The organism is Coprococcus sp. HCN-4056 (assembly GCF_037892645.1).
Lineage (GTDB): Bacteria > Bacillota > Clostridia > Lachnospirales > Lachnospiraceae > Coprococcus > Coprococcus ammoniilyticus.
In genome coordinates, this window is the sequence record NZ_JBBKBL010000003.1 from 288,358 (window position 1) to 388,075 (window position 99,718).

Consider the following 99,718-nt stretch of genomic DNA (forward strand, 5'->3'; position numbering starts at 1 on the left):
CATTGTTCTGGAATCCAGCTTCTGCGTGATCAGTCTGGTTCTTCTGCCAAGCACTACCCATGCAAGCAGAGATCCAAGGATCGCATTTCCAATTCCGATCCATGTGGATGCAATTCCGTATTTCCATCCAAACTGTCCTGCATATCCAATAAAAATAACTGCCGAAAAATAGGACGTACCATATGCAAATGCTGTAAGCCATGGGCCTACGCTTCTTCCTCCCAGTACAAATCCGTTCACATCTGTGGCCTGTTTTCTTGCATAAAATCCTACACCGATCATTATGCCAAAGAATACAACAAGCATAATCACTTTAATAACCATGTCGACCTCCCGTCACTTCTCATTTTTGTATTCGCAGAATTTTACAGCCAACTTTCCACCAACAATAGCGCATCTTATAATTTCTGATTTTCGAATTCTGACATAATCCGGCTCATTTTGCTTTATTGCGTTGAAGTCAAGCAACTTTAAAGTTCTACGTTTTAAACCACAAAATAGATTATATTGGATACATCCATTTTCGTCAATATAAAAAACGACTTCCTTGCAGATATTTTTTCAGCTTTCGCCAAATATTCCATTCTGCTGTTCAGAAGTCGTTTTTCCAATCTGTTTTTAGCACTTCATAAACCCGCTGCATAGATCCAAATTCATATCATTACTTTGGATCTATGCTGTTTACGCTCGATCTTCACATTAATGTGTCTTCTCATATGCCAACACTTTTTCTGCAATCGTATCCATGAGTTCTTCTACGGAAAGTCCCTCGGCTTTTACCGTGATCTGTGCATATTTTTCATACAATAAGATTCTCTCGTTATAAAGATCCTTTAAAGTCTGACCATCCTTTAACACTACGCCACGCCGTTTTACATTTTCCAGTCTGGAAGCGATCACTCCATATGGAAGCTCGATATATACTACAATATCATTTTTTACATAATGCTGCATGGCTTCATCACAGTATACGACACTTCCTCCGGTTGCAATAACCGTATTCTTTAAGTCAATTTCTTTGTTTACATCATTTTCTATCTGAAGGAACCCATCATCTCCATATTCTGCGATCAGCTCACGAAGCAGCTTACCATGCTTCTTCTGGATCAACACATCTGCATCTACAAAATCAAATCCAAGAACCTTGGCAAGTACCACACCGATCGTACTCTTTCCACAACCAGGCATTCCGATCAAAACTATATTTTTCATCTTCTTTCTCCATTCTCTGTATTTTAATTTTCTATATTATCCTAATCTTTTCATTTGTTCTCTGTATTCATTACTTCTAATTTAATCCCATTTCTGTTTATTCAAGGATTTTTATTATTACTTGTGTCATATACATCCCATAACGCGAAGGACATATACCCATACCGTTATCGTGATCGATGAAAACAGGGTTGTCAGCACGATCGTATTTGATGACAGGACTTCATCATTATTCATATTCTTAGCCATGATATAACAGGTTACCGTGGACGGTGAGCCTGTCATGATCAGGATTGCTGCCAATTCACTCGGTGCAAACCCAAGCTTAACCGCAATCGGCATATAGATCAAAGGAAATACGACTAGCTTCATAAGAGCTGCTGTAACCGCAGGCTTCATTTTCTCCAGTGCTGCTTTTGTATTAAAACCTGCTCCTATGGCGATCAATGCGATCGGAGTCGCCGTCTGTGCGATATAATTGATCGTCTTCATCGGTATCGCAGGAATCGGAATATTCAATAATGAAAACGGAACTCCGAGCACGATGCCGATTATGATCGGATTCTTTAAAATATTAATGCATGCCGTTTTGATTCCGTCTGCACCATGGATATTATCTCTGCCCCCAAAGGTCAACATAATAACGGACAGGATATTGAACAATGGTACCGCCGCAACGATCATAAGCGGAGCCGTCCCTGAGCTTCCACAGATATTTTCTACAAAGGCAATTCCAAGCACCGCCGCGCTTCCTCTTGCCGATGCCTGCGCAAACGCTCCGACCATCGTCTTATCCCGGCAATATATCTTTGCAAAGCACCATGCACATGCAAACATAATAAAAGTTCCGAAGAAACAAAACGCCACAAATTTCATATTTACGTCTTTTAATACCGAGGTTGTTGCGATATCCCGAAACAAAAGCACCGGAAGGGATACCTTAAACACATATTTATTTGCTATATTTGCAAATTCATCATTGATCAGCCCAATCCGTTTCAGAAACCACCCCAACAGGATCACCAGAAAGATCGGCACTGTCGCATTTATACTAAATAAAAAATCACTCATTCCATTCTCTCTTTTCTTAATTAAACTGTCGCAGCCCTTACTATAGCACAGCTTGTTACCCGATTCAATTTTTATCCGATTTTTTTAAAAGATCTATATGCAACAGATACACACCTGCCAGACCTCGAAAACTTTAAATTAATGCTAAAATGTATGAGATTATCATCAGTCCATATATAATATTCAAAAAAATAAATACTGGAAAGTGGCTTAAAACCTAAGGAAATCCGCTCTGTCAAAAAAAATGCAAAAAAAAATAAAATTTATTGTTGACATCAAGGGGGTGTTTATGTATAATATGTCTTGCGTCAGAGATATGACGAACATAAAAAAACGACAAACACTTTGTTCCGGGGTGTGGCTCAGCTTGGCTAGAGCGCTTGATTTGGGATCAAGAGGTCGCAGGTTCGAATCCTGTCACCCCGACTTAGATAATCATAAATCTAAACACTGTTAAGCAATCATGCGGGTGTAGTTCAATGGTAGAACACTAGCCTTCCAAGCTAGATACGTGGGTTCGATTCCCATCACCCGCTCTTTATTTTCGCTAATATTTATAGCGGGAATTTAAAATGTGTCCGTAGCTCAGCTGGATAGAGCAACGGCCTTCTAAGCCGTGGGTCGGGGGTTCGAATCCCTTCGGGCACATTTATTTGTTTCATTCTGTGGCACTACTGCTGTTCCATATGGATGTTTCACTTATATGGTGGGTATGGCGCAGTTGGCTAGCGCGCCAGATTGTGGCTCTGGAGGCCGAGGGTTCGAGTCCCTCTATCCACCCTTTTCTTTATCGCATATTAAGCGATGCTTTTGGGTTATCGCCAAGCGGTAAGGCACAGGACTTTGACTCCTGCATTCGCTGGTTCGAATCCAGCTAGCCCAGTCAAAAACTTAATTTATATGGGCCATTAGCTCAGGCGGTAGAGCACTTGACTTTTAATCAAGTTGTCCGGGGTTCGAGTCCCCGATGGCTCATTAAAATTTCAGATATAATTTTATATCTGATTTTTTTATATCTACTCTTCTATTCTTTTATTCTATTATATATAGAAGAAACTCTGCGGATATGGCGGAATTGGCAGACGCGCTAGATTTAGGTTCTAGTGTCAACAGACGTGCAGGTTCAACTCCTGTTATCCGCATCAAAAAAGGCAATCATGATCGATTGCCTTTTTCTTTTATCTGATATCCTGTTACTAATTATTCAAAATTACACAGGACATCTCCAGATCATATTCTCTTGTATATCCATCATCATCATACAACTGATAACTACTTCCCGCATACCCTAGTAACTGCAGCTTCTTCGTATTAATATCCACAACACACTCGGCAAAGTCAGCAAGAGGAATGCATTTTCCTTTCCGAATAAATAAAATCACTTCATTCAACGGTACTTCTACAAAATGATGTCCTTTTTTCATCTCGGTCTGTTCAATATCACCCTCAGCCTTGAAACGGACAAGCATCATATCCTCCGGCAGATAAACATATCTTCCGATTGCATTCTGTGTATATACCGGTGCGATCATGATCTCATTACCAAGCATAAGCTGGTCTTCTACATTTACCGCCATACGATCTTCCGGATATTCAAATGCAAGCGGTTTGAACATCATTTCATCATTTAAAGCAGCCTTCATATATTCACTGTAAATATATGGAAGCAACCGATAACGAACACCTATGATATGTCTGAAATCTTCAATCTGCTCAAACTGATAGCACTCCTGCTCTCTTGTGCCAAGGCATGCATGATTACGCATCAGCGGTGTAAATACACCAAGTGCGAGCCATCTGAGCAAAAGATCTCTGGTCGTATTACAGCCAAATCCGCCCAGATCTGCTCCTGTATATAAGAAACCACACATATTTAATGATGGAAGCATTTTCAGATTCAATAGGATATGGGACCACCAGGATTTATTATCTCCGGTCCAGATACCGCCATAACGATGCATTCCGATATAAGATGATCTGGAAAACAACAGGCATCTTTTCTCCGGACAGATCTCTCGAAGTGCTTCACCTGCTGCCCGTGTCATATTATAACCGAAAAGGTTATGTACCTGATCATGACGCACCATCTTTCCGTTCATATTATGATACATCGAAGCATAGTCTTTGGCATTATTAGCCAGATCTGCTACCATATCCCGGATTCCCCAGACATCATCCACGGATTCTTCTTTATCAATAAATTCCCGCATTGCCTCTTTTACTTCACAAACGCCTTCCGGTGTATAAAAAATTGCTGGTTCGTTCATATCATTCCAGAAACCTTCAATTCCTGCATCTGTAAGAAGCTTATATTTCCCGCCAAACCATTTTCTCGCTTCCGGATTCAATACATCCGGAAAATGTGTGTATCCCGGCCATACAGCTGCAACAAAATCACTTCCGTCCTCTCTTTTACAGAAATAATTGTTTGCTACGCCTTCTTCATACACATCATATCCTTCTTCGATCTTCACTCCCGCATCAATAATCGGGATCAAGCGTATATTTTCTTTTTTCAACTCTTCTACATATTCAGAAAAATCACCAAATGCTTCATTTATCGTAAAGTCTTTATAATGATCCATATAATCGATATCCATGTATACCATGTCGATTGGAATATGATTCTCCCTGTATTTCTTCACAACATAAGCAAAATCTTCCGGTGTCTTATAACCCCAACGGCTCTGTCCAAAACCGAAAGCAAACTTTGGAGCAATATAACTTTTTCCTATCATTTGTCTGAATTGTTTTACAATATCATATATACTTTCGCCTGTGATCACATAAAGATCCAAATCTGCTTTATCGCAGAAAATATGAAGTTCATCCATCTTAGTATATCCGATATCAAATACCAGCGAAGACGGATAATCTATGTACAATCCAAATGTTCTCTCGCCGGATATAATAACAAAATTATGAGATGCATATAAAGAATAAACATCCTCATGATGATTCGGAATATCTGTATTATTGCTTATATATTTATATCCTCTTTTGTTGATTCCACGATTTGCTTCACCAAGTCCATATACTGCATCCTCTGCTTTCATATCATAAAGAAATGAAAAGCCATCATCCAGATTTACTGTTCCAACTTCAGGCATACCTTCCGATGCCTCAAATGACACAACAACTGATTCTGTAAAAAACGGATTACCATATGTGTATTTTTTTATCATTCTCATTTCCTCTTTTCCTTTTTATTTGGTATATAATTTATTATACCTGATAATGTTATTATATTATCTGTTCATCCGTTTTTCTTACATTATTTTTATAAATTTGTTGCACAATATTGACTTATTAATTTCTTCCCCTCGTCATCTTATAACATAGAATGGCAGGTAATCTGTTATAGACTACCTGCCATCCTATGTCATTCACTTTTTTCCCAAAAATCAACCGGTTCGAAATCCAGCAGTTTCGCAAGAAAACCACATTCCTCCAGATCCTTCTGAATATTATCCAGGATATCTTCTGAATCTGCCTGCACCGTGTGATAATGGTAATTGTCGGTTATCTTAAGAAGCGGCGATGATTTTCCACTGCTCAAGGTCTTTACATATTCATAAATATCTTTTCTGGTTTTTATGTTCATCGGAGCTTTTACAACTCCATAAATCTTATGATATACAAATACATCCAGAATCCTGCCGCCATTATCTACGATGATCTGCAATTCTTTCTCTATCTCTTCCGCAGTATGACGCACCTTGAATATTCGTTCACATTTTCCCGGCTTTAATAACACATATCCCCGGTTTGTTGAAACAATATTATTGTCAGCCGCACGAAGCAGGGCAATATCCTGTACGATCACCTGCCTACTCACACTGAGTTGCTTCGCCATCTCCGCCCCCGCAATCGGCTCTTTACTCTTCGCAAGCATCGACAACAGTTTTTCCCGTCTTTCAACTCCTGTCATGTTCTTCCTCCCAATCTTATCATCCATTAGCCCATTCTATTTCTCATATAAACCTTCCCTGCACCCAAAGGCACCAGAAATTTTGTTACAATATTCAGTTAGATTCTATGAAGATTTTTCAGAGAAATATCCATGATCGGAGCGGAATGTGTCAGGGCTCCACTTGATATATAATCAACACCAAGGTTCTTCAAGCGCTCGATATTTTCTGCTGTTACATTACCTGATACCTCGATCTCTGCCTTGCCATCAATGATGCCGATCGCTTCTTTTAACATTTCATCTGACATATTATCCAGCATGATAATATCCGCTCCGGCTTCAGCAGCCTCCTTTACCATATCCAGATTCTCAACCTCGACTTCGATCTTTCTGACAAACGGTGCATATTCCTTTGCCATACGGATTGCCTCTTTCACTCCGCCTGCTGCGCCTATATGGTTATCCTTCAGAAGGACTCCGTCCGAAAGATTATATCTGTGATTATGCCCACCGCCAACACGAACTGCATATTTTTCAAAAATACGATTATTCGGGGTTGTCTTTCTGGTATCAAGCAACTGGATCTTGCTTCCTGCAAGAAGTCCTGCAACCTTATATGTGTACGTAGCAATACCGCTCATCCTCTGCAGATAATTCAGTGCTGTCCGTTCTCCCGATAACAATACACGGATATCCCCGGTTACAACTCCCATCAACTGTCCTGCCTTTACCTCATCGCCGTCCTTGCAGTAGAGTTCTGTCACGGTTGTATCATCTAATAATTCAAATACTCTCTTAAACACCTGTAAACCACAGATGATTCCATCCTGCTTGCAGATTAACTCTACCTTTCCCATGCATGCCTCCGGCATAACGGAATTTGTTGATACATCCTCACTTGTAATATCTTCTTTTAATGCTCCAAGAATAAATGGATCTACATTTAATTTTAAAGTAATCTGATCGTACATAATATCCTCCTGAATGATTTTTCTATGCTTCCTGTCTGTGCAGGTCTTCTTCGTTTTCCCTTGCAATCTCAGCCTTAAGCAGTGCCTTATATTCTGTTGCCAGTTTCTTCTTATCTGTATAATCGTCTTCTCTGTAAGAGATTTCTTCTATCTTTGTCCGATCGAACTGCTCAGTCATTTCCTTTGCGGCCCGCTTGGCAAATACCAGGCTCTCAAGAAGCGAATTACTTGCCAGTCGATTCTTGCCATGAACTCCGTTACATGCAGTCTCTCCGATCGCATATAACTGATCCATCGATGTCTTACTGGACAAATCCACCTTGATACCGCCCATGAAATAATGCTGTGCCGGCACAACCGGTATGCATTCTGTATACACATCATATCCCATTTCTTTGCAATGCTCAACGATATTCGGGAAATGTTCTTCTAATTCTTTTCTATCAATCACAGTCATATCTTCCCAGACATAATCTGTCCCGTCCTTCTCCATTTGTTTGCGAATCTCGATTGTCAGCAGATCTCTCGGAAGAAGTTCATTTACAAACCGCTCATGATTCTTGTTATAGAGCAGCGCCCCCTCGCCACGAACCGATTCCGAGATCAGAAAACTCCTGTCCTCCGGCTCTTTGCTATATAAGGTTGTCGGATGAATCTGGACATAGTTCACATGCTCTGTCTCAATCCCATGCTTTAATGCGATCGCAACGGCATCTCCGGTCAGGTGTCTGAAATTAGTCGAATGTCTGTAAATACCACCAATTCCCCCACAAGCAAGCATGGTATAGTTTGCCATGATCGGGAAGATCTTATTCTCCGCATCCCTTGCCACCACACCGTAACAGCAATTATCCTTACACAGGATATCCACCATGGTTACATGTTCGTAGATCGTCACATTCGAAAGCTTCTCTACATTGCGGAGCAGGGTACTTGTGATCTCTTTTCCTGTTACATCCTCATGAAAAATGATACGGTGATGGCTATGTGCTCCTTCCTTTGTATAGCTGAAACTGCCATCCGGCTCCCGATGGAAATCCGCTCCATACTTTACGAGATCGTTTACAACATCGACCGATGAACGTATCATGACTTCTACACTCTTTGGATTATTCTCATAATGTCCCGCCTTCATGGTGTCTTCAAAATAACTGTCATAGTCATCTTCTGATTTCAGCATACACATGCCACCCTGTGCCAGGAAGGAATCACTGTGTTCTACGATATCCTTTGTTATGATCGTTATCTGTTTATCACTGGGGAGATTCAATGCAGCATATAAACCTGCGCATCCACTTCCAACAATTAAAATATCTGTCTTCATATTGTTTCTCCAACTGTATTTATTTGTTTTTTCTTCTTATTATAAAAAAGCGTTGCCTTAGTATACCACGTTCTGTTGTACATGACAATATAGTATTTTACACCACTTTACATGTGTCTTGTCAGCATATAAAATGAAAGACAGCATTACTTATTATTCCGTAAGACGTTCGCACTCTATTTTAACGCAACGGTGCTAAGCTCCTCGCCTATGGCGACTCACTAAGAACCGGCGTTAAAAAGGCTTACTTCATAATAATAATGCTGTCTTCCATTTTTATCCAAACACCAATATCCGGAAATGGCTTGCTTCATAAAGTACATATACTCCAATGCCAAATCTCACTTCTCATTTTTAATCTAAACATTGATATCTTGATCTATTATTTCTCCCTTTTCCACAAAATTTCCACTAACTATAAATGAATACTTTTCATATATCTTTTTAGATAAAAATAACCGAATTAGCTCTTTATAATTCAAAAAACTAATCCGGTTATTTTACTCACTTTGATTCAGCTCAAATTTTTGATTATTCAGCGTCTGCTACAGGCTCTGCTGCCGGTGCTTCTGCTGTCTCGGCAGGCTGCTCTGCCGGTGCTTCTTCCTCGTCATCATCGTCATCATCGAAGAAGTCGTCATCAAAATCATCATCAAAATCATCATCAAAATCATCAAGAAAATCAGGTGTCAGGTATGAATATACTGCATATGCAATACCTGCGATCGCTGCTACTGCACCGATAATCGCAAGGATCACAAATACAACACCTTTTGCCTTTTCTTCTGTTGGTTCGCTTTTTACTAAGATTACATCATTATTTTTCATTATAAACTACCACCCTTTCATTTAGTTTCTGTATGCCGTCATTATAGCATACTCTTTTTTCTATTTCTATATTATCTTGGAATTATTATAATTTCTTTATTCTTCCAGACGCTTTAATTTTGCAAAGGAAGCAAACATTTTTCTTGTACCGCCACGATCAAAATCTACCGTCACCTCATAATCTCTGCCGCCCTTTACAAGCTGCGTTACAGTTCCATTTCCAAATTTCATATGACGCACCCGATCACCTTCTCCATAGTCGAGAACCAGTTCCCGGTTCACGGTAAATTCTTTGCCAAATGATGGTTTGGTCGATGGTATTATACTGATCGGCTCTTTCTTTGCCTTACTGTAGCTGCTGTATGGATTCGATGAAGAATATCCGGAACCCGTTTGCGACGATCTTCCATGATATGAGCCTTTTCCATATCCTGACTGCCCGCTGCTACCATACCTATTTCCGGTATATCCGGTGTCTGCAAACTGCCGTTCTTCCATCCGTTTTACATGCCTTGTAATATCACCGGAATCCTGGAACAGCAGCGGCGGAATCTCTTTAATAAATCTGGAGATGTCATTGCAGTTTCTACTTCCATGCAGCATACGGTTTCTTGCACAGGACAGATATAGCTTCTTCATCGCTCTTGTAATTCCTACATAGCAAAGTCTGCGTTCTTCTTCCAGCGCATCTTCATCATCCGAATTGATCGCCATCGCACTTGGGAAGATTCGCTCTTCCATGCCACATAAGAATACATATGGGAACTCCAGTCCCTTTGAACCATGGATCGTCATTAATTTAACCATATTATCATCATCGGACATTTTATCGGTCTCCGAAACCAGCGCGATATCCTCCAGAAAATCTGCCAGTGTTGCTTCCTCATAATCGGTTTCAAACTGAACCACACGGTTTCTTAACTCATCGATATTCTCAAGTCTAGCCATCGATTCATCCGTGTGCTCCGCTATCAGTTCATCTTCATATCCGGTATCCTCCAGAATACGGTCAAATAATGTACTGAGTGGTTCCTGCTCCTCTATTATCCCCCGAAATCCATCGATCAATTCCACAAAGCCGGAAATTTTTGCAACCGAACGCTGTAATCCCGGAACTTGCTCTATGATCTGCATGGCTTCCATCAGTGTCATATCATTTGCAGCGGCAAATGCGGCCACCTTATCAACGGTAGCATCACCGATTCCACGCTTTGGTACATTGATGATTCGTCTGAGATAGGTATCGTCTGTAGAGTTATTTACAACCTTCAGATATGCCATTATATCTTTAATTTCTTTTCGTTCATAGAAATTCTGACCACCGTAGACCCGATGTGGTATTCCTCGCATAACCAGCTTCTCACCAAGGATACGAGACTGTGCATTCGTACGATATAGTAAAGCAATGTCTTTATACTGTGCACCATTTGCTGTCAGACGGATGATCTCATTTACAACACGATCCGCCTCCATGTATTCATCCTCACTCTGATTAAATACAAGCTTCTCGCCATCTCCCTGATCTGTCCAGAGGGCTTTATCCTTTCTTCCTTCGTTATGCTTGATCACCGCATTTGCAGCCGCCAGAATATTTCCACAGGAACGATAATTCTGTTCCAGCTTCACGACCTTCGCATCCGGATATTCCTTTTCAAAATTCAAAATATTCGTAATATTGGCACCACGGAATTTGTAGATTGACTGGTCATCATCACCAACGACACAAAGGTTTCTGTATTTGGAAGCAAGCTGCTTCACCATCAGAAACTGTATGTGGTTTGTATCCTGATACTCATCCACCATAATATAACGAAATCTGTCCTGATATAATTCCAGTACATCCGGATTATGTTCAAACAGCTCAACCACCTTGTAGATCAGATCATCAAAATCAAATGCATTGAATTTACGGAGTCGCTTCATATACTCGGAATATACGGTTGCCGTCTGTGTCTTCACAAAATCTGTCGCATTCATCTTCGCATACTGATCCGGTGAAATATACCGCTCCTTTGCATTTGATATCTCTGCCAGGAACATCTTCTCCGGATACTTCTTCGGATCGATCTTCAATTCCTTCAGAATATTCTTGACCGCAGATTTCTGGTCATCCGAATCATAGATATTAAAATTTGTTGCATAACCGAGCCTGTCTGAAAACCGTCGCAGAATCCGTACACATAACGAATGAAAGGTGCTGACCCATACTCGTTCAGCACCCTCTCCAACAATGTTATTTACTCTGTCTCTCATTTCGGCTGCGGCTTTATTTGTAAATGTTATCGCAAGAATATTATATGGATTCACTCCGATCTCATCCATCAGATACGCTACCCGGTGGGTGATTACTCTGGTCTTTCCTGATCCGGCACCTGCCAGTATCAGAAGCGGTCCATCGACATGTCTGCATGCCAAATCCTGCATGTCATTTAATCCAGCCATCGCTTTTGTACTCCTTTATATCAGCTTTGTTCCGCAGTTACCACAGAACTTTGCTCCATTTGTAGGGGTTCCGCAGTTCGGGCAGAACTTAGGAGCCGTACCATTTCCGGTTGGAGCTGCCTGCTGATTCATCTGTCCGTTCATGTTGTTCTGCAGATTACCGGTCATCTGATTTGCCATCATCATACCCATCTGCATTCCCATCATACCGCTGGCAACATCTGCCATATTGGTTCCACCTTTTCCGTTGGAATTTGCAAGTGCATCTACCATCTTCACCTGCTGGAACCGTCCCATGTCACCAAGCATCGTATACTCAGCAGCCTGATCTGCACGTTTTGATATATTCTCAGGATATGTAAATTCGCTGATTCTGAAATCTGTCATGGTCAGACCGATCTTGATCAGTTCCATATCCAGATCTTCTAAAATACCCTTCGCAATATCCGTTGCATTTGCCATCAGATTGAATACGTCACCGCCGACCTTTGTGATCCATTTGATCAACAGTCCATCTAAGATTCCCTTAATACGGTCTCTGACATCATCCACTGTAAAGATTGCCTTTACCCCGGCGATTCTCTCGATCAACACATTGTAATCATCGATCTTGAATGAAAACTTACCATTTGACCGTACCGGAAGTCCGCCCGGAAGTCCCGGAGCCTGTAAACGGATCGGTGAACTGGTTCCCCAGTTACAGGTAAACTCTTTCGTATTGATGAACAGAACCTCTGCACGAAGTCCTGAGTTGAAACCAAACTTAAATCCCTTTAATGTAGAAAGGAATGGAATGATATCCGAATCAATCGTATAACTTCCTGATTCTGTGAAGATACCTTCTACCGCACCGTTATACAGGAAGATTGCATCCTGTCCCGGTTTAATGATAAGTCTGGAATCTTTCTTTATCTCTCGATTTGTCCATTTCCAGAAGAGCAAGTCGTCTCTGTATTCTTCCCACTCAACTACATTGGCAAACTGATTTGAAAATAATCCCATCTGTTTCCTCCTATGAAAGTCCCATCTTTGCCTTTAATGCTGCAAGTTCGTCTGAAACTGCTGATGATGGTTCTGCATCGTATTTGCTCATCAGATCATCTGTCTCATCCTTACCGCTGGCATTTAATTCTGCCATAGCATTTGCCTTGTCAAGCATTGCATCAGCCTTTGCTTCCATTCTGTCAAATGCTGAGATCGTTCCGGCTGTATCCGTTACGCTTCCCATCATCTTATTCATCTTCTCCTGCGTCTTTGCAACCTGAACCTTAGCCTTGATCGCATCTTTTCTTGCGTTCAGATCCATGATATCCTTCGTCAGCTTATCATGCATCTCTTTCATCTTAGCCGCATTTCCTGCTGCCATATCATAAGACTGCTGTAACGAAGTTCTCTTGGTTGATAACTGATTCTTCTTCTCTAAGAACTTCATGGCATCTGCTTCGTTTCCTGCAAGGAGTGCCTTCTCTGCATAGTTCTGCATCTTGGCAATATCTGCATCGCAGTCATCCAATGCACGTTTGCATCTGGTCTCATCTGCCATAACGGTTGCTGTCTCTGATTTTACGTTTCTAAGATCTTCCTGTAAGTCTCTGAGATACTGGTCGATCATCTTCTCCGGATCCTCTGCCTTATCAAGCATAGCGTTGATGTTTGCTGACATAATGTCTTTAAATCTTTTTAAAATCCCCATAAATAATTACCTCCTGTATATATTTACACTTTATGGTTTCTTGTTTTTTCGTGCTCACAAACCCATGATATCATAACAGGCGTACGCTCCGCAACGCCTGAATCATGAATTAAATGTAAAGTATCACGCTTCTGTTCTTAGGTGGCTTTAAAGTTCATCGTCAAGGCTCTTATGGATGTTTCCACCAATCCGAAACTCCGGAATTTTCTTAGAAGGGCCTTCTGCTGCCTTTCCTGCAACCCCTGCATCCGTAATTGATTCCTCTAACGGCACAGGTGTCCGATCCTCAAATAATGACTTTTTCTTTTCTTCCTTTAATTCATCTGCAATCTCAAATGCTGAATCAACAACCTCATCATGCAAAATATCATCATGAAGCTTCACCGGCTGTCTGGATGGTTTTACCTTGATCGGATCTTCCTTCTTATCCTCAAAATCAAATTCCCACTGAACCATCTCATTTTCTTCTGCCTGCTTCTTCGTCTTCTGTTCTTCTTCCTCAAACCGGTTCTTCTCATAGTACAGTTCATTTGCAAGGAGCTGGCTGATCTCTAAGATATCGGCATACCGTTCCTGCTTTTTCATATCCAGAAGTCCATCCATCAGCTCTCGCTTATTCTGCTCAATGACATCGGATTTCTGTCTGAGGGAATCCAGCACACGGTCGGTTTCCTCGCTGATCATATTATATGTCTGACGTACCGATTCATTGATCTCCATAAGCATCTCATTCGTATAAATGATCGATGCCGCATAGATCTCATTTGCTGTCCGAAGTGCCATCTTATCTTTCTTGTTCAGATCCTTTACCTGCCTCTGGACATAGAGCGGATTCGGCTTGCTCATTCGGATCCGGCTTGCAGATTCTTCTGCCTCTACGATAATGTCCTCGGCTTCTTTATTCGCATCCTTTATGATCTTGCCACGCTTATCCGTGATCTCATGATACGCTTTTAATTCTATATCTATCGTCTTTTTCAGATCTTCTATCATTTCCAGCATTTCTTCTTTATTTACAAGAACCTTCCCTGCTGCAAATGGAACATTCTGTCCGTCCTCAATCAATACCTGCATCTTATCAAGCAGTTGTTTTGCTTTTCCTTTTTCCATGTCTATTGCTTCCTCCAACTATGGCTTTATAGGATTTTATTTATAGATCCGGTTTCTTATCATCTCTTGGAATACCTAAGAAATCCTGGATCAGATGTCTGCTGAAAAGCCTTCCTTCTTCACTTTCAAAATACCGCTCCGGATGCCACTGAAACGCAAGAATACTCATGGTTGGTGACACAAATGCCTCAACCGATCCATTTTCTTCATCTACAACCAACGGATAAAACATTGTTGAAAGGTTTTCCAGATATACACAATCACTGTGAAAATTATTTATCTTTATATATCGATCCGAATTACATATTTTTGCCATATGGTCAACACCTCGCGGTCTTGGTACCACAAACGGTGCAGAATATGAAATCTTTCCACCAAAAAGAGCATTCAGATGCTGCATACCTCTGCATACCCCGATGATCGGTATCTCATTCTCCACACAGTACATAATGAGCCGTTCCTCCATCACATCCCGATGCGGCTGCAGCTCTGCCTTATGCGGTTCTACATAATATTTCGGGTGAAGCGTACCGCCACCCGTTACGATCAGTACGTCAATCGGATCTTCAAATAAGGCTTCAAAATCTCTGGTGAAATTCGACACCGGATGAAGTCTTATTCCCATGCTTTCATAAAATTCCGTATAGGCAGCTTCCAGAACATCCGTGGATTTTCCATACATATTCTGACCTTCGCGTTGTGTTATCAGTGCGTGAAGCATACGCCTATTCCTCCTTCAGTATCTTTCCATTTTTACAATCAAGTGTCAGTTTGTCAAGTCCTGTTACATAATTATAAATAACGTCGCCACATCCAATAGCCGCCGGAATATTGAATTCCGCACATCGGATCGCCATATGGGATGCAACACCACCATACTTCGTAATAAAGCCCCGGATTCCTTTTGCAAAGATCCAGTCATAGCCGGGATCTGCTTTCGGGATCACTACGATCTTATCTGCAACATCAACCGCTCCGGCATCGTCACGCTTCGATTCCTCATCCTCCAATACGACAACTGCTCCGGTCACGATCTCCGAGGTGATAAAATTCGGTCTCGCCTCTACCATCTCGATATATTCCAACTGCTGCTTATTACAGATCACATCTGGCAGAATCATATCGGAAGCATCTGTATATGCCTTTCGGTTCTCTGCGATCACCTGTTCCCATATCCTTCGGATCTCCGTTTCTGGTTTATGATACACTGCAATTATATCATCTACTGTGAGATATGCCATATCTTCTTTTGAAAAATTCAACATTTCTCCAATATTGATCAGAATATCGATTGCCAGACTTAAGGATTTCGTAAATTCAAATTTAAAATATTCCCGTTCTTCCATGGAATCCTTTAAGAATTCCACAAATTTCTTTGCATCAACACCAAAGCCGATATCGGAAAGTGCCTGTTCTACCTTCTCCGGATCTAATGGCGTATGCTTTAACCGCTCAATTCTCTGTCTCTGCTTCTTTGCTGTCTCGCTTGCCTTGGAGCTGTCAAAATCCCGTTCCTCATATGTCTCACAGGTGATATCGTAAGTGCCGGAACGAAGATGCCCGTATTTCTCATCAAATGCAGCTCTGGTAATCCGTCCTTCTGCAAAATCCTGAAAATCCGAATCGTACTCCGATGCCACTGTGTAGATTGACATCATAAAGTCATCAATCTCACGGCTCGTAAAATATCCCTTTGCACTAAGTGACCTGCAAAGAGCCTTTGAGATAAATGCAAGTCTTGCCTGTCTTGCAAATTTCGGTGTTCCGTACTGTTTGATACTCTCGATCAATTCTATAAAATAACGGATGGAAGTATTCACATCCTTTGCTGCCATCAGCCAGTTATTCCTGATATTTTCCCGATGCACCTTCAGTCCGTTTAAGGAACGGATATCCTGCATCCGGTTCTGCCTGAAATTACAGATTGCTCGATCCGTCAGACGAAACAGGCTATTTGACAAATCCTGAATCTCGCCTTTCGTGAATTCATATTCTAATAATTCCTGCAACCGATCCTCCGTTGTAAAATCATAATTGGAAAATACGATTTCAAATTCTATTTTATCATGTGCCGTTATATCCGATAATATCTTCCGGTCATAAAATGCCAAAAGTTTTTTCACCATGTCCTCATCTAAATCCGCAGGCATCAGGCACAGAAATGACTTCCGCAATGATATATATGGTTTATTTCCGACCCTGTACATCAGATCTCCGTCCACCACACGATATCCGATCGTGGTAAGTCCCTGATTCCAGGCAGCCTTCGTTATGATCTCTCTGTAAAGGGAGAAATCAAGCGGATGCGGATTCACTCCTATGATCTCAGCAGGATTCCAGAATGCCATATCGGATAAGATTGCCTGTTTCTCATACAACAGATCACTGAGTTTTTGATACTGCTGTTTTATCTTGTTTATCAATTCTCCAAATATACGATCATTCTTTGCTCTGTCTTCTTTGTAGTCAGACGGCTTTTGCAGTTTCTTAATACAGGCCGCAAGCGGACGCACCTGAAAGATCGTAACTGTCAGATCTGCTCCAACTGCAAATTCCACATCGAGCGGATACTCCGGAAAGATGTCTTCTAATTCCCTCATGGCTGTGATCAGAACACCCCAGCGCTCCGGGAGAGATGAACTCTCTGCTGTCCTTGCAATATAGATCGTCTTTCCTCCGCTTCCACTGGTTACCGCATCGGTCGAATCTTCATCATATGAGATTGCATAATACAATCTTCCTGATTTGATCTCTCTGGAGAAGATAACTCCGCTGCTAATGATAGATTTCGTCTGTGTCTGGATCAACACCTGTTCATTCCTGATATCTGGCAGATCTTTTTTATAAGAATCAAATACTGTCTCAACCGCATGACATACAGCATCGCGATCATCAGCGTCGACATCCAATATACTGTCATAATGACCCGCATTTGATGTCTCGGAGGAATCTTCATTGGAACAGGAGCTTCGAACAACAATCGTCTGTCCTTTAAACTGTGATTGAATATCGGCAAGGATCTGTTTCCGGTTCTCACCATACATTTTCCCGGTTACGATCATAAGGTCTTCTATTCTCGATTTTGTTATTCTGTTTTTCAAATAATCTAATGTATCTGCTTTTGTCAAAACCATGAAAAAATCACCTTCTACAACAAAACTGCACCTTAGCAGACCATATCATCTATACTAAAGTGCAGTATATTTTTTCTCTTTCGAGACACTATTCGTTTTGTTGGCTATTCCGACAGACTTTTGTTTCTTCCAAATCTATCTTCTGTCAGTATTCATTATATAATGAATAAAATAGCTCTTACTGGATCGTTAATAGATCATCAACTGATTTTCTTGGTGGCATCTCCGGTGCAAATACCGGATATCCCATTGCAATAACGGTGGCAACTGTCTGACCTTCCGGCACACCTACGATCTCTCCAACCTTCTTATCATCAAATACTCCAAGGATAACCGTTCCGATTCCCTTCTCATGTGCTGCAAGACAGAATGTCTGGGCTGCGATACCGGCATCGAACATCTCCCATCCGGCACCTTTGCTTGTACTGAAGCTTCCATCTCTCTCATATCCACAAATACCGTTCTTCTGTGTCACAACCATCAACTGATGTGCTCTGGAAACTGTCTTCTCATTTAATGTGAATCCCATTACACCCTCTTCTGCGATCTTCTTGATCTTCTCCGGATCAGAAACACTGATGTAACGGATTGTCTGTGTATTCTTCCAGGATGGTGAATAGGATGCGAGTTCTACTAACTCACGGATCACTTCATCCGGAATGATATCCTCTTTGAATTTTCTTACCGATCTTCTTGTCTTAATACATTCTAATGCTTCCATGTTATGTCCTCCTGTTTTTTTATAAATATCTTTTGTATCTTCTTACATATATCGCAAGTATAACTCACTCAATGTCTTCGAAAAATCATCTCATTATCTGTTACAGATCACTCACCTGCAAAATATGCATCTATACCATCTGCAATTCCTTTTGCAAGCAGATTCTGATAATCTGATGTTACAAGCTTCTGGTCTTCTTCTGAATTTGTCATATAACCGATCTCAACGATCGTAACCGGAACCTTACACCAGTTAATTCCACTCATGGAATCTGTCTCCCAGACACCTTCGCTGTTTGCCCCTGTTGCTGCTGCCATTCCGCTTAATACATCGGCAGACAACCGTTTACAGGAATCATAGATATCTGCATTGTATGGATTATCCTTAGTCTGGCATACTGTCATAACACCGCTCGCATTTGTATCTGTAGAACCATTTGCATGGATTCTTATAAATGCATCTGCCTTATCACTGTTTGCAAGTTCTGCTCTTGCAGCGTTACTGATATCGACATCATTGGATGTACGGATCATCTTCACAGTATAGCCTCTTGCCTCTAATGCACTCTGAAGCTTTAACGCTACCTCAAGATTCAGTTCATATTCCTCTGTACCGGTTGTAACACCTGTATTACCGGCTGAGACTTTTGCTTTCTTATCTTCCGCACCGGGACCTACCGGCTCTGTATCCGTATTCGGCGTTGCCTGATGACCTGCATCAATACAGATCAGCTTGCCTTCGCCAACATTGCTTGTCTCCTGTGTTGATTCTTCTGTGCTGCTGTCATCACCACTGGATGCTGCTCCTTCTGCCTTTACAAATTTCGAATAAACATAATAGGTCTCACCCTTGATCGATACCTTGCTCCACTCATCGTTATAACCGATCCGGTCAAGCTCTACACCATCTGCAAGCTGCATCGCGGGATCTCCGTCTGTCGATGGTGCTGTTCTGACATTTACATAATCAGTCGTCGTCACCTTGTCATTTACGATCGTGAATCCTTCTTCATCCACCTGTGCTTCCGTCGTCGCTTCTGTTGTATCCTCTGTGGATGCTACATCTTCAGAAGCTTCTGTTGAACTCTCGGTAGTCGTCTTTTTTCCTGCATCCTTTTTCCCACAGGCTGCAAGTACAAATGCTGAAAGAATGATCATCATACATATAAGTATTGTTCTGTAAACCTTCTTCATAAGTAACCTCCGTCCATATTTCTATACACCTAATGTCTATTATCGCATAAATATGGCTCTATTTCAACCAAAAAGCGATAAGGAGCCGTTTCATCGACTCATAGTCTGACAAATGTGCCATTTCACATGCTGAATGCATAGCGAGTACCGGCATTCCCATATCGACTGCCTTTACCGGAAGATAGGATGAAACGATCGGACCCAGCGTGGTTCCACCCGGCATTCCTGTCTTATTGACCGTACGCTGAAACGGAATCCCTTCATCCTCACAGAGCACCTGAATCACTGCAGCAGCCTCGCTGTCTGTCACATATCGCTGAGACGCGCTGCTCTTTAAGACAACCCCATTTCCAAGCAGTACCCGGTTGACCGGATCGGATTTTTCCTGATAATTCGGATGTGTTCCATGTGCCACATCAAGAAAGATCAAAAATATCTCCGGAAGCAGCTCCTGTATAGTGCGGATTTCTCCGCTGTCTTTTAAGATACGTTCCGTTATCATCCGAAGCAGTCCGGAATCTGCTCCCTGTTTGGACAAACTCCCGATCTCCTCGTTATCGAAAAATACTCCGATGTCGAGATTCATATCAGATCCATCTGCTTCCGATATTTTTTCATCTGCCAATGCAGCTTCTGTTCCCTTACCCTTTTCTTCTTTCCACTTATTGCCAGTTCGCACCAAAGATTCCAGAATCGCACTAACGGAAGATACATTATCAATTCTCGGTGATGTAAATACACCACTGTCTCCGATCATTTGGCAGGAATCGCAATTATATAAATACAGATCATAGTCTAATATATCCGCCTTATCGATCTGAAGCATTTCTGCAACCTCATCTAAAAAGCTATGCGGCTCATCCTTCTTCCAAAGCCCAAATACCGGGATCAGTTCTTTCTGAGGATCTAATTTTGTCTCTGAATCTCCTCGTTTCAGATGCGGTGCAAGACTCGGTATGATCGCAACCGGCTTCTCCGAATCATATAATCGTACCTCTGGATGAAATGCATCACTGCCTTTTACCACTACCTTGCCGGCAAGTCCCAGTGGACGGTCAAACCATGTCTTCATTAACAGTCCGCCATAGGTCTCTATATTCAACATATGATATCCGCCCTTTTCCATATCGGCTGACGGCTTTAACTTCAGCATCGGAAAATCCGTATGACTGGTTGCTATCCGGATATGCTGCAGCTGCTTCGGCAGATGAAATGCGATCATAACAGAACTGTATGGTCTGACATAATAATCTGCTCCTGCCTGAAGCTGCCATTTGTCCTTTAACTTAAGCTCGGAAAATCTGTGTTCTTTCAGATATTCCTCTCCATGCTTTACAACATGGAATTGGGTAATTCCTTTTTCTAACATATATTTTAACAAGCCTGTCTGTTCCGGCTTTTCTGATATGAGATCAACTTCTGTTTTTCTTTCTTCCATATGCTCTGTTCTCCTGTCTTTTTACTTTGATTTCTATTGTACACCTTTTTAGTTTTTCTTGCTATTTTGATTTTATGTGTATATAATGTTGTTACACGCTTTAACGCGTTAAACCCCAAAAAGGAGAAACAGCTATGAATGCATTTAAAATTGGTTTTATCGGTCTTGGGCTGATCGGTGGATCGGTGGCAAAATCTATTCACCGTATTTTCCCAAACTATACAATCATCGGCTATGATGTCAACACTGTAACCTTAAAAGAAGCGCAGGCGGATGGCACCTTAGATCATTATACAACAAATATCAGCGACATCGCAGACTGTGATTATGTCTTTCTGTGTGCGCCGGTTCATTATAATATAGAATATCTGAAAACTTTAAAACCACTGATCTCTGATTCCTGTATCCTGTCTGATGTCGGCAGTGTCAAATCCGACATCTACGATGCTGTAAAGGAACTGGGACTTGGTTCTCATTTTATCGGCGGTCATCCAATGGTCGGATCCGAGCGCTCCGGCTACGATGCAGCAACCGACCGTCTGATCGAGAATGCTTATTATTTCATCACCCCATCTCCGGACGCTCCGGCAGACCGCGTGGAGGAATTTATGACATTTATCGGCGACCTGGGTGCTATCCCGATCCGGTATTCCCCGGATGAACACGATAAGATCACTTCCTATATCAGTCATGTACCGCATGTGATCGCCGCATCTCTGGTCAATCTGGTACGGCATGCCGATTCCCCGGACGGAATCTTTAAATCTCTGGCAGCCGGAGGTTTTAAAGATATCACACGAATCGCATCCTCAAACCCGGTAGTCTGGGAGCACATTCTACTCAGCAATCCGAAGAACATCGTGAATGGATTAAAGGAATATATTGAGCTTCTAAATAAAATGATTTATGATATTGAAAGAAATGACGCAAAAGACATCAATGCTTTCTTTGAGTCATCCAGAGAATATCGGGATTCAATCCCGAACAATACAAGCGGTGTTATCCGTATGCAGTATGAACTCTTTGTCGATATCCCGGATGAACCGGGTGCTCTGGCAAAGGTTACGGTACTGCTTGCTGATGCAGGCATCAATCTGAAGAACTTCGGTATCTCCCATAATCGTGAAGACGAGGAAGGCGTTCTACGTTTATCCTTCTACGATACGGATGCATGCCGGAAAGCATTTGACCTTCTTGCAGATGCCGGATACCGTTTATATAACAGATAAGACTACATAAAAAGGAAATGGACGATATCACGTCCAGACAGGTAACACATTATGATATTTTCCAGAAGAACAGGATTAAAGGGAACACTTACGATCCCCGGAGATAAATCCATCTCCCACCGTTCGATCATGCTTGGATCACTGGCAGATGGTATAACCGAAGTACATGGATTCTTAAACGGTGCAGACTGCATTTCTTCTATGAACTGCTTCCGCGAAATGGGTGTAACGATCGACCACAATGGGGATACCGTTATCATTCACGGTAAAGGACTTCATGGTTTGCAGGCTCCGAAAGAAACACTCGATGTCGGTAACAGCGGAACAACTACCAGACTGATGTCCGGAATTCTTGCCGCACAGAATTTCAAAAGCCGCGTGATCGGTGATGCATCGATCTGCCGCCGTCCGATGAAACGGATCATGACCCCGCTTTCTCTGATGGGTGCTGATATCGTGAGCGAAAACGGAAACGACTGTGCGCCGCTTCTGATCACTGGAAAGCCATTACACGGCATCCACTACGATTCACCGGTTGCTTCGGCACAAGTCAAATCTTGTATTCTTCTTGCCGGTCTGTATGCCGACGGCGAAACCAGTGTAACCGAACCATATGTATCCAGAAATCATACGGAGCTGATGTTTGATGCTTTCGGTATCGATATCAAGACCTCCGGCACAACCGCAATTGTAAAACCTGCGGATAAATTATACGGTCAGAAGATCATGATCCCGGGAGACATCTCCTCGGCGGCTTACTTTATCGCAGCCGGACTTATCACACCGGATTCCTGTATCACGATCAAGAATGTGGGTATCAACAATACCCGTGATGGAATATTAGAAGTTGTAAAAATGATGGGCGGTACGATCACCTACGACCGACTGGATCAGCCTGGTGAACCTTCTGCCGATATCACTGTACAAACATCAGATTTAAAAGGTTGTGTGATCCAAGGCTCTCTGATTCCGAAGTTGATCGACGAGATTCCGATCATTGCCATCATGGCATGCTTCGCAAAGGGACAAACCGTTATCAAAGATGCACAGGAACTGAAGGTGAAGGAATCAAACCGGATCGATGTTATGGTGAAGAACCTTTCCGCTATGGGCGCAGATATTAGCGCTACCGATGATGGCATGATCATCCATGGCGGCAAGCCGCTTCACGGCGCTGTCATCGACAGCCACCTCGACCACCGCATCGCCATGAGCTTTGCCATCGCCGGACTTAACGCCGACGGCGACACAGAGATTCTTGGCAGCGACTGCGTAAACATCTCCTACCCGACCTTCTATCAGGATCTCGCCGGGCTGAAGTAAACAGGAATAAGCGAATCATTATTAAGCAGGATATAGTTTTTATAAATAAAAAAGCCCTGGCACTGTTATTACACAAGACACTTCCGTTCTAGTCCTCGTGCAGTGGTACATAAGGCTGCACAATACGCAGCCTAAGTACCAGCCTCGGACAAGGCTTGTTTCATAACAGTGCCAGGGCTTTCTTATTTTCTTCTCTTTGTTCCAGCTTAATAATAATTCGCTCATTCAATTTGACTATCAGCATCTCTTAGCTTTGCAAGTTCAAACACGGGCTTGGTGCTGACAAATCAGCGTGCGAACCGAATAGAAAATATACTTGTCTTTGTATATAACAATCCAGGCAGTATTTATATGCAGCTCAGGTCATAACTAAATATCAACCAGATGAACGCAAGGTATTTTACAGAATCAACATGGCATCGCCGAAGGAGAAGAAACGATAGCGTTCTTCCACGGCTACCTTGTAGGCTTCGAGAATCTTCTCGCGGCTGTAAAGAGCTGATACCAACATCAGCAACGTGGATTCCGGCAGATGGAAGTTCGTGATCAATCCATCGATGGCTTTGAACTTATAACCCGGATAGATGAAGATATCTGTCCAACCGCTACAGGCACGAAGCATACCATTCTCATCAGCTACTGTTTCCAGCGTTCTCGTACTGGTCGTTCCGACTGCAATGATTCGACCGCCATTTTTCTTTGTTTCATTGATCGTCTCTGCTGCTTTCTCATCGATCACATAGAATTCCGAATGCATATGATGATCCAGAATGTTGTCCTCTTTTACCGGACGGAATGTTCCAAGTCCGACATGAAGCGTTACATGTGCAATCTTGATGCCTTTTGCCTTGATCTCCTCTAAAAGCTCCTTTGTAAAATGAAGTCCGGCTGTTGGCGCTGCAGCAGAACCTTCATGCTCTGCATAGACAGTCTGATAACGGTTCTTGTCTTCCAATTTATGTGTGATATATGGTGGGAGTGGCATTTGTCCGAGTTCATCTAAGATCTCCTCAAAGATTCCCTCGTATTCAAAACGAACAATACGATTTCCCTCTTCCACGATATCGATAACTTCACCAACCAGTTTGCCGCCACCAAAGATAATCCTTGCACCGACTCTGGCTTTCTTTCCCGGTTTTACAAGCGTCTCCCATGTACAATCATCCAAGCGCTTCAATAACAGCACCTCGATAGCTGCTCCGGTTCCTTCTTTCTCACCGATCAGTCTGGCAGGAATCACCTTTGTATCATTAATAACCAGACAGTCGCCCTCTTTCAAATATGATATTACATCATAAAAATGTTTATGTTCGATGGTTCCTTCTTCTCTGTTTAAAACCATTAATCTCGAATTATCACGCTTTAAGAGTGGATCCTGCGCGATCAACTCCTGAGGCAGATCATAGTAAAAATCTGATAACTGCATTTTCTTATCCTCCTTAAAACTCAACTATGATAATGCCACGTTTTATGTCTAAATGCAAGGAAGAAAAACAAAGAATAAAGCAGGTAACAGATAACAAAACAAATGCCAGATACAAATAAACAAATTTTATCTGTACCTGACACCCTTTTTCATAAGCTTCAACTTTTGTTCTGCCGTCATTGTCTGTGACAATAGCGTTCCCCCTCGATCAGTGAAGCGACCGTTTCTGCATCCATGCCTTTAAATTCGTCTACTACTCTTATCAGTATATGCGCCAGCATGATCTTCTGTCCAAGCAGCCGTTTGGCACTGGCATCATACTATGCTTTCTGGTAGGTAGCATCGACGGCAAACACCACTTCATTATCCATGATCTGTCTTCTTTCCTGACAGAACAGGATAAACGACCTTCTCTATGTGGTTATTTTTTTATCCTCGGTCTGGTCACCATCCGTATCATCTGTCTGATCACTGTCCGTTTCACCGGTCTGATTACTATCTGCATCCTCTGTCTGACTATCAACCGGTCCAACTTCATATACCATGCAAAACAAATTGTCGCCTAATTCCGTTACTGTATATTCATCATCCACCTTTGACGGAATCGTAAGGATATTCTGCGAATCCACTTCTGTAACAGACAACTTTGTTTTATCCACTTTCGTAAGGGCTGCAGTCTTTTTCTCCGCATCCAGGATTTTATATGTATAACAGCCATCTGCTGTTATATATTCCTGCTCCGTTGTATCTTCCGTCTCTGCACAGACCTTCGTCACAGATCCCATACCACTGACAAAGCCTGCTCCGGACTGCCCTGCCGCCAACGACCAAAGCCATAGCTACCGCCATCATTCGTAATCGTCTTTTTCCCATCTTCTCTCCTTCTTATCCCTGCAACCAAAAACGTCTGCACAGTCTGATATACCAAACCGGAGAATACCTGTATAACAAATATTCTCCGGTTCATAATACCAGAATTATTCCAACCTGTAAATTAAGCTCTGAGTTCGATACCCAGCTTTCCTAATTCTTTTACGAGCTTCTCAATGATCTTATCGACTTCACCGGCCTCTAAGGTTCTGTCTTTTGCACGGAAAGTCATCGTGTAAGCAACAGACTTCTTACCGGCTGCGATCTGCTCGCCTTCATATACATCAAAGAGCTTATAGCTTTCAAGCAGCTTGCCGCCACACTTCTTGATCAGTTCTTCTACCTGACCGACAAAGATGCTCTTGTCCATAACCATACTTAAGTCTCTGGTACTTCCAGGGAACTTTGCGATGCCTTCATACTTGATATCGAAGGATGACAGCGCTACGACATTTGGCATATCGAGAACTGCTACATATACCTCACCCTTTAAGTTATAGTTATCGCATGCTTCCGGATGAAGCTGACCGAGGTAACCAACAACGGTATCGTCCTTTACGATATTTGCCTGACGGCCCGGATGTAAGAATGGATGCTCTGTTGTAGGAACATAGGTACAGATATTCTTCATACCAAGGTTATCAAATAACTCCTCGATCACACCCTTTAAGTTGAAGAAATCACCCTCGCCGTACATACCGATCGTGAGCTTCATACGTTCTTCCGGAAGCTCTGTCAGTGGGAGTTGCTTTGGGAGATATACATTTCCGAATTCATACAGACGTGCAACCTTATTCTTACGATTGAAGTTTGTTGCAAGAGAAGTCAGCATACCGTTTAAGGATACCGTTCTCATGATACTAAAATCCTCACCCAGCGGATTTGCGATCGTAATCGCCTTTCTGTAAATGGAATCAGCAGGAAGCAGTAATTTGTCAAATACCTTCGGGCTTTCAAATGAATAGCACATACCACCAGAGAATCCGTTTCCTTCCAAAATGTTTCTTGCAATGTCATAGATTCTATGGCTGTATGGCTTCTTACCTACGGTAGCTTCACCCTTTGGAAGTGACATCGGAATCTTATCATATCCATAGAAACGGGCAACTTCTTCTGCCAGATCTGCCATGCAGTTTAAATCCTGACGGAAGGTTGGAACAGTAAGTGTCTTCGCTGCTTCATCATATGTTAATTCCAGCTTACCAAATATATCAAGCATGGTCTTTTCATCAATATCGGTACCAAGAAGCTTGTTGATCTTTTCAGGCTCAAACGGAAGCACCTTAGGCTGTACAGGATCCGGATATACATCAACCATACCGCCAACAACTTCACCTGCACCCATTTCTTCGATCAGCTGGCATGCACGGTTGATTGCTTCTTCTGCAAGATTTGGATCAAGTCCCTTTGTAAACTTGAATGCAGCATCTGTTGCAAGTCCGAGTCTTCTGGATGACAGACGGATATTGGTTCCATCGAAACAGGCTGCTTCAAATAATAAGGTCTGGATATCATCCGTTACCATGGAGTTCTCACCACCCATGATACCTGCGATACCAACTTCTTTTTCTCCGTCACAGATCATCAGAACATCCTTATCCAGCTTTCTTTCCTGACCATCAAGCGTCACAAATGTATCGCCATCCTTTGCGCGTCTGACAACGATCTTATTTCCTGCAATTGTGGACAGATCATACGCATGCATTGGTTGTCCATATTCTTCCATTACATAGTTTGTGATATCAACCAGATTGTTGATCGAACGGATTCCCTGTGAAGCAAGTCTCTCTCTCATCCATTTTGGTGATGGACCGATCTTTAAATTCTTTACAACTCTTGCGCAGTAACGCTTACACAGATCTGTGTCCTGAACTTCTACAGATACATAGTTATTTACATCTTCATCATTTCCTGTTTTCTTGATCACCGGTGGGTAGAATGGCTTGTCAAATGTAACAGCAGCCTCTCTTGCCATACCGATCATGGAAAAGCAATCTACACGATTTGATGTAATCTCATATTCTACAACAACATCATCCAGTCCCAGTGCCTTTACCGCATCATCACCCGGCTTTACATCTGCTTCCGCAGGGAATACATAGACACCGTTTTCCGGTGCTTCCGGATACAGCTCTCTGGATGATCCAAGCTCCTCAATCGCACACATCATACCATAAGATGGCACGCCACGAAGTTTTCCCTTCTTGATCTTGATTCCATCAGCAGGAAGCTCTCCGCCATCGTGTCCGCCTGCTACTTTACCGCCGTCAAGTACGGTAGGAACCAGATCTCCTTCTTTTACATTTGGTGCTCCGGTTACGATCTGAAGCAGCTCATCTGCTCCGATATCGACCTGACATACAACCAGCTTGTCAGCATCCGGGTGCTTTTCTATCTTAACGATCTTACCAACTACGATCTTTTCAAGATTCTTGTCTTTCTTCTCAAAACCTTCTACATGTGAACCGGAAAGTGTCATTGCATCGACAAATTCCTGTGCCTCTACGTCAAGATCAGGCACATATACTTTTATCCATGAAAGTGGTGTATTCATTTTTCTATCTCCTTTTCCTGTTTTTTAGAACTGCTGTAAGAAACGTACATCGTTTTCGTAAAGAAGACGCATATCGTCGATTTCGTATTTTAACAGTGCTACACGCTCCAGACCGATACCAAATGCAAATCCTGAATATTCCTCCGGATCAATGCCACAGTCATGAAGTACCTTCGGATGAACCATACCACAGCCAAGAATCTCGATCCAGCCGCTGCCCTTACATACACGACAGCCCTTGCCGCCACATTTGAAACAGGTTACATCCATCTCTGCTGATGGCTCTGTGAATGGGAAATGATGTGGACGGAACTTAACCTTTGTGTTCTCACCAAAGAATTCCTTTGCCCACTGCTGTAAAGTTCCCTTTAAGTCAGCCATCGTAATGTTCTTATCAATAACCAGACCTTCTACCTGATGGAAGGATGGTGAATGTGTTGCATCTACTTCATCAGCTCTGAATACTCGTCCCGGTGAAAGAATACGGATCGGAAGGTGACCCTTCTCCATGATTCTTGCCTGTACCGGAGATGTCTGTGTACGGAGCAGGATATCCTTTGTAATATAGAAGGTATCCTGTTCATCCTTTGCAGGATGATTTGCAGGGATATTTAATAATTCGAAATTATATTTATCATATTCAACTTCAGGTCCTTCTACGATCTCATAGCCCATACCGATGAAGACACGTTCCAGATCTTCAAGAGCGATCTGATTCGGATGTCTGTGTCCATCGATCTTCTTGATTCCCGGAAGGGTAACGTCGATCGTTTCGCGCTTCATCTTCTCTGCACGAAGTGACTGATTGATCTTCTTTGATTTTTCCTCTAAGGCTGTCTCAATCGCCTGTCTTGCTTCATTTACCATCTGTCCAACCTTTGGTCGATCTTCAGGTGCTACATCTTTCATACCCTTTAATACCTGGGTCAGTTCACCTTTCTTTCCGAGTACAGATACTTTTACATCATTTAAGGATGTCAGTACATCTGCTTCATTGATCTTGGCAAGTGCTGCTGCTTTGATTGCCTCTAATCTGTCTTTCATCTTTCATTCTCCTTATTTATATTTTCTCAATATTTGTGAATAAACATGCGGAATACTCCTGCTTGGGATACACCCTCCTGCCTCCCGGCCCGATGATGTACACAAAAAAAGCCCCAGTCCACAAAGGGACGGAGCAACCGCGATACCACCCTGATTCTGACATCCGGTCTTCCCGGCGCTGTCAGCACTCATTCTATGTTATAACGGTCATAACCCGTTATCTCCTACGCTTCCGTTTAAAGAATTCTCAGAGATAAAACTCGGATGTGAAATTAAATGAAATATGGTGCTCGATCAGGCTTCCAGCCGATGACCCGATCTCTCTGTCAGACATATCCCATCTTTTGCATCTTCAACGTCTTCTCTTCCATCCACATCATAGGCAGGATGGTTAAAACTATACTTAAATATAGCACATTTTTAATATGTGTCAATAACTTTCTGCAATCACCCATTCGCCTTTCGATGCAGAATAAACGATCTTCGCTTTTAATTCTCCACGATTATCGGAAAGCAGGATCTGTGAACTTACTCCTGTTGCCGGATCAGATGCAACTACCTTGCCATTTTCGGATAATGCGATCTGAAGTGGTGTATCTCCATTCATATATAAGGTGACACTTCCCATTCCCATCGAACGGAACATCTCGGAAAAATACTTTGCCTTATCGGCGGCACTGGCCATATCTGCATATCCGGAACCATTTGCACAGATCAGTGTACCATTACCGGAACCATCCTCTGTAGAACCTTTATAGGTCACGGCACGGATCGCATAGCCATCTTCTTCCGCATCCACAACCATATTTACAACGGATTTCTCAATCTCTGATGCCGTATCAAGATATACCTGCAGTCTGGATTTTTTTACATATTTGATAAGTGCCGGTGCGAGTACACCTGCAAGAATTGCCATGATCGCGATCACAATGATCAGCTCTACAAGTGAAAAACCTGAATTCTTCCATGTTCTTCTTTTCATATTAAACTTTCCTCCATTTATTGAACGATTTCCCCTCGTCTCATATACGCTTAGTATATTTCTCTCCTGTCGTTTTTTCAACTATTTTTTATAAAATTTTAATCTTTTTTTGTTCTTTTTTTATGAAGGTCTGTGTGGATTTTCCGGAATACAGCCCAGATCTCATCACGGAAAAACAGATTTAACTCTGCTCCCAAAAGCAGGATATACATACAGATATACAGCCAGAGCATTGCGATGACCATGCCTCCAAGATTGCCATACATATAAGTATTGATTCCAAAATAAGTAAGATAGGATGAAAATGCCGCTGATAACAATACCCAGCAGACAGTTGTGAATACCGCCCCCGGTATTGCTGTCTTCAAACGCAGATGATTATCCGGTAGACGACAATAGATCAGTAAAATAACTGCAAATACCAGCACCGGCGCAGTTAACAGTCTGGAATAAAAGAAGATCTTCTCGGAATAATCCACCCAGTTTGTCTTTGCAAGAATATCTTCCATGATCGTATTGCCAAGAACATATACTCCGACCAGTGCAATCAGCATCACGCAGAATATCAGCGTATATAATGCATTTGTCAGTCTTCGTAATATATAATTCTTGGTATCCTTCGTCCGATCCATAAAATTGAGTCCTCGTTCGATCGCCATCGTTCCTTTTGCCGCCGACCAGACTGCTACGACTGCTGACACGATCATCGTCGTTCCAACCTGCGTACTGTAGATTTCATCGACCATAAAGCTGAGTGTCTCTGCCATCTTCCCCGGTATCATCTCCGCTACCAGTTCTATAAACTCCGCCTGTGTTACCGGAAGAAAACGAATGCCGATCAGGAGCATCATTGCAAATGGAAAAAAAGAAAGCAACAGAAAGAAAGCCGCCTGTGCCGCAAACGCAGACAACTGATTATCCTTGTTGATCCTCATTGCTCCCTGAACCATCCGTACAACTGTAAGATTCTGGATCCATTCGATTTTTTCTTTCACCCGGTTTACTTTATTCTTCATTTGTTTTATTTCCCGTTTCTCTCAATTTCTCAAGTTCTGTTCCATTATAATAATGAGACAGGATCTCCTCATATCCATATCCTGCTTCTGCCAGATCATTTGCCCCGTTCTGGCTCATGCCGACTCCGTGACCAAAGCCGCCACCATGCAATTGATAATTTCCCTCTTTATCCTGCGTAATATAAAAATACGCACTTGGCAGCAAATCAAAACCTGATGTTTCACTTCCATCCTGTTTTCGGATCACAACATCCGGCGAACAGAGAAGTTCACGTATCTCCATCTGTCCTTCAATCGTAACAGAACTCTGTTTCCCGTATAATACCATATTCCGGGCAATTCCGCTATTTCCTCTTTTCGTGATCCGGACTTTCTCAATCTCTCCGGTCTGATCTGTGATATCTGCACCCGCAAGTGTCTGTATCTGATCTGCCGTCAGCGTAACCTGCCAGCGGTAAAATGGTTCTTCTTTCTCAATACTGTTCACATAGACCGTCTGATCGATAAATGCACGGAATACCTCTTCCGTTGACAATCTGCCATCCCCTATCTGAAAATATCCATGATCGAGCATAACAGTTGCATCTCCTAACCGTTTCCGATCCGCCTCTGTATAAATCTCCAACTGATCATTCAGATAATCTAACTTCTCTCCACCCCAGACGTCATCATTCCGGCATGTCGTTCCACTGGAGGTTGAAAAGAAATATGCATTTACCACATCCCCGTCATTGGTCAGGATCTGTCCCTCGGTTTCCTGTACTGCATGAATCGTTTCCTCTGTTTCAAATACATTGTTATATACCTGACTGGCAGTTGTGTCATCCAGATCCGCCCCATATTCTTCAAATGCACCATCCTGGATCCTTCTAACTGCATAGCTTCTTGCACATACCGCCTGTGCCTTCAGCGCCTCTTTCTCATATGAGGAAGGCATCTCACTGGAAACAACCGCATACAGATATTCCTCAAACGCCAGTTCGTTTACAATACAGTATTTATTTCCCTGCTTTTTTATCTGCAGCTTTCCCCGATAGGACGGTGCTCCTTCTGATTTATGAAAGCTCTCTATTGTCAGTTTTCCATATTGCTCCGGAATGATCGTTAAGGAAACCGGATCTGCGTCCCCGGTAAGCTCTACCAGATCAATCTCCGTTCCTTTCTTATAGCTTGTTTCTGTTTGCCCGCAGATAACACGAATGTCCGAATCACTGCTCACCCGGACTTCTGACTGCCAGTAGCTTCCGTCATCGGACAACAGAACGCGGATCGTATCTGGCATGTTCTGCTCCGACAAAACAGGAAGCTCCGCTGTATGATCGGTCTGCATGGCTTCCCGTGCCTGTTTATCTGCCTGACTGTCCGACTCTTTTACAACACCGGCACCTGCTGAATCCCGAAGATTTGATAATATGGAAATATCGGTCTGCTTATATTCATCCGGTATTTCTTCTTTTTCTTTTATAGCATATTTTCCTGCATAAATGATCAAAACGACCAACAGGATCATCACACAAAAGGTTAAAAATTTTAAAAAATTTTTCATAAAATTCCAGTTCCTGTGACATAATTTATTTATACATGTGCTCTGCTGCACATGTATATCGAAAGAAAAAGCAGCATCATAGATGCTGCTCTCTTTATCATTTGTTGAAAACTGAAATGCGTTCCTGCATTTTGAGTCCTAGCCAATGCTAGGTGGGCAACCGCAACTGAATCTCTGCCTTCCACGTTTGAAGAGGCCTGACATCGCAAACAGCAATATAGGAATCCCTTTTATTCAAATGTAGGTTCAAAATCGCAAGAAGCTTAGTACATCTCAGCTTTAACGTAATTATACTATAGGCATACTACTCATGCAAGACCTAAAATTTGGTTATTACCTTCATTTTTTCAAATAGAAGAATTGAAAAGGAATGGCACTCTGTAGTATAATGTGTTGTAGGTATGATTTTTTTTATTGCATTTTATGCAGATCCAATCAATAATATGGCAGGTAATGAACTATGATCAAATCGATTCTGACAGTTGTTTTTGGCATATTACTTCTTCTTGCATTTATCGCTCTGATTGTCTGGTCTGTCCAGGTATCAAAGGAAAAAATGGCAAACAAACGAAGCCGCCGGACAACTGCTGTGAAAAAGAAATATGAAGAGGCACTGGAAGGTGACACAGAGGCCGATATGGGTTACTGGTATAACAAAGAGGATATGGAAGATGGCGATGCGATCACCCGTCTCCGCTGCGAACATCATTTCAACAAACTGGAAGAATGTATCAATGATCTGGTTGTGGAAATGTATGACTGCGGTCTGGTGCGAACCGAAGAGCTCTATATGATCGCATACGGAATTGAAGCCCTGACACCGGACTCTCCTGTATTCCATATAACAGGCGTATCCTCGGATGATGACGATGCTCCAGTCACCTCGCTTCCTCCGGTATCGACAGATGCACAGCGCAAGATCTATGAACGCTGGACCAGCTATGTAAATGCATTGCTGCAGCTTGTTGAGATCAGGACTTCAGAGGGCAATAAAAAAGCGATCATTGACGGCCTTATGACCTACGGTCGTAAGAATCTGTTAACCCTGCTCTATAGTCCTGAATAAAAATATAGTAGAAGAATTAAGAATTAGAAAGACATATACATGGAACTTATAAAACCAACTTTATCGCAACTTGACATTTTAACTCCGTATCTGAGAGGTACCAGTATCAGAGACTGTGGTTTCTGTCCTGGAAATGCCATCTTATGGGCAGAGGAATACCATGTATCCTATACAATCCTCTCTGGTATGCTTGTATTTATATCAGAAGAAGGCGGAAAACCTTCTTCTTTTACGTTTCCGCTCGGCAAAGGCAAAGATTTTGTGAAAGATCTTCAGGATCCTGTCTATCTTCAGAATGCAAAAGCCGTATTTGAAGAAATCTGTGCCTGGTTTCAGTCAAAGGGCGTAACCCCCAGTGTCCACTGTGCGACACTGGAAATGTATGAAATCATCTCCGGCTGGTACGGCAAAAACTTCTCTTATACTCTGGATCCAGGTGATTTTGACTATATCTACACGGTAGAAAAGCTGACCGGTCTGCGTGGAAAGAAGCTGCATGGCAAACGGAATCATATCAACAGCTTTCTGCGTAATTACCCGGATTATGAATACTATACAATCACAGATGAGCACATCGATGCCTGTCTTGCAGTCGCCAGATACTGGGTGGAAAAACACGATGTCCTGCAGCCGGATCTTGCAGAAGAACATGCTTATGAATATAATATCATCCGGAAAGCTCTTGCAAACAGGAAAAAACTTCAGATGACCGGAGGAATCATCTACGTCAATCACATCCCGTCTGCATTTACCTTAGGGGAACCGCTGACCGCAGATACCTTTGACGTACATTTTGAGAAAGCAGATGACGGTATTGACGGCATCTATCCTATGATCAATCAGTCATTTGTCACGCATGAGCTTCAGGCTTATACCTATGTAAACCGCGAAGAGGATCTCGGACTTCCCGGACTTCGTAAGTCTAAGATGTCCTACGTTCCGGATATCCTCTATAAAAAAGGAATCATTCAGTTAGCTGAAATCTGACAGCACTACTGAGTAATTGATAGAACAAAAGAATGGAGAGACAAAAATGAAAAAAGAAAATTGTATCGTAGCTCAATCCGGCGGTCCTACCGCTGCAATCAACGCTTCTTTAGCCGGTGTGATCGATGGAGTTCGAAAATCCGGTAGTTTTACAAGAATCTATGGTTCTTTGCATGGTATTACCGGCGTTCTGGAAAATAATATGATGGATATGTCACTGATGGCACTCTCCCATTTTCCTATGTTGAATACACTGGAGCTTACACCAGCCATGTATCTTGGCTCCTGTCGTTACAAGCTCCCGGATTATACCGAGGATCCCGCTCCATATAAGCAGATATTTGAACGTTTTGAAGAATATGGAATCAGTGCATTCTTCTATATCGGTGGAAATGACTCCATGGATACAGTTTTAAAGCTCAGCAACTATGCCAAATCCATCCAGTCAGATGTTAAGATCATTGGAGTACCAAAGACGATCGACAACGATCTGTTTGCAACCGACCATACACCAGGCTTTGGCTCTGCTGCCAAATATGTGGCTTCCACCGTATTAGAGATTGCACATGATGCTTATATCTATAAGATTCCGGCAGTTATCATCATCGAAATTATGGGTCGGGATGCCGGCTGGCTGACTGCATCTTCCGCTCTGGCCAGAACAACCTACAGTCAGGCTCCGGATCTGATCTATCTTCCGGAAGTTGCATTTTCAAAAGAACAGTTCTTAGCCGATGTTAAAGATAAACTTACAAAACAGAAAACGGTTATTGTTGCTGTTTCGGAGGGTATTCACGATGCTGACGGCAACTACATCAGCTCAGATTCCGCTGTTGCAGACAAATTCGGTCATGCACAGTTAAGCGGTGCCGGCAAGGCTCTGGAATATCTGGTTCGTGATGAAATCGGTGTTAAAGTACGTTCCATCGAGCTGAATGTATTACAGCGTTGTGCCGGTCATATTGCATCCAGAACCGATATTACAGAATCTTTTTCTCTTGGCCAGGCAGCAGTCAAATATGCTGCTGAAGGCAAGACCAGTATCATGGCTGCGATCGAACGAATCTCAAACGATCCGTATCAGTGGGTGATCAAATCCGCCGATGTTGCTGATATTGCAAACGAAGCAAAATCCGTTCCGGTTGAATGGATCAATGAAGCAGGAAATGATGTCACAGACGAAATGATCGACTATCTTCGTCCTCTGATCATCGGTGAGGTTTCATTACAGTATAAAGATGGACTTCCTGTATATCTTCCGGTCGATCACTTATTACATTAATTGCCTGTATATCAAAAATACAATCAAAAATCCATGCGCCCGGTGAATTCATCAAGATAAACAATGCGCATGGATTTTTTTGTATAAAACGCACAACGTATGAAAATATGTCAAAAAAAACTTACTTTTAATTTGCAAATCGTTGTTTTTATGGTCATAATTTGTTCATAATTTATCGTTATTATATAGACAGTTCTTAATTCATAATTTTTTTCTTTGTTGTTGAAGATATTAGATAAGCCCTTTCCTTTTGAGAAGGGCTTATTTAATTTATACGGACTACGCATGTTTTCTATAGCTCTGCCCTTTCTTTCACGAATATTTATTTCGCCTCAAGGATCTCATGCACAATATGCCCAACAGATTCAAAAGCCTAAGATAACAAAAGCAGGATATCCTCACTCCTTATCGGAGGTATTGGATATCCTGCTTTTTACTGTTCCCATGTTCCGGAAATACCGGTCATGGTCACCAAATCCTTATATTTACTTTACTGTTATTGTACACTTGGCAAATTTCTTGCTTCCATCCTTTGCCTTCACAGTAATTGTTACTTTACCCTTCTTCTTAGCTGTTACAAGACCAGATGCAGATACAGTTGCAACCTTCTTATTTGAAGATGTCCACTTTACTGTCTTATTACCTGCTGACTTTGGTCCTACAGTAGCTTTTAACAAATATGTTCCCTTCTTCTTGATCGTAACCTTTTTCTTATTCAGTTTGATCGTCTTAACCGGATTTGCAACGGTTACAGAACAAGTTGCGTAAACATTGCTTCCATCCTTCGCAGTACATGTAATCGTTACACGACCTGCTTTCTTAGCAGTTACAACACCCTTTGAGCTTACTGTTGCAATCTTTTTGTCTGAAGACTTCCAGGTTACAGCCTTGCTGGTTGCATTCTTTGGTCCAACCTTTGCTTTTAAGGTATATTTCTTACCCTTTAAGATTGTTCTCTGCGTCTGATTCAGTTTGATGGACTGTACCGGATTTACAACCGTAACACTACAGGTTGCGAATACGCCGCTTCCATCCTTTGCTTTACATGTAATAACTGCCTTTCCTGCTGCCATTGCAGTAACCTGACCATAAGATGTTACCTGTGCAACCTTTGCATTTGAGGAGCTCCACTCTACAGTAGCCATATTCGCATTTTCCGGTAATACCGTCTGTGTTAAGGACTGTTTATTGCCCACAAATAATTTCATTGTCGTTGCATCTAACTTGATTGATGTAACTCTCTGCTTAACCGTTACACGGCAGGTTGTCTTAGCACCCATTCCGTCTGCAGCACTACATGTGATTACGGCTGTACCTCTTCCAACCGCTGTGATCATACCCTTCTGATCTACTTTTGCGATCTTCTCATCGGAAGATGACCATACAACCTTCTTATTACCTGCATTTGCCGGTAATACAGATGCTGCGATCGAAGCTTTTTCGCCTGCATTGATCTCAACTGCTGTCTTATCCAGTGTGATATTTGTGATCTGCTGTACAACTGTGACTTTAATTTCTTTTTCAATATTACTTCCATCCTGTGTTGTACATCTTATCGTTGTTGTTCCCGGTGCAACACCACGGATTCTTCCGATCGTATATGAGATTCCATCTACTGTCATTGTTCCACCCGAAACGGTTGCAATGGATGTATCATCCGATGACCAGGACAGTGTCTTTTTGGTTGCTGTATCCGGTGTTACCTTTGTTTTTACAACCGTATCTTTATCAATATATGCGACTACATTTGTCTGATCAACGGTAATATCTTTTGCAAGTTCATTAATTGTAAGATTAAACTGTGACTGTTTACCGCTTCCATCAAGAGCCTTGCAGTAAATGATTACTTTACCCTGCTTTAATGCAGTGATCGTTCCATCAGCAGCAATTGCTGCAATGTTCTCATCCGAAGATGACCACTCTACATCCGGATTACTTGCATCTGCAGGCATAACATTTGCTGTTACTTTCATCTTCTCTCCGGAATTCATAACAGTTCCTTCTCTTACAATCTGGATTCCGGTTACTCTCTGTATAACTGTGATCTTGCACTCGGTTGATATACCATCTGCAATCGTACAGGTAATAATGGCTTCTCCCGGTGCTACTGCACTTACAATACCCGTGGTTGTTCCTACGGTTGCTATCTCCGGATTACTGCTGCTGTATTTCGGTTTAAATAAAGATGTATCTTCTGCCTGGATCTTTGCAACAAGTGTTACTCTTCTTTCCTCTGCAGTTGCTCCCTTGATCAGGGTATATTCTGTGTGATTTAAGGTTACACCATTTGCACTTGTATATACTGTGATCTCTGCTCTTGCATATATTCCCTGATTTGCCTTCAGCTTACAGAATATAGTAGCAGTTCCTTCAGAAATTGCTGTTACCTTACCATTCTGGTCAACCTGCGCTACGGTTTCATCACTGGATGACCATACAAGTTCTTTGTTTGTTGCGGTATCCGGTGTTACTGTTGCTGTGAATGTCTTAGATACACCTGTGAACATCGTTGTCTTCTGTTCTGACAGTGTTACACCTTCGCCCATCTGGGAAACATTTACCTTTAACACTGTATCTACACCTGAATCCTTTGAAATACAATGTAAGTATACTGTACCTGCCCCCTTTGCTGTCAACACGCCTGCATTGGTACAAGTTGCAACTTTATAATTTGATGCGCTGTCTTTATCTGCTGTTGTTGTAACCTTATAAGTAACGCCTGAATACTCTTTGTCTGCTACGCCTTCATCTGTATAGCAGGTTGCTGTAAGTGTTTTTGTTTTCAGGTCATCGCCAACCCAGCTTCCTGCTACCAGGTCGATCGTATCACCATCATTATATTCAACATTCTGTTTGTCTTTTAATACAACCTTTGTTACCGGCTTATGACAGCTGATCGTCATATAAGCTCTTGCTTTGTTATTGATATTTACATAAAGGGTTGCTGTTCCTGCGCCAACACAGGTAAGCGTGCCATCATTATCTACCTTGAATACCTTTGGATCACTGGAGCTCCAGGAAATGATATCCTTGGAATATTCGTTCTCCTTCTTATCCTTTGCAACTAATGTTGTGGTATCACCGACACGAAGGCTTAACTCTGCATTTCCGCTATTCACAATGCTGCCATTTGAGGTATACCATACAATTAAGGATAATGGATTATCAACAATTAATTTAAACTTTGCTGTCTGTTTTCCAAGTCCGATATAGTAACTATATTCAACATTCTGTGTCTTTTCATTGGTAACGTCTGTATATAAGGTGTATCCCTGAAGTGTTGCATTCTTGATCAGATTATTTCCATTCTGATCCGTCGTACGGATACATGCATATCCGATCGTATCATCCTTACGGTCTACACCGGAATACTCTGACTGATATCCATCGGCTACCAAATTCGCCATATTAAAGATGTAGTTTGGCTCTGACAGAGAAATATGTCTGCTGTTATTTGTACAGGAGAACTCACCCTCCAACAGTCCAGGACAGGAAGATACATCGATTGCAACCAAAGCATTATTATCCAGCTTCAATGTAGTTAAACCTGTATTATTCTTAACGTCAATTTTCTGTAAACGGTTATCCGAAAGATCCAGCTCTGTCAGTGCTGTGTTTTTGCTCACATCGATATCCATGAGCTGGTTGGAATTCAGATCCAGCTTCTCCAGTAACGGATTCTTCGTAACATCGATCGTGCTTAACAGCATAGCTCCAAGATTCAGATATTTCAGAACCGCATTCTTGCTGACATCCACAGACTGGATACTGTTATTGGACAGGTTCAATGTTTCCAGACTGGATTCTTTGGACACATCGATCGACTTGATCTTATTTCCTGCTACACTCAGTATCTGGAGCGACGTTGCTCCATCCATATTTAATACAGATATGGCATTATCATCTGCGATCAGTGTCTTAAGACCGGTATCACCTGTAATATCCAGCTCATTGATTCCACCTTCTCCACCTGACAGCATGTAGGAACAATCAACATAGGCTAATTTTGTATGATCCACACTGTTGCTTGATATATCTAACGTATGAAGCTTTGTCATATTCTGACAGTGCAGGAATTCCAGATTCGTGTTCTTGCTCAGATCCAGTGCCGACAATACGTTGTAACCAACATTCAGCCGCACAAGTGCCGGCAACTTTGACAGATCGATCGAAGTCAACTGGTTTCCATATACATTTAATTCTTTCAGAGCTGCATAAGTCGTCTGGAATGTGATATCTGTGATCTGATTATAGGAAAGATTAACAGAAGCAAGCTGTTCTGCTTTCTTTGGTAATGTAAATGTCGTCAACTGGTCGCTCGATGCATTAATAGATTTCAGATTCTCCAGATCCGCTACATCCAGACTTCCAATTGCCTGACCGGAACAGTCCAGATATTCCAGTGACGTAAATACATCCACGCCTGCAAGACTTGATATCTTCTTTGAATATGTACTGATACTTACATTCAGTGATGTTACCGCATCAATTTCTTTTTCTGACAACGTGCCATCTTTATTTGTATCAAAATTCGATGATACATATGACCGAAAGTTCGCGTCGGTAAATGTCGAATTGATATCTACATCTCCCGTTGCAGCGACAGCTACCGGACCAATTCCGGCAAACGACTGGAATACCAGCGCAAACCCTAGTGCCGCTGAGATAAATTTCTTACCTTTTCTCATAGTTTACTCTCCTTCTTTTTACTCATCTGCCTGATTTTGTTCTGTTAAAACATCGTTCCGGGCAGAGTTCACCTAGATAACATCTATTTTAAACGCCCCCGGTTTTTCTGTCAATAAGTATAAAAGAAAACCCAAAAAATTAGAAAATTTGCACATATTTAACAGAAAAAACTGCCATGCAGACATCCTTACTCCGGACATCTGCATAACAGTTTCTTCTATAAATATATTTAGCTGTTCAGGTTTGTATATCCAACCAACATCGAATCTACTGCAACAGCAGCTTCTCTACCTTCATGGATCGCCCATACGACCAGCGACTGGCCTCTGTGCATATCACCTGCAACAAATACCTTTGGCACATTCGTTGCATAGGACTTCGGGCATGCAGTCTTTACATTGGTACGTTCATTTAATTCTACGCCAAAGCTGTCTGCTACATACTTCTGGCTACCAAGAAATCCGGCTGCGATCAGAACAACTTCACAGTCGATCACATACTCACTGTCCGGTACCTCTGTCATATTCATGCGACCGGTCTTTGGATCCTTCTGCCAGTCAAGTTTTACGCACTTGGCCCCCTTCACATTACCATCCTTATCCTTTAAGAACTCCTTAACGGTCGTCTCATAGATACGAGGATCGTGTCCGTATACTGCAATTGCTTCCTGCTGACCATAATCGGTCTTGCAGACTCTCGGCCACTCCGGCCATGGGTTATTCTCTGCTCTCTGATCCGGAAGCTTCGGCATCATCTCAAGCTGGGTAACACTCTTTGCTCCTTCTCTGACGGCAGTTCCCACACAGTCATTACCGGTATCACCGCCGCCGATAACCAGAACATTTTTACCCTTGCAGTTCACGAACTGCTTATCTGCAAACTTTGAATTTACAAGACTCTTTGTCGTTGTCTTTAAGAAATCAACTGCAAAATAGATTCCCTTCGCATCTCTGCCTGCTGCCTTGATATCTCTTGGATTGGATGCGCCGCAGGCAAGTACAACTGCATCATATTCCTTTAACAGATCTTCTGCCTTTACATACTTTTGATTTGGATTCTTCAGATATCCTGTGATCTGGTCATCCTTTGGATACGGTGACTTTGCTGTGGACTTTCCGGTTGCCACTTCTGTATTTAATATAAAACGGATGCCTCGCTTTTCCATATATGCGATCTTACGGTCGATGACTTCTTTTTCCAGTTTCATATTTGGAATACCATACATCAGAAGTCCGCCCGGTCTGTCACTTCTCTCATATACAGTGACGTCATGTCCACGGCTGTTTAACATATCTGCTACAGCAAGTCCGGATGGACCGGAACCGATCACGGCAACTTTTTTGTCAGTTTTTCCTTTTGGAGGCTGATCATTTACCAGACCATTTGCATAGGCATATTCAATGATCGCACGTTCATTTTCTCTTACGGATACCGGATCACCGTTAATATTACAGGTACATGCCTTCTCACAGAGAGCCGGACATACACGGCTGGTAAATTCAGGGAAATTATTGGTCTTGCTCAGTCTGGCATAAGCATGTTCCCAGTTGTCATTATAGATCATATCGTTCCATTCAGGGATCAGATTATTTAACGGACAACCGGATGCCATACCGCCGATCATCATACCTGCCTGACAGAATGGAACACCACAGTCCATACATCTGGCAGCCTGGATCTTCTGTTCTTCAAGACTTAATGGTATATGGAATTCATTGAAATTCTTAATTCTTTCTTCCGGAGCGATCTCTATACTGGTTTCTCTTTCATATTCTAAAAATCCCGTTGGCTTTCCCATATCTATTTACCTCCATTTTTAATCTTGTAGAATGCTTCGATCGTTGCCTGTTCACTGGTCAGACCCTTTTCTTCCATCGCAACAATGGTGTTCATCATCTTTTCATAATCCTTTGGAATGATCTTCTTGAATTTTGGAAGATACTCATTAAACTTATCCAGGATTCGTTTTCCAATCTCTGAATTTGTATAATTTACATGATCCATGATCATCTGCTTCAGTTCACCGATCTCATATTTGTCGGATACTGCTTCCACATGGATCATTTCCTTATTCAGACGCTTATACAGGTCATTCTCCATATCAAGAACATATGCGATACCACCACTCATGCCGGCTGCAAAGTTCTTTCCGGTGCGTCCAAGGACTACCACCTTACCACCTGTCATATATTCGCAACCATGATCACCGACACCTTCAACAACTGCGGTTGCTCCGGAGTTACGAACTGCAAATCGTTCGCCGGCAACGCCGTTGATATATGCCTTGCCACTGGTTGCTCCGTAAAGTGCTACATTACCGATAATAATATTGTCTTCATGGACAAATTTTGCGGAACGTGGCGGATATACGATCAGCTTACCACCGGAAAGTCCTTTTCCGAAGTAGTCATTGCTGTCTCCGACAAGCTCTAAGGTAAGTCCCTTTGGTACAAATGCACCAAAGCTCTGTCCACCTGCGCCATTACATTTTACAAGGTAAGAATCATCCTCCAAGGTATCTCCATAGCGCTTTGTGATCTCTGATCCGAAGATCGTACCAACGGAACGATCGGTATTCACAACATCGATCTCGATACTCTTCTTCTGTCCCTTTTCAAGAGCAGGTCCGAGTTTCTTTAACAGAACACGCATATCGATCGTCTTTTCAAGCTGGAAGTCATATGGATGCTTCTCGTTATATTTGATCTTATTCTGAGGTGCGTCAATATATGGATTATTGATGATCAGTGACAGATCAACATTTCTGTCCTCTGCTCCCTTTCCTGCATATAACAGATCGGAACGTCCTACCAGTTCATCCACCGTTCTGACACCAAGCTTCGACATATATTCACGAAGCTCCTCTGCAATAAATTTCATAAAGTTGATGACATATTCCGGTTTGCCTTTGAATCTCTTACGAAGCTCCGGATTCTGTGTAGCGATACCAACCGGACAGGTATCCAGATTACATACCCGCATCATTACACAGCCCATGGTTACCAGCGGAGCTGTTGCAAATCCGAATTCCTCTGCACCAAGCATGGCTGCGATTGCAACATCACGTCCGGTCATCAGCTTACCATCGGTTTCAAGGATAACCTTGTTACGAAGATCATTCTTGATCAGTGTCTGGTGTGTCTCTGCCAGACCAAGCTCCCAAGGAAGTCCTGCATAATGAATGGAGTTATTTGGTGCTGCACCGGTACCACCATCGTAACCGGAGATGAGGATAACCTGTGCTCCTGCCTTTGCAACACCGGCTGCAACTGTACCAACACCGGCTTCTGATACCAGTTTTACAGAGATTCTTGCATCACGGTTTGCATTCTTGCAATCGTAGATCAACTGTGCCAGATCCTCGATCGAATAAATATCATGATGCGGTGGTGGTGAGATCAGGCTGACACCCGGAGTAGATAACCGAGTCTTTGCGATCCATGGATATACCTTTCCACCAGGAAGATGTCCACCTTCACCCGGTTTTGCGCCCTGTGCCATCTTGATCTGGATCTCTTTTGCGCTGACCAGATATCTGGATGTAACACCGAATCGTCCAGATGCTACCTGCTTGATCGCGGAGCAACGGTTCTTACCGTCTTTTCCTATTGTTAATCGGTCGATCGACTCTCCACCTTCACCGGAATTGGATTTACCACCGATCGTATTCATTGCGATCGCCATACATTCATGTGCTTCCTGTGAAATGGAACCATAACTCATTGCTCCGGTCTTGAAACGTTTTACAATGGATTCTACCGGTTCTACCTCTTCCAGCGGAATTGGATTCTCAGCATATTTGAATTCCATCAGTCCTCTCAGATGGAATGGTTTTGTCTCATCTTCCAGACATGCGGTATATTGCTTGAACAGGCTGTAATCTCCTCTTCTGGTCGCCTGCTGCAGCAGGTAGATCGTCTGTGGATTATACAGATGCTCTTCCTTACCGCTTCTGAACTTATGTGCACCGATGCTTGTCAGTGCAAGATTAGTATCCAGGCCAAGCGGATCAAATGCAGATGAATGAAGGGCATCCACCGTCTTCTCGATCTCCTTGATACCGGAACCGCCTACGCAGCTTACTGTATTTGTGAAATATTTATCAACGACCTCTTTGGAAAGTCCGATACATTCAAAGATCTGGGACCCCATGTAAGACTGGATCGTTGATACACCCATCTTGGATGCGATCTTTACGATGCCATGCATGATCGCTGCATTGTAATCATCGACAGCCGCATTGAAATCCTTATTTAACAGATGACTGTCTACCATCTGTTTGATCGTCTCAATTGCCAGATATGGGTTGACAGCACAGGCACCGTAACCAAGCAGGGTTGCAAAATGATGCACATTTCTAGGATCGGCACTCTCCAGAATGATCGCAACCGAAGTTCTCTTCTTGGTTCTTACCAGATGCTTCTGCATAGCCGAAACTGCTAATAAGGAAGGAATCGCAACATGTGTTTCATCGACACCACGGTCTGACAGGATCAGGATATTTACACCATCACGGTACAACTTATCTGCTTCTACAAACAGTCGATCCAATGCTTTTTCCAGTGATGTATTCTTATAGTAAAGGATTGGAAGAACGCCGACCTTCAATCCTTCTACCTTCATGTTCTTGATCTTTAAAATATCAGTATTTGTAAGGATTGGATTATGGATCTTTAATACATGACAGTTTTCCGGCTTCTCTTCCAGAATGTTGCCATCCTTTCCAAGATATACGGAAGTTGATGTAACGATCTCCTCACGGATCGCATCAATCGGAGGATTCGTTACCTGAGCAAATAACTGTTTGAAATAGTTAAACAATGGCTTGTCACTGTTTGAAAGTACAGCAAGCGGAGTATCCGTTCCCATTGCGCTGATCGCTTCTGCACCTTTTTCAGCCATTGGATAGATCGTATTCTTAAAGTCCTCAAATGTATAACCAAATGCTTTCTGAAGCTTTGCCCGTTCTTCATCGGTATATTCCTCTACACGGATGTTCGGGATCTTCAGGTCATTTAACTTGACCAGATTACTGTCGAGCCATTCACCATATGGTTTTGCTTTTGCATATTTTTCTTTGATCTCATCATCAGAGATCAGACGGCCGTTTACCGTATCAACTAAAAGCATACGTCCCGGTCTTAAACGATCCTTCTTTACGATCTTTGACGGATCGACCTCTAATACACCAACCTCTGAGGAAAGGATCAGGTAATCATCATCTGTTATATAATATCTGGAAGGTCTGAGTCCGTTACGGTCGAGCACTGCACCCATGATATCTCCGTCTGTGAACAGGATCGATGCAGGTCCGTCCCAAGGTTCCATCATAGTTGCATAATACTGATAGAAGTCCTTTTTCTCCTGACTCATAAATCGGTCATTCTCCCAAGGCTCCGGAATCGTGATCATAACGGCAAGTGGAAGCGGAATGCCATTTAATACCAGGAACTCCAGACAGTTATCCAGTCTGGCGGAATCGGAACCATTTGGATCAAGTACAGGCATAACCTTGTACATCTCATCCTGCATGATCGTGGATTCCATTGTCTCTTCTCTGGCGATCATCTTATCTTCATTTCCACGGATCGTATTGATCTCACCATTGTGACAAAGATAACGGTATGGATGTGCACGAAGCCAGCTAGGCGTTGTATTCGTTGAGAATCTTGAATGTACAAGTCCGATTGCTGATTCATAATCCGGATCCTGAAGGTCGTTATAGAACTTACGAAGCTCTCCAACTAAGAACATACCTTTATATACGATCGTCTTGCTGGAAAGTGATGGCACATAGGTATCATCGTTACTTTCTTCAAATATTCTTCTGACAAAATACAGTTTCCGGTCAAAATCAAGTCCTGCTTTTACGGTTGCCGGTCTCTTGATAAACGCCTGCATGATACATGGCATAACATCAATAGCTTTCTTACCGAGGATACCCGGAGTCGTCGGAACCATTCTCCAGCATAAGAACTCCAGTCCTTCTTTCTCGACAATAACCTCGAACATCTTCATTGCCTGTTTTCTTGACAGTTCATCCTGTGGAAAGAAAAACATACCAACACCATAATCCCGTTCCTTCCCCAGATCATATCCGAGTTCTGCAACGGCTTTTCTGAAAAACTTGTGTGAGATCTGAAGAAGGATACCTACACCGTCACCGGTTTTTCCTTCTGCATCTTTTCCTGCTCTGTGTTCCAGATTTTCAACAATCTTTAACGCATTATTTACGGTCTCATGTGTCTTAATGCCCTTGATATTCACAACAGCACCGATACCGCAGTTATCATGTTCATATTCTTCACGGTATAACCCTGGATTTTCTACATTTCTGTTATCTTCCATGCTCGTTTTCCTTTCCAACTTATTGCCAGTGCCTGTTGAGATCCTACTGCCCGATCATCTGATAGTATTTCTCAAATACAGCTCTGTGTTTTTATGATTTGTAATCATACTATCTTTTTTCCCGTTTGTAAACAACTTTTTTCGTCAAATTGTCAGATAGTTTGCAAACTTAATTTTGTAAAGTATTTTGTATTTACAATTTGTCATATTTATATATTAAAAAATGCAACTCAAGTGGTTTTATTCCTATGAATTGCATTTTTACTCATAATTTTTTCTGATATTTTCATCATTTTATATCATGTTTTTGAATTGTGTTACTATTGTTTCTCAATTTTATGATCTATCTGGATTCCATTTACCTGTTTTGCCATCAGTATCCGTTCCACGCTTTCATCGATCCGCTTCTCTGTCAGTTCTCCCTTGTCTAACGCAGTCAGAATCCCTTCAACCGTTTCCCCAAGTTCTTCCGGTTCAAGAATCAGATCCACCCCTGCCCGGATTGCCAGCACTGCTGCTTCTCCCGGTTCATAATGATCCGTGATCGCTTCCATCTGAAAGGAGTCTGTGATGATCAATCCATGAAAGGCCAGCTCGTTTCGCAGGCAGTCTGTAACCAGTGTTTCCGAGAGATCCGCCGGCTGATCTGATATGTCAGGCACTACCAGATGCCCGATCATAACACAATCAGTTCCTGCCCGGATTCCTGCCCGAAACGGAACAAACTCCTGCGTTTCCAGTTCTTGCAGCGTTCCCCTTACATATGCCGTTCCATAATGGGAATCCTCAACGGTATCCCCGTGTCCCGGAAAATGCTTCAGGGTGCACATCACGCCACCGGCATGAAAGCCCTCCACTGCATACGGAATCAGCTCCGCCGCCTGTTCATAATCATCACTGTATGCCCGTTTTCCGATCACGGTATTCTTAGGATTCGACCACACATCAGCCACCGGTGCGAAATCCAGATTAAACCCATAATATGCCAGATTGCTCCCAAGCTCCCTCGCATTTTCAAATGCCGTATCCGTACCATCATCCTTATATTCATACATCGGATCGATCGTCCCGCCTTCCCGGTTTCCGAGGTTCGACAGTACCCGGCTGACATTTCCACCTTCTTCATCTACCGCAAGGAATAATGCGATTTCCGATTGCTTCTGCAAATTTTTAATCAACTTCTTTAATTGCTTTTTGCTTTCGATATTTCTGGACTTCAGCATGATCCCGCCTACCGGATAGTCTGCAAGTGCCTGTTTCATTTCCACATCCACTTTTGTGACATCATGTGTTGTGACCAGATTCTCCGGATCGGCAATGATCATCTGGCACACCTTCTCCCGCAGTGTCATCGTAGATATGTACTGTTTTACCATAGCTGCCTGTTCCAGCTTACCTTCTGTTTCCAACTCCCACTCTGACAGGATATAGCTTTCTCTTCCACGAAACGGAACGATCTCTGTTTCTTCATCCGGAAGCTCTGCCGCACATACATGGGTGATTGCATCCTGCTCTACCCTATTCAGTTGTTGATTACCATTTCCGGCATTCCCGGCTCCAAATCCTGCTGTCAGAACAACGGTCAGGATACCGGATATCCACCATCGTTTTCTCATATGCATGACACCTGCCTTTCTTTGTTCTTGTGAAAAAGAACCTGAAAACCGCATCGGATACAGTTCTCAGGTTCTCTGTCTGAATCTATTTACCCGGCATCTGCCGACTATTCATTTTCTATCATACCCTCCGGAGGTGTTGTGATCGTCTTCACATCCGATGAATCATCTTCTTCTGTACCGTTTCCAGCTTCTGAAGCAGACTCCGTCGACTCAGTCGTAACTTCACTGACCGCCTGCTCGATATCAATGCTGCCTGCTGATGCCACACCGGTTTCATCAGCAATCGTTTTACTGATCGCAGCCGCCGTTGTCGATACCGAATATCCGCTGTCTCCATACAGCCATGCATGAAGTGCTGTTACATTTGCCGCCATATCTGCAGGCACGATCACACTGCCCTTATCCTCAAGGGATGCGAAGCTGTAGGCAAATGGAAAGCCCGTATTGCCTGTGATCTTGTAAGAAGCAACATTCTTCGCAAGCTTCTCCGCCTCTGTCTTTGTAAGGCTGGTAGAGATACAGCTAAAGGATACATCCAGCAGATTGCGGATCGTATCGGTTCCTGCATTTCCCAGCTTGCTGATCAGACCTAACAGAACGATTCTCTGTCGTTCGGTTCTGGTAATATCACCCTTTGCATTGCTCCGGATCCTGGTATAGGCTACTGCCTGCTGACCATTCAGGAGCTGTTTCCCCGCAGAATGAACACCATTGGAGTATTCTCCTGATATTGCGATCTGTTCTGCCAGATTCTTATTCAGGCTGTTGACTTCTTCCTCTTCAATCGTTATCTCCACACCACCAAGTGCATTGATGATGCTTGACATCGCATTAAAATCTACCGTTATATAATCTGTGATCTTCAGATCCAGATTCGTGTTCAGTGTGTTAATGGACATTAATGCTCCGCCCAACTGATATGCGTAATTTACCTTCTGTGTAACCGGTGTCTCACCCTGGATCTCAAACAATGTATCTCTGTACACGGATACCAGCTTTACTTCCTTTGTGTCATTATTGATACTGACAAGAAGGATCGTATCACTGTTGGTTCCTGTATTCAGATTGGCGTCTCTGGAATCCACACCATACAATACGATCGTTGTATATCCTTTCGTCGCATCTTCCACGCCATCATTCACTGTCAGGTCTGATTCCGCAATCGGACGGATATCCATCTGGTTATATTTGTATGATTTGTTTGCTCCAATATAACTTATCGTCAGCACGATAAAGACAATCAAAAGGACAACTCCAACGATCAGCCAACGATTAACAACAGATACAGTTCCAGATTGTTTCCGTTCCCTGTCCTTATCCTCTTTCTCTTCCTGTTCCTTTTTCAGATTCTGAAATGCCCGGCCGGCGCCAAACAATATATTCTGAAGATTCTCCTTGGCTGCTGATGTGCGTCCGCCATCTTCTTCCATAAAATCATCCGAAGAGTCATCATCATAATCAGGTTCTTCCGGTTCCGGCTCTTCTGTCAGTTCCAAAGTCTCTTCTTGGTCAAGTCCTGCATTCTTTCTTGCCAGCCGTTTCCGTTCCCGTTCTGCCGCAGCTTCAATATCATTTTTCTTTTCAGCTTTCTTTTCGATTTTCTTCTCTTCTTTTTTATTTTCTTCCTTTTTCTCCGGTTTCTTTGATACGCCGACTTCCTGTAATACAGATTCCAGCTTGTCCGCATACTCTTTATACGATTCCGACACCGGTTCCGGCGCTCTCTGTGTATCTTCCTTCTCCGATGCCTCCGACTGCTCCTGTATCTCATTCATACCCGCAGGAGCCTCCATTTCCTCTGTATCTGCACTTCCATTGATGATCGCATCGATCCGGTCATCATCGTCAGTCGTCATTTCCTTATTCCGTTGTAACAGTCTGTCCCGATATTCGGATAGACGTTGATCGAATTGTGTAGTCTTCTTATCCATATAAATAAAGACATCCTCTCTGCAACTTATTTTACGACATTATTATTTACATGATACAATAAAAAAGTGTAATTTACAACCAATATTCCTTTCAAAGTCCGATTTTCAGACCAGCATTTTCCAAAAATACTTGCATAATATTCATTACCGTTATATATTTATTTGCAGGTAAAACTTTATGAATTTAAGGAGGATTTAGAAATGGCAAAAGACAAAGTTGTTCTTGCATACTCAGGTGGTCTTGATACAACAGCTATCATCCCTTGGTTAAAAGAAACTTATGATTACGATGTTATCTGCGCCTGCATCGATGTAGGACAGGAAAGTGAACTGGAAGGGCTGGACGAAAGAGCAAAATATTCAGGAGCTTCCAAGTTATACATTCTGGATGTTGTTGATGAATTGTGTGATGAATACATCATGCCAACCGTTCAGGCAGATGCTGTATATGAGAATAAATATTTACTCGGTACTTCTTTCGCAAGACCTCTGATCGCTAAGAAATTAGTTGAGGTTGCACGTAAGGAAGGTGCTGTTGCGATCTGTCATGGTGCAACAGGAAAAGGAAATGATCAGTTAAGATTTGAGCTTTCAATTAAGGCTCTTGCTCCTGACATCAAGGTTATCGCTGTATGGAGACAGCCGGAATGGAAGCTGGATTCCCGGGATGCGGAGATCGCATACTGTCAGGCACATGGTATTAATCTTCCATTTGATGCTGCTCATTCTTACAGCCGTGACCGTAATATCTGGCACATCAGCCATGAAGGTCTGGAACTGGAGAATCCTGCAAACGAACCAAACTACGATGATCTTCTGGTTCTCGGTGTTACCCCTGAAAAGGCACCGGATGAGGATGAATATCTGACACTTGATTTTGAAAAGGGTATCCCAACTGCTATTAACGGTACAAAGATGAAAGTTTCTGATATCATTCGTGAATTAAATCGTTTAGGCGGAAAGCATGGTATCGGTATTATCGATATCGTTGAGAACCGTGTTGTCGGCATGAAGTCCCGTGGTGTTTATGAGACTCCCGGCGGAACAATTCTGATGGAAGCTCACAAGCAGTTAGAGGAGCTGACTCTGGATCGTGAAACACTTGCATACAAGAAGCTCGTAGCAACCAAGTTTGCCGATCTTGTATACGAAGGAAAGTGGTTCTGCCCTCTTCGTGAATCACTTCAGGCATTTGTTGAAAAGACACAGGAGACAGTTACCGGTCAGGTTAAGATGAGACTGTACAAGGGAAATATCATCAAAGCCGGAACAACTTCTCCATATTCTCTGTATTCTGAGAGTCTTGCAAGCTTCACTACCGGTGAGCTGTATGACCATAAGGATGCAACCGGATTCATCAACCTGTTCGGCCTGTCCATGAAAGTCCGCGCAATGATGAACGAGAAGAACAAGAACAACGACAAATAATAGTTGAAATGGAAGCGGCATTCCTGTTATAAAGGAAATTTCTTCCGTAAATCTTTGAAATAAAATGGGAAATACATTACATATTATTCCGCAAGTCGTTCGCACTCTATTTTAACGCAACGGTACTAAGCTCCTCGCCCATGGCGACTCGCTAAGAACCGGCGTTAAAAAAGGCTTGCTTCATAATAGTAATGCTATTTCCCATTTTGTTTTATATATCGATTTCCAGATATGTTTCCTTCACAACAGGAATACCGCTTCCATTTTTTAGATATTTTCACGCCACCAGGCGGTGGTTTCTGGCACGGTCGATCACAATTGCGATCGTGATGATGGCGGCTGCAAAGAGCACCTCGATTCCCATATATACGAATGCTTCCGATGGTATCTTTGCCTCATAGTCCAGAAGATCAACAACTTTGACATACCAGTAAGCCGGAAGAAAATGTGCCAGCTTAATGACCCCTGCTCCAAGGAATTCCACCGGAACAAAGATGCCGGACAGGAACGCCATACCAAGGGACACTATATTGCCGATCATACTGAAACCTTCCTCGTTTCGGGCAATCTTACTTGCAAGAAAGGCAAGTGCCATGGCTACAAACATGTAGCAGACCATATTTAGCAGATTCCCAAGTCCTGCTGCCGTAAACATTTCTTTTCTGAATACAAAGCATCCTCCAACCGCAAATACAGCACATCCAAGAAATCCTGTTACGATCGTTCCAAGAAGGATTTCTTTTGTCATATTGGAATATTTATATGCCGAGCTTGCGATCCGTTCTCTTAATTCTTTTTTGTCATATACGATCAATACCGGACTTACACCTTCGATCATCATGACCACAAATATCCATCCCAGATAACTGAAAAATGTATATCTCGTACTATGTTTTCCGCCATGGTCTTCGCTTGTCATTGTTACGTTCGTTCTGATCTGAAACAGTTCATTTACCTGAGCTGCTGCCTCCGCCCGGTCATATCCGGCTGCAAAATATGCATTCAGATAAGAGATGTATTTATTCACGCCCGATTCAAACAGTTCCACCTTGCTCCGGTTCGGAATTGCAACGATCTCGATATAATCGGACAGATCTTCCTTATCCAGATGATCCGCATAACCCTTTTTAATGCGGACGATACAGTCTGTATTCCGGTTAAACAGACTGTCCTGCATCGCTTCCGTTGTATCTGTTTTTAATTCAGCATGTTTATGTGCATGATCCAGATACGAAAACAGTTCTTCACTTTCTGCCGTCTGGTCATAATCAAACCAGGCGAATTTACACTTCATGCTTTTATATTCATCTTCTGTTTTACCGGAATTTGGCAATATAAATCCAAATATAATGCCTGCAAAGATCCCAATATACATCAGCATTGAGCCTTTTTTCTTATTTAAGATTTTAAAATAGGATTTAAACACTTGCATATTTGTTCCTCCTTAAGACCAGAATACTCGCTCCAAGCAGACAGACAGCCATACCGGTTAAGATCAGGATATTTCTGAAATAACGATCGTAATTATCGTATACATTGAGTGCATAAAGGCAGTCCGTTACCAACACTGCCGGATTGATCCGGTTCAGAATCGGAAGTTTATCTTCAATACTGTTTTTAATTCCATGAACCATCAGATCCGCCATAAAAGAGAACGTCAGGCTGGCCGCTACCGCAATTCCAATCTTTCCTCCATATGAGCATTTTGACCAGGAACCAAGCAGCATTCCCCCGGCAATACCGATATTACATGCAATAAAAAGCACCAGTAAAATAGCCGGATATTTCGTACCAAACTGTACACCGAACAGCCGCATATAGATCACAGTGATAACCTCCGCGGCAAACTGAACCAGCAGTAATGCCAGATACTCCGCCAGAACAGTCACAAGTTTAGGATTCGGTGACAGACAACGACGCATTCCAAGCGCACTTTCATTTGCCTGCAGCTTGTGCATTCTTGTGATTCCGGCAAAAGAAGAAAACAGACAGCTCATAGCAAGCACTGCATAGAAATAATTATAATACTCATTCTGGCATCCGTCCGATGTAGAAATCTCTTCATAATATACCGCATCACTCTGCACTGCCTTCTGAATGATCTCCGATGCAGCCTCCGGATCCTTCTGCATCAGATTCAGATACATCTGTTCCATCTGCTTATACTGATTCAGGATTGATTCCAGTATCGACTCCTTGATGTCACTCTGCCTCACTGTCAGGCTCGCATCCGATGTATAGATCACACCGGTCACTTCTTCATCATTTAACTTTTGAAGCGCTTCTTTCTCGTTGAGCACCTCCATGTCGATCCGTTTATCTTCGCCGTCCATGGAGAGCGTAGACAGCACCATCATAAGTGCTGTATCGTTCTCGCCATCCCTCACAACCGCAACCGGGATATCTTTAAACATTTCATCCTTTTCCATGATATTCCCAAATGCCATGTACATGAATGTGAATAATGCAATCGGAAACAATATCGTCCAGAACAGTGTATCTTTTCCTTTTATCAGCATTTTACCTGCATATTTAAAATTATGCCAAAACATATCCACCCCTCCTAATCCCGAAGCGTCTTTCCGGTGATCTCAAGGAACACATCGTTCAGACTCGGAAGCTCGGTATATACTTTTCCAAATAATACCGCATGCTCCTTCATATATTCCATAACCCGGATCAGATTGTGATTTCCACCGGAGTAGATCAGTTTCAACATTCCATCCTGGTATGAACTGTCATACACATGCGGAAGCTGTCTCAGCTCCAGCAGTTGTTCATCTGTCAGTGCCGGAGCTTCTATGAAGATACTCTCCGTCTTCTTTATCATTTTTTTCAGTTCTTCCTTCGTGCCAAGAGCGACCTTTTGGCCTTTATCCATGATCAATATACGGCTACAGATCTGTTCTACCTCTTCCATATAATGAGAAGTGTAGATGATCGTTGCACCCTTCTTATTAAGCTCCACAATTCCCTCTAAGATCTTGTTCCGACTCTGTGGGTCTACCGCCACCGTCGGTTCATCAAAAAAGATCAGCTTCGGTTTGTGTGCGATTCCACACGCAATATTTAATCGTCTGAGAAGTCCTCCTGACAGCTTTTTCGGCAGGAACTTCTTATAGTCCTGAAGCTCGACAAATGCGATCGCATCCTCTACATACTGTTTTCTCATCTTTTTATCCCTGATATACAGTCCACAGAAATAATCAATATTCTCATATACCGTCATTTCGTCAAATACAGCCACATTCTGCATTACAACACCAATCTCCCGTTTCAGATCGTAGCTCGTCGATGTCATCTTCTTACCAAATACCCGGACATCGCCCTGATCATATGTAAGCAGCGACAAGATACAATTGATCGTCGTCGTCTTGCCCGATCCATTCGGTCCAAGCAGACCGAAGATCTCGCCCTCTTTTACCTCCAGATCAAAGTGTGATAATGCCACAAAATCTTTATATCGTTTCACCAGATCTTTTACTTCAATCGCATATTCCATAACTGTCTCCTCATTCATTTTCTATTCGGATGCTATCGTTTCTTCCGGCATCGCACCTGAAACCCATCGCATGTTTTCTATGTTATGCTGTCATTCTACCATACCAGGACAATTCTGTTCAGTGCCAATCTTCACATCCATAATATGACATTTGTCACATTCTTTTAAAATCCGGAGTTTTTCAACTGTAGTCAATTGACGCTGTATTTTTCAACAGGTATACTAATATCGTCACTTATGAATCCGATCCGGTTCACGCAATTACCTGACCCTCGCGTGACCGGTCCATATACAAGGGGAAGTTATGAAGCAAATTCTGACACGACTGCTTATATTTGCAATATGCTGTATTATGTGTATTCACACTTTTTCGATATCCACACACAGCGTAATATATATCCTGCTTACGATCATTCTAGCCTTTGGCACGATGCTGATTGCTGACAGACTCTCACCTGCATCTCTGACTCTGATCCATGCAGGCATATTTATTCTGTGCTGTATGATTCCTGAACTTGTTGTATTTCTTCCGCTTTTCTGCTTCTATCTGAGCAGACGGCCGGTCTGTTATACTGCTCCCATCGGGATCCTTGCTATCATTCTGGCTACAACAAAATTTTCTGTAGAAACACTTCTTTTAATATGTGTTCTCTGCCTGTGCAGCATGTTATACGGATATCTGACCACAGAGCTTGCCACCCTTCATCAACAGATGAAGCACCTTACAGATACATCAGAGACAAATGAACTTCTGGCAAAAGAACGAATCCGTATGATCCGGAAGGAACAGGATAACAGGATCTATACTGCAACCCTGAAAGAGAGAAATCGTATCGCCAGAGAAATCCATGATAATGTCGGTCACATGCTCACCAGATCCATTCTCCAGGTAGGTGCAATCCAGACGATCAACAAAGAACCAATCCTTACAAATCCGCTTTCTGATCTCCGCACTACGCTGGATACTGCCATGAACAGTATACGATCAAGTGTCCACGACCTTCACGATGAATCCATTGATATGGAAGCTGCCATTCAGGATATGTTAAATGATATAACAGGCTTTCATACTTCATTTGAATATGATATGAGCAACATTGTTCCAAAGGATATCAAGTACTGTCTTATCAGTATTGCCAAAGAAGCGATCACAAATGCTGTAAAGCACAGTAACGGCGATCAGCTCTCGATTCTGATCCGGGAACATCCGGGGTTCTATCAGTTGACGATTCATGACAATGGAACAGACATTCACCTTACAGACACCCCTGGTATCGGACTTACCAACATCCGGGAACGAGTCCAATCCTTATCCGGTACTTTACAGATCACAACCAATTCCGGATTCCGCCTGTTTGTCAGTATTCCAAAGCATACACAAAAAGGAGATAGAACTGCATGAATATTATAATTGTTGATGATGATGCATTTGTCAGCGCATCATTAAAGATCATCTTAGAATCCTACTCAGATATTACCGTACTTGCGACCGGAGCAAATGGTCACGACGCCATCTCCCTGTACGATACTTACATCCCCGATGTTCTGTTAATGGATATCCGTATGGAGGGCATGGATGGTCTGACCGCATCGAAAGAGATCATCACCGGACACCCTGACGCAAAGATTCTGTTACTTACTACCTTCGCCGATGATGACTATATCATCAAAGCCATCCGGACCGGCGCAAAGGGATACATCTTAAAACAAGATTTCGAGACAGTTGCATCTGCGATCACCGCCGTACACAACGGACAAACTGTTTTTGGAAATGAGATCATGAACAAGATCCCTACCCTGTTACAGGCTGAAGATCGTTTTGATTATCCGTCCTACAATCTGACAGAAAAAGAATTTGAACTGATCCGGCTGATTGCCGATGGTCTGAATAACAAAGAAATTGCAGAGCAGCTCTTCCTCTCGGAAGGAACCGTCCGCAATTATCTCAGTAATATCCTTATGAAGCTTGACCTGCGCGACCGCACTCAGGTTGCCTGTTTTTATTATAAGAATTTATTATAATCTGTTTTCAAAATCTGCATTTTATAAACAAATAATTTATGTCCATTATTTATCGGATGATTTTTTTCGACGGATAATCAAATATCCTGCCAATATTAATATTCCAATCGCAGACAGACATATACCCGCCATCAGATATGGTGTATGATAGGTCAGTGTAATCACATGTTCCCCTGCTTCTACCGGAACGCCCATCAAGCCGGTTCCAATCTTTACAGGAGCTACCTTTTTCCCATCTACAGCAGCCGTAAAGCCTTCATTGTACGGAACCGCCAAATACAGGATTCCAGCCTTGTCCGCTGTTATATGCCCATTTAAGCAATTGCCGTCATACCCATCAAATTCCATTGTATTCTTTAACACATACTCTTTAAATGCCTGAACCGTTTCCTCATTTATCGCATACAAGGCAACTGTCTTTATGCCCGACTCATTCCTAACAGCAGCCGTAGCAAACCGCAGCTTAACCTCATCTCCGGCATTTACATTTCCAATATGTATCATGCCTGCTGATTCCGGATAAACCGAACTCACAACCTGCTGATCATTCACATAAACATCAACACCCTGCAGTCTTGTGTCCGAACACTCTACATACAGATCCTCTGCCTGTTCTGCTTTATAGGAAACTATCATGGAGGTTGCAATATCCGCCTGAGCTGTATAAGCATAGACACCATCGCCCTGCTTTGCTGCATCCAGACCGGTAAATGAGATCATATCATCTGTAAGAGTCTTCTTCTCAAACAGATCTGAAAGCTCCGGCTGACCCATTCCAAGCATTACCAGTTCATTCTGATTTTCGGCTGCACTCTTCTCTCCACTCCAGTTCAGAATGTCCTCATCCAGAAGGAAGCCCATCCCTGCAAGAGCATCCGCCTCATACAGATATCCATATGTTCCATCCGGTGCTGCCACCATATGATATCCACCTGCTGCTCCTAATTCATTTGTCATAATATACCGGACATTATACATCAGTGCTGTAACCGGAGTCGTTCTTCTGTAGGTATACTCTATATTCTGATAATGTGATAATCCAAGACTAGCAAAGGAATCAATGGCAGAACCATTTGCCATGGAGGAATAGCAGTTTGTATTTGATAACTGCAGATTATCATAGGAATACAATGCCGTCTTACGTTCTCCGGCTTCCAGATCACATTCTGCATATGCTGTTTCCCTGGATGTCTGTTTTATATCATCTGTAAGACTTCTGTTATTTCCCTTTGCACTCAGTACATAGCTGCCATTTAACACCAGCTCTATGATCCAAAGGCTGACCACCCATATATAAAAGGTCTTCCATTTGATGCTTTTCCGGAGTGCAAAGACAAACAAACCAAAATAAGCAACGATAAATATGAGTACCGCTACATAGGAATTTGGATTTGTTTCATCGCGATTGAAGAACAGCTCCAGCAGAAACAATACAAGGCAGCTTCCAAATGCTACTCCTGCCTGCCACATCCAGATCTTCTTTATATTCAACAGACATACATAGGCTGCCCCAAGCAGCAAAAATGTCCAGATAAATGCAAAACGATTTCCCATACCGTGTGTGACTGCGAATCCATGAAGCACATAATTCAGTCCTGCCTGATTCATTGCAAATGCAAGAAATATCAGAACTGTCAGATACCGGAGCTTCCAGGTCCATTCTATCTTCTTCATAAAGAACAACAGGATCACCAGCAATACAATCAGTGTGCCGCAATAATTATTATGATTAAACAGATTGCCTGTCGTCACCTTATTCAACGGGTAAAATGAATTGATAAAATTACCGATATTACCAAGCTGATACCACGGCAGCTTATCATCCATACTTCCTGCCCCGGACAAATGCAACACTGCATAAAAAGCAGGAACCAGTACCACACCTGCGATCATCCCTGCGATAACGGACCAGATCAGAAACCGGAGAATCCCCCTGCCAAATTCACGAAGAGTTTTCCAGTCCTGTAACAGGAAATACAGCACGATAAACAGGCACAGATAAAAGGCAAAATAAAAATTCACGATAAATCCAACCGCAAGCAGCACTGTATAAGCAATCTTTCCCTTACCGGCAGCCATCCGTTCTACTGCGATCGCAAGAAACGGTACAAGGATCAGACCATCCAGCCAGATTACATTGTGCTCATATACCAGCACAAATCCGCACAGTGCATACGACAGAGACAAAACAATTTCAACTGCTGTCTGCCAGCCACGACCAGTTTCTTCATCTGCATACCGTTTCAACTCTGTACGTCTGAAAAAATACAGTCCCGAAGGAGCAAGCAGAGAAGCTTTGACAACGATCATAATAACCATTGCCAGCTCCACATGTCCGGATCCGCATATTACTGCTATGATATTAAACGGGCTCATACAGTAATAAAACATATTTAAAAGCATGTCCATTCCCAGACCATGATCCCACAAAAAGGTACTTTTATCTCCGGAATGCAGCCATTCCAGAAAGGTCTGCAGCATTCCTGTATACTGATCATATGCATCCTGATACAGAAAGCTGTGGCTTCCAAATGGATACTGTCCGTTTATTATCATATTTACAATATAAAAGCCCAGACAAAACAGAAACAACAGAAGGTACATCATACCATGCATGTACCTTCTGTTCTTCTGAGTTGTCTGAGCATCGTTATAATTATCTTTTACATTCATCTGCCTCAACATATCTCTTACATCCATTCACTTATTAATAAAAACAATGATTTCCAATAACCGTATAATCGGATAAGGAATCCGTATCAATATAATTCACATTCAAGAAACTCATAAAAGATCCAATATTATTATTTCCTGCTAATGCATCATCTGCAGCCTGCTGTGCAGTAGACAGCGGTCCGTTCTGCAGATATCCCTGCATCACACTTCCGGTTGCCATCGGAAACTGATTTGGTGCATAAATTACAGATGAGATTGAATTGCCCCAGCTACCACTCTTTACACGATTCAGAACCACATTTGCAACTGCAAGCTGACCTTCGTATGGCTCATATCCAGCTTCCATGCTGACCAGACAGGCAAGCAGATAAGCATCATCATACTGAGATGGATCTACAGAAGATGCTTCTGTCGTCGCTTCCTCTGTTGTTGGTGCTTCTGTAACAGGTTCTTCCGTTGTCGGAGCCTCTGTGGTCACCTCTTCTGTCGTCGGTGTTTCTGTCGTATCGTCCGTTGTCGGCTCATCTACTGACATAACCTCAGGTTCTGATGCTTCTTCAGATGCAACCTCTTCTTCTGCAGATGCAACTTCTATTGTTTTCTGTGTCTCTGCATCAACCATTGCTGTATAATCATCGATTGTCATTGCGTACTCATAAGACTCTGCAACTGTGATATAATCTGCTGCTATGTACCCGGTAACATCATTTGCCAGTGTTACCTGAACCCAGTTCTTATCCTGTTCCTCTACAGGAAGAACCGTATCCTTTGCTACCAGCTCAAGAATATCAGAATCTGTTGACTTCTCTGCACGTACACGGACGGTATCATCCGTTACTGTTCCAAGCACTTTCTTATAATCTGCCGCATATGTCTCTGCATCCTTACCGGTCAGAATATAATCCCTGTTTACATATCCCGTTACATCACCGGAGGAAATTTTCACCCAGTCACCATCTGTTTCCAGAACATCACCTACATTACCATCAAACAGCTTTCCAACAATATCAGAATCCGTCGATGCTTCCTTACGGATATTTAATGTATCGTCAATCTTGGCGATAAATTTACCATCAAATTCGGACTTCTCTTCTGCTTTTGCTACTACTGTCTTCTTCTGTGCTGCCTTCTTGGTTGTACTATTGTTCTGATGTGCAGTCGTATCGACAGAAGCAGTCTCTTCACTGGTTGTCTCCACTTCAACAGTCTGAATGGTCTGACTGTTCAGGTAAGCAGGGTTGTGATCCAACGCCTCCCCATACTTAACAACAAGTCCGATTCCTGCTACCGTAACGACCGTAGTTGCTGCTACAAGCAGATTACGTTTCATATATCTATAACTGAATAAACCTCTTCTCATATGGGAAAAACGATTATTTTTTCTGTTAATTCTCATCTTTTCGTACCTATTTATTAAAAACCATGACAAAATGTTACATTTCTGTTAAAAATAATACTCTAATTTTGATTTCATGTCAATACGCATATGTCCCCCACATCAACTTTTTATAGTAAAATGTATTAATTTTTTGTGAATAAACAAAGGATTTTTTTGTTTATTTTATATAATCTGCTGTAATATTACTTTGTAATCACACACTTAACATTTCCGTCATAATTACAGATTTATTATAACATTTTCGCACAATACCAGCCATATTCTGAAATTTACTGAATTTATTCCACAGCAACGAAAAATCCATGCTATAATGGTGAAAAATCGTCAGCCAGCAGGCATGGTTTTAGACTCAACAAATGAACAAAAGGCAGGTAACAGCTATGCGAATTGATAAATTTCTGGCAAATCAGGACATCGGCTCCAGATCCCAGGTAAAACAATATATTAAAAAGGGAATGATATCAATAAATGGAACGGTCTGCAAATCTCCTGAACAGAAGATTGATGAAAATACAGACCAGATTTCTTACAACGGAACGGTTATTGGCTATCAAAAGCACCACTATTACATGCTGAACAAACCGGCAGGCTGTGTCAGCGCAACCAATGACAATCTGCACACAACCATTCTGGATCTGTTAAAAGGTTCTGTTTCTGTAAAAAATCTGTTTCCTGTCGGCAGACTGGATATTGATACAGAAGGGCTGCTGCTCATCACAGATGATGGAGAACTGTCCCACAATCTCTTATCCCCATCCAGGCATGTAGCAAAAACATATTTTGCCCGTATCGACGGGCTGGTAACAGAAGAACATATCAAAGCATTCAAGGCAGGTCTGGATATCGGAGATGATAAGCCAACCAAGCCGGGCACTCTGGTCATAAAAAGCACCAATCCTGATACCAGCACCTCTGAAATTCTTCTGACGATCACCGAAGGACGTTACCATCAGGTCAAACGCTCCTTTGAAGCCCTCGGCATGAAAGTCACCTACTTAAAACGCCTGTCCATGGGTAATCTGGCATTGGACGAAGCCCTCGCTCCCGGCGAATTCCGCGAACTGACAGAAACCGAGTTACAGGCATTAGTCCGAAAATAACCACTTAACAATATGTGATTATAAATCAATACGCACCGACCGACAGAAGAATAACGATCCAGGCTGACATCGATTTCCAAAGAGAATGATCTAATACAGAAAATCTTTTTAAATTAATTTTATGCAGATATTGTTATTCTTGATAAACCACACAGGGGGATCTGCTTCAGACACAAACAACCACTATAATATGACATCAGCGAGGATTTCGAAATGAGATGCACATTGCCAGTAAATGCGGGCGCTTGTTCGAGCCAAAGGCGAGTTAGCGCAGGAGCATTTACGAATCGGGCATGTGCAACGAATCGAAACCACAGCGAGTCATTTATAGTGGTTGTTCGTGTCTGAGGGAGATTCCCCGTACATATTTTTAACAAATAACAATATCCGCATAAATTACAAAAAAAGATTTTCCGTATCAGATCATCCCCTTGATGTACAGAATGCTGCTTGTAATTCTTCCGCCGGAATGTTTTACATAATCACGGTACTCTTCGTAGCTGATGTAGTATTTCTTACCCCATGAAGAAACGATCAGGTATTCATGACCTGCTATTTCCTCTACTCCTGTCACAACAACAAAATGGCTGTGAACATTTTTCTTCATGGAAGCAAGCATCCGCCCATCCTTTTCCACATACATATGGATTCCTTTATTTCCAAATACATTTGGTATATTCGGACCAATTGATAATACAACCGGCTTATTTTTACGGATCAAATGCCTGATCTGTTTCATCATTTCCTCATCAGATAAAAACAGTCTCCATCTGGCACGAAGTCCAATATCATTCAGCATAAAATAACGGTTCAATGTATTCATTATCGTCACGCCTGTCATTCCTTTATACCACAGGAAAAATACATAATGCTTATAGAACCATTTCACATATTCAAGGTAATCATTTTTGTTATAAAGTCCCTTCGGCTTGTTGATCTTGCGGATTGCATCTGTCATAAGTCCGGGATTCTGTTCTGCAAGATAGATGGATATATCCGCCAGTGCGATCACTCCGCATCCTACCTTCTGCATCTTCTTGCTCTTGCACCATGACTGATTACCACCATAGCTGATCGTATTCATGTTTTTTATTCTGATATAATCTTTATTTAACAGATAATTATTCTCCATATTATTCACCCTCTTATATCAAATCTTTGATAATACTTATTATCAGGCTTCTATAGAGAGATTATAACACCCATCTCCATTCACTTCAACCATTTTTTATACCATGAGAAGTAGTTTTAAAAACCATGTTTCTGTTTCTATATTTTCCCCTTTACTTTTCGTCCCTATTCTGCTATAAAAGTAATGAGCTGGACAAGTGATCGCGGCTGTCATATGACAGGTGAGGAAAGTCCGGGCTTCACAGGGCAGGGTGCCGGATAACGTCCGGTGGAGGAAACTCCCAGGCTAGTGCAACAGAAATAAACCGCCATATATATGGTAAGGGTGGAAAGGCGAGGTAAGAGCTCACCGCTGCTTCTGGTAACAGAACAGGCTCTGTAAACCCCACTCGAAGCAAGACCAAAAAAGCAGCTTCGGCTGTGAGACAAATGGCTGCCCGTCAAGTCTCAGGTAGGTCGCTTGAGCTTTATGGCAACATAAAGCCTAGATAGATGATCACTCTCGACATAACCCGGCTTATCGTCCAGCTTTTATATTAAGCAACGATAAATGGGCTGGCTATATATGTATTTCACAGAACACTCGCGTTCTATTTTCTACGTAACGGTTCTAAACTCTCCGCTTTTCAAGCGGCTCGCTAAGTACCGACGTAGAAAAAGGTCTGTTTCATACATATATAGCCAGCCCATTTATCTGTTCATTAACTTATACAAAGTGAGAATCATCCTCAGACTTTAAAACAGCCTCCACCGATAAACTCGCGTAAGATAGAGTTTAGTGGTACGACAGTTTCTTCCAATGGAAGAAACCGATCAGTCAGCTCTTTTAACCGAAGGACATCTGAATAATATGGAGACGTTTCTTCTACTGCCATCAACAGTGGTTCAATATGTTTTTTCAGCACAGAATATTCATACAACAATCCGGAATTAAACATCACATCCGCATTGTCTTCATATGGGAATATATACCGTTCCTCTCCCTGTCTGACGGATTGCCACATTGAAAGAGTTCGTTCTATGTCATGGCCACGGGTTCGGTTATCCCGGACGATCCGGCGGATCAGCCGGCTGTCCAGCGTAGAAATCTTATCCTCTGATCCAATCATAAGCTGATTCAATGGACTGATATAGATTTTATATTTATCCTCATCTGAAAGTGCATATGACATTTTGGGATTCAGTGAATGGATTCCCTCCAGAATCAAAACATCCTGAGTCCCTATACGCAAATTATCCCCTTTGTACAGTCTTCTGCCATTCATAAAATCAAATTCCGGCAGTTCAACTGTCTGTCCGCATAACAACTGATTCATATCATGATTCAGTAATTCTACATCCAAAGCTTCCAGACATTCGAAATTATAATTTCCATTTTCATCCTTTGGATTATCTTCCCGATTGATAAAATAATTATCAACTGCAATCGGATGCGGATGCAGTCCAAGTGCACAAAGCTGTATACTAAGCCGGTGTGAAAATGTCGTCTTTCCGGCAGAGCTTGGTCCTGCGATCATCACAATCCTTTTTTTCTCTCTGCGGATACTTCTGGCTATATCATAGATCGCATTCTGCTGCATGGCTTCACATACAAGGATCAATTCCGTGCCTTTCCCTGCTTCTACGATCTCATTGATCTTTTCAACCGAATCAGCCCCTACACGGACTGCCCATTTCTTTGCAAGCTCTTTTAAAGTCAGCACGCTGTTATGTACCGCTTTTTCGCTCATATTTCTAATAAACCTCCAAAACCCTTCTGTCAACAAAGGCCACTGATGATCATATCATCCACGATCTCTGTCATCCATCTATGCCATATACCTGCTTCAAAACTGCACAAATGGTCTTTTGTTCTGCTTTTACTGTCTTCAGCCGTTTTGCCGCATTCTCCGTATTCTTACCACTTAGGCTGTTGATCAGCCCGGCCGTTGTATCCCGCCGTTTTACCAGCCACGACCGTAAAACCGGATCTTTCTTTCGTAACAGGCTTCCACCATACATATAGCACCAGTCATCAGCAAGCTTTGAACAATCATATTCATCCTTCTGCACCATCTCATGAACCCTTACATCCAACAGGTTATAATATTTTCCGGCGTCGATCAGCATCTGTTCATCTGCAAGATGATATCCTTTTTCTGCCAGATATCGTCTGACCTTTTCAATATCCGACTGTGGTTGAAGCACAAGCTGATCACAACGTGTAACCACCTCTTCGCCGCGTTCCAGAATGTCGATCATCAACATACCGCCCATTCCAGCCAGAACAACAGCGTTTACCTCGCCCGGCACAATTGTATCAAGCCCGTCACCCATACGAATCTCAATCTGATCCGACAGGTTCATTGCTTCAATATTCCGTTTTGCTATCGCAATCGGTCCCCGTCTGACATCGGATGCGATCACCCGTTTTGCTCTGCGCTGTTCTACCAGATATATCGATACAAATGCATGATCGCAGCCGATGTCTCCGACTGCATCACACGGCTGTATCATATCTGCAACCGACTGCATCCGTTTCGACAGTTCTATCATATGCTCTCCATCCCTATTTTAGTATATATAATCTCTCAGTTTTCTGCTTCTGCTTGGATGTCTGAGCTTCCGAAGAGCCTTTGCCTCGATCTGACGGATACGCTCTCTGGTTACATTAAATTCCTTACCAACCTCTTCCAGTGTTCTTGCTCTTCCATCTTCCAGACCAAAACGAAGGGTAAGTACCTTCTTTTCACGTTCGGTCAGCGTATCAAGTACCTCAACCAACTGTTCCTTCAATAAAGTAAATGCAGCAGCATCTGCCGGAACCGGCATATTATCATCCGGAATAAAATCACCCAGATGGCTGTCTTCCTCCTCACCGATAGGTGTCTCCAAGGATACAGGCTCCTGTGAAATCTTCAGGATCTCACGTACACGCTCAACCGGGATATCCATAACCTCTGCAATCTCCTCCGGCTGTGGCTCCCTGCCAAGTTCCTGTAATAACTGTCTGGATACACGGATCAGCTTGTTGATCGTTTCTACCATATGAACCGGAATACGGATTGTTCTTGCCTGATCTGCGATTGCTCTTGTAATTGCCTGACGGATCCACCATGTTGCATATGTGGAGAATTTATAACCTTTTCTGTAGTCAAATTTTTCTACTGCTTTGATCAGTCCAAGGTTTCCTTCCTGGATCAGATCAAGGAACAGCATGCCGCGTCCGACATAACGCTTTGCAATGCTGACAACCAGACGAAGATTTGCTTCTGCAAGCTTCTGCTTTGCCTGCTCATCTCCTTCTTCCATACGTTTTGCCAGTTCGATTTCTTCCTCAGCACTCAGAAGCGGTACTTTACCGATCTCTTTCAGATACATTCTGACAGGATCTTCAATACTGACCCCATCCGGTACAGAGATATCGATTTTATCTACATCTACATCCTCTTCCAGATCATCCAGCAGAAGTTCCTCATCGTCATCCTCTTCTGTGATCGTCAGAATATCTACATTGTGGCTCTCTAAAAATGAAAAGATCTGCTCCATCCGTTCCAGATTCAGCTCAATTTCTTTCGCATCATTAAAGTAACGGATGATCTCTGTGTCTTCAATTACCATCTTTTTCTTTTTTGCCATATCAAGCAGGCCCTGCAGCTTCGCCTGAAATTTCTCTTCAATCTGCTCTTTATTCTCTTTTGATTCCATAAATCATGATCCTCCATAAATATATAATAGTTTATCCATTCTATAAGGAAATATGCAGCTTTGTAAGATTCGCTTTGGCACGTATGAGGCTCTGCATCTCACTTATATCATTTGTCTTTGCCAGCTTATCTTCTATACTGCTTAAACTTATCTTTTTTACAACATCGGTCACTGCATTGTTAATTTCTTCCTGCGTCATATCAATTCCGATGTTCGTCTGAAGCATCTCTGCCACCAGCCGCTGTTCCTCCAACGACTCAAATGTCGTCACGATGCTCGCAGGCTCTACCCTGCCATTCTCCCGATACTGGGAATACAGCTTATCAGCAACCACCCGGTAAACACCATCTTCAAAGCAGGTTTCATCAATGATTCCATCCAGTTTCTGAAATAATCCCGGTTCGTTGACCATCCATGTCAGAAGCAGCTTCATTGGTTTATTCTTTGCCGGATCGGCAGCTCTGCTTTCATGCTCTGCCCGCCGTTCTTCCCGTTCTACAATCTCTGACCGTGGGACACCTGCAATTCCGTATTTGTGTACCAGATCTGTAAGGCCTGCCTTGTCAATATGGTATAGGTTCGATACCGCTTCTATATAATTATTACGCTCCAGCACTTCTTCTATCTGTGCCAGTCGTTTTGCTGTCTCATTGTGGAAGGAGGTTCGCTCCTCCGGATCGTTCAGATTGTATTGTTCCGACAGCATACGAACCTCAAACATGATCGCGCTTTCTGCATTTTTGATCCGCTCCTCAAAGGCTTCACTGCCAAGTGTCTGAATAAATTCATCCGGGTCCTTATGTGGCCGCATATTAATGACTCTCGCCGAGATACCTACTTCACGCATGATGGATATAACCTTCAGCGTAGCCGCAACACCTGCGCCATCGCTGTCATATGCCAGATATACTTCATTTGTATATCGCTTCAATATATTGGCATGTCCAAAGGTGAATGCAGTTCCAAGTGATGCTACCGCATTATCAAATCCTGCCTGATGCATGGATATGACATCCATGTAGCCCTCGCAGCAGATAAACCCTTTTCGTCGGCTCCTCCTGGCAATATTCATCGCAAACAGATTCCGGCTCTTATCAAATACAACTGTATCACTGGTGTTGATATACTTTGGTTTTCCATCACCCATGACTCGTCCGCCAAATCCGATCACCTTGCCATTGATATCCAGGATCGGTATCATCGCACGATTCCAGAACTTGTCCGATCCGCCATTTTTCTCATCGATCACGACCAGACCGGAATCCTTTAACTCTGCATCTGTATATCCTTTTCCTTTCAGGTAACGATACAGATCATCCCGGTAAATGTCTGCATATCCCAGACCGAACTGATTGATCGTTTCATCCGAAAGACCTCTGCCCTTAAAATACTCATAGGCTTTCTTTCCATGCTCTGTATGCCGCATGATATAATGAAAATATGCTGCTGCGGTCTTATTCATATCCCGAAGCAATATTTTATATTTCTCTCTTGATGCATCCTGTCCGGACTGATTGCTCTCCGGCAGCGTCATGCCTGCCTTATCCGCCAGATACTGTACAGCTTCCGGAAATGACATATTCTCATATTCCATGATAAATGTAAATACATTTCCTCCAGCTCCGCATCCGAAACAATGATACAACTGCTTGTCCCGGTCCACCTTAAAAGACGGTGTCTTTTCATGATGGAATGGACAACAGGCTTCAAACGTCCTTCCTTTTTTCCTGAGGCTGACATACCCCGATATCACATTCACAATATCATTTCTGGATATCACCTCATCTATCACTTCATCTGAATAGTACAACGACTACCCTTCCTTTCCAATTCAACTACTTTCTATCTATACGCCCATAAGCTTCTGTCCAAACACATCTTTCTTACGAATTGCAGTCTCATCTCAGACACCCTTCCATGCACCTGGAACATAGATCTCCTTAAATGTCTCGATCGCATAGTTGTCTGTCATCCCCGCTATATAATCACAAATCACCGTCGTAAGATCTTCACCCATATAGAGCATCTCTATACTCTCATTATTCAATCTCGACTGATCTTCCATGTAATAATCATATAATATCTCTAATAACTTTTCTGCTTTTACTTCCTCGCTCTTTGCCACCGGATTCGTATACAGATATTCAAACATATATCTGCGGAGAGCTGATAATGCATCTCCGATCTCCTCTGACATCTCAACTGTATCAGTACCATAGCTGGTATCAATCACGTCATGGATCAGACAATCCAGCCGATCTCTTGTATTGCTTCCAAGAGCCTTTACAATACTGATTGGAAGATCCGATTCTTTCATAATACCGCCACGGATGGCATCATCCATATCATGGTTCACATATGCGATCTTATCCGCCAGCCGGACAATCTTTCCTTCCAATGTTGCCGGTGTACAGGAGGTTTTATGATTCAGCATACCATCCCGAACTTCCCAGGTCAGATTCAGTCCTGCTCCTTTTTTCTCCAGTTTTTCCACCACACGCACACTCTGTTCATTATGCTGGAATGACCTGCCGGAGCATCTGGACAATGCCCGTTCTCCTGCATGACCAAATGGTGTATGTCCCAGATCATGACCAAGTGCGATTGCCTCTGTCAGGTCCTCATTCAGTCGAAGTGCTCTTGCGATCGTTCTTGCAATCTGCGCCACCTCAAGGGTATGCGTCAGTCTGGTTCTGTAATGGTCATCTCCCGGTGATAGAAATACCTGCGTCTTATGCTTCAGACGACGAAACGCCTTACAGTGAATGATCCGATCCCTGTCCCGCTGATAGACTGTCCGAAGATCGCACTGTTCTTCTTCCCGATCCCTGCCTCTGCTCTGATCACTGAATGATGCATAAGGACTCAGGATCTCATGTTCCTGTTGCTCCTGTTTTTCACGAATCAGCATATTTCACCATCCTCCATGGTCAACATAACGAATATAACAAAAAAGCCTGTACAATTTTATTATTCTACAGACTTTTTCTTTTTCCTTTATTTTATTTTGAAAGAATACAATTTGTTTTTCTTTTATTTTCCCTCTTCATCCACTGATTCCTGTTCATCCAGTTCAGCTTCCTTTGCCGCTTCTTCCGCAGCTTTTCTCTCCTTCTCTGCAGTGTCAATGATCCTTTGTTCATTCAAACGGAATATCTTACGCATCGTATGTGTTGTTCCCCACGCAATTGCTCCAAATAAAAGCAACAACCACATATACCAGATACTCACAAACACAACCGGATATTTCACACAGATAAATATTGGAACAAACCATGCGATAACGACCTTTACCCATGACCACAGATAAGTGATTGAAAGTACCATTGCATTTCTTACCGTGATACTCAACGTATTATTATACCTTGCAATTAATGGAAATAAAAACGGTACAACAAGTGCAACTAATACTACCTCAATTATAAGCACAAATGTATAAAATGTTGAAATAAATCCTGTCACCCGTTTGATCATAATATATTCAGCCAGCATAACAGCAACTGCAACGAGCAACAGCAAAAACGCAATCGTAGATTGTTTGAAACTACGCTTAAACTCATGAATGAAACCAGAAACAACAGTTTCCTCTTCATCTTCCTGAAGACGGATGCACATTGCATACATAGCAGTAAATGAAGCACCAATCGTAAAGATTGGAATGCATCCCACCACAAAGCAGATATTTAATGCAAACATTGTTCCAAATGCATCCATTGCGCGTCTCAGAAACGGTTCTTTATCCCTTCCGCTATTCTTGTTGTCTTGATTGTTTGTCATTTCATTCATCAAATTTTCCTCATAAACAAAAATATAGAGAACCTGCTACAGCAGCTTCTCCTCACTTATTCAGTATATATAATGTGGGTATCGATCGCCTATGGCTTCCGATACCTACATTATATTTTATAAAAGACCTATTTACTCCTTTACACCACCAAGTGCTACACCTGCGATAATGTACTTAGAAAGGAAGAAGTACATAACCAGAATTGGAAGTACTGTAGTGAAAAGTCCACAGTAAATCTGACCCCAGTCTCTTGACTTATCATTTGCCTTTAACGCTGAAACGTACATAGGCATTGTCTGCTTCTGTCTCTCTGTTGCAAGAATAATTGAAGGTGTATACAGGTTATTCCATGATGCAACGAATCCGAAGATCGCCTGTGTTGCCATAGCCGGTTTCAACAGCGGAAGTACAATCGTATTGAATGTATGAATTTCTCCCGATCCATCGATTCTGGCTGCTTCAACGATCTCAACTGAAAGACCTGTTTCCATGTACTGCTTCATGAAATAAACAGTAGTAGGAGCAGCGATTGCCGGAATAATCAGTGCTAAGAATGATCCGTATAAGTGTGTTAAGTTACAAATCTTAATGAAACCAACGATTGATACCTGCATAGGAATCATCATGATCGCATAAATAAAGCCCCATGCAATCTTCTTTAACTTGAAGTTATATACTGTAACTGCATAAGCTGTTAATGATCCGAAATAGATCTGCAATACTGTAGCCGGAACAGTAACCAATAAAGAGTTTAACATAGCCTGAAGTACGTTAACACCACTTGTTTTTTCACTACCTGCTAACAAACCTTTGAAGTTTGTAATAAATTCTCCACCCGGTATCAATTTAATACCTGTAACAATTTCTGTTGACTTTAAAGTAGAGTTAATGATCAAAATATAAAATGGCAATATTGACAGGAAACAAAGCAAGATACAAACGACGTATCTGACAATCTTGCCTCCTGATACTTTTGATTCTGTCTGATCCACTTTGTTCACCTACTTTCCATCCTTTGATGATTTTTCTGCTGTTAATTTGTAGAACAGTAAGCTGATAATCAGTGTGAATGCGAAAAGCATAACTGAATATGCAGCGGCTTTACCATAATCCTGTGTACCTCCGGCACTTACATACTTCTTAACCAGCATTACGACTGTTGTTGTTGAATTAACGGATGATCCACTGCCTGTTACAACTACAGGACCGCCCTCATTGAACAACTGAGGAATATCGTACATCTGTAAACCACCGATAGCTGATGTTACAAGTGTATACTGTAAGATCGGCTTTAACAATGGAAGTGTAATCTTGAAGAACTGCTGTTTAGATGAAGCACCATCCACGCTTGCAGCCTCATACAGGGATGGGTTAATACCTAAGATACCTGCACAAAGAACGATCATTGTGTTACCATACCACATCCAGAACTGAATGAAAGCAATGATGATCAATGATGCCCAGCCATGATTTAAGATACCACCCTTATCACACCAGCCAAGGTCTTTGAAAATAGTCGTGATAGGACCATTAACCTCGAACATACCGTAGAATAATACGGCGATTGTAGCTGCTGTAATAATGTTAGGCATATACATGATAACCTTGTAAATACCGCTTCCCTTTAACTTGATCTTGATGTCTGTAAACCATGCAGCAAGAAGTAAAGCCAATAAAATCTGTGGAATGAAGTTTAAGATCCACAGAACTACTGTTACCATTAATGACTGCCAGAACTCGCTACCAGTCTTTGCAAATACATAGTTTGTAAAGTTTCCAAGACCAACCGTCTCAGTTACATATCTACCATTTTTAGCGGAATAGATAAATGAATTATAAAAAGTATAAAGAAGAGGATACAGCTGAAAAACTAAGAATACAAGAAAGAATGGAATGAGAAAAAGTAAACCATATTTTCCATATTCAACTGTCTTATTCTTTTTCATTGTGTAAGAGCACCCCCTAAAAATTAATCGTTTATAGTACACACGCACCAGCAACTTTCATTACTGATGCGTGCAAATTGTGTTACTTAATCAGTTTTTAGGGATTATTCAGCTGAAATACCTAATTCTGATGCACACTTATCCTGGATATACTTAACAGCTTCATCAACTGATTTGTATGTTCCTGAATTGTATGCTGTAGAAGCTTCATCAATAAATGCCTTGATTGAAGCATCCTGGTATGTTAAGTTGCTGAGGTTAATACCTTCTGCTGATGCTGCCCATACTTCGATAGGATTCTGGCCACCAAGGAATTTAGCTGCTGCATTGTCAGCGCTAAGTTCGCCAGCGATAAGTCTAGCATTAGCTTCTTTGTTGTTTACACAGTCACCTGTCTGGTTTGTAATTTCAACACCTACGTCTGGATCACATGTTAATTCGTAAAGAAGGAATGCAGCTAACTCAGGGTTATTTGTATCCTTACCTACACATACATATGTACCGCCCCAGTGATAAGATGTAGGGCCTGTAACAGCTCCCCAGTTACCATCTGTAGCACCATTACCCTGCATTGAACCAATGAACCAAGGACATCCGAAGTAGCAGAATACCTTAGAATCATCCTTCATATCTGCTGCCCATGAATTATCCCACATAGATGTGTTGTTTGAATATTCACCATCGTAAATCTTCTTAGCTGTCTCAAGATACTCTGTAACTGACTTGTCAAGTGTAAGAGTTTCCTTTGAACCGTCATCTGTTACCCAAGGCTGTGACTGAGTATCCCAGATAGCATACTTAACATCAGGAGCACCAGACACGATCTTGTATCCAGCAGCCTTTAATGTCTCAGCTGTCTCGAAGAACTTATCCCATGAAGCAAGTGCTTCCTGAACCTTTGCAGGATCATCTGTTCCAAGAACTTTCTTAGCGATGTCTCTTCTGTAGTATACAGAACCTGCTGTTGCCTGCCATGTTACGCACTTAAGCTCGCCGTCTGTTGTACCATACTGCTTAGCGAAGTCGTATGAGTTAGCAAGCATCTCATCTGTGAAACCTAAGTCATACAGATTAGCTGTCTTTGAATCATCTTCTGACCAGTACTTAGCTACATCGTTATCAGCTGGGATAAGTGTAGGATACTTGTCTCCGCTTGTAAGAGCTGTATCAATAGCTGTCTTGTAGTCATCTGATGTTCCACCAAGACCAAGTGTTACGAACTCAACGTAATCCTTGTACTCTGGGAACTTGTCAAGAACAACGTTCAGCTTCTTTGAGAAATCTTCATCCCATGAATAAGCGTAGATCTTCTTGCTGTCATCCCATCCATCTGTACTAGGAGCTTCGATCTTAGCTGCTCCTGAAGCGTCCTCTGATGATGCTTCTTCTGATGATGCATCCTCTGATGATGCTGCCTCTGATGTTGCTTCTGATGATTTTGACTCTGTTGTTGAGTTATCTGTCTTGTCACCACAAGCAACAAGTGATAATCCCATAGCAAGTGCTAATGAAAGAGCCAATGCTTTTTTGATTTTTCTCACAAAAAAACCCTCCTTTTAAAATATGTGTGCTATTCCTTTCATTCATACTTCTGCGGATTGACATCTGCATCTGTATTATTTACTGGAATGCCTGCCACTTTTATACATGATCTGATTAACTTATCATTTACACAATATGTCAAACATGATTATGTATGTGGCTTTCTTAAGATATTATTGACAAATTTCCTTGTCAACATAGGCTTATTATAGGACATATTATCTAATTTGGCAAGCCCTTTTTTATTCTTTTTTATCTTTTTTGTACATTTTTAAATTTTCGTTAAAAAAAATTTACCAATTTGCGACACAGCTTATTTATACTATTTCCACAATTTTAGCTCAATTGACATACAATTTAAATCTTTGTCTTTCCGTTGTCTCATTTTTCGCGTAGTTGCAGTTCTCTTTCTGTATAACTCCATCTATATGTGATATGCACTGCGTATTCGTTAAAATGTATACGTTTTTACCACAACGCATATCGCCAATTCTGTTTTTTACAAGGTACACGTCTTTATGATCTGCTAAATACATATTCTTTATATTTCATTTCTTATATTTTCATTCTTTTTTCATACTCTTTACCACGCTTGCTTCTTTTTATCCATTTCCATCTGTGTTATACTTATCATTATTATATAAGTAGAAAAGGAAACACTATGAGCAACAACAAAAAGAAAAAGAAGAAAAACAACCATACCTCCGCAACTTCCAATGTACAGGCAAAAAAGCAGACTGCTGTGCAAACAGCAAAACCGGCTAAGGCACAAAATATCGAAACGAAACAGGAAACTGTCAATACTCAGGCTGCCGTCGAAAAGAAGGAACCGGTAAAGGTACAGACTATCGAAAACAAACAGGAGCCGCCGCACGAGTTCAAAGATCCACGCAAGGTTCCACCAAAGGAAGATCTTAAGATTGAGGACAAACTGGAATTTGCAACCATGTCCCGTAAGGAGCGTCGGGCAGCAAAAAGAAAACGATTAAAGGAAACGACCGAAGGAATGACCTTGGTGCAAAAGTTACAATACTTTTTATATGCGTATAAGATGGAGATCCTGCTACCGCTGATCGTGATCATCGCAATCAGCCTGATCGTAGTTGCATTCTTCCGCGGCAACAAACCGATCGCACTCTCCTACGCAGTTGTAAACTGTGAAGATCTGGAAGCACTTGATCCCTCTGTCATAGAAACTGATTATTGGAACTACTATAGTTTTGATGACAATTATCAGTTTCAGAAGGTTCTGGATCTGAAGTATGATCCAAGCACCAGCCCCAACGAAGCATCCAAAGATACCGAAAGCGGAAACTACATTGCATTTCCTACTCTATGTGATGAAAACTACTACGATATTATTATCACAAATAAACGAGGGTTGGAATACTTAAGTGAAAGCTCGATCATTCATACACTTGGCGAAGCCTTGCCTTCCGATCTGTATGATATTTTTACTGCTGATTACAATGACCGGATCACAACTTCTCCTGCTTACACAGGAAAGAGTGCTCCATACGCGATCAACATCAGCGATACCGACTTTGCAAAGAAACTGAATCCGGGCTACGACGATGTGTACATCTGTTTCCCTGGCGTTTCCGAAGACAACCAGAAGCGTGTCAAGCAGATCTGTAACTTCATCTTCGATCTCGGATTGGAGCTATAAATAATACCCATATAGAAGAAGATCACACAGGACTGTCTCTGAAGTGATCCAAATATAAATATACCCACTATAAATGACTTGCTGCGGTTTCTGCACGCAACACATGCCTGATTCGTAAATACTTCTGTGCTAACTCGCCTTCGGCTCAGACAAGCACCCGTATTTACTGGCAATGTGTTGCTTGCGACGAAATCCTCGCAAACGTCATGTTATAGTGGGTATATTCATATAACGGATCCACTCCGGAGACAGCCCTGTGTGATCTTCTACTATCCAGCTATATTCTGTTTTGTTTCTTTTCTATTATAGTAAAGCATTCCGAGGACTAAGACTACTGCCATCACGGCAGTTGCCACGATGCTGCCCTCCATGCCGAATTTACCGCCCGTCAGGAATATATTTCCCGGTTTGATCTCAGAGGAAAGAACAGCACTTCCTACGTTGGTTCCGCTGACAGAGATTCCATAAAAGGTTCCCTGCACAAAATTCCACATGCTGTGGTAGCCCGCTGCACCCCAGATGTCATTTGTTTTTATCACATACAGTGACAGGAATATTCCGATCAGCAGCAGGTTGAGGAATGCCAGAATCGTAAGTCCCGGATTCAACATATGACAGAATGCAAATGCCAGTGAATTCACCAGAACAGCTTTTACCGCCGAGCTTCGTTTCATCAGGCTTATCATAAAATATCCGCGGAATGCAATCTCCTCGCTGAAGCCCTGTACCAGAAATCCGATAAAATATAACAGCACGATCAACAGATTGCAGTTCCGGTTCCATCCCTTAATATCTACAAATCCAAGAGCAACACCTGCAAGTACGCAAAGAGAAAAGGATACCGCGCCAACAAGCAAGCCCTGTACATAATGCTTTGCTCCATCTTTCTTAACAAGTCCCATAGAATAATAGGAACGTTTTTCTATCTTATTACAATAGACCAAAACAGAAATGATCAGGATCAGTGTACAGAATAATGTAAGTATATACATCCCGTCTGTCATATTGGTTGCCAGTTCCATCATATCCGAGAAAGATGAATCTCCGTTTAAGAACAGTCGCTGCAGTTGGTCAAACATTTCCATATCTGACAGGAACAGGTACATTTCATATATTGCAGGAATCAAACCTGCAATAAAACTTCCGATCAGGAATACCAGAATAAACCGCCATATTTCCTTGCCAAACGAATAAATCTTTCCTTCTTCACCTGCACGTTTTGCAATCTCAGGCTTTACTAATCTCATATTCATATGAAACACCCCCTGTCTGCCACCTTAATCTCTGTCTTAATCTTCTCCTTCAACATCCATGTTCATGATCTGACGTTTTCTTGCAAGCTCATCATTTGCCAGATATTCATCGTATGTTGTCTGCTTATCGATCAGACCTGTATTGGTAAGTTCGATAATACGGTTTGCTGTTGTCTGTACGAACTGATGATCCTGTGACGAGAACAGAATAACACCAGGGAACTTGATCAGTCCATTATTCAATGCTGTAATAGATTCCATATCCAGATGGTTTGTAGGCTCATCTAAGATCAGGCAGTTTGGAGCCATGATCATTAGTTTGGATAACATGCAACGAACCTTTTCTCCACCGGACAGAACCTTTACTTTCTTGACACCATCGTCACCGGCAAATAACATTCTTCCAAGGAAGCCTCGTACATAAGTTGCATCCTTTTCTTCCGAATACTGTGTCAGCCAGTCTACGATGATCAGGTCATTATCGAATTCCTTTGTATTGTCCTTCGGAAAATAACCCTGTGAAGTTGTAACCCCCCACTTAAAACTTCCCTCATCCGGCTTTTCTTCTCCCGCAAGAATCTTGAACAGCATTGTCGTTGCCTTTGTATTTGGTCCGACAAATGCGATCTTATCATCATGTCCTACTGTAAATGATACATCATCTAACAGTTTCTCGCCCTCTACCGTCTTTGAGATATGTGATACAGTCAATACTTCATTTCCAATCTCTCTCTTTGGACGAAAATCAATATATGGGTATTTACGGCTGGATGGCTTGATATCATCCAGTTCGATCTTTTCCAGTGCTCTCTTTCTGGAAGTTGCCTGCTTGGACTTGGAAGCATTTGCCGAGAATCTCTGAATGAATTCCTGTAATTCCTTGATCTTCTCTTCCTTCTTCTTATTCGCTTCTTTCATCTGCTTGATCATCAACTGACTGGACTCATACCAGAAATCATAGTTACCGGCATATAACTGGATCTTTGCATAATCGATATCGGCGATCTGAGTACATACCTTATTCAAGAAATAACGGTCATGGGATACCACGATAACGGTATTCTCAAAGTTGATCAGGAATTCCTCCAACCATGCAATCGCATCCATATCCAGGTGGTTCGTAGGCTCATCGAGAAGGAGAACGTCGGGATTGCCAAATAACGCCTGCGCAAGCAGTGCCTTAACCTTCAGTCCACCATCCAGATCTTTCATCATCATATAATGATATTCTGTGTCTACACCAAGGCCATTTAACAAGGTCTCCGCATCGGATTCTGCTTCCCATCCGTTCATATCAGCGAATTCACCCTCAAGTTCAGAAGCACGGATACCATCTTCATCTGTAAAATCTTCTTTTGCATAGATCGCATCTTTTTCTTTCATAATCTCATACAGGCGCTTATTTCCCATGATAACAGTATCGAGTACTGTGTATTCATCAAACTTGTAATGATCCTGCTGTAATACAGACAGACGCTCGCCTTCGTCCATTGTGACATCACCCTTTGATGGTTCAATCTCTCCTGAAAGGATCTTCAAAAAGGTTGATTTACCGGCTCCGTTTGCTCCGATCAGTCCGTAGCAGTTACCCGGTACAAATTTAATATTTACATCTTCAAATAAAGCTTTCTTTCCAAATCTTAATGTTACGTTATTTGCACTTATCATCAATACACATACCTTTCCATTTTTCTAATCTAAAAGTATATCAATTAGTTGAATATGTGTCAATTATGAAAAGAACGTATGTGCCTGAAAAAGCCGGAAAAGGCTCATTTTCCAAGTCTTTTCCGGCTGACCGGTCAGGGGTGAACCCTTCAGTTCTGTTTTCCTGTTATTTCAGATTCTTTACAATTGGATCATAAAGATCTAATTTACAATGTTCGTCCTTGCTGAAATGGGAACAGTTTAAGCAGCTCTTTTCACCATCCGCTTTGTTGGTCATGCTGTTGCAATGGCATGTCTTTTCATAAGCACTACAACGTTCTGCTACCTCATGATAGGTTTCTGTTGAACTTCTCATCGTTCTTACCTCCTTGACATTTGTCAGTCTTTCTCGCAGATTTCATAGATCCGGTCATGCACCAACAACATCAGGCAATGATATCTGCATAACTGTCTATTATCATCTACATGCATTAGTATCTGCATCTTCTCCGTCATTTATTCCGAACATTACCGGATAGTGTAATGTTTATGTAAAACCATCATTTCTTAGCCATTCTGTTCTTGACAAGATTTCCGCTATTCTGTACAATCAAAAGCAAAAATATTTTTAGGAGATGATCTTTTTTGCACCCCAGTACAATTATCCAGTTATTTACAATTATTCTATTGATCCTGTTGTCGGCATTCTTTTCTTCTGCCGAAACAGCTCTTACAACTGTCAATAAATTCACTCTGCGTTCAATGGCTGACAATGGGAACAAACGTGCTGCCAGAGTTCTTAAACTGATCTCTAACAGTGACAAACTAATCAGCACAATATTAATAGGTAATAACATCGTGAATATTTCAGCTTCCGCTCTTGCAACAACACTTACCACTAATTTATTTGGAAGCAAGGCAGTCGGAATCGCAACAGGAATCCTCACCCTTTTGATCCTGTTATTTGGTGAGATCACGCCGAAAACGCTTGCCCAAAATAACAGTGTTAAAATGTCAATACTTTATGTGGACGTCGTACGGTTTCTGGTATATATCTTTACCCCATTTGTGTTCATCATCAACAAGATTTCTCATGTTATTTTCTGGATCTTACGAATGGATACAAACGGAAGCGCCAAATCCATCACCGAAGACGAGCTGATCACTATGGTAAATGTCAGTGAGGAAGAAGGTGTTATCGAGAACAAAGAAAAGGAAATGATCACAAACGTAGTGGACTTCGGAGATTCTCGTGTTCGTGATATTATGATTCCCCGTGCCGATGTGACCATGGTTCCTGTTACTGCCTCTTATGATGAACTGCTGAAGCAGTATATGGAGGTTCCTTACACCAGACTTCCTGTTTATAAGGATTCTCGTGATAATGTCATCGGTATTCTGCATGTAAAAGATTTATTTTTTTATAAAGCAACCCATGATATCAACAATTTTGATGTTGCAAAGATTATTCGTGAACCACTCTATGTGTATGAATTTCAGAAGACAAATGATCTTTTGACCAATATGAAATCCAGTTCTAACTCCATCGGTATCGTTCTGGATGAATACGGTGTCAGCGTCGGTCTGATCTCCATGGAGGATCTGATTGAAGAGATCATCGGTGATATCAAGGATGAATACGATGATGCAGAACATAATAACATCGTAAAAATAGATGATACACACTACAGCATCGATGGTGGCATCAAGCTCGATGACTTAAATGATGCTCTGGATCTGGATATTGAATCCGAAGATTACGATTCCATCGGTGGCTATATTATTCAGTTATTAGATCACCTTCCTTCGGTCGGTGATACTGCATCCGACGGAGCAATCTCCTGTAAAGTCACAAAACTGGATAAAAAACGTGTATCCAGAGTTCTTCTTGAAATCCTGCCACAGCCGGATACCGACAATGATGACGGCAACGCATAATGAAGTCTTGTCTTATATGACTTTTACCTGTACTAAAATGCCGGTATCGTGCAGGTATACAGATTCCAATATAATTCGTAATTTATAAAAATTCTGGCAAAACGCTTGTGTTGTGGTTTTTATTCCTATATAATAGAATACTAAGGTTATAAAGTCCTGTATTTCATATCATTTACATGAAAACAGGACTTTCCTATAGAATTCATACAGATTTGGTTACGTTTGGGAGAGATTCTAATGAATAAAAATATTACTCGCAGAAAAAAATTATTACAGATCGCAACTTCTCTAAGTTACATTGATCCGGATGATATACCCGAGATTGATCTATATATGGATCAGCTAACAACCTTTATGGAAGATAAGCTGAACGCTAATAAGCGAAGCGAAGAAGACAAGACCATGACGAAGACCATGATCAACAATTATACGAAAAACAACCTTCTCCCGCCCCCTGACAAGAAGCGTTACTCCAAGGATCATCTGATCATGCTGTTGTATATTTACTACCTCAAGAACTTTGTAAGTATCACTGATATCCAGACACTTCTTGCCCCGATGAATAACAACGACTGCTATAACGGCGAGTCCCCGGTCAATATCGAAGAGGTCTACCGCAAATTATTCAATTATGAGATTGATAACTATAACGATATTATCAAGAGCATTTTATCTACCTATGATAAGGCATCCGATATGTATGATCCGGAAACAGACGCTTATCTTCATGATATGTGTATGGTATCTATGTTGTCCGTCGATGTCTATGTTAAGAAGAAATGTATCGAGCATCTGATTGATGATATGCATTCCGTTCAGGAACAAACATTGAAGCAGAATGCACAGAAAGCAAAAACTGCCGAGAAAGCAAAGAGTACCGAGAAAGTTACTGCAATCAGTAAGGCAAAGACTGCCGAAAAGGTTACTGCAAACAGCAAAACGAAAGCTGTGGATAATACCAAGCCAAACCGAACAACAACCGGCAGTAAAAATAGCGGACGCTAAAGACAGTGTCAAAGAATAAAAGCACGAACCCACCAGCAAATAGATCCTATGCACTATATAAATACCGCTTTTCGGAAGCAGACATTTCTGTTCCGAAATAACAAAAGGCTGAACGTCTTGCACAAAAATGTACAGAACATTCAGCCTTTTATTATATTTAAATCCACAACAGAAATCTTGAATTTTCCATACCTGTCATATCATTTTTCTTGCTACTAAGCAATTGATATTTTTATCATTTACAATTTTACCTGTTAAAATCACGGATCACAGCAAGTGCAGGCAGGGCATTTCCATCATAATCGAATAATGCCTGATTCGCCCACTCATTTCCTCCCGGTCCTTTTTCTCCGGTATACGCGAGTGCTGCTTCTGTCGCCCAACCACATCCCGGAACCGGAATCCATGCAGGCTCCCAGTAATAGAAGCCTTCTCCACCCGGAATATCTGCGATCAGTTCCATAAGATCTTTCATAAATGAAGTCTGTCCTTCCTTTGTCATCGGATAATCCAGCTTCTCTACAAGCTCCGGCTTTGTCGCCATTCCTTTTAACTGATCCAGCGGTTTACCCTCGCGATCACGATAATCTTCCATTGTGAATCCCATCGAAGTCTCGGCAACAACCAGCTTCTTGCCGTACCTTCTTGCCATATCCCGCATATTAAACTCCAATTGTTCCATCGTGCCGTGCCAGAACGGATAATAAGACAAGCCTATAATGTCAAATGGTTCTGCTCGCTTTGTAAATTCGTCGAACCACTCCACATACATCTCATTAAAGCCACCATTGTCCAGATGGATCATGATCGGAATATCCGCCTGAATCTCTCTCACTGCACGGATTCCTGCATTCAGATACTTTGCGATCCGGTCAAACTCCGGTTTCTTACCGCTTGGCCAGAGCAGACCATTTGATATTTTTTTGCACGTCCGGCAAGAATAATCACTTTATTCAAATCGTTCGTCTCTGCGCCATATGGAGTACCATCCGACGCATAAGGATCATTCCAGAGTCTTAGTCTCACAAAATTTGTACCATATGCTTTCAAAATAGCAAATAAATCCTGTTCTACACCATTATCATAATACTTCGCACCACAGGCTTCTTCCTCCAGCAGGGTGGAAATATCCATTCCTTTTATAAACATAACATCCTCCTTTTAATACAGTTTCTGCCTATATATCTTTCAATAATCAACTCCATACTTCCGCAGCCTGCTTTTACAGTTTTTTCTGCAGTCCTGCATTTATTAGACATCTTTTACGGAGCAGTACTGATGATCTTTTAATTTATATTTCTCCTTTATAATTATCACATTTTTTGCACCACCAGAGATTTTTCCGTTTACAACCTGTCCACTCAGAAGTTCTGTCCCATTCACATTCAGAAGTTCTGCCGCCACATCGCCCTCATTGATATAAAAGGCATAACGGTATGTATCCGTATAACGCTCATGATATTCCACGTTCTCAGGCAGTTCCTTTATCCGAATTCCGGCATTTGTAATCAACTCTTTGATCAGTTCTGTCATTGATACCTGATCCAGTCTGCAATCCGTATAATATGCCCATCCGACTCCGGTCTGTTTTCTGGTTGCTGCCGCTTCCCCTGCATGGAAATCCTCCACATAAGTTCCAAGAATCTCTGCATCTTGCACCCGGATTTGTTCTGCATAATCTTTTACAGTTTCCTGTTTTTTATTTGAAAACGTCACATAATTCTTACCATTTGGATAATATGTATCCAGTTCCTCTATCGTTACACCAAACAATTCATTTAAACCACTTCCCGGGAAACCGCCCAGATAACAGAGTGTGTTATAGTCATGCCAGTTCACAAGTCCCGGAGCACTCTCCATCAGCATAAACGGACGATCCTTTTTCATTGAGCGCATCACTGCATGGTCAAATGCACTTCTTGTAAATGTATCTGTTAAGCTCTCATAATCATTATGAAATCTCGGATAGGAATCCCACGAGATCACATCTAGCTTGTCTGTCATCTTCCAGCAAACATTGATTCTACATTTTTCATTTTCATAACTTCTACCTCTTATCTTTCTTTTATATTCAGCGCGGATGCGCCACCCTACAAACTTTAATTATATCTATCCAATGAAAAAAATTCTCTCGTAGCTAACATATAGCACCATATAGATCCATCTTTAACCCTTATAAAATATGCTTTTTTCTTCTGGTCATGATTCCAGCTCACAATCTCATCATCATCGATAGTTACTGTTATTCCTTTGTTCATTACAAATTCCATAAAAACCCACCTTTCTCTACCCCCTATTATTTTACTAATCCTTTTTATAGCGGAGCGCATCGACCTTTGACACGCTCCAAGAAAAAGGATGGGAACTCATGCGTTGAGAGGAGGAAAACAATGCATAAAAAAAAGTAAGTACAACACACAATTCATGTGTTGCACTTACTTTACAACGAATAATTTTATTTTTCTGTGTATTCCATACAGGATTCCCTGACGACCAGATTACATGGAATCTCCGCCTTTAACGGGGTACGGATACTAAGGTTTGATGCCGCATAGATCAGATTAGCACCATGCTGTCCCATATCATATGCCGGAGCATTTACCGTTGTAAGTGCAGGAACTGTATATTCACTAAGCTCTGTATTATTAAAGCCAACAAGTGATATATCCTCCGGCACTTCCATGTCCGCTTCCTTGAATGCCTTTAATGCTCCTACTGCAAGAGCGTCACTGGCTGCAAAGATTGCTGTCGGATGTTCTTCAGAAGTTGCGATCACCTTACCCATCTCATAACCGGAGAATGTATTGAAGCTTCCCTCATACAGATATTTCTCGTATGGAAGATTCTTTTCTTTCATATATGCAATGTATTCTTCCAGTCTTGGATCAACCAGAAGCTCATGATTTCCCACATACTCTTTACCACCCATAAATCCAATCTTGCGATGTCCCAGATGGTACAGATAATCAAGCGCATCCCTTACCGCCTGTTTAAAGTCCATCGTTAGGGAAGTAATATTATAATGCTCCACCCTCATATCCAGAAATACAATATTACTGCATATCTCTATAAATGATTTTACTTCCTCCTGCGCAAACTTACCCAGGCAGATAATTCCATCACAACCACGCAGCATGTCCAGATAGTTGCTGTCATTCCGAAATACCCGAACCAGTTCAATCGACTGGCTGATACAGAAATCCTCGATTCCCTTTCTTGCGGACAGATAATAGCTATCTTTCATCTCATCCTCTGCTGAAAACCAAAGCACAAGCCCAAGCTGGAATGATTTCTTTAATCTGGCTGACTTTTTCTTTGTATAATGCAATTCTTTCGCTGTCCGAAGGACTCTTTCCTTTGTCTCCGGTAAAACATTTAATGTCGGATCATCGTTCAAAATTCTTGAAACTGTAGCCGGTGACACATTTGCCCGTCTCGCAATATCCTTGATTGTCGTCATAATATACCTCTTTACTCCATATTTATTGGACAAATTTACTATATTTTTACTAACCTAGTGTAACAGATTTTTTTTTATTTTTCAATCACTTTTTCAGTAAATCTTTACTAAAGTGTTGTTGACATTTTACTAAACACATGTTATCCTATCACTATAAAGAACAAACAGACTTAGAAAAACAGACACATCTATACAAGTAAACACACATTTACGCACCGTACAGATGTAAGCACATCAATTATCATGTATGATCAGGAGGATAAACATATGAAACATGCATCTGAATTAATAAAAGGCTTTGAATCAGAACAGTACAATGAATTATTAACCGATATCTATGTCGATGAGCATCTGCTCGCTTATCAGAATGGCAGATATATCGCCGCTCTTCAGGAATTCATCAAAGATTTCGGGGACACAGAGGTATCTATCTTCTCCGCTCCGGGCAGAAGTGAAGTAGGCGGAAATCATACTGATCATCAGCACGGTCAGGTACTTGCCGCATCTATCAATCTGGATGCGATTGCCATCGTTGCAAAGACTTCCGATGATAAGATCCAGGTTATCTCAGACGGATATGATCTCATTACAATCGACGCATCCGACCTTTCTCTTGTAGAAAGTGAAAAAGAAACAACAACGGCTCTGATCAAGGGTGTTGCTGCCGGATTAAAGGAACACGGACACGCTGTCGGCGGCTTCAAAGCATATATCACCAGTGATGTACTGATTGGTGCCGGTCTTTCATCTTCTGCAGCATTCGAAACAATCATCGGAACCATCCTGTCGGGACTTTATAATAATGGTTCCGTATCTGCAATCGAGATCGCGATCATCGGCCAGTATGCAGAAAATGTATACTTCGGAAAACCTTGCGGCCTGATGGATCAGATGGCATCTTCCGTCGGAAATCTTGTACATATCGACTTTGCAGATCCAGCCGATCCTATTGTTGAAAAGATCGACTTTGATATGGCAAAGAGCGGTTACAGTCTCTGTATCACTGATACAAAGGGCTCTCATGTAGATCTGACTGCTGACTATGCTGCAGTTCCTGCCGAGATGTGTGCCGTTGCGGAGATGCTTGGCAAACCTGTATTAAACGAATTAAGCGAACAGGATATTATCGACCACATGGCTGACATCCGCACCAAACTCGGCGACCGTTACCTGCTTCGTGCCCTTCACTATTTTGAAGAAGTAAAACGGGTAGAAATTCAGGTTGCTTCCCTGACAAAGGGTGATATGCCTGCATTCCTTGCAGCGGTTAAAGCATCCGGTGATTCTTCTTTCAAGTATTTGCAGAACGTATATACGAATAAAGATATTCAGGCTCAGAATGTATCTGTTGCTCTGGCTGTCAGTGATATCACACTTGGAAGTCACGGAGTCAGCCGTGTTCACGGCGGTGGATTTGCCGGAACTATTCAGGCATTTGTAGAAAACGATACTGTTGAGACGTATCGCCAGGCTATGGATCACGTATTTGGCGGAGGCTCCTGCCATGTACTGAAGATCCGTAAATACGGCGGTATGCAGGTACTGTAAAACAGACGACATGATAATAACAAATTTTATGGGAGGTTATGACTATGATAGAAACATATATCAAAGAATTGGTTACTTATGGTTTAAACAAAGGACTTGTAGATCCTGCAGACGAAATATATGTTACAAACCGTCTGCTAGAGTTATTCGACATTCAGGAATACAACGAACCGGCTGAGATTCCATCCCGTCCGCTCGTTGATATCTTAAACGATATGTTAGATTATGCATACCAGCACAAGCTGATGGAGGATGACACGATCACAAACCGTGATCTTTTCGATACAAAGATCATGGGTATGCTCACTCCTGCTCCATCTGTTGTACGGAAAATATTTGCTGATAAATATGCCGTATCCCCAAAGGAAGCAACGGATTATTATTATGCTTTCAGTAAGGCTACAAACTATATTCGTGAAGATCGTATCGCAAAGGATGAAAAATGGGTTACGGAAACGGAATACGGTCCGATCGATATTACGATCAACCTGTCCAAGCCGGAGAAAGACCCAAGAGATATCGCGAAAGCAGGAAAAGCAAAGAAATCCGGTTATCCAGCCTGTCTGCTCTGCCGTGAAAACGAAGGTTATGCCGGACATTTCTCACATCCTGCCAGACAGAACCACAGGATCATGCCTATTACCTTAGATGGACAGGCATATTACTTACAGTACTCCCCTTATGTGTACTACAACGAGCACTGTATTATCTTTAATGCAAACCACACACCAATGAAGATTGACCACGCTGCGTTTGTAAAGCTACTTGATTTTGTCCGGTTGTTCCCTCACTATACAGCCGGCTCCAACGCAGATCTTCCGATCGTTGGCGGTTCCATTTTAAGCCATGACCATTTTCAGGGTGGCGGCTATACATTTGCAATGGCAAAGGCTCCATATGAATCAAACTTTACTTTACCTGGTTACGAAGACCTGACAGCCGGTATCGTCAAATGGCCTATGTCTGTTATCCGTCTTCAAGGTTCTGATCCTGCACGTATCGCAGATGCAGCAGATCACATCCTGACAGCATGGAGAAATTACACAGACGAAGCTGCATATATCTACGCTTACACAGACGATACTCCACATAACACGATTACTCCGATCGCAAGAATGCATGGAGATCTGTTCGAACTGGATCTGGTACTTCGTAACAACATCACAACCGAAGAATGTCCGATGGGGCTCTACCACCCACACAGCCAGTATCATCATATTAAGAAGGAAAATATCGGTCTGATCGAGGTTATGGGTCTGGCTGTTCTTCCTGCAAGATTAAAAGGTGAAATGTCAGAGCTTGAGGATGCAATCTTAAATCACAAGGACATCCGCGCAAATGAAGCTATCGAAAAACATGCAGACTGGGTTGATGAATGGATTGGAAATTATGACATTACTCCGGAAAATATCCATGGAATCATCCAGAACGAGATTGGCAAGGTATTCTCAAAAGTTCTGGAATGCTCCGGTGTATACAAAAATACCACCGAAGGCAGAGAAGCCTTCATGCGCTTTGTAAATACCCTTTAATCCCCGCTTCGCTTCCTAATACCAAATATATAGGGGATTTTCTTCCCGCATGGTCGGGCAAAAGACAAAAATCCTCCGGGAATGGATCAAGTTGATCCATTCCCGGAGGATTTCCTGTTTTATATGTTGTTATTCTGAATCTTTCTTTTCTTTATCCAGATTCATTCTGCTGAATACAAGTTCATAACCATCTTTACCATAATTAAGAGATCTGTTCACTCTGCTGATTGTTGCTGTCGATGCACCGGTCTTCTCGGCAACTTCCAGATAAGTATTATCTTCCTTTAACATCTTCGCAACCGCAAATCTCTGGGCTATGGACAGCAATTCATTTACCGTACAAACATCTTCAAAGAAATTAAAACATTCCTCCTCTGTCTCCAATGTCAGTATTGCTTCAAACAGATCACGGACTGCTTCTGTATGTACTGTCTTTCCCATAACTCATACTCCTTTGCCACTTTTATGCTGTGAAAATCCGGATCATCCTCAGACTTTCATGCACTTTTACAATCTAAAGTATTAATATGATAACTCAATTTCTTATAATTTGCAATCTTTTTTAATCCAGATTGCAAGTCCCTGACGGTTTACATAGAATTCGCCGCAGCCTTCTTCATCGATACGGATATCATACTTTGCATTTCCCATTACATCTGCGAAATGACAGCCTGCAAACTGTCTTCCGACATACATGCGCTTTGTTCCGCCGGTTCCATCTGACATAATAACTGCCAGACCGGAATTCTCATGCTCTGCATCTCCTTCTCTGGTAAAGCCGACAACATCCGGATGATCAAAGTAGTCATGCTGTGTTCCGTATGCATATTTCTTACGAAGCTTTAACAGTTTGTTCATGATTGTCTTTCTGGACTTGATCTTAGCCGCAGGAATGCCTTCATAATCACCCATGAACATACATGGATATCCCTGTTCTCTTAATAAAATGATCGCATATGCCAGTGGTTTAAACCACTCTGCTACAGCAGATTCCAGCACACCTCCCGGCTGTGATTCATGATTCTCTACAAATGTAACTGCCTTTGCAGGATTACTCATCATCATGGAGCCATCCAGTAACCGGCTCAGATCATATTCTCCTTCTGCAACGGATGCATCATGGAAACTGAAATGCAGCGGCACATCAAACATAGATGGCTGATTGTCCGCAGACGCGATGTAATCATTGATATAGTCACATCTCCAGTGCCAGAAGTCACCTACCGTAAAGATCTCTTTTTCTTCTTCTCCGGCATTCGAAGCAGCTTCTGCAAAGTCTCTGATGAACCATCCCGGAATCTTCTCTGCTTCCTGGAAACGGAATCCGTCCACTCCGGTCACATCCTCATACCACTTCGCCCATGCCATTAATTCATCATATACTTCCTGATTGTACAGATCCAGCTCACTGCCTATGATATAATCATATTTGCTGAGCTTGTATTTCTTCTCTGCTTCCATCTCTGTCATACCAGACAGTTCGCAGACACGTCTCTTAAAATCATCCTGCTGCCAGTCAATCCCTGCAAAATGATTCCAGTTCCATTTGAACTTGGAATACTTGCTCTTTCTGCCCGGGAAGGTGAACTTCGACAAGGCTCCAACTATCTTTTTATTACCGATCATCTGCGGAATATCCTTGGCATTAAAATCTGCTGCCGTAACCTTCTCCACAGAATCTGCGCCTAACTTCTGTCTGACTGCGATATCTGCATATACATTGATTCCCTGTGCCTTCATTGCATCGATTGCTTCCAGATATTCTTTCTTTGTACCATATCTGGTTCCAACCGAACCCTTCTGATTAAATTCACCCAGATCATACAGATCATATGGCGCATAGCCCCTGTCATCTTTTCCCGCTGCCCCTTTGGTTGCAGGTGGAAACCATACAGCAGTTGCACCGAGCTTTTTCAATGTCGCTGCATCCTTTACCGCTTTCGCCCATAATGTCTGATCAGCCGGTGTATTTGCATTAAAATACTGCACCAGCAGTCCATTATCTTTCATCTTGCTACCTCCACGATTATATAGTTAATTGCCCCCCGCTATTATAACGCTTTAATTCTCTCGATTGCTTCTACTGTATTCTCATATGTACCAAATGCTGTCAGTCTGAAATATCCTTCACCACTCGGTCCAAAGCCTGAGCCCGGTGTACCTACGACATTTGCATTTGCAAGCAGATAATCAAAGAACTCCCATGAAGTCATCTTATCCGGTGTCTTTAACCAGATATATGGTGCATTCACACCGCCGGATACGGAATAGCCTGCTGCCTTTAATCCATCATAGATCACCTTCGCATTGTTCATATAATATGCAATCTGTGCCTTTGTCTGTGCTTTACCTTCTTCTGAATATACAGCTTCTCCTGCTGCCTGAACAATATATGGAGCACCATTAAACTTGGTTCCATGTCTTCTAGCCCATAAACCATGAAGTGCAACACCATTTGCATCCTTCAGATCCTTTGGTACAACTGTAAATCCAAGACGGGTTCCGGTAAATCCTGCATTCTTCGAAAAGCTTCGAAGCTCAATCGCACAGGTTCTTGCACCTTCGCACTCGTAGATAGAATGTGGTACATCGTCTTCACTGATATATGCTTCGTATGCTGCATCATAGATGATCACAGCTCCGATCTTATTTGCGTAGTCAACCCATTCCTGAAGCTGTGCTTTGCTGATGGTCGCTCCTGTCGGATTATTTGGGAAACACAGATATATAATGTCCGGCTCCTCCTTTGGGAATTCCGGTGCAAATCCATTCTCCTCCAGACAAGGCATATAGATCACATCGCTCCAGAGTCCGGTCTCTTTATCATAAGTTCCGGTTCTGCCTGCCATTACATTTGAATCTACATAAACAGGATAAACAGGATCACATACAGCAATCTTGCTTTCCGGTGCAAAAATCTCCTGAATATTTGCAGAATCGCTCTTTGCACCATCACTTACAAAGATCTCATCAGCAGAAATATCAACTCCATGGTCAATATAGTCATTCTTTACGATGGTATTTCTTAAGAATTCATATCCAAGATCCGGTGCATAGCCCTTAAATGTCTCTGCTACCGCCATCTCATCTACAGCCGAATGCAGTCTCTCAATAATAGCAGGAGCAAGCGGCTGTGTTACATCTCCGATGCTCAGACGGATAATCTTCTTATCAGGATGTGCCGCACTGTACTCTCTCTGTTTCTTTGCTACTGTTGAAAATAAATAGCTTCCCGGAAGCTTCAGATAATTCTCATTTGCCTTAAACATGTCATTTCCTCCTAAAATCTGTCAGTCTCGCCGTCAAACACTACCTTGGCCGGACCTGTCATGTATACCTTATTGTTCTCTCTATCAAAACGGATGATCAGATCGCCGCCTAATAATTTTACGGTTACCTCATCATCTGTCTTTCCATTTAATACACATGCAACTGCAGTTGCACATGCTCCGGTTCCGCATGCCAGTGTCTCTCCAGTTCCTCTCTCCCATACACGCATCTTTACGGTATGACGGTCGATCACCTGAACAAACTCCGCATTCACACGGTTCGGAAATACTTCATGATGCTCGAATAACGGACCAGCTTTCTCCAACGGGAAATGTTCTGTATCGCCTACGAACATAACTGCATGTGGATTTCCCATGGATACACAGGTCATATGATAATCCACACCTGCTACTGTGATCTTCTCGTCGATCACCTGCTCTTTATCTGAACGCACAGGCACCTGATCTGCCTTGAGGATCGGCGCACCCATGTCAACTGTTACCATATCAACCTTGCCGTCCTTTATCACAAAATCCAGATATTTGATTCCGGCAAGTGTCTCTACAGATATCGAAGTCTTATCCGTAAGTCCATAATCATATACATACTTTCCTACACAACGGATACCATTTCCACACATCTCAGATCTGGAACCGTCTGCATTATACATATCCATTGTAAAATCTGCTTTATCGGATGGCTTAATCAGGATCACTCCATCACTTCCAACACCAAAATGCCGGTCACTCATGGCAATCGCCAGTTTCTCAGGATTTTCTACCTTCTCTGAAAAACAATTTATGTACACATAATCGTTTCCAAGACCTTCCATCTTTGTAAACTTCATATTCGTGCCTCCTTAAAACAGTGCTGTATGTTCCAGTATCATATATGCCATTTCAACAATATTGATACCATTATCCATGCTCTTTTTCTGCAGATACCGATGAGCGCCCTGCTCATCAAATCCATTATCATTCATTAATTTCAGCTTTGCAGCCTTAATTACCTTTTTTTCATCTTCTGTGCGTTCCTTTGGTTTTGTCTTGCGTTTTTTACGCTCCCACAGAATATTTTCAACCGTCAGTGAAACAGTATTGATAAAATCCTGTGTACGAAGTGGCATCGGCAGGCATGTAATTCCACTTTCTCTACACGCCTCGTAATGCACACGAGATGCAATCACAAGCATATCAAAATAATCCGGTATATTTGCCGCCAGCTCCGAAAATAACATATCCGGATACTGGTATCCGCATATAATAAGACCATCATCACACGCATCTGCTGCCTGTGCTGCCTGTGCTCCGGTCGTACATACCTGAGTTACATTGATTCCATGTCGAACCAAAAGATTTTTTATGCTTTTTGCTTCTTCTATCTTTGCAAATAGTACAATTACATTTACCAAAACAACAACCTCTCACCCGACCAGTTTCAGTTCCTTATATTTTCATGGAACAAATTGATTCTATAATATAGCAACACAGGCACCCATAAAATGGGTGTCTGTATTACTCCTTGATGCTTCTTCGGTTTTACTTAAACATACTGGCTTCTGATCAGACTTTGTAAAGGTAATTGCTGATCTCCCAGTCAGTAACCTGTCTGGTATATTCGTTCCACTCATCTAACTTTGCCGATGTATAACGTGTAAAGATATGCTCACCAAGTGCTTCCTTCATGAAGTCACTGTCTCTCATACATAAAACAGCTTCTCTTAAGTTTGCCGGAAGGCTCTCGATGTGTCTTGCTTTCTTTTCTTCTCTTGTTAATTCAAAGATATTGCTGTCAACACTTGGTACAAGTGGAAGCTGTCTCTTGATTCCGTCTAATCCGGCTTTTAAGCATACAGCCATTGCCAGATATGGATTTGCTGTTGGATCCGGGCAACGAAGCTCTACTCTTGTTCCTGCTCCTCTTGCACTTGGGATACGAACCAGCGGGCTTCTGTTTTTTGCTGACCATGCAATATAAATCGGTGCTTCATAACCAGGGACCAGTCTCTTATAAGAGTTTACTAATGGGTTTGTGATTGCTGTCATCTCTCTCATATGTTCCATGATACCTGCAATGAAGTAATATGCTTCCTGACTTAAACCAAGCTTATCATTATCATCTGCAAATATATTTTTGCCATCCTTTGATAAAGACATATTCATATGCATACCGGAACCACATACGCCATACTTTGGTTTTGGCATAAATGTAGCACACAGACCATGCTTCTTGGCAATTGTCTTAACAACGAGCTTAAATGTCTCGATGCTGTCGGCAGTCTTTAATGCCTCGCCATACTTGAAATCTATCTCATGCTGTGCAGGAGCAACCTCATGGTGGGAAGCTTCAATCTCAAATCCCATCTGTTCCAGTGTCAGTACCATATCTCTTCTGGCATTCTCACCGAAATCAAGTGGTCCAAGATCAAAATAGCTTGCACGCTCGTAAGTATTCGTTGTTGGTAAGCCATTCTCATCTGTCTGGAACAGGAAGAACTCACATTCTGGCCCTACGTTCATCATGTAACCCATATCAGCAGCTTCCTTCAATGCCTTCTTCAGAACATATCTTGGATCACCTTCAAATGGAGTGCCATCCGGCTTATAAACATCACAGATCAGTCTGGCAACCTTACCCTGCTGTGGTCTCCAAGGGAAAGTCTCATATGTATCATAATCTGGATATAGATACATATCGGATTCCTCGATTCTTGCAAATCCTTCAATAGAAGAACCATCAAACATAATCTTGTTATCCAGTGCTTTTTCAATCTGACTTGAAGTTATAGCAACATTCTTAAGGTCTCCAAAAATATCTGTAAACTGAAGTCTGATAAACTCTACATCATCTTCTTTTACCATCCTTAAGATATCTGCTTTCGTGTACTTACCCATAATATACTCCTTTTCATTACTTAATGTTGATATAATGCAGCGTCTGGTTATATAAAAGTATTCCACTGTTGCATTCTTTCCTGTGGACAGACTCCATCCACATTAAAGTTCTTAATAATCATAAACGCATCCCTTTATTTTGTCAACGAAAACCACACTTTATCATAAGGCTTATCGGTCAAATATCTTCACATAGCCGGCAGCGTTCATTTTCTGTTTTTATCTTTTTTTCTTTGTAAATACAGTATTGCCAATAAACACCGCAAGCCCGCCATAGCCGACCGCTTCTATCAATCCTGTTATAGTTTCCCGCACAGTAGTATCTGTATGATCGATATAGGCAAACTGTTCGATTGCGGATAAGAGCCAGTACTTGCGGAGAAACACATCTCCATCAGCAAGAATCTGATCCAGACCTGTTATCACTGTTGAGAATAAAAGTACAATAATGAGATTCACCGCAACTGCCATTCCTGCATTTTTTACATTCATCGCAACTGCCATATAGATATAGGAAGAAACTACATACATAACAAGCATTAAAAGAAACACTCGGATAAATCCTGTCACATCCTCGCGTTCGATTGTTCCATGCCAGAATATCGCCCCGGCAATCAACGATACAGCTACATATAAAAGATAACCGATGCCTGCTATCACCGTTGTCGCATATAATTTAGCCATATAAATCTGACGTGTCTGATACCCGCGTTCCAGCATCAGCGAATAGACACCATTCCGTTTCTCTGCCCCGATCATGATCGTGATCACGATTGCATACAAAATAGAGAGAATCTGCATCAGTGAAACAGCGATTCCGGCACAGTCAAACAGATTTATGTCTGTAAATGCATCCACATCCGTATCATATCCACCCGCTGCTTCCATCAGCTCTCCAGATATCATATGTGTTGCAGCATAAAACAATGCAAATCCAACCAATACCATTCCAATGATCACAATGCATGCAATACGAAATGTCTTATTCTTCCTGATTCTGTAATTCTCTGCACGAATGATCTGATTCATCATTTGTTTCCTGCCTTTCTGTCTTACCTGTTATTTTCTGTACAGCATGTTATTTTAATCTACTAGCCCTGTTGATTTCTCTAATGTATTCTGGTTCTGTCTTTCCTCTTGTTTATTATTCTGATCTGCTATATCGTTTTATAATTTTACTTGATATTCTACACTTATGCTATATGTTTACGTTGTTTTTTGGAACCGTGTAATAATATAATCCTCAACTGCTTCCTCGCTGCCTGCCTGCTGAAGCAGTTCTTCTTTTGTATATTCCATACAGATCCTGCCATGATCCATAACCAGATACCGATTGCAAAGTTTTACCAATTCACCGATCACATGACTGCTGATCAATATTCCGATTGACCGATCCTCATGCATTGCCCACAGACGTTCTTCCAGATCCTGCATCCCCTGTACATCCAGACCGTTTAACGGCTCATCTAAGATTAAAAGTCTCGGATCACCGAGCATTGCAACCGCTATGCCAAGTCTCTGTTTCATTCCAAGTGAATACCTGCCAGCCAATTTCTTTCCGGCTTCTGCAAGCCCCATCTGGTGCAGCAGGCTCTCATATACTGCTTCATCCTCTACCCCAAATAATCTGCCAAAATATCGAAGATTCTCGATTCCAGACATATCAGTATATATATTTGGATTCTCGATCAGCGTTCCTACGTCCTGCGTTCTTCGTTCTCCTGAAAAACTGATTTCTCCCGAATCAACCGGAATACTTCCTGCAATTGCCCTCATCAGTGTCGTTTTACCTGCTCCATTGCCGCCCAATAACCCAATGACATCCCCTGTCCAGATAGACAATGATACATCATCCAATACTGTACGTTCCTTATATTTTTTTGTAACATGATCTATCTGTACGATCTTCTCTGCCATAAAGGTCTCCTTGCATTCTTTTTTTGTGCTAATCCTTTTTTCATATTGCTAATTATCCATTTATTTTTCATCTAACAATATAACTATACCTTCTATATTTAATAATATCTTTAATCAAAATTTTATCCCAGATGATTCAAGACGTCAATATTGCATTAAATAAGTCAAATGTTGTTTTTCATATAAACACGAAATCCGCATTTGGCTTATTAACATAAACATAAAAAGGATGATTGTGAATCACTTCACAACCATCCTTCATTTTTCAGATTGTATGCACACCCTACGGTGTAACCAATGAATATAGATTAATCTACTACGTATGGTAAAATTGCAATCTGTCTTGCTCTCTTAACTGCTACAGTTAAAGCTCTCTGATGCTTAGCACAGTTACCGGTAATTCTTCTAGGAAGGATCTTACCTCTTTCAGAGATGTATCTCTTTAACTTGTTTGCATCTTTATAATCGATAACAGCAGTCTTATCTGCACAGAATACACATACTTTCTTTCTTCTACGAATATTTCTTCTCTTCATTGGAGCGTCTGCTCTATCTGTCTTTGTATAAGCCATTGTATTTACCTCCTTCTTTACTTGAATGGTAAATCATCCTCTATACCTTCCGGAATACTCATAAAACCTTCTGCACTTGCATTTGCAGGTGAAGGTCTGCCAGCTGGCTGATAACTTCCGCCATCTGATGAAGAACTTCCTTTGCTTTCAGCAAATTCCTGGTCTTCGATAACAACATCTGTTGTATATACTTTGTTTCCATCTTTATTGGTATAACTGCCTGTCTGGATTCTTCCAGTAGCCACGATCTTTGTACCCTGTTTCAGATACTTTTCAGCAAATTCTGCTGAACGGCCAAAAGCAACACAGTTAATAAAATCTGCGGTCTGATCACCATTTCTGTTAAAACGTCTATCTACAGCGAGAGTGTATCTGGCAATTGCCATCTGATCATTCCCCTGAGAATATCTGATCTCTGGATCTCTTGTTAAACGACCCATTAAAATTACTTTATTCATACGGAATTCCTCCTATTACTCAGCGTCTAAACGAACGCAAAGATATCTGAGAACAGGCTCCATGATACGAACATTAGCTTCAAGCTGTGCTGGTACATCAGCTTCTGCATCGAACTGAATGAAGTAATAGTAAGCTTCGCCCATCTTCTGGATTTCATAAGCAAGCTTCTTAAGTCCGCAGTCTTCAACATTAGTGATAGTTGCATTAGCTTTCTCGATGTAAGCCTTTACTTTCTCAACTGCTGCTGTTCTAGCATCCTCATCAATCTTTGCATTAACTACTAAAGTTAACTCATACTTGTTCATGTAATTGCACCTCCTTATGGTCTCTGGCCCATATATGATATATGAGCAAGGAAATATATGATTATTAACACATCACAGAACAAAATAATATCATAAAGGTTCCCATGTTGCAAGAATTTTTTTATTATTTCAATACTTTTTTTCTATTTTATTGCTATTCTATAAAACCTTTAAAATTCTTTTCAACTAATTTTCTCGGTACCATCACCTGATGATCACACCCTTTACATTTCAAACGAAAATCCATACCAACGCGAAGGATCTCCCATTCATTTGCACCACATGGATGCGGCTTCTTCATCTTAATTACCTGACCAACATTAAACTCCATACTGCACACTCCTTATTTATCAACACCTGAATCTGATTTTCTCTCAGTCTTTTTACAGATAAAAGAAAAAGCTGAAATCGTTATGATTTCAGCTTTTCAAAGTCATGCCCAAAGCTGGAATCGAACCAGCGACACGAGGATTTTCAGTCCTCTGCTCTACCAACTGAGCTATCTGGGCATATTACATAATAGTAGCGGGGACAGGATTTGAACCTATGACCTTCGGGTTATGAGCCCGACGAGCTTCCAGACTGCTCCACCCCGCGATATAAATAAAAAAGAAATGGGCGGAGGTGGATTCGAACCACCGAAGCATTACGCAGCAGATTTACAGTCTGTCCCCTTTGGCCACTCGGGAATCCACCCATTTTTTGCTTTTCAGCAAAAAGCCGATGATCGGACTCGAACCGATAACCTGCTGATTACAAATCAGCTGCTCTGCCAATTGAGCCACATCGGCATATTAAATTAAATGACCCCAACGAGATTCGAACTCGTGTTACCGCCGTGAAAGGGCGATGTCTTAACCGCTTGACCATGGGGCCTTATAAGATTAGCTCCCCGAGTAGGGCTCGAACCTACAACCCCTCGGTTAACAGCCGAGTGCTCTACCATTGAGCTATCGAGGAATAACACCTGGTATACCACGGCGTACTCATCAAGCCTAACACAGATTCAGGTTGATGTCAATACTTTTTATTTCATGTACCTTCAGAATTTCATACAGAAAGTCTTA

The 99,718-nt window shown here is 42.0% G+C and carries 79 protein-coding genes, 13 tRNA genes and 1 other RNA gene (1 of these 93 cut by a window edge); 22 read left to right on the forward strand and 71 right to left on the reverse strand.

Annotated elements, in window-relative coordinates:
* The 3 genes from WKT03_RS06370 to WKT03_RS06380 all read right to left on the reverse strand — a co-directional run.
* Window positions 1–324, reverse strand: the start of a protein-coding gene (locus WKT03_RS06370) for a sodium:solute symporter family protein (protein ID WP_262529735.1). 1,218 nt of this gene lie to the left of the window's left edge; the window shows 324 of its 1,542 coding nt (coding positions 1–324); the start codon lies at window positions 322–324; the stop codon falls past the left edge of the window.
* Window positions 325–699: 375 nt separating this feature from the next.
* Complete coding sequence (locus WKT03_RS06375) at window positions 700–1,212, reverse strand: shikimate kinase (RefSeq protein ID WP_021943667.1); 513 nt, start codon at window positions 1,210–1,212, stop codon at window positions 700–702.
* Between the two features lie 126 nt (window positions 1,213–1,338).
* Window positions 1,339–2,283 (reverse strand): AEC family transporter, encoded by a 945-nt coding sequence (locus WKT03_RS06380; RefSeq protein ID WP_340391244.1) that lies wholly within the window; start codon window positions 2,281–2,283, stop codon window positions 1,339–1,341.
* Window positions 2,284–2,634: 351 nt separating this feature from the next.
* Here WKT03_RS06380 and WKT03_RS06385 point away from each other — a divergent pair.
* From WKT03_RS06385 to WKT03_RS06415, 7 genes are all read left to right on the forward strand, one after another.
* Window positions 2,635–2,709 (forward strand) — tRNA-Pro (locus WKT03_RS06385).
* Window positions 2,710–2,748: 39 nt separating this feature from the next.
* Window positions 2,749–2,819 (forward strand) — tRNA-Gly (locus WKT03_RS06390).
* 38 nt (window positions 2,820–2,857) lie between these two features.
* Window positions 2,858–2,931: transfer RNA gene (locus WKT03_RS06395), tRNA-Arg, on the forward strand.
* Window positions 2,932–2,989: 58 nt separating this feature from the next.
* Window positions 2,990–3,063, forward strand: a tRNA-His gene (locus WKT03_RS06400).
* 31 nt (window positions 3,064–3,094) lie between these two features.
* Window positions 3,095–3,166, forward strand: a tRNA-Gln gene (locus WKT03_RS06405).
* 19 nt (window positions 3,167–3,185) lie between these two features.
* Window positions 3,186–3,258 (forward strand) — tRNA-Lys (locus tag WKT03_RS06410).
* Window positions 3,259–3,343: 85 nt separating this feature from the next.
* Window positions 3,344–3,425, forward strand: a tRNA-Leu gene (locus WKT03_RS06415).
* Window positions 3,426–3,479: 54 nt separating this feature from the next.
* Here WKT03_RS06415 and WKT03_RS06420 read toward each other — a convergent pair.
* From WKT03_RS06420 to WKT03_RS06485, 14 genes are all read right to left on the reverse strand, one after another.
* Window positions 3,480–5,468 carry a glycoside hydrolase family 31 protein gene (locus WKT03_RS06420; protein ID WP_340391245.1) on the reverse strand — a complete coding sequence of 663 codons (1,989 nt, stop codon included), beginning with the start codon at window positions 5,466–5,468 and terminating at the stop codon, window positions 3,480–3,482.
* 197 nt (window positions 5,469–5,665) lie between these two features.
* Window positions 5,666–6,214: a transcription repressor NadR gene (locus tag WKT03_RS06425; RefSeq protein WP_021943999.1), complete on the reverse strand. Its 549-nt coding sequence runs from the start codon at window positions 6,212–6,214 to the stop codon at window positions 5,666–5,668.
* A 98-nt stretch (window positions 6,215–6,312) separates the two neighbouring features.
* On the reverse strand, window positions 6,313–7,167 hold the full coding sequence (gene nadC, locus WKT03_RS06430; RefSeq protein WP_340391247.1) for a carboxylating nicotinate-nucleotide diphosphorylase: 855 nt from the start codon (window positions 7,165–7,167) through the stop codon (window positions 6,313–6,315).
* 22 nt (window positions 7,168–7,189) lie between these two features.
* Entirely contained in the window at window positions 7,190–8,491 is a 1,302-nt protein-coding gene (locus tag WKT03_RS06435) for an L-aspartate oxidase (RefSeq protein WP_021943997.1), read from the reverse strand.
* A gap of 531 nt (window positions 8,492–9,022) precedes the next feature.
* Window positions 9,023–9,319: a hypothetical protein gene (locus tag WKT03_RS06440; protein WP_021943996.1), complete on the reverse strand. Its 297-nt coding sequence runs from the start codon at window positions 9,317–9,319 to the stop codon at window positions 9,023–9,025.
* Window positions 9,320–9,415: 96 nt separating this feature from the next.
* Complete coding sequence (locus WKT03_RS06445) at window positions 9,416–11,761, reverse strand: ATP-dependent helicase (RefSeq protein WP_117785143.1); 2,346 nt, start codon at window positions 11,759–11,761, stop codon at window positions 9,416–9,418.
* 15 nt (window positions 11,762–11,776) lie between these two features.
* Entirely contained in the window at window positions 11,777–12,763 is a 987-nt protein-coding gene (locus tag WKT03_RS06450; RefSeq protein ID WP_117785144.1) for an SPFH domain-containing protein, read from the reverse strand.
* A 10-nt stretch (window positions 12,764–12,773) separates the two neighbouring features.
* Window positions 12,774–13,454: a PspA/IM30 family protein gene (locus tag WKT03_RS06455; RefSeq protein ID WP_021943993.1), complete on the reverse strand. Its 681-nt coding sequence runs from the start codon at window positions 13,452–13,454 to the stop codon at window positions 12,774–12,776.
* Between the two features lie 147 nt (window positions 13,455–13,601).
* Window positions 13,602–14,564 (reverse strand): hypothetical protein, encoded by a 963-nt coding sequence (locus WKT03_RS06460; RefSeq protein WP_340391252.1) that lies wholly within the window; start codon window positions 14,562–14,564, stop codon window positions 13,602–13,604.
* Between the two features lie 40 nt (window positions 14,565–14,604).
* Window positions 14,605–15,285 carry a gamma-glutamyl-gamma-aminobutyrate hydrolase family protein gene (locus WKT03_RS06465; RefSeq protein ID WP_021943991.1) on the reverse strand — a complete coding sequence of 227 codons (681 nt, stop codon included), beginning with the start codon at window positions 15,283–15,285 and terminating at the stop codon, window positions 14,605–14,607.
* 4 nt (window positions 15,286–15,289) lie between these two features.
* Window positions 15,290–17,698: a PEP-utilizing enzyme gene (locus WKT03_RS06470; RefSeq protein WP_340391254.1), complete on the reverse strand. Its 2,409-nt coding sequence runs from the start codon at window positions 17,696–17,698 to the stop codon at window positions 15,290–15,292.
* A 178-nt stretch (window positions 17,699–17,876) separates the two neighbouring features.
* Window positions 17,877–18,419, reverse strand: a complete 543-nt coding sequence (locus WKT03_RS06475; protein ID WP_340391255.1) for a nitroreductase family protein — start codon at window positions 18,417–18,419, stop codon at window positions 17,877–17,879.
* 107 nt (window positions 18,420–18,526) lie between these two features.
* Window positions 18,527–19,612 carry an N-acetylmuramoyl-L-alanine amidase gene (locus WKT03_RS06480; RefSeq protein WP_117785147.1) on the reverse strand — a complete coding sequence of 362 codons (1,086 nt, stop codon included), beginning with the start codon at window positions 19,610–19,612 and terminating at the stop codon, window positions 18,527–18,529.
* 58 nt (window positions 19,613–19,670) lie between these two features.
* Complete coding sequence (locus WKT03_RS06485) at window positions 19,671–21,050, reverse strand: M18 family aminopeptidase (RefSeq protein ID WP_340391256.1); 1,380 nt, start codon at window positions 21,048–21,050, stop codon at window positions 19,671–19,673.
* A 134-nt stretch (window positions 21,051–21,184) separates the two neighbouring features.
* Between WKT03_RS06485 and WKT03_RS06490 the strand changes: the two genes are divergently transcribed.
* Both WKT03_RS06490 and aroA read left to right on the forward strand, forming a co-directional pair.
* Entirely contained in the window at window positions 21,185–22,279 is a 1,095-nt protein-coding gene (locus WKT03_RS06490) for a prephenate dehydrogenase (protein WP_008401289.1), read from the forward strand.
* A 51-nt stretch (window positions 22,280–22,330) separates the two neighbouring features.
* Window positions 22,331–23,602, forward strand: a complete 1,272-nt coding sequence (gene aroA / locus WKT03_RS06495) for a 3-phosphoshikimate 1-carboxyvinyltransferase (protein WP_340391258.1) — start codon at window positions 22,331–22,333, stop codon at window positions 23,600–23,602.
* 400 nt (window positions 23,603–24,002) lie between these two features.
* Here aroA and queA read toward each other — a convergent pair whose 3' ends face one another.
* The 8 genes from queA to WKT03_RS06535 all read right to left on the reverse strand — a co-directional run bounded on the left by queA (window position 24,003) and on the right by WKT03_RS06535 (window position 33,040).
* Window positions 24,003–25,028, reverse strand: a complete 1,026-nt coding sequence (queA, locus tag WKT03_RS06500; protein WP_021943428.1) for a tRNA preQ1(34) S-adenosylmethionine ribosyltransferase-isomerase QueA — start codon at window positions 25,026–25,028, stop codon at window positions 24,003–24,005.
* Window positions 25,029–25,441: 413 nt separating this feature from the next.
* Complete coding sequence (locus WKT03_RS06505) at window positions 25,442–25,813, reverse strand: hypothetical protein (protein WP_021944716.1); 372 nt, start codon at window positions 25,811–25,813, stop codon at window positions 25,442–25,444.
* On the reverse strand, window positions 25,801–25,929 hold the full coding sequence (locus WKT03_RS06510; RefSeq protein WP_279221663.1) for a hypothetical protein: 129 nt from the start codon (window positions 25,927–25,929) through the stop codon (window positions 25,801–25,803). The genes WKT03_RS06505 and WKT03_RS06510 overlap by 13 nt, the downstream gene beginning before the upstream one ends.
* A 93-nt stretch (window positions 25,930–26,022) precedes the next feature.
* Window positions 26,023–28,452: a phenylalanine--tRNA ligase subunit beta gene (gene pheT, locus WKT03_RS06515; protein ID WP_021944717.1), complete on the reverse strand. Its 2,430-nt coding sequence runs from the start codon at window positions 28,450–28,452 to the stop codon at window positions 26,023–26,025.
* A gap of 24 nt (window positions 28,453–28,476) precedes the next feature.
* On the reverse strand, window positions 28,477–29,496 hold the full coding sequence (pheS, locus tag WKT03_RS06520; RefSeq protein ID WP_021944718.1) for a phenylalanine--tRNA ligase subunit alpha: 1,020 nt from the start codon (window positions 29,494–29,496) through the stop codon (window positions 28,477–28,479).
* A 430-nt stretch (window positions 29,497–29,926) separates the two neighbouring features.
* Entirely contained in the window at window positions 29,927–30,478 is a 552-nt protein-coding gene (locus WKT03_RS06525; protein WP_243863397.1) for a prepilin-type N-terminal cleavage/methylation domain-containing protein, read from the reverse strand.
* A 98-nt stretch (window positions 30,479–30,576) separates the two neighbouring features.
* The gene (locus WKT03_RS06530) at window positions 30,577–31,494 is read right to left on the reverse strand and encodes a YihY/virulence factor BrkB family protein (protein WP_117785156.1); all 918 of its coding nucleotides are present in this window, start codon (window positions 31,492–31,494) and stop codon (window positions 30,577–30,579) included.
* Window positions 31,484–33,040 carry a SpoIID/LytB domain-containing protein gene (locus tag WKT03_RS06535; protein ID WP_340391268.1) on the reverse strand — a complete coding sequence of 519 codons (1,557 nt, stop codon included), beginning with the start codon at window positions 33,038–33,040 and terminating at the stop codon, window positions 31,484–31,486. The genes WKT03_RS06530 and WKT03_RS06535 overlap by 11 nt, the downstream gene beginning before the upstream one ends.
* Window positions 33,041–33,500: 460 nt before the next feature.
* On the opposite strand from WKT03_RS06535, the gene WKT03_RS06540 reads away from it, so the two are divergent.
* The 3 genes from WKT03_RS06540 to WKT03_RS06550 are packed head-to-tail and all read left to right on the forward strand — an operon-like array spanning window position 33,501 to window position 36,375.
* The gene (locus WKT03_RS06540) at window positions 33,501–34,106 is read left to right on the forward strand and encodes a hypothetical protein (RefSeq protein ID WP_340391270.1); all 606 of its coding nucleotides are present in this window, start codon (window positions 33,501–33,503) and stop codon (window positions 34,104–34,106) included.
* 39 nt (window positions 34,107–34,145) lie between these two features.
* Window positions 34,146–35,093 carry a phosphatidylglycerol lysyltransferase domain-containing protein gene (locus tag WKT03_RS06545; protein WP_173788932.1) on the forward strand — a complete coding sequence of 316 codons (948 nt, stop codon included), beginning with the start codon at window positions 34,146–34,148 and terminating at the stop codon, window positions 35,091–35,093.
* A gap of 46 nt (window positions 35,094–35,139) precedes the next feature.
* Complete coding sequence (locus WKT03_RS06550) at window positions 35,140–36,375, forward strand: 6-phosphofructokinase (RefSeq protein ID WP_340391273.1); 1,236 nt, start codon at window positions 35,140–35,142, stop codon at window positions 36,373–36,375.
* Between the two features lie 485 nt (window positions 36,376–36,860).
* Here WKT03_RS06550 and WKT03_RS06555 read toward each other — a convergent pair whose 3' ends face one another.
* From WKT03_RS06555 to WKT03_RS06575, 5 genes are all read right to left on the reverse strand, one after another.
* Window positions 36,861–41,063 carry an Ig-like domain-containing protein gene (locus WKT03_RS06555; protein WP_340391275.1) on the reverse strand — a complete coding sequence of 1,401 codons (4,203 nt, stop codon included), beginning with the start codon at window positions 41,061–41,063 and terminating at the stop codon, window positions 36,861–36,863.
* Between the two features lie 230 nt (window positions 41,064–41,293).
* Window positions 41,294–42,862 carry a glutamate synthase subunit beta gene (locus WKT03_RS06560; RefSeq protein ID WP_021944726.1) on the reverse strand — a complete coding sequence of 523 codons (1,569 nt, stop codon included), beginning with the start codon at window positions 42,860–42,862 and terminating at the stop codon, window positions 41,294–41,296.
* A gap of 2 nt (window positions 42,863–42,864) precedes the next feature.
* A complete protein-coding gene (gene gltB, locus WKT03_RS06565; protein ID WP_117823308.1) occupies window positions 42,865–47,412 on the reverse strand; it encodes a glutamate synthase large subunit in 4,548 nt (1,515 codons plus the stop codon).
* Window positions 47,413–47,732: 320 nt separating this feature from the next.
* Window positions 47,733–49,028 (reverse strand): glycoside hydrolase family 3 N-terminal domain-containing protein, encoded by a 1,296-nt coding sequence (locus WKT03_RS06570; protein ID WP_173784120.1) that lies wholly within the window; start codon window positions 49,026–49,028, stop codon window positions 47,733–47,735.
* 107 nt (window positions 49,029–49,135) lie between these two features.
* Complete coding sequence (locus WKT03_RS06575) at window positions 49,136–50,962, reverse strand: LCP family protein (RefSeq protein WP_118616231.1); 1,827 nt, start codon at window positions 50,960–50,962, stop codon at window positions 49,136–49,138.
* Between the two features lie 201 nt (window positions 50,963–51,163).
* On the opposite strand from WKT03_RS06575, the gene WKT03_RS06580 reads away from it, so the two are divergent.
* The gene (locus WKT03_RS06580) at window positions 51,164–52,390 is read left to right on the forward strand and encodes an argininosuccinate synthase (RefSeq protein ID WP_021944730.1); all 1,227 of its coding nucleotides are present in this window, start codon (window positions 51,164–51,166) and stop codon (window positions 52,388–52,390) included.
* A gap of 277 nt (window positions 52,391–52,667) precedes the next feature.
* On the opposite strand, the gene WKT03_RS06585 is transcribed toward WKT03_RS06580, so the two are convergent.
* From WKT03_RS06585 to WKT03_RS06595, 3 genes are read right to left on the reverse strand one after another with little or no spacing between them, the layout of a single operon-like run.
* Complete coding sequence (locus tag WKT03_RS06585) at window positions 52,668–53,822, reverse strand: ABC transporter permease (protein ID WP_173784121.1); 1,155 nt, start codon at window positions 53,820–53,822, stop codon at window positions 52,668–52,670.
* The gene (locus WKT03_RS06590; RefSeq protein ID WP_118484633.1) at window positions 53,809–54,942 is read right to left on the reverse strand and encodes an ABC transporter permease; all 1,134 of its coding nucleotides are present in this window, start codon (window positions 54,940–54,942) and stop codon (window positions 53,809–53,811) included. Before WKT03_RS06590 ends, WKT03_RS06585 begins: the two co-directional genes overlap by 14 nt.
* Before the next feature lie 11 nt (window positions 54,943–54,953).
* Complete coding sequence (locus WKT03_RS06595) at window positions 54,954–55,892, reverse strand: ABC transporter ATP-binding protein (protein ID WP_226801119.1); 939 nt, start codon at window positions 55,890–55,892, stop codon at window positions 54,954–54,956.
* Window positions 55,893–56,196: 304 nt separating this feature from the next.
* Between WKT03_RS06595 and WKT03_RS06600 the strand changes: the two genes are divergently transcribed.
* Window positions 56,197–57,294 carry a sensor histidine kinase gene (locus WKT03_RS06600; RefSeq protein WP_118484635.1) on the forward strand — a complete coding sequence of 366 codons (1,098 nt, stop codon included), beginning with the start codon at window positions 56,197–56,199 and terminating at the stop codon, window positions 57,292–57,294.
* The gene (locus WKT03_RS06605) at window positions 57,291–57,914 is read left to right on the forward strand and encodes a response regulator transcription factor (RefSeq protein ID WP_117808759.1); all 624 of its coding nucleotides are present in this window, start codon (window positions 57,291–57,293) and stop codon (window positions 57,912–57,914) included. The genes WKT03_RS06600 and WKT03_RS06605 overlap by 4 nt, the downstream gene beginning before the upstream one ends.
* Window positions 57,915–57,959: 45 nt before the next feature.
* Here WKT03_RS06605 and WKT03_RS06610 read toward each other — a convergent pair whose 3' ends face one another.
* Both WKT03_RS06610 and WKT03_RS06615 read right to left on the reverse strand, forming a co-directional pair.
* Window positions 57,960–60,599, reverse strand: coding sequence for a YfhO family protein (locus WKT03_RS06610; RefSeq protein WP_340391282.1), 2,640 nt, complete (start codon window positions 60,597–60,599; stop codon window positions 57,960–57,962).
* A 22-nt stretch (window positions 60,600–60,621) separates the two neighbouring features.
* On the reverse strand, window positions 60,622–61,986 hold the full coding sequence (locus tag WKT03_RS06615) for a cell wall hydrolase (RefSeq protein ID WP_118484640.1): 1,365 nt from the start codon (window positions 61,984–61,986) through the stop codon (window positions 60,622–60,624).
* A 383-nt stretch (window positions 61,987–62,369) separates the two neighbouring features.
* Here WKT03_RS06615 and WKT03_RS06620 point away from each other — a divergent pair, with 383 nt between their 5' ends.
* A complete protein-coding gene (locus WKT03_RS06620) occupies window positions 62,370–63,089 on the forward strand; it encodes a pseudouridine synthase (protein ID WP_340391283.1) in 720 nt (239 codons plus the stop codon).
* 418 nt (window positions 63,090–63,507) lie between these two features.
* Here WKT03_RS06620 and WKT03_RS06625 read toward each other — a convergent pair whose 3' ends face one another.
* Window positions 63,508–64,221 (reverse strand): hypothetical protein, encoded by a 714-nt coding sequence (locus WKT03_RS06625; protein ID WP_021943496.1) that lies wholly within the window; start codon window positions 64,219–64,221, stop codon window positions 63,508–63,510.
* Window positions 64,222–64,405: 184 nt separating this feature from the next.
* On the opposite strand from WKT03_RS06625, the gene rnpB reads away from it, so the two are divergent.
* An RNA gene (gene rnpB, locus WKT03_RS06630) (RNase P RNA component class A) lies at window positions 64,406–64,756 on the forward strand.
* A 192-nt stretch (window positions 64,757–64,948) separates the two neighbouring features.
* Here rnpB and WKT03_RS06635 read toward each other — a convergent pair.
* From WKT03_RS06635 to WKT03_RS06675, 9 genes are all read right to left on the reverse strand, one after another.
* A complete protein-coding gene (locus WKT03_RS06635; RefSeq protein ID WP_173784123.1) occupies window positions 64,949–65,950 on the reverse strand; it encodes a uridine kinase family protein in 1,002 nt (333 codons plus the stop codon).
* A 70-nt stretch (window positions 65,951–66,020) separates the two neighbouring features.
* Window positions 66,021–66,755 carry a tRNA (adenine(22)-N(1))-methyltransferase gene (locus tag WKT03_RS06640; RefSeq protein ID WP_117808764.1) on the reverse strand — a complete coding sequence of 245 codons (735 nt, stop codon included), beginning with the start codon at window positions 66,753–66,755 and terminating at the stop codon, window positions 66,021–66,023.
* 18 nt (window positions 66,756–66,773) lie between these two features.
* The gene (rpoD, locus tag WKT03_RS06645; protein ID WP_340391287.1) at window positions 66,774–67,907 is read right to left on the reverse strand and encodes an RNA polymerase sigma factor RpoD; all 1,134 of its coding nucleotides are present in this window, start codon (window positions 67,905–67,907) and stop codon (window positions 66,774–66,776) included.
* Window positions 67,908–67,947: 40 nt separating this feature from the next.
* Window positions 67,948–69,717 carry a DNA primase gene (gene dnaG, locus WKT03_RS06650; protein ID WP_340391289.1) on the reverse strand — a complete coding sequence of 590 codons (1,770 nt, stop codon included), beginning with the start codon at window positions 69,715–69,717 and terminating at the stop codon, window positions 67,948–67,950.
* 93 nt (window positions 69,718–69,810) lie between these two features.
* Window positions 69,811–70,818, reverse strand: coding sequence for a deoxyguanosinetriphosphate triphosphohydrolase (locus WKT03_RS06655; RefSeq protein ID WP_340391290.1), 1,008 nt, complete (start codon window positions 70,816–70,818; stop codon window positions 69,811–69,813).
* A gap of 122 nt (window positions 70,819–70,940) precedes the next feature.
* Window positions 70,941–71,693 (reverse strand): YesL family protein, encoded by a 753-nt coding sequence (locus WKT03_RS06660; protein WP_340391291.1) that lies wholly within the window; start codon window positions 71,691–71,693, stop codon window positions 70,941–70,943.
* A gap of 132 nt (window positions 71,694–71,825) precedes the next feature.
* Window positions 71,826–72,695, reverse strand: coding sequence for a carbohydrate ABC transporter permease (locus WKT03_RS06665; RefSeq protein ID WP_340391292.1), 870 nt, complete (start codon window positions 72,693–72,695; stop codon window positions 71,826–71,828).
* Window positions 72,696–73,640, reverse strand: coding sequence for a carbohydrate ABC transporter permease (locus WKT03_RS06670; RefSeq protein ID WP_117823277.1), 945 nt, complete (start codon window positions 73,638–73,640; stop codon window positions 72,696–72,698). It lies immediately after the preceding gene.
* A 104-nt stretch (window positions 73,641–73,744) separates the two neighbouring features.
* On the reverse strand, window positions 73,745–75,181 hold the full coding sequence (locus tag WKT03_RS06675) for an ABC transporter substrate-binding protein (protein WP_117823275.1): 1,437 nt from the start codon (window positions 75,179–75,181) through the stop codon (window positions 73,745–73,747).
* 662 nt (window positions 75,182–75,843) lie between these two features.
* Between WKT03_RS06675 and WKT03_RS06680 the strand changes: the two genes are divergently transcribed.
* The gene (locus WKT03_RS06680) at window positions 75,844–76,851 is read left to right on the forward strand and encodes a hypothetical protein (protein ID WP_340391293.1); all 1,008 of its coding nucleotides are present in this window, start codon (window positions 75,844–75,846) and stop codon (window positions 76,849–76,851) included.
* 269 nt (window positions 76,852–77,120) lie between these two features.
* Here WKT03_RS06680 and WKT03_RS06685 read toward each other — a convergent pair whose 3' ends face one another.
* The 3 genes from WKT03_RS06685 to WKT03_RS06695 form a co-directional block, all read right to left on the reverse strand.
* Complete coding sequence (locus WKT03_RS06685) at window positions 77,121–78,104, reverse strand: CPBP family intramembrane glutamic endopeptidase (protein ID WP_340391294.1); 984 nt, start codon at window positions 78,102–78,104, stop codon at window positions 77,121–77,123.
* A gap of 36 nt (window positions 78,105–78,140) precedes the next feature.
* Window positions 78,141–79,772 carry an ABC-F family ATP-binding cassette domain-containing protein gene (locus WKT03_RS06690; RefSeq protein WP_340391295.1) on the reverse strand — a complete coding sequence of 544 codons (1,632 nt, stop codon included), beginning with the start codon at window positions 79,770–79,772 and terminating at the stop codon, window positions 78,141–78,143.
* Between the two features lie 166 nt (window positions 79,773–79,938).
* A complete protein-coding gene (locus WKT03_RS06695; protein ID WP_021943509.1) occupies window positions 79,939–80,127 on the reverse strand; it encodes a hypothetical protein in 189 nt (62 codons plus the stop codon).
* A 269-nt stretch (window positions 80,128–80,396) separates the two neighbouring features.
* Between WKT03_RS06695 and WKT03_RS06700 the strand changes: the two genes are divergently transcribed.
* Complete coding sequence (locus WKT03_RS06700; RefSeq protein ID WP_117823269.1) at window positions 80,397–81,689, forward strand: HlyC/CorC family transporter; 1,293 nt, start codon at window positions 80,397–80,399, stop codon at window positions 81,687–81,689.
* Window positions 81,690–81,926: 237 nt separating this feature from the next.
* A complete protein-coding gene (locus WKT03_RS06705) occupies window positions 81,927–82,694 on the forward strand; it encodes a DUF1836 domain-containing protein (protein WP_243013958.1) in 768 nt (255 codons plus the stop codon).
* Between the two features lie 247 nt (window positions 82,695–82,941).
* On the opposite strand, the gene WKT03_RS06710 is transcribed toward WKT03_RS06705, so the two are convergent.
* From WKT03_RS06710 to WKT03_RS06725, 5 genes are all read right to left on the reverse strand, one after another.
* On the reverse strand, window positions 82,942–83,613 hold the full coding sequence (locus tag WKT03_RS06710; protein ID WP_445293048.1) for a glycosyl hydrolase 53 family protein: 672 nt from the start codon (window positions 83,611–83,613) through the stop codon (window positions 82,942–82,944).
* Complete coding sequence (locus tag WKT03_RS12640) at window positions 83,547–83,843, reverse strand: glycosyl hydrolase 53 family protein (protein WP_445293045.1); 297 nt, start codon at window positions 83,841–83,843, stop codon at window positions 83,547–83,549. The genes WKT03_RS06710 and WKT03_RS12640 overlap by 67 nt, the downstream gene beginning before the upstream one ends.
* A gap of 102 nt (window positions 83,844–83,945) precedes the next feature.
* Entirely contained in the window at window positions 83,946–84,698 is a 753-nt protein-coding gene (locus WKT03_RS06715) for a beta-galactosidase trimerization domain-containing protein (protein WP_173788918.1), read from the reverse strand.
* A 95-nt stretch (window positions 84,699–84,793) separates the two neighbouring features.
* Window positions 84,794–84,964, reverse strand: coding sequence for a hypothetical protein (locus WKT03_RS06720; RefSeq protein ID WP_173788917.1), 171 nt, complete (start codon window positions 84,962–84,964; stop codon window positions 84,794–84,796).
* A gap of 185 nt (window positions 84,965–85,149) precedes the next feature.
* Entirely contained in the window at window positions 85,150–86,154 is a 1,005-nt protein-coding gene (locus tag WKT03_RS06725) for a substrate-binding domain-containing protein (protein WP_173788916.1), read from the reverse strand.
* 267 nt (window positions 86,155–86,421) lie between these two features.
* On the opposite strand from WKT03_RS06725, the gene WKT03_RS06730 reads away from it, so the two are divergent.
* Entirely contained in the window at window positions 86,422–87,702 is a 1,281-nt protein-coding gene (locus WKT03_RS06730) for a galactokinase (protein WP_117785182.1), read from the forward strand.
* Window positions 87,703–87,746: 44 nt separating this feature from the next.
* Window positions 87,747–89,234: a UDP-glucose--hexose-1-phosphate uridylyltransferase gene (galT, locus tag WKT03_RS06735; RefSeq protein WP_340391299.1), complete on the forward strand. Its 1,488-nt coding sequence runs from the start codon at window positions 87,747–87,749 to the stop codon at window positions 89,232–89,234.
* 129 nt (window positions 89,235–89,363) lie between these two features.
* Here the strand turns inward: galT and WKT03_RS06740 are convergent, their stop codons facing one another.
* From WKT03_RS06740 to WKT03_RS06825, 18 genes are all read right to left on the reverse strand, one after another.
* Window positions 89,364–89,675: a YerC/YecD family TrpR-related protein gene (locus WKT03_RS06740; RefSeq protein WP_008401229.1), complete on the reverse strand. Its 312-nt coding sequence runs from the start codon at window positions 89,673–89,675 to the stop codon at window positions 89,364–89,366.
* A 102-nt stretch (window positions 89,676–89,777) separates the two neighbouring features.
* The gene (locus tag WKT03_RS06745) at window positions 89,778–91,244 is read right to left on the reverse strand and encodes an alpha-amylase (protein WP_117808780.1); all 1,467 of its coding nucleotides are present in this window, start codon (window positions 91,242–91,244) and stop codon (window positions 89,778–89,780) included.
* A 41-nt stretch (window positions 91,245–91,285) separates the two neighbouring features.
* Window positions 91,286–92,503, reverse strand: a complete 1,218-nt coding sequence (locus tag WKT03_RS06750; protein WP_008401227.1) for an LL-diaminopimelate aminotransferase — start codon at window positions 92,501–92,503, stop codon at window positions 91,286–91,288.
* Window positions 92,504–92,514: 11 nt separating this feature from the next.
* The gene (dapF, locus tag WKT03_RS06755; RefSeq protein WP_117785185.1) at window positions 92,515–93,351 is read right to left on the reverse strand and encodes a diaminopimelate epimerase; all 837 of its coding nucleotides are present in this window, start codon (window positions 93,349–93,351) and stop codon (window positions 92,515–92,517) included.
* 12 nt (window positions 93,352–93,363) lie between these two features.
* On the reverse strand, window positions 93,364–93,915 hold the full coding sequence (locus WKT03_RS06760; RefSeq protein ID WP_021943521.1) for an ANTAR domain-containing response regulator: 552 nt from the start codon (window positions 93,913–93,915) through the stop codon (window positions 93,364–93,366).
* Window positions 93,916–94,066: 151 nt separating this feature from the next.
* Complete coding sequence (gene glnA, locus WKT03_RS06765) at window positions 94,067–95,398, reverse strand: type I glutamate--ammonia ligase (protein WP_008401224.1); 1,332 nt, start codon at window positions 95,396–95,398, stop codon at window positions 94,067–94,069.
* Window positions 95,399–95,617: 219 nt separating this feature from the next.
* A complete protein-coding gene (locus WKT03_RS06770; protein ID WP_117808783.1) occupies window positions 95,618–96,430 on the reverse strand; it encodes an ABC transporter permease in 813 nt (270 codons plus the stop codon).
* Window positions 96,431–96,604: 174 nt separating this feature from the next.
* Window positions 96,605–97,315 (reverse strand): ABC transporter ATP-binding protein, encoded by a 711-nt coding sequence (locus WKT03_RS06775; RefSeq protein WP_340391306.1) that lies wholly within the window; start codon window positions 97,313–97,315, stop codon window positions 96,605–96,607.
* A 308-nt stretch (window positions 97,316–97,623) separates the two neighbouring features.
* Window positions 97,624–97,887 (reverse strand): 30S ribosomal protein S18, encoded by a 264-nt coding sequence (gene rpsR / locus WKT03_RS06780; protein WP_008401221.1) that lies wholly within the window; start codon window positions 97,885–97,887, stop codon window positions 97,624–97,626.
* A gap of 17 nt (window positions 97,888–97,904) precedes the next feature.
* Window positions 97,905–98,345 (reverse strand): single-stranded DNA-binding protein, encoded by a 441-nt coding sequence (locus WKT03_RS06785; RefSeq protein WP_008401219.1) that lies wholly within the window; start codon window positions 98,343–98,345, stop codon window positions 97,905–97,907.
* A 15-nt stretch (window positions 98,346–98,360) separates the two neighbouring features.
* The gene (rpsF, locus tag WKT03_RS06790) at window positions 98,361–98,651 is read right to left on the reverse strand and encodes a 30S ribosomal protein S6 (RefSeq protein WP_008401218.1); all 291 of its coding nucleotides are present in this window, start codon (window positions 98,649–98,651) and stop codon (window positions 98,361–98,363) included.
* 154 nt (window positions 98,652–98,805) lie between these two features.
* Window positions 98,806–98,982, reverse strand: coding sequence for a DUF951 domain-containing protein (locus tag WKT03_RS06795; RefSeq protein ID WP_021943524.1), 177 nt, complete (start codon window positions 98,980–98,982; stop codon window positions 98,806–98,808).
* A 105-nt stretch (window positions 98,983–99,087) separates the two neighbouring features.
* Window positions 99,088–99,160: transfer RNA gene (locus tag WKT03_RS06800), tRNA-Phe, on the reverse strand.
* A gap of 14 nt (window positions 99,161–99,174) precedes the next feature.
* Window positions 99,175–99,248: transfer RNA gene (locus tag WKT03_RS06805), tRNA-Met, on the reverse strand.
* Between the two features lie 18 nt (window positions 99,249–99,266).
* Window positions 99,267–99,348 (reverse strand) — tRNA-Tyr (locus WKT03_RS06810).
* 21 nt (window positions 99,349–99,369) lie between these two features.
* Window positions 99,370–99,442: transfer RNA gene (locus tag WKT03_RS06815), tRNA-Thr, on the reverse strand.
* Between the two features lie 13 nt (window positions 99,443–99,455).
* A tRNA-Glu gene (locus WKT03_RS06820) sits at window positions 99,456–99,527 on the reverse strand.
* A gap of 12 nt (window positions 99,528–99,539) precedes the next feature.
* Window positions 99,540–99,611 (reverse strand) — tRNA-Asn (locus WKT03_RS06825).
* Window positions 99,612–99,718 lie beyond the last annotated feature (107 nt).

Excerpts from the sequence above, each read along its gene's own strand:
- WKT03_RS06655 (WP_340391290.1), bottom strand. The coding sequence starts at position 70,818 with ATGCTGATTCGTGAAAAACAGGAGCAACAGGAACATGAGATCCTGAGT.
- WKT03_RS12640 (WP_445293045.1), bottom strand. The coding sequence starts at position 83,843 with ATGTTTATAAAAGGAATGGATATTTCCACCCTGCTGGAGGAAGAAGCC.
- WKT03_RS06600 (WP_118484635.1), top strand. The coding sequence starts at position 56,197 with ATGAAGCAAATTCTGACACGACTGCTTATATTTGCAATATGCTGTATT.
- WKT03_RS06480 (WP_117785147.1), bottom strand. The coding sequence starts at position 19,612 with ATGAAGAAGGTTTACAGAACAATACTTATATGTATGATGATCATTCTT.
- WKT03_RS06475 (WP_340391255.1), bottom strand. The coding sequence starts at position 18,419 with ATGGAAGCATTAGAATGTATTAAGACAAGAAGATCGGTAAGAAAATTC.
- WKT03_RS06585 (WP_173784121.1), bottom strand. The coding sequence starts at position 53,822 with ATGCAAGTGTTTAAATCCTATTTTAAAATCTTAAATAAGAAAAAAGGC.
- WKT03_RS06465 (WP_021943991.1), bottom strand. The coding sequence starts at position 15,285 with ATGCTTCACGCACTGATAACACAACGCGAAGGTCAGAATATGTATGGA.
- WKT03_RS06725 (WP_173788916.1), bottom strand. The coding sequence starts at position 86,154 with ATGACGACAATCAAGGATATTGCGAGACGGGCAAATGTGTCACCGGCT.
- WKT03_RS06530 (WP_117785156.1), bottom strand. The coding sequence starts at position 31,494 with ATGAAGAATAAAGTAAACCGGGTGAAAGAAAAAATCGAATGGATCCAG.
- WKT03_RS06575 (WP_118616231.1), bottom strand. The coding sequence starts at position 50,962 with ATGGATAAGAAGACTACACAATTCGATCAACGTCTATCCGAATATCGG.
- pheS (WP_021944718.1), bottom strand. The coding sequence starts at position 29,496 with ATGAAAGACAGATTAGAGGCAATCAAAGCAGCAGCACTTGCCAAGATC.
- WKT03_RS06375 (WP_021943667.1), bottom strand. The coding sequence starts at position 1,212 with ATGAAAAATATAGTTTTGATCGGAATGCCTGGTTGTGGAAAGAGTACG.
- WKT03_RS06695 (WP_021943509.1), bottom strand. The coding sequence starts at position 80,127 with ATGAGAAGTTCAACAGAAACCTATCATGAGGTAGCAGAACGTTGTAGT.
- WKT03_RS06560 (WP_021944726.1), bottom strand. The coding sequence starts at position 42,862 with ATGGGAAAGCCAACGGGATTTTTAGAATATGAAAGAGAAACCAGTATA.
- WKT03_RS06720 (WP_173788917.1), bottom strand. The coding sequence starts at position 84,964 with ATGGAATTTGTAATGAACAAAGGAATAACAGTAACTATCGATGATGAT.
- galT (WP_340391299.1), top strand. The coding sequence starts at position 87,747 with ATGATAGAAACATATATCAAAGAATTGGTTACTTATGGTTTAAACAAA.
- WKT03_RS06440 (WP_021943996.1), bottom strand. The coding sequence starts at position 9,319 with ATGAAAAATAATGATGTAATCTTAGTAAAAAGCGAACCAACAGAAGAA.
- WKT03_RS06470 (WP_340391254.1), bottom strand. The coding sequence starts at position 17,698 with ATGGTTTTGACAAAAGCAGATACATTAGATTATTTGAAAAACAGAATA.
- WKT03_RS06545 (WP_173788932.1), top strand. The coding sequence starts at position 34,146 with ATGGAACTTATAAAACCAACTTTATCGCAACTTGACATTTTAACTCCG.
- WKT03_RS06425 (WP_021943999.1), bottom strand. The coding sequence starts at position 6,214 with ATGACAGGAGTTGAAAGACGGGAAAAACTGTTGTCGATGCTTGCGAAG.
- WKT03_RS06435 (WP_021943997.1), bottom strand. The coding sequence starts at position 8,491 with ATGAAGACAGATATTTTAATTGTTGGAAGTGGATGCGCAGGTTTATAT.
- WKT03_RS06610 (WP_340391282.1), bottom strand. The coding sequence starts at position 60,599 with ATGTTGAGGCAGATGAATGTAAAAGATAATTATAACGATGCTCAGACA.
- WKT03_RS06745 (WP_117808780.1), bottom strand. The coding sequence starts at position 91,244 with ATGAAAGATAATGGACTGCTGGTGCAGTATTTTAATGCAAATACACCG.
- WKT03_RS06615 (WP_118484640.1), bottom strand. The coding sequence starts at position 61,986 with ATGAGAATTAACAGAAAAAATAATCGTTTTTCCCATATGAGAAGAGGT.
- WKT03_RS06740 (WP_008401229.1), bottom strand. The coding sequence starts at position 89,675 with ATGGGAAAGACAGTACATACAGAAGCAGTCCGTGATCTGTTTGAAGCA.
- WKT03_RS06505 (WP_021944716.1), bottom strand. The coding sequence starts at position 25,813 with ATGGGATCTGTGACGAAGGTCTGTGCAGAGACGGAAGATACAACGGAG.
- aroA (WP_340391258.1), top strand. The coding sequence starts at position 22,331 with ATGATATTTTCCAGAAGAACAGGATTAAAGGGAACACTTACGATCCCC.
- WKT03_RS06420 (WP_340391245.1), bottom strand. The coding sequence starts at position 5,468 with ATGATAAAAAAATACACATATGGTAATCCGTTTTTTACAGAATCAGTT.
- WKT03_RS06570 (WP_173784120.1), bottom strand. The coding sequence starts at position 49,028 with ATGAGAAAACGATGGTGGATATCCGGTATCCTGACCGTTGTTCTGACA.
- WKT03_RS06750 (WP_008401227.1), bottom strand. The coding sequence starts at position 92,503 with ATGTTTAAGGCAAATGAGAATTATCTGAAGCTTCCGGGAAGCTATTTA.
- WKT03_RS06580 (WP_021944730.1), top strand. The coding sequence starts at position 51,164 with ATGGCAAAAGACAAAGTTGTTCTTGCATACTCAGGTGGTCTTGATACA.
- WKT03_RS06450 (WP_117785144.1), bottom strand. The coding sequence starts at position 12,763 with ATGGGATTATTTTCAAATCAGTTTGCCAATGTAGTTGAGTGGGAAGAA.
- WKT03_RS06605 (WP_117808759.1), top strand. The coding sequence starts at position 57,291 with ATGAATATTATAATTGTTGATGATGATGCATTTGTCAGCGCATCATTA.
- WKT03_RS06785 (WP_008401219.1), bottom strand. The coding sequence starts at position 98,345 with ATGAATAAAGTAATTTTAATGGGTCGTTTAACAAGAGATCCAGAGATC.
- rpsR (WP_008401221.1), bottom strand. The coding sequence starts at position 97,887 with ATGGCTTATACAAAGACAGATAGAGCAGACGCTCCAATGAAGAGAAGA.
- queA (WP_021943428.1), bottom strand. The coding sequence starts at position 25,028 with ATGCAGTTATCAGATTTTTACTATGATCTGCCTCAGGAGTTGATCGCG.
- WKT03_RS06460 (WP_340391252.1), bottom strand. The coding sequence starts at position 14,564 with ATGGAAAAAGGAAAAGCAAAACAACTGCTTGATAAGATGCAGGTATTG.
- WKT03_RS06535 (WP_340391268.1), bottom strand. The coding sequence starts at position 33,040 with ATGAAAAATTTTTTAAAATTTTTAACCTTTTGTGTGATGATCCTGTTG.
- WKT03_RS06660 (WP_340391291.1), bottom strand. The coding sequence starts at position 71,693 with ATGAATGAAATGACAAACAATCAAGACAACAAGAATAGCGGAAGGGAT.
- WKT03_RS06380 (WP_340391244.1), bottom strand. The coding sequence starts at position 2,283 with ATGAGTGATTTTTTATTTAGTATAAATGCGACAGTGCCGATCTTTCTG.
- WKT03_RS06590 (WP_118484633.1), bottom strand. The coding sequence starts at position 54,942 with ATGTTTTGGCATAATTTTAAATATGCAGGTAAAATGCTGATAAAAGGA.
- nadC (WP_340391247.1), bottom strand. The coding sequence starts at position 7,167 with ATGTACGATCAGATTACTTTAAAATTAAATGTAGATCCATTTATTCTT.
- rpoD (WP_340391287.1), bottom strand. The coding sequence starts at position 67,907 with ATGGAATCAAAAGAGAATAAAGAGCAGATTGAAGAGAAATTTCAGGCG.
- WKT03_RS06640 (WP_117808764.1), bottom strand. The coding sequence starts at position 66,755 with ATGATAGAACTGTCGAAACGGATGCAGTCGGTTGCAGATATGATACAG.
- WKT03_RS06550 (WP_340391273.1), top strand. The coding sequence starts at position 35,140 with ATGAAAAAAGAAAATTGTATCGTAGCTCAATCCGGCGGTCCTACCGCT.
- WKT03_RS06540 (WP_340391270.1), top strand. The coding sequence starts at position 33,501 with ATGATCAAATCGATTCTGACAGTTGTTTTTGGCATATTACTTCTTCTT.
- WKT03_RS06715 (WP_173788918.1), bottom strand. The coding sequence starts at position 84,698 with ATGACAGACAAGCTAGATGTGATCTCGTGGGATTCCTATCCGAGATTT.
- WKT03_RS06685 (WP_340391294.1), bottom strand. The coding sequence starts at position 78,104 with ATGAATATGAGATTAGTAAAGCCTGAGATTGCAAAACGTGCAGGTGAA.
- dapF (WP_117785185.1), bottom strand. The coding sequence starts at position 93,351 with ATGAAGTTTACAAAGATGGAAGGTCTTGGAAACGATTATGTGTACATA.
- gltB (WP_117823308.1), bottom strand. The coding sequence starts at position 47,412 with ATGGAAGATAACAGAAATGTAGAAAATCCAGGGTTATACCGTGAAGAA.
- WKT03_RS06770 (WP_117808783.1), bottom strand. The coding sequence starts at position 96,430 with ATGATGAATCAGATCATTCGTGCAGAGAATTACAGAATCAGGAAGAAT.
- WKT03_RS06620 (WP_340391283.1), top strand. The coding sequence starts at position 62,370 with ATGCGAATTGATAAATTTCTGGCAAATCAGGACATCGGCTCCAGATCC.
- WKT03_RS06670 (WP_117823277.1), bottom strand. The coding sequence starts at position 73,640 with ATGAAAAAGAATAAGACAGTTGAATATGGAAAATATGGTTTACTTTTT.
- WKT03_RS06795 (WP_021943524.1), bottom strand. The coding sequence starts at position 98,982 with ATGGAGTTTAATGTTGGTCAGGTAATTAAGATGAAGAAGCCGCATCCA.
- WKT03_RS06485 (WP_340391256.1), bottom strand. The coding sequence starts at position 21,050 with ATGGAAGAAAGAAAAACAGAAGTTGATCTCATATCAGAAAAGCCGGAA.
- WKT03_RS06690 (WP_340391295.1), bottom strand. The coding sequence starts at position 79,772 with ATGATAAGTGCAAATAACGTAACATTAAGATTTGGAAAGAAAGCTTTA.
- rpsF (WP_008401218.1), bottom strand. The coding sequence starts at position 98,651 with ATGAACAAGTATGAGTTAACTTTAGTAGTTAATGCAAAGATTGATGAG.
- WKT03_RS06625 (WP_021943496.1), bottom strand. The coding sequence starts at position 64,221 with ATGGAGAATAATTATCTGTTAAATAAAGATTATATCAGAATAAAAAAC.
- WKT03_RS06705 (WP_243013958.1), top strand. The coding sequence starts at position 81,927 with ATGAATAAAAATATTACTCGCAGAAAAAAATTATTACAGATCGCAACT.
- WKT03_RS06635 (WP_173784123.1), bottom strand. The coding sequence starts at position 65,950 with ATGAGCGAAAAAGCGGTACATAACAGCGTGCTGACTTTAAAAGAGCTT.
- WKT03_RS06455 (WP_021943993.1), bottom strand. The coding sequence starts at position 13,454 with ATGGGGATTTTAAAAAGATTTAAAGACATTATGTCAGCAAACATCAAC.
- pheT (WP_021944717.1), bottom strand. The coding sequence starts at position 28,452 with ATGAATACACCACTTTCATGGATAAAAGTATATGTGCCTGATCTTGAC.
- WKT03_RS06595 (WP_226801119.1), bottom strand. The coding sequence starts at position 55,892 with ATGGAATATGCGATTGAAGTAAAAGATCTGGTGAAACGATATAAAGAT.
- WKT03_RS06680 (WP_340391293.1), top strand. The coding sequence starts at position 75,844 with ATGAGCAACAACAAAAAGAAAAAGAAGAAAAACAACCATACCTCCGCA.
- WKT03_RS06730 (WP_117785182.1), top strand. The coding sequence starts at position 86,422 with ATGAAACATGCATCTGAATTAATAAAAGGCTTTGAATCAGAACAGTAC.
- WKT03_RS06490 (WP_008401289.1), top strand. The coding sequence starts at position 21,185 with ATGAATGCATTTAAAATTGGTTTTATCGGTCTTGGGCTGATCGGTGGA.
- WKT03_RS06445 (WP_117785143.1), bottom strand. The coding sequence starts at position 11,761 with ATGGCTGGATTAAATGACATGCAGGATTTGGCATGCAGACATGTCGAT.
- WKT03_RS06775 (WP_340391306.1), bottom strand. The coding sequence starts at position 97,315 with ATGGCAGAGAAGATCGTACAGATAGATCATGTTACAAAAAAATATAAG.
- glnA (WP_008401224.1), bottom strand. The coding sequence starts at position 95,398 with ATGGGTAAGTACACGAAAGCAGATATCTTAAGGATGGTAAAAGAAGAT.
- WKT03_RS06555 (WP_340391275.1), bottom strand. The coding sequence starts at position 41,063 with ATGAGAAAAGGTAAGAAATTTATCTCAGCGGCACTAGGGTTTGCGCTG.
- WKT03_RS06525 (WP_243863397.1), bottom strand. The coding sequence starts at position 30,478 with ATGAAAAGAAGAACATGGAAGAATTCAGGTTTTTCACTTGTAGAGCTG.